The organism is Jidongwangia harbinensis, assembly GCF_020216025.1.
GTDB classification, from domain to species: domain Bacteria; phylum Actinomycetota; class Actinomycetes; order Mycobacteriales; family Micromonosporaceae; genus Actinoplanes; species Actinoplanes harbinensis.
The window spans coordinates 1-114346 of sequence record NZ_JAIWNC010000012.1 but is presented as its reverse complement, the minus strand read 5'-3'; the positions used below and the strand labels follow the sequence as shown (position 1 = coordinate 114346).

Genomic DNA, 114346 nt, shown 5'->3' with positions numbered 1-114346 from the left:
CGCGCCCCGGCAACCTGGGCCTGGGCGCGATCGACGACCCCGCGCTCACCGAGTCGGTGGCCCACGACCTCGGTCTGGACCTGGCCCGGTCCGGCGTCACGCTGGACTATGCCCCGGACGCCGACGTCAATTCCAACCCGGACAACCCGATCATCGGGGTACGGGCGTTCGGCGCCGAACCGGACCTGGTGGCGCGGCACACCGCGGCGTTCGTCCGGGGACTGCAGGCGGCCGGCGTGGCCGCCTGCGCCAAGCACTTCCCGGGTCACGGCGACACCAGCGTCGACTCGCACCACGCGGTGCCGGTGATCGACCGCAGCCGCGCGGAACTGGCCGCGTGCGAACTGCTGCCGTTCCGGGCCGCGGTCGCGGCCGGCGTGCAGGCGGTGATGACCGGGCACCTGCTGGTGCCCGCGTACGACGCCGGGCTGCCGGCCACCCTGAGCCCGCGGATCCTCACCGGCCTGCTCCGCACCGAGCTGGGCTTCGACGGCCTGATCGTCACGGACGGGATCGAGATGCAGGGGGTACGCCGGGCGTACGGCCTGGCGGGCGCCACCGTGCGCGCCCTGGCGGCCGGTGCCGACGCCATCTGTGTCGGCGGCGACCACGCCGACGAACACACCGCGCTCGCGTTGCGGGACGCCATCGTCGCCGCGGTCCGCAGCGGGGAACTCCCGGAGGACCGGCTGCGCGAGGCCGCCGGCCGGGTCCGCCGCCTGGCCGCCTGGACCGTGACCACGCAGACCGCGGTCGGTGCCCGGGCGGTGGCCGACGCGGTGCCCGCCCAGGTCCGCGACGTCGCGACCGTCACCGGGTCCGCGGTGGGCCTGGCCGCCGCCCGCCGGGCCGTCCGGGTCACCGTGGCCGAGGGCGCCGGGTCGGTGCTGCCGCTGACCGGCGCCCCGCACGTGGTGGAGTTCGCCCCGCCGCGCAACATCGCGATCGGTGCCGAGACCCCGTGGGGGGTCGGCGCGCCGCTCGACGAACTGCTGCCCGGCACCACGTCGGTCCGGCTGGGCGCGGACGACCTGGCCGGCCTGCCCGACCCGAGCGCGCCGGTCCTGGCCGGAGCGGCCGGACGCGGGCTGGTGCTGGTGGTCCGCGACGTGCACCGGCACGCCTGGGCCGCCGACGCGGTCGCCCGCACGCTGGAGGTGCGCCCGGACGCGGTGGTGGTCGAGATGGGACTGCCCGAGTCGGTGCTCGGCGGCGTGCACGTGGCGACGTACGGCGCCACCCGCGCGTGCGGTCAGGCGGCCGCGGAGATCCTGGCCGGCGCCGGGGTCGGCGCGCCGCAACCGGTCGGGGTCTGACCTAGTCCACCAGGTCGGCGTATTCGGGGTGCGCGGCCACGTAGCTGGCGAAGAACGGGCAGGACGGCACCACCCGGGCGCCCCGCTCGCGCAACTGGTCCAGGGTCTGCCGGGCCAGTTCGGCGCCCAGCCCGTGGCCGCGGAACGCCGGGTCGACCTCGCTGTGGGTGATCACCGTGCGGCCGTCCCGGATCCGGTACGCGGCGAACCCGGCGACGTCACCGTCCACCCGCAGCTCGAAGCGGTTGCGGTCGGGGTTGTCCTGGACCTGTGCGTCCATGCGGCACCTCCTGGGGTCACCGCCCAGCCTAGGGTGGTGCGGTGGCCGTACCCTTGACCCTGTGTTGATCCCCACGCGCCGCCGCCTCGCCGCCCTGTTCGCCTCCGCCGCCCTCGGTCTCGCCGTCCTGTCCGGATGCAGCAGCGACAACGTCGACTGCAGCCTGGACTCCTGCACCGTGACCCTGGACCGCACGGTGAACGCGAGCGCCAGCGTGCTGGGCGTGGAGGCGAAGTTCGTCAGCGCCGACGACAACACCGTCACGCTCGAGGTCGCCGGGGAACAGATCCAGCTCACCAAGGGCCAGCAGGCGGTCGACGTCGGCGGCCTGCAGGTGTCGCTGGACAGCATCACCGCGGACGCGGTCAATGTGCAGGTGAGCAAGCCCTAGCGGCTAGCACACCGACCGGCACGCCGGGCACGTTTGAAGAAACTCGTGGTCGGGGCATATCCGCGGCATGTCAGCCACCCAGCAAGCACGGAACACGGCGTCGCGCGCCGCGCAGAGCAAGCCGCTGGAATACCTCGCCCGCGGCGGATTCATCGGATACGGCATCATCCACCTGTTGTTCGCCTGGCTCGCGCTGCAGATCGCGTTCACCGGGTCGGGCAAGGAGAGCGACCAGTCCGGCGCGCTGCAGAAGCTCGCCGAGCAGTCGTTCGGCAAGACGCTGGTCATTCTGATCATCGTCGGCCTGGTGGCGATGGCGATCTGGCAGGCATTCGAGGCCGCCGTCGGCGAGAGTGGCCAGACCGGCCGCACCGGCACCGCCGAGCGGGTGGTCTCCGGGTGCCGGGCGGTCCTGTACGCCTACTTCGCCTACCTCGGCTACAAGGTGGTCAAGGGCGTCTCCTCGTCGCAGGCGGACAGCCAGCAGAAGGCCACCAGCAAGCTGATGGACGCCAGCGGCGGACGGTTCCTGGTCGCCCTGATCGGCCTCGTCGTGCTCGGCATCGGCGTGGGCCTGGTCGTCTACGGGGTCACCAAGAAGTTCGAGAAGCACCTCAACACCGCGCAGATGGGTCACCTGCGCCAGACGATCCGCCGCCTGGGCGTCGCCGGGTACGCCGCCAAGGGCACCGCGTACGCCATCGCCGGCGGCCTGATCGTCGCCGCGGCCGTCACGTACGACCCGGAGAAGGCCCGCGGCCTCGACGCCGCCCTCCGCACCCTGGCCGAGCAGAGCTACGGCAAGTGGCTGCTGGCCCTGGTGGCACTGGGCATCGCGGCGTACGGCGTCTACTGCTTCTTCCAGGCCCGCTACCGCAAGGTCTGAGCACCCGCAGGGTGGGACCCGCGGCCGGCTACGGCAAGCTGTGGGAGACCCCTGTGGAGGAGAACGAAACGTGAACGGCGTCCTGACCGCTCTGCTCGCCGTCGTCATCGCGGCCGGTGCCGCCATCGTGCTGGTCGAGGCGGTGCACCTGGTGCTCACCCGGCTCGGCCGGCGCTCGGAACTGCTGGCCGACCTGGCCCGCACCGCGCACCGGCCGTTCCGGGTCGCCGTGGTGATGTACGCCGTCCAGCAGGTGGTGCGTACCGGCGCCGGCGACTTCGCCGGCCGCGCCGCGGTGCTGCACTTCCTGGTGCTGGCCGTGATCGCCGCGGTGGCCTGGCTGGTCGCCGCGCTGGCCCTGGTGTTCGAGGACGTCGCGCTCGCGCGGTACCGCACCGACGTCCCGGACAACCTCAAGGCCCGCCGGCTCAAGACCCAGGTGGTCATGCTGCGCCGGGTCACCGTCGCGGCCGTCGTGGTGCTCACCATCGGCGTGATGCTGATGACCTTCCCGGGCGTACGCGCGCTCGGTGCCAGCGTGCTCGCGTCGGCCGGCATCCTGAGCGTGGTGGCCGCGCTGGCCGCGCAGAGCACGCTGGGCAACCTGTTCGCCGGCCTGCAACTCGCGTTCAGCGACTCGCTGCGGGTGGACGACGTGGTGGTCGTGGAGAACGAGTGGGGCCGCATCGAGGAGCTCACCCTCACCTACGTGGCCGTGCAGATCTGGGACGACCGGCGGCTGATCCTGCCCACCTCGTACTTCACCACCAAGCCCTTCCAGCACTGGACCCGCACCGGGTCGGCGGTGCTGGGCACCGCGGAGATCGACGTGGACTGGTCGGTGCCGGTCGACGACCTGCGCGCCGAACTGCGCCGGGTGTGCGAGGGGACCGAGCTGTGGAACGGCCGGGTGTGCGTCCTGCAGGTCACCGAGGCGATCGGCGGCACGGTCCGGCTGCGCGCGCTGGTCAGCGCGGACGACGCCGGGAAGCTGTGGGACCTGCGCTGCCTGGTCCGCGAGCGGCTGGTCGGATGGGTGTGGGAGAACCGGCGCGGCGCACTGCCCCGGCTCCGTGCCGACACCGACCCGCCCCGCCCGGACGTCCCGGCACCCGCGGCGGCCCCGGCCGGCGCCGGACCGGACGCCCAGAAGGGCGACGCGCAGGTGTTCGCGGGCCGCGGTGACGGCGACTCCCGGGGTGCCGCGTTCCACGGCCCGGACGAGCAGGTGCCCGCCCCGCAACGCTGAGTGTCCGATTGTTCCGATGGAGGATTGATAACGGGCTGCGCAGGGCATACATCGGTCACACGGAAAGGAGGACACCATGGCCGATGTCCTGAACGGTGGCCCGCCCCGCCCGGTCACCGACCAGACGGTCGCCGAGCTGGTACAGCGCGCGAGCGAACAGATCACCACGCTGGTCCGCGACGAGATCGCGCTGGCCAAGGCGGAACTGACAGAAAAGGGCAAGCACGCCGGCAAAGGTGTGGGATTGTTCGGCGGTGGCGGCGTACTCGCGCTCTACGGCCTGGGCGCCCTCATCGCGACACTGATCATCGTGCTCGACCTGATGATGCCGCTCTGGGCGGCGGCACTGATCGTTACGGTGGTGCTGTTCGCCGTGGCCGGCGTCCTGGCGCTACTGGGTAAGAAGCAGGTGACGCAGGCGGTTCCTCCGCAACCGGAGGCCGCGGTCCGCAGCGTCAAGGCGGACGTCGACGAGGTCAAGCACGCGGTGCGGGACAGGAGCCGGGCATGAGCAACAAGAACGGGTCCACGTCCGGCAAGCCGGACGTCGAGGCACTGCGTACCGAGATCGAGCAGACCCGCGCCGAACTGGGCGAGACGGTGCAGGCACTGGCCGCCAAGGCGGACGTGAAGGCGCGCGCCAAGGAGCAGGTCGAGAACACCAAGCAGAAGGTCAAGACGCAGGCCTCGGAGGCGGGTCAGAAGGCACGCGACGCGGCGCTGGTCGCCTCCGACAAGGTGCGCACGGCCGCGTCCCAGGCACGCGGCACGGCGGTGCAGGCCACCGACAAGGTGAAGGAGTCCGGCGCCCTGGACAAGGCGCAGGAGGCCGGCCACCAGGTACGCCGCAACCCGGTGCCGCTGACCGTCGTCCTCGCCGGGGTGGCCGCCGTGGTCGGAGTGATCCTGATCGTCCGGGGACGGCGCCGGTGAGCTCGAAATTCTCCAAGGTCGCCTTCAAGCCGATCAACCTGGCGCTGGGCATCGGCGCCGGCACCCTGGCCGGTCTGGTGTTCAAGCAGGTGTGGAAGCTCGCCTCGGGCGACGACGACGCACCGGACGCCGGAGACGAGGACCGTGGCTGGGGCGAGATCATCGCCGCCGCGGCCCTCCAGGGCGCCATCTTCGCGGTGGTCAAGGCCGCCGTGCACCGGGGCAGCTCGGTGGGCGTACGCAAGCTCACCGGCGAGTGGCCGGACTGATCAACATGTAATGCATCGACGCGGGTCAAGGCCCTTCGCATCGCAACAGCGGTGTGGAGGGCCTTTCCGTATCCACCCGATTCGCTCATCGGGCAGCTTCGGGAGCCGTTTTTCAGGTACAGTGTGGCCAGTTTTTGCGTAGATGGTTAGCTGCGTCAAGGCGCCACTGCTCGAAAACGGTCATCGGCCCTGCATCACCGGGCCGGCATTTTCAGAAGGAGTGTTCAGCATGGCGCAAGGAACCGTGAAGTGGTTCAACGCAGACAAGGGCTTCGGCTTCATCACCGTCGACGGCGGGGGTGCTGACGTGTTCGTCCACTTCTCGGCCATCCAGACCAGCGGCTACCGCAGTCTGGAAGAGAACCAGCGGGTCGAGTTCGAGATCGCCCAGGGCCAGAAGGGCCCGCAGGCGGAGCAGGTTCGCCCGCTCTGAGACCACACGCCGGTGGCGACGCCGGCAGCCGACCGCCTGGCGGAGGTCGGTTCGTACTGATCAGCCCCGCACCCTAGGCCTGGGGTGCGGGGCTGCTTCGTCGCAGGTGATCGCTAGGGCGTTTTGGCGCGGTTGCGACGGCGTACGCCCAGGACGATCAGGACCAGGCCGGCCAGCGCCACCACCGGCCCGATCGCCGCCCACACGGTCACGCCGCTCATCGCGCTGCCACCGAGCACGTCGAGGCCCTGCAGCGTCCACAGGCTGCCCACCACCACGGCGAACACACCGGACGACATCAGCGCCCAGCCGGTCAGCGGCACGCCCTCACCAGCGGTCATGGACCTGGGGGCGGATCAGCTCGTGGTAGACCGCGCGTACCTCGTCCAGGGTTTCGGCGGACAGCGGCGCCAGGTCGGCGGCCGCGGCGTTGGCACGGGCCTGGTCGGGGTTGCGCGCGCCGGGGATGACCACGGTGACGCCGGGCTGGTCGAGGATCCAGCGCAGCGCGAACTGGGCCATGGTGGCGCCCTCGGGGACCAGCGGACGGAGCCGGCGCACCGCCTCCAGGCCGGTCTCGAAGTCGACGCCGGAGAACGTCTCGCCGACGTCGAACGCCTCGCCGTGCCGGTTGTAGTTGCGGTGGTCGTCGGCGGCGAACGTGGTCTGCCTGTCGTACCGGCCGGAGAGCAGCCCGCTGGCGAGCGGCACCCGGGCGATGATGCCGACACCGGCCTCGGCGGCGGCCGGCAGGACCTGCTCGAGCGGCTTGAGCCGGAACGCGTTGAGGATGATCTGGACGCTCGCGACGCCGGGCCGGGCGATCGCGGCCAGCGCCTCGTCGACCCGCTCCACGCTGACGCCGTACGCGGCGATCCGCTTCTCCTGCACCAGGGTGTCGAGCGCGTCGTAGACGGCGCCGGTGGAGTACACCGGCGTGGGCGGGCAGTGCAGCTGCACCAGGTCGAGCGTGTCCACCCCGAGGTTGGCGCGCGAGCGGTCAGTCCAGGACCGGAAGTTCTCCAGGGTGTACGCGGACGGCTCCTGCGCCACCCGCCGGCCCATCTTGGTGGCCACCGTGATGTCCGGCCGGTTCCTGACGAACGTCGCGATGACGCGCTCGCTGCGGCCGTCGCCGTACACGTCGGCGGTGTCGAAGAACGTCACCCCGGCGTCCGCGGCGGCCTGCAGCGTGGCGTGCGCGTCCTCCTCGCTGACCTCGCCCCAGTCGGCGCCGAGTTGCCAGGCGCCGAGGCCGATGACGCCGACGTCGCGTCCCATTCTGCGAAAGCTCCGAGTCTCCACGACTCGAAGCCTATCCGCTGCGCTGCTAATCTTCTGCAAGACGTACGTACGGTTTGGAGGCGCGTCATGTGGGATCCGGTCGTGTACCGCCGGTTCGCGTCCGAGCGGGCCCGCCCGTTCGCCGACCTCCTGGCGCGGGTCGGCGCGGACCGTCCCCGGGCGGTGACCGACCTCGGGTGCGGGCCCGGCGACCTGACCGTCACACTGGCCGAACGGTGGCCCGGCGCCCGGGTGACCGGGGTCGACTCGTCCGCCGAGATGATCGAACGGGCCCGGGCCGAGCGGTCCGGTGCGGTCGAGTTCCGGCTCGGTGACGTGCGCGAGTGGCGGCCGCCCGCGGACGTGGACGTGCTGGTCAGCAACGCCACGCTGCAGTGGGTGCCGGGGCACCGGGCGCTGCTCACCGCCTGGGCCGCGGCGCTGCCCGCGGGCGCGTGGATCGCCGTGCAGGTGCCCGGCAACTTCGACGCCCCGTCGCACCGGGCGCTGCGCGAGGTGGCCCGCAGCGAGCCGTTCGCGGCGACGGTCGGCGACGTGGTGCGGGATGCGCCGGTGGACGACGCGGCGGGGTACGCCGGGTTGCTGGTCCGGTCCGGCGCCGCGGTGGACGCCTGGGAGACTACGTACGTGCATCTGCTGCCCGACACCGGCCCGGACCATCCGGTGCTGAGCTGGATGGACGGCACCGCGCTGCGGCCGGTCCGGACGGCGCTCGACCCGGGCGGGTACGCGCGGTTCCGCGCCGCGCTGGGGGAGCGGCTGGCGGCGGCGTACCCGGCTCGCGACGGTGTGGTGGCCTTTCCGTTCCGCCGCGTCTTCGTGGTGGCCCGAACGTCCTAGGAGAAGTGCGTGACCGACCTGACCGCGTTCATCGCCGGCCTGCCCAAGGCCGAACTGCACGTACACCACGTGGGTTCGGCGTCGCCCCGGATCGTCGCCGAACTGGCCGCCCGGTACGAGGGGGACACCGCGGTACCGGCCGACCCGGCCGCGCTCGCCGACTTCTTCGCGTTCCGCGACTTCGCCCACTTCATCGAGATCTATCTGAGCGTGGTGGACCTGATCCGCGACGACGCGGACGTCCGGATGCTCACCTACGAGATCGCCCGCGAGCTGGGCCGCCAGCAGGTCCGGTACGCCGAGCTGACCGTCACGCCGTACTCGCACGTGCGCCGCGGCATCCCGGCGCCGGCGTTCTGCGCCGCGATCTCCGACGCCCGGTCGGCCGCCGCCCGCGACTTCGGCGTGGAGCTGAGCTGGTGCTTCGACATCCCGGGCGAGGCCGGGCTGGCGGCCGCCGAGCAGACGCTGCGGATCGCGCTCGACGAGCGGCCGGACGGGCTGGTCAGCTTCGGGCTCGGCGGGCCCGAGATCGGCGTCCCGCGGCCGCAGTTCAAGCCGTACTTCGACGCCGCCCGGGCGGCCGGCCTGCGCAGCGTCCCGCACGCCGGGGAGACCACCGGACCGGAGACGATCTGGGACGCGGTACGGGAACTCGGTGCCGAACGGATCGGGCACGGCGTCTCGGCGGCACGCGACCCGGAGCTGATGGCGTACCTGGCCGAGCACCGGATCCCGCTGGAGGTGTGCCCGACGTCGAACGTGCGGACCCGGGCCGTGCCGGTCATCGACGAGCACCCGCTGCCGGTGCTGGTCGCCGCCGGGGTGCCGGTGACCATCAACTCCGACGACCCGCCGATGTTCGGCACCAGCCTGGAGGAGGAGTACGCGGTGGCCGTGCGGCTGCTCGACCTGGACGCCGCCGGGGTGGCCGGGCTGGCCCGGTCCGCGGTGGACGCGGCGTTCCTGCCGGCCGACCGGAAGGCAACGCTCCGCGCCGAGATCGACTCCTACGCCGCGGCGTCCTGACCGCGGCCCCGGCTCAGCGCCAGCCCGCGTGCAGCGGCTCCTGCCACAACGCCAGCACGGCCAGGATGCCGAGGAACAGGATCGTCACCCAGCGCACCAGGCGGCGGGTGCTGAACCGCTGCGGCTCGTCCTCGTCGACCTGCGGTGGTTCCATCACGTCGGTCTTCACTTGCTACCTCCTTCGCCCGGCCGGCCGCCGGGCTCTGGCTGTGGAATCGCCCGTCAGCCGGGCACGGCCGTCCAACTCTGGTGCCGGGAACCGTCGCCCTGCTGCAGGACGAGCAGACGGTGGGCACCGAACCGCTGCGCGCCGACGCCGGCGACCAGGTCTCCGACCGTGGTACGCAACGTGAATCCGTGATCCGAGGCCTGCAACGACCACCGTTGTGCGAACGCCGCGGAACACTCGCCCTGCACCAGCGGCGTTCCGGCGACCGGGTTGCCGCCCAGCGGCACCACGCACTTGCCGGTCGCCCGGGACTGCAGCGAGAACGCGCCCCCGCCGGCCGGCACCAGCTGCCACTGCTGCTGCGCGCCGCCGTCCGCGCCGCCGAGCACCACCGGGGTGCTGTTCGCGGTGCGGGCCGCGTACAGGTCCGCGGCGCCGCCGGTCAGCGAGTTCGTCAGCACGAACCAGGAGTTCTGCGCCGGGCGGGCCGCCGGGACGGTCTGCGCGGTCGCGTTCGCGGTGTACTTGTGCGCCGCGCTGCGGACCGTCACCCGGTACGACGCGCCGGGGCGCAACCCGATCAGGCGGGCCCGGGTGGCCTGGGTGGTGGCGATCGGCACGCCGTCCACGGACACCTCGTAGCGGGCGTCGCGGGCGGCGGCGCTCCAGGTCAGGCGTACCGCGGAACTGCTCGGATCGCGTACCTCCAGCACCGCCTGGACCCGCAGCTGCTGCTTCGGCGCCTTCGCCTTCGCCGCGGTCCGCCGCTCCGCGACGACCTGCTCGATCACCGGCCGGTCCGGGCCGCCGGCGGCCGGCCCGGCGCCCGGCGGATCCGCCGGCGGGGCGGGGTCCGCGGTCGGCGGGCCCGGCGGCTCGGTCCCGTTGCCCTCGGGCGGGGTGTCGTCGTCCGTGGACTCCTCGTCGCCGGTCGGACCGGGCGCCGGGGTGCCGCCGGTCTGGCCCGGCACCGGCTCCGGCGCGGGCGGCGGCGTGCTGGGCGCCGTGCTCGGGCCACCGGTCGCCTCGGCGGCGGGTGCGCCCGCGACGTCGGGGATGTCGTCGCCGCCATCGCTGCGCAGCAGGAAGCCGCTCTGCGCGACGTTCCAGTTCCGGGCCAGGTAGCTGCCCGGCCGCGGGTTGGTGCTGAAGTAGTCGTCGTGGCCGCAGTCGAGCCGGTTCTCGTGCTTCTTCGGGCACACCGACCGCACCGCCGTGCCCGAGCGGTCCGGGCCGCAGAGCAGGTCGTAGTCGTCGGTGCAGCCGCCGGCGCCGGTGGAGTTCGGCGAGTCCTGCAGCGCGGCGCCGAGCGTGTGGGTGAGCTGGTGCGCGGCCACCGAGGCACTCCAGCAGCCCGCGTCCACCCGCCCGTACGCCGGCCCGCCGTTGTTGCGGTTGCCCTGCCCGGGCCGCTTGTCGCCGACGAACGTGCCGATGCCGCAGTACACGTTGGTGTCCGCGAACAGCAGGTATTTGCGGTCGGTGCGGTTGTAGCCGAGTTTCTGCAGCGCGTCGATGTTCCGCCGGAACGATCCCAGCGCGCCCTGCGGCACCTGCACCTCGGTCACGTCGACCCGGCACTGCGGGGTGGTGACGAACCGGACGTGCCGCGACCCGCCGGTCTCCGCGGCGCTGGCGTCGTAGATCGCGTCCACGCCGGCGGACCACACCCGGATCGAGCCGAGGAAGTCGGTGTAGCGGCTCGGCGTGCCGAACTCGTGCAGGTACAGCACCTGGACGCGCTTGCCGGTACGCCCGTCACCCTCGCAGGCCACGTCGTGGTTGCCCATCACGAAGTCCGCCTCGCCCGGCGCCGCGTCCGGCACCAGGGCGGGTTTGCCGGCGGTGAGCGCGCTGCCGCCCTGGTCCCGGACGATCTCGGCGTCGGCCGGCACGTCGACGGTCTCCCGGTTCGGCGTGACCGGCTCCGGCGCCTTCTCGGTGACCGGGGCGACGTCGCGGCGCACGCCCAGCCCGGGCGGCGGCGCGTCGGGGCCGTGCGTGCAGGTCTCCGGGTCCAGTTCGTACGAGCCGGCGCACACCGAGTCGGGGCCGGCCGGCTTCAGGTCCGCGTAGACCAGGCCCTGCTCCGGGGTGCCGGCGGGCAGCGCGGCGAACGAGATGCGTTCCGAGTCCGACCCGCCGCCGTCCGGGCTCCAGCCGTTGCCGACCACGCTCGGCCCAGCCATCGCGCCGATCCCGAGCAGCGCGGCACCGAGCGCCACCGGCAGCAGCCGGTAGGTGCGCCGGCGTGCCTCCGACCGGCGGTGCCCACGCGAGCTGACCGCGCGACGCCGCGGCGGCGCCTCCGCGCGCAACGCGTGCCGTCGGTGCGCGGACAAGTGATCTCCTCGTCGGGCAGGGGCGCGGTGGGAGGGGGTTATGGGGTGACCACCTCCCACCGCGGGGTGGCTTGTCCGGTCCGCGTGTCGGGGACGAGCTGCGGGCTCCGGACCGGAAAGCCGGATGGGATCGGAAGGAAGCGTGCCAGGCCGGGACCGCCAGGGGAACGTCTTTAATGCAGATCTAAGCAAGTGTTGTACCGTCCGGTGTAATTTGCCCGTTGCGGGTCGTCAGCGGTCGCCGTCAGGCCTGGTCGGCCTGGTGATGATGCCACTTCTTCCGCCCCGGGTCACGTTCGCGGGCGAGCCGGCCGACCAGGCCGAAACGGCTGGCCTGCTTCGGCGGCGCCTCGGCGTCCGCGAGCAGCATCACCACGCTGGCGCCGCCCATCGCGGCCCGGTCCAGGCTCACCGAACCGCCCGCGGTCTGTGCGGCCCGTCGGGCGATGTCCAGGCCCAGCCCGGTCGAGCCCTGGTCGCTCTCGCCGCGGCGCATCGCGCGCTCCGGATCTCCGATGCCGGGGCCGGCGTCGTCCACCCGGACCGCCACCCATCCGTCCCGGCGGGAGATGCCCACCTCGAACGCGGTGCCCTGCGGCGTGTACCGGAACACGTTGCCCAGCACCGCATCCAGCGCGGCGGCCAGTTCGGCGCGGGCCACCGGGACCGGTATCCGCAGGTTCGCGCCGGTCACCCGGTGCTGCCGGTTCTGGTCGCCGGCCAGCGCGGACCAGAACACCATCCGTTCCCGGACCACCTCGGCCACGTCGCAGACCCCGTCCTCGGGCGCGGCCACCTGCGCGGCCACCGCGGCGCGGGTGGTGTTGATGAGCTGGTCGACCTCGCCCTCCAGGGTGGCGATCGCCTGCCGGATGCGCCGGATGCCGCGGCGGCGGTCCAGCTCGGCGGCGGAGAACTCGCCGATGTGGGTGTCGTCCGGGTCCAGCGCCTCGGCGTCCAGGCGCAGCACGGTCAGCGGGGTCCGCAGCCGGTGCGAGAGGTCCGCGACCATCTCCCGCTCACTGGTCCGCGAGGTGATCAGCCGGTCGGCCATCCGGTTGAACGCGTACCCGGCCTCGGCCAGCTCGCGCGGGCCGCTGGGCTGGATGCGGACTCCGAGGTCGCCGCCGCCCACCGCCATCGCGGCCTGGACCAGGCCGCGCGCGGAGTTCACCGCGCCGCGGGCCAGCCGGTCCACCACGATCACCGCGCCGATGATCAGGCCCAGCGCGATGCCCAGCAGGATCCACCAGTCCCGCGCGGTGCCGTGGTTCAGCTGGGCATCGGGTACGAAGACCTCCACCACGGACGTCTTCTCGCCGGCCCGGACCGGCTGCAGGCGGACCACTCCGCCGTCCACGTCGACGACCTCGGGCGCGGTGCCGCGGGCCACCCGGGTGATGTCCGCGGCCGTCGCCCGGCTGCGGTCCGTGGCGCCCGGCGCGTGTACCACCGGGATTCCGCCGGCCGCCTTCAGGGCCTGCTCCACACCCTTCTTGCCGGCGCCCGCGGTGAGCGCGCCGGCGACCGTGGCGCTGCGCTGCTCGGCCACGCCCAGCGCCTGTTCGCGATGGTCGCTGCGCTGTTCCCAGGCGAGCGGGATGAGGAAGGCGAACGCGGCGATCGCCGTGGTGGCCGCGGTGACCCCGGCCAGCCGGGCTCTCAGTCCGGCGCCACCAACCGGAATCCGACCCCCCGCACGGTGCGCAGGTAGCGAGGCTTCGCCGCGGATTCGCCCAGTTTCCGACGGAGCCAGTACAGATGCACGTCGATCGTCTGGTCCTCGCCGACCGAGGGCTGTCGCCATACCTCCTCCAACAGCTCGCGCCGCGAAACCACCCGTCCCGGGCGGGCGGCGAGGTACGCCAGCAGGTCGAACTCCTTGCGGGTCAGGGCCAGCGGGGTGTCGCCCAGGCTGGCGCTGCGCTCGCCCACGTCGACCCGCAGCTCGCCGACCGAGTGCACGGCCGGCTGTGCGGTGCGGCTGGCCCGGCCCACCCGGCGCAGCACCGTGGTGATCCGGGCGTCCAGGTGCGCGCCGGTGAACGGCTTCACCATGTAGTCGTCGGCGCCGGCCCGGAGCAGCCGTACCACGGTCTGCTCGTCGTCCCGGGCGGTGGCGATGATGATCGGCACGTCGGTGATGCCGCGCAGCATGCGCAGCGCGTCCGAGCCGTCGAGGTCGGGCAGCCCCAGGTCCAGCACGACCAGGTCGGGAGTCTCGGCGGCGACCCGGCGCAGCGCGTCGAGTGCCGTGCCGACGGCGTGCACGGCATGCCCCCGATCGGCGAGCGACCGGAGCATGGCACCGCGCACGACGTGATCGTCTTCGACGAGCAACACCGTGGCCATGCGAAGCACCGTACTGCCAGTGGCAAGCAAGTCCTAAACCGTGATGCAGAGACATGTGTTGATAACGCACAGTAACCGGATAGGCTCGGACGGGCAGATGACCTTCACACTTTTTCCGGATACGCGCCGGGCCCTGGCCACGGACAGTCTGGCCGGGCTCAGCGTCGGCGACGCGCTCGGCGCGCAGTTCTTCGTGCCCGGGCAGACCGCGTCCGCCCTGGTCCAGGGCCGGACGCCCGCGCCGCCGTGGCCGTGGACCGACGACACCGAAGAGGCCTGCTGCCTTCTCGCCGCGCTCGACGACGGCGAGTTCGACCGGGACCGGTTCGCCGACCTCCTCGGCCGGCACCACGACCCGTACCGCGGCTACGGGCCGGGCGCGGTGGTCATGCTGCGGCTGATCCGCCAGGGCACGCCCTGGCCGATCGCCGCCGCCGAGGCGTTCGACGGACAGGGTTCCGCGGGCAACGGCGCCGCGATGCGGGCCGCCCCGCTCGGCGCGTGGCACGCCGACTCGATCGCCCGGGCCGCCGCGCAGGGCGCCCGCGCCGCCGAGGTCACCCACGCGCACCCGGAGGGCATCGCCGGCGGGGTGGCGGTCACGGTGGCGGCGGCCGTCGCGGCGGCGGCCCGGCTCGACGGCCACCGACCGGAGCCCGCGCAGATGCTGCGGGCCGTCGCGGCGCACGTGCCGGCCGGGCGGGTCGGCGACGGGCTGGCCGAGGCGGCGAAACTGACCCGCGCGGACGAGGCGGCCTACCGGCTGGGCAGTGGCGCGCGGTCGATGGCGCAGGACACCGTGCCGTACGCGCTGTGGGTGGCCGCGCACCACCTGGACGACTACCCGGCGGCGATCACGGCGTGCGTCGCGGCCGGCGGTGACGTGGACACGACGTGCGCGATCGCCGGCGGGGTGGTGGCCGCGTACACCGGCCCCGCCGGCATCCCGCCGGCCTGGCTGGCGGCCCGCGAGCCCCTGCCCGCCTGGTTCACCGACTGATCCACGTCCCCTCGGGGGGACTTCGGTGCGGGCTCCGGTCACGCCGCGGAGAAGCATCCGGGCGATCCTGTGCCGGCAGGGGCCACCGCCGCCCTCCGACGCGCTACCGCCGCCCCGTCGTCCGGACACCGCCGCACCCCGCCTCGGTGGAACACCACGGTCGTTATCGGGCGTCCATTACCGCGTTGGTGTTCCACTGGAGCGCTCCACTGGTACACCAACGTCGCTATGAGCGCCCGAGAACCACGCTGGTGTACCACCGAGGCGGGTCGTGGCAGCCGGCCTTACCGAGGTGTTCCACTGGAGCGCTCCAGTGGAACACCAGTGCACCGGGGCGCTCTGACGGCACGGCGGGGGTGCTCCGAACGGCACGGCGGGGGTGCGGCGGTGGGTCGGGGCGCGTCGGGGGACGGGGCCGGAAAGCGGACGGATAGCATCGGTGGCCGGGCCGGAGGTGCCGGTCCGACACAGCCGAAGGAGAACACCGTGTCTGCACCCCGTACCCCTGTCGTGGCCGACCCTGTCGTCGTCCCGGCCGGGACGACGGCGGCCGACGCGGTGGCCGCGGCCGGGCTGCCGTCGAGCGGCCCGAAGGCGGTCGTGGTGGTGCGCGACGCCGCCGGCCGGCTGCGCGACCTGGACTGGGTGCCGGAGCAGGACGCCCGGGTGACGCCGGTGTCGATCGCCGAGCCGGACGGGCTGGACGTGCTGCGGCACTCCGCGGCGCACGTGCTGGCGCAGGCCGTGCAGGACATCTTCCCGGAGGCCAAGCTCGGCATCGGGCCGCCGATCACGGACGGCTTCTACTACGACTTCGACGTGGCGAAGCCGTTCCAGCCGGACGACCTGCAGAAGCTGGAGAAGCGGATGCAGGAGATCGTCAAGGCCGGGCAGACGTTCCGCCGCCGGGAGTACGCGTCGCTGGACGAGGCCAAGGCCGAGCTGAAGGACGAGCCGTACAAGCTGGAACTGGTCGACATCAAGGGCGACGTGGACGCCGAGGCGGCGGCGGTCGGTGCCGGCGAGCTCACCCACTACGACAACCTGGACCGGAACGGCGAGCGGGTGTGGGGCGACCTGTGCCGTGGCCCGCATCTGCCGAGCACCCGGCTGATCCCGGCGGTCAAGCTGATGCGCTCGGCCGCCGCGTATTGGCGGGGCAGCGAGAAGAACCCGCAGCTGCAGCGGATCTACGGCACCGCGTGGCCGAGCCGGGACGAGCTCAAGGCGTACCTCACCCGGCTGGCCGAGGCCGAGCGCCGCGACCACCGCAAGCTCGGCACCGAGCTGGACCTGTTCTCCTTCCCGGACGAGATCGGGTCCGGTCTCGTGGTGTTCCACCCCAAGGGTGGGGCGATCAAGCGGGAGATGGAGGACTACGTCCGGGCCCGGCACATCGAGGAGGGCTTCCAGTACGTCGGTACGCCGCACATCGCCAAGGAGGGGCTGTTCCACACCTCCGGGCACCTGCCGTACTACGCCGACACCATGTTCCCCCCGATGCACATGGAGGGGAGCGACTACTACCTCAAGGCCATGAACTGCCCGATGCACAACCTGATCTACCGGTCCCGCGGGCGGTCCTACCGGGAGCTGCCGCTGCGGCTGTTCGAGTTCGGCTCGGTGTACCGGTACGAGAAGTCCGGTGTGGTGCACGGCCTGACCCGGGTGCGCGGGCTGACCCAGGACGACTCGCACTCCTACGTCACCGCGGAGCAGGCGCCCGGCGAGATCAAGCACCTGCTGAACTTCGTGCTGTCGCTGCTGCGGGACTTCGGCCTGGACGACTACTACCTGGAACTGTCCACCCGCGACCCGAAGAGCGACAAGTTCATCGGTACGGACGAGCAGTGGGCGGTCGCCACCAAGGTGCTCGAGGACGTGGCCACCGAGAGCGGGCTCGACCTGGTGCTGGATCCGGGCGGCGCCGCGTTCTACGGCCCGAAGATCAGCGTGCAGGCGCGGGACGCGATCGGCCGTACCTGGCAGATGTCGACCATCCAGTACGACTTCAACCAGCCGGCCGGCTTCGGGCTGGAGTTCCAGGCGGCGGACGGGTCCCGGCAGGAACCGGTGATGATCCACTCGGCGAAGTTCGGCTCGATCGAGCGGTTCTTCGGCGTGCTGGTGGAGCACTACGCCGGCGCGTTCCCGGCCTGGCTGGCGCCGGTGCAGGTGGTCGGCATCCCGATCCGCGACGAGCACGCCGACTACCTGAGCGAGTTCGTGGCGAAGCTGCGGCAGCAGGGCATCCGCGCCGAGGTGGACCACTCCGACGACCGGATGCAGAAGAAGATCCGCACCGCCCAGCAGCAGAAGATCCCGTTCATGGCGATCGCCGGCGACGAGGACGTGAACGGCGGCACCGTGTCGTTCCGCTACCGGGACGGCTCGCAGCGCAACGGCGTACCGGTCGACGAGGCGGTCGCGCACGTCGCCGAGGTGGTGCGGTCCCGGGTCAACACCGGGCCGTCCGCGGCCTGACGGCCGGTGCCGGGGGTACGGTCACCCGTCACCCCCGGCGCCCGCGTCAGCCGCCGATCCGGTGTGCCTCGGCGACCGCGTCCGTCCAGGCCTTGCCGGCCGGCAGCGCACCGACCTCCACCTGGCTCAGCTTGTCCTCGAAGACCTTGCGGACGGCCGCGTTGTGCCGGCCCAGGTACTGCGCCGGCTTGCTGCGCACGGACGACGCGAAGATCTGGCCGACCGGTGCGTCCCGGAAGAACGGGTTGCGGTACGCGGTGACCGCCGCGTCGTCGTAGAGCTGTGGCGCACTGGGCAGGTTGCCGGTGTCGGTGAAGACGCGCAGCTGCTGCTTCGGCGCGGTCAGCCAGGCGGCCAGGGCGTACGCCTCGGCGTGGTGCTTGCTCTGTGCCGGCACGGCCAGCCAGGAGCCACCCCAGTTGCCGGCGCCGCCCGGCACCGTGGCGACGTCCCACTGCTTGCTGGCCGCGGGCGCGTTCTGCTGGATCCAGCCGAGCACCCACGCCGGGCAGGTGAGCGTGGCGAAGCGGCCGCCCTGCAGCGCGGCCCGCCACTGCGGGTTGAACGGGATGTACTTGGCCGACTCGCCGGCCTGGACCATCTCCACGGTCAGGTCCCAGGCGTGCCGTACCGCGGGGGTGTCGTCGATGATCAGCTTTTCCTGGCGGTCGAAGTACGCGGCCGGCTGCTGGGCCAGGATCTGGTTGTAGATGTTGCTCGCCGCGTCGGTCCACTGGGCCGGGAGGTCGGCGGCCTTGAACTTCTTGCCGGCGTCGATGTACGCCTTCCAGGTCGGCCACATCTTCGCCACCGCGTCGCGGTCGGTGGGCAGGCCGGCGGCCCGGAACAGGTCCGGGCGGTAGCACATGGCCAGGCCGCCGACGTCGGTGCCGAGCCCGATCTGGTACGTGCGGTCGGCGCTGAGCGTGGCGTCCCACTTCCACGCCAGCCAGTTCTTCGCCAGGCCACCGGCGCCGAAGTCCAGCAGGTTCGCGAAGTCGGACTGCCGGTCCCGGAACTGCACCGCGTAGCCCTCGTCGATGCCCACCACGTCGCCGGCGCCGCTGCCGTCGTCCAGCCGCTGCTTCAGCTTGTCGTGGTGCTCGTTGTACTCCAGCACCCGCTCCACCACCCGCAGCTCCGGGTGGGCGGCCTCGTACTCGCGCAGCAGCGCCTTGTAGCCGAAGTTGCCGAACGTGTCGACCGTCAACGTCAGCCGGCCGTCGGACTGCGCGGCCTGGTCGTCGGCGCAGGCCGTGGACCCGGCCAGCAGCGCGATGCCGACCACGGCCGCGGTCAGCCGGCGGATCCCGGCGTACCGGACTTCGAACCTGCTCATAGCGGCACTACCTCGCGGTTGTCGGGTCGGATCGTCAGGTCGTCGGCGGCCAGCCGGGCCGGCACCTCGGGCGCCGGAAGCGCCGCACCGGTGCCGGGGCTGGCGCCGAAGTCGGGCCGCAGCGCGGACGCCGGCAGCCCGGTCGCCCGGGTGGCCTCGTCGAGCAGGCCGGGCAGTTCCGGGTCCCCGGCCGCGGGGGCGGGCAGGTGGACCAGAAGGTCGAGCGGATAGCCGGCGGCGCGCCAGACGGCGCAGTCGGTCGCGGCGGTGTGCAGCACCCACGAGGTCAGCGAGCGCATCATCGGGGTGTAGCGGGCGGCGGCCAGGAAGTCCGTCGCCGGCTGCAGACCGTGCCGGAAGTACCGCCAGTACGGCACCGCCTCCAGCATGTCGATCCGGCCGGCCTCGTCCCGCAACGGCCGGTAGCGCAGCTCCAACCGGTCCTCGGCCAGGGCACGGCGCAGGTCGGGCAGGTCGCTGGGGGTGGCGGCGTCCTCGTTCGCCCAGGCCGGGTCGTACGCGAGCACGCCGCCGCCGGCCTTCTTCGCCCGGTACATGGCGACGTCCGCGCAGTGCAGCAGGATGCTCAGGTCGGTGCCGTCCGCGGGGGCGTGCGCGACGCCGATGCTGGCGTCCACGGCGACCGCGACCTCGTCGATCAGCACCGGCCGGCGTACCGCCGCCCGCATCGACCGCCCGATCGTCATGGCCGGTTCCACGCCGGCCTTCGGCAGCAGCACGGCGAACTCGTCGCCGCCGAGCCGGATCGGCGTGCCGTCCTTGCCGCACACCTCACGCAGCCGGTTCGCCACCTCGATCAGCAACTGGTCGCCGGCCTGGTGGCCGAGCGAGTCGTTGATGCCCTTGAAGCCGTTCAGGTCCAGCAGCAGCAGGGCCAGCGGCCGGGTGGCGGAGGCCGACTCGATGGCCGGGGTGCCCGTCCGGCGCAGCCGTTCCCGGTTGCCGAGGCCGGTGAGCCAGTCGTGCACCGCGGCGTGGTCCTGGGCGATCTGCCGGCGGCGTACCTGCAGCACACCGCCGAGCGCCACCAGGAACACGAACGCGGCGCCGGCGTACAGCATCCGGGTGGACTGTTCGATCGAGCGGTCCACGCCCTGCCGGGGCAGCAGCGCCACGGCCAGCGCGTCGACCCGGCCGTCACCGTTCGCGTCGTACGGGTAGTTGACCTCGAGCACCTGCTGGGCGGTGCGCTCGTCGACGGCCGGGACGGCGGTGGGCCGGTTCTCCCGTCCGGCGGCCCGGCGGCTCGCGCTGAGCCCGCCGACACCCTGGTGGTCCGGGTCGGCGTAGACCAGCCGGCCGTCCGCCAGCGACCACATCATCAGTCCCAGGACCTGGCCGCGCTGCTGCAGCAGCACCACGTCCGCGTCCAGCCGGGCGTGGTTGTCCGGGTGCAGATTCTCGGTGATGTCGTTGAGCGTGAGGCTGCGGTCGATGACGAGCGAGCTGAGGATCACCACGCCGTTGACGGCGCTGTCCAGGGTGCGGGACTTGATCTCCTGCTGCAGGGCGACGATGCCGGCCAGCACGGTCGCCACCACCGCGGCGACCACGACCAGCAGCACGCGCCAGGACGTCAGGGCACGCGGCTCAGAGGTGCGCCGAGTGGTCATGTGTTGGTTTTCGGTTGTGCGGCCGCGAAGATGAGACATCGGTCGGACCGTTTAGGATCGGTTCTGTGGGCGACGTCGGGGACCAGCAGGCGGAGGTCGGGCAGCCGGACGGGCTGGAACGGCTCTGGACACCGCACCGGATGGCCTACATCTCCGGCGCGGACCGGCCCGAGGGCGGGTACGAGAAGCCGGCCGGCTGCCCGTTCTGCCTGGCACCGGGCCGGCCCGAGGCGGACAGCCTGGTGGTGGCGCGCGGCGAGCAGGTGTTCGTGGTGCTCAACCTGTACCCGTACAACCCCGGCCACCTGCTGGTCTGCCCGTACCGGCACGTCGCCGACTACACCGACCTGGACGAGGCGGAGACGGCCGAGCTGGCCGCGTTCACCCGGCGGGCGATGCGGGTGGTCCGGTACACCAGCAGCCCGCACGGGTTCAACATCGGCATGAACCAGGGCGCCGTGGCCGGCGCCGGCATCGCCGCCCACCTGCACCAGCACGTGGTGCCCCGGTGGGGCGGCGACGCCAACTTCATGCCGGTGATCGGGCGCACCAAGGTGCTGCCGCAGGTGCTCACCGACACCCGGGCCATGCTGGCGAAGGCATGGTCCGAGGCCGGCTGACCGGTCAGCGGGCGGCGGCGTGCTCCTTGCGGACCGCGTCGGCCAGGTGGGGCGGCATCGGTTCGTGCCGCACGTACGTCCGGGTGAACGTGCCCGATCCGCTGGACAGCGCGCGCAGCTCCACCGCGTACCGGACCAGCTCGGTGGCCGGCACCTCCGCCCGGACCAGGCTGAAGTCCCCGCCCTCGTCGGCCTCCGTGCCGAGCGGCCGCCCCCGGCGGCCGGACAGGTCGCTCATCACCGCGCCGACGTAGCCGTCCGGCACCCGCACCACGATCTCGTCGACCGGCTCCAGCAGCGTGACCTGGCCGCCCTCGGCCGCCTCCCGCAGGGCCAGCGCGCCGGCCGTCTGGAACGCCGCGTCGGACGAGTCGACGCTGTGCGCCTTGCCGTCGAACAGGGTCACCTTCAGGTCCACGATCGGATAGCCGGCCACCAGCCCGCGGTCCAGCTGGGCGCGGACGCCCTTCTCCACCGACGGGATGTAGTTGTGCGGCACCGCGCCGCCGACCACCCGGTCGACGAACTGGAAGCCGGAGCCCCTGGGCAGCGGTTCCACCTCGATGTCGCAGACCGCGTACTGGCCGTGGCCGCCGGACTGCTTGACGTGCCGCCCGTGCCCCTTGGCCGGGCAGCCGAACGTCTCCCGCAGGGCCACCTTGACCGGTTCGGTGTCCAGCTCGACGCCGCCCGAGCGGAGCCGGTCCAGCACCACGTCGGCGTGCGACTCGCCCATGCACCACAGCACCAGCTGGTGGGTCTCGGCGTTGCGTTCCAGCCGCAGCGTGGGATCGCCGGCGACCAGCCGGGCCAGGTTCTTCGCCAGCGCGTCCTCGTCCGCGCGGGACTTGGCCACCACCGCGATCGGCAGCAGCGGCTCGGGCATCTGCCACGGCTCCATCAGCAGCGGGTGGTCCCGGCTCGACAGCGTGTCGCCGGTCTCCGCGCTGCCCGACTTGGTGATCGCGCAGATGTCCCCGGCGACGCAGGCCGGCACCTCGCGCAGCTGCGCGCCCAGCGGGGAGTAGACGTGCGCCACCCGCTCGTCGGCGTCGTGGTCGGGGTGGCCGCGCTCGGCCATGCCGTGCCCGGAGACGTGCACGGTGGCCTCCGGCCGCAGCGTGCCGGAGAACACCCGGACCAGGGACACCCGGCCGACGTGGCGGTCGATCGTGGTCTTGACCACCTCGGCGACCAGCGGGCCGTCCGGGTCGCAGGTCAGCGGCGGGCGCGGCGAGCCGTCCACCCCGGTGACCGTGGGCAGGTCGTGCTCCAGCGGCGACGGCGCGCCGTTCACCAGGCCGTCCAGCAGCGCGTCCAGCCCGACGCCGGTCGCCGCGCAGACCGGGATGACCGGGTAGAAGTGGCCCCGCGCCACCGCCTTCTCCAGGTCGGGCACCAGCACGTCCGCGCCGACCGGCTCACCGCTCAGGTACCGGTCCATCAGGGTCTCGTCCTCGCTCTCCGCGATGATCCCCTCGATGAGCTGGTTGCGGTCCTCCTCGACCGGCGTCAGGTGCGCGGCCTCCGCCTCCTCGACCCGGGGCGGATAGCCCGCGGAGTAGTCCAGCACCCGCAGCGTGAGCAGTCCGAGCAGCCCGGCCACCGAGTGCCCGTCGTCGGCCAGCATGGGCCGGTAGATCGGCAGGACGTTCTCGCCGAACGCCTCCTGGCAGTCGGCGACGGTCTGGTCGAAGTCCGCCCGCGGATGGTCCAGGCGGGTGATCGCCACGGCGCGCGGCATGCCCACCGCCGCGCACTCCTCCCAGAGGTTCACGGTGGCCGCGTCGATGCCCCGGTCACTGCCGTCCGCCGCCGACACGACGAAGAGCGCGGCGTCCGCGGCCCGCAGACCGGCGCGCAGCTCCCCGACGAAGTCGGCGTACCCGGGGGTGTCCAGGAGGTTGATCTTCACGCCGTCGTGCATCAGCGGCGCGCAGGCCAGCACGACGGAGCGCTGCTGGCGTACCGCCGCGGGATCATGATCGGAAACCGTGGTGCCGTCGGTGACCGAGCCGGCCCGGGGAATCGTCTGGGTCGCCGCGAGTAACGCCTCGACCAGGGTCGTCTTCCCGGAACCCGAGTGGCCGACCAGCACCACGTTGCGAACTCTGCCGGGGTCGGTCACCACCGGCGCAGCGGCGCCGGTGACCCCTTTCTCCGAAGCCTTCTGCGCCATGACGAGCGCACCTCCGTTTCCCGGATGTTACGACGCTGTGCCTGAATCCCACACCCACCGCAGTCGGCGCCGCAACCCCCGGTAGTCGTCCATCGTCGCAAAGTGATCCGCCGCGCCATGCGTGACCTGGACCGTATCGTCCGGGTCCGGCCGCCGATATGGTGGGACCGCCATGGCAAAGATCTTCGGTACCTCGGCGCGAGCCGTCTTCTCCCACGTCATCGACCCCACCGCCCGCTTCCTGCTACGCATCGGCGTCTCGCCGAACGCGGTGACGGTCGCCGGCACGGTCGGCGTGCTCTTCGGAGCGCTCGTCTTCGGCGCCCGTGGCCACCTGGTCGCCGGCGCCCTGATCGTCACGTTCTTCGCGCTGACCGACGCGCTCGACGGCACGATGGCCCGGATCCGCGGCGGCGGCGGCAAGTTCGGCGCGCTGCTCGACTCGTCGATGGACCGGATCGCCGACGGTGCGGTCTTCGGCGCGGTGGTCTACTACCTGGCCGGCCAGGACAACCCGTACGCCGGGGTGCAGGCCGCGCTGCTCGCGCTGGTGCTCGGACAGGTGGTGTCGTACGTGAAGGCCCGGGCGCAGAGCCTCGGCCTGAACGCCGACGTGGGCATCGCGGAACGGCTGGAACGGCTGCTCATCGTCGGCGCCGGCGGGCTGATCAGCGGCGCCGGGTTCGAGTGGGGACTGCCCGCCGCGCTGTGGCTGCTCGCCGCGCTGTCCGCGGTCACCGTGCTGCAGCGGCTGATCCACGCGGCCCGGTCGGACGAGGTGCCCGCCCCGTGAGGGACCGGCTGACCGAACTCGGCTTCGTGGCCGGGTGGCGGCTGGTCCGCGCGCTGCCGCTGCCGGTCGCCCGGGCGCTGTTCGACGCCGGTGCGGACCGGGCGTTCCGGGCGGACGGACCCGGCACCCAGCGGCTGCGCCGCAACCTGCGCCGGGTGGTCGGACCGCAGACCGGCGACGCCGACCTGGACCGGCTGGTCCGGGCCGGGCTGCGGTCGTACGCCCGGTACTGGATGGAGGCCTTCCGGCTGCCGTCGCAGTCCCGGGCACAGCACATCGCCGGTTTCCGGCTGGACCAGCTCCCCGAGATGGCCGAACACCTCGACGAGGGCCGGGGCGTGATCCTGGCGCTGCCGCACCTGGCCAACTGGGACGCCGCGGCCGCGTTCCTGGTGTCCAGCGGCTACCGGCTGGCCACGGTCGCCGAGCGGCTCAAGCCGGAGGCGGTGTACCGCCGCTTCCTGGCGTACCGCGAGGCCCTCGGCATGGAGGTCGTCCCGCTCACCGGCGGCCCGCGCCCGCCGCTGGACGTGCTGGCCGAGCGGGTGGACCAGGGGTACGCGGTGGCCCTGCTGGCCGACCGCGACCTGTCCAAACGCGGCGTCGAGGTGCGGTTCTTCGGCGGCCGGACCCGGATGCCACCCGGCCCGGCGCTGCTCGCCCTGCGTACCGGCGCCCCGCTGTTCGCCGTCGACCTGCAGTTCCGGCCGGACCTGGTGGAGGCGCGACTGACCCGGATCCCGATGCCGGACCCGGACTCCGGCAACCTCGAGGTCCGTACCCGGGTGATCACCCAGCGGCTGGCCGACGCGTTCGAGGTGGCCATCGCCGACCACCCGGAGGACTGGCACATGCTGCAGAAGCTGTGGCTGGACGAGCCGGCCCTGGCCGGACGGGTCTGAGGGCCGGGCCGTGCGGATCGGGATCGTCTCGCCGTACTCCTTCGACGTGCCCGGCGGCGTGCAGAACCACATCGTCGACCTGGCCGAGGCGCTGATCGATCTGGGGCACACGGTCAGCGTGCTGGCCCCGGCGGACGAGGACGCCGACCACCCGCCGTACGTGGTGCCGGCCGGCCGCGCGCTGCCGCTGCCGTACAACGGTTCGGTGGCCCGGATCGCGTTCGGGCCGGTCTCCACCGCCCGGGTCCGGCGCTGGCTGGCCCGCGGGCAGTTCGACGTGCTGCACGTCCACGAACCGCTCACGCTCAGCCTGTCCATGCTGGCCGTGCTGTCCAGCCGCGGGCCGGTGGTGGCCACGTTCCACACCGCGATCACCCGGTCCCGGGCCCTGGCCGCCGCCCAGGGACTGCTGCAGATGGTGGTGGAGAAGATCACCGCCCGCATCGCGGTCAGCGAACTGGCCCGCAAGGTGCAGGTCGAGCACCTCGGCGGCGGCGCGGTGGAGATCCCCAACGGGGTGGCGGTGGCCAAGTTCGCCACGGCCGCTCCGCTGCCGGACTGGCCCGGCACCGGCGGCACGCTGGGCTTCCTGGGCCGGTTCACCGAGGCGCGCAAGGGCTTCCCACTGCTGCGTACGGCGTTCGTCACGCTCGCCCGCCGCCGTCCCGGCCTGCGCCTGCTGGTGGCCGGGCCGGGACACCGCGACGACCTGTACGACGACGTCCCGGCCGACCTGCACGACCGGATCACGTTCCTGGGCCTGGTCTCCGAGGCGGACAAGGCCCGGATGCTGCGCAGCGTCGACGTCTACGTGGCACCGAACACCGGCGGCGAGTCGTTCGGCATGATCCTCACCGAGGCCATGGCGGCCGGTGCCGCGATCGCGGCCAGCGACCTGGACGCGTTCCGCCGGGTCCTGGACGGCGGCCGGGCCGGCGCGTTGTTCCGCACCGGCGACGCGGACGCGCTCACCGCCCTGCTCGACGACCTGCTCGACGACCCGGCCCGCCGGGCGGAACTGGCGGCGTGCGCGCGCAGCGTGGTGGGCGCGTTCGACTGGCCGAGCGTAGCCGGACGGGTACTCGAGGTGTACGCCACGGCGATCGAGGCGACAGACGGGCGGGTTCTGGACGCAGAGTGGGCCGAACCACGCCCCGGTGCGTGACATCCCGACACAATCCGGCACTACGATGCCCGGCATGTGGTGGGTCGTGAGCGCCGTGACGCTGATCGTGGTGCTGTCGGCGTACCTGGTCTGGACCGCGCACCGGGTGGAGCGGGTGCACCGGCGGGCGCAGTCCGCGACCCGCGCGCTCGACGCCCACCTGCTGCGGCGCGCCGCGGCCGCCGCGGTGGTGGCTGAGCGGGCCGACTCCGTCGAGCTGTACGCCGCCGCCCGCCTGGCCCTGGACGCCGGCCCGGAGGAGCGGGAGGCCGCCGAGAACGACCTCACCCGTCAGCTGGCGACCGTCGGGCTGACCGGCACCGACGACGCCGGCCGCGCGCTCATCGTGATCAGCCGCCGGGTGGTGCTGGCCAGGCAGGTGCACACCGATCTGGTCCGCGACGCGCTCACCGCCCGGCGCCGCCCCCTGGTCCGGCTGCTCCGGATGGCCCGCGGGTACGAACGCCCCCGCTACTTCGACATCGTCGAACCGGTCATGCCCCAGCTGCCGCCCGCGTCCCGCCCGGTGGCCGTGCCGGCGCCGGCCGGCCCGGTCGAGGCCGTCGCCCACCTCTGATCTTGCAGTCCACCGCCCGGTAAGCAGTCCACCAAGGGGGCGATTGGCCTTCGGTGGCATCCTCGCCGGCCCGTAAAATTCGGCTCGTCGAACCACGTCCCGAGGAGCCGAGAATCGTGTCTGAGACCCAGCCGACCGTAGGTACCGCCCGCGTGAAGCGCGGCATGGCGGAAATGCTCAAGGGTGGCGTGATCATGGACGTGGTCACCCCCGACCAGGCGAAGATCGCCGAGGACGCCGGCGCGGTCGCGGTGATGGCGCTGGAGCGCGTACCCGCCGACATCCGCGCCCAGGGCGGCGTGTCCCGGATGAGCGACCCCGACATGGTCGAAGGCATCATCGGCGCGGTCTCCATCCCGGTGATGGCCAAGGCCCGGATCGGCCACTTCGTCGAGGCCCAGGTGCTGCAGTCGCTCGGCGTCGACTACGTCGACGAGTCCGAGGTGCTGACCCCCGCCGACTACGCCAACCACATCGACAAGTGGGCGTTCACCGTGCCGTTCGTCTGCGGCGCCACCAACCTCGGCGAGGCCCTGCGCCGCATCACCGAGGGCGCCGCCATGATCCGCTCCAAGGGCGAGGCCGGCACCGGCGACGTGTCCAACGCGGTCACCCACATGCGCACCATCCGGGCCGAGATCCGCCGCCTGAAGTCACTGCCCGAGGACGAGCTGTACGTCGCCGCCAAGGACCTGCAGGCCCCGTACGACCTGGTCAAGGAGGTCGCCGCGGCGGGCAAGCTGCCCGTCGTCCTGTTCACCGCGGGCGGCATCGCCACCCCCGCCGACGCCGCGATGATGATGCAACTCGGCGCCGAAGGGGTGTTCGTCGGCTCGGGCATCTTCAAGTCGGGCAACCCGGCGCAGCGGGCGGCGGCGATCGTCAAGGCCACCACCTTCCACGACGACCCGGACGTGGTGGCAAAGGTGTCCCGCGGCCTGGGCGAGGCCATGGTGGGCATCAACGTCGAGGACGTGCCGCAGCCTCACCGGCTGGCCGAGCGCGGCTGGTAGCGCCGGCGCGGCCGGTGGCGCTGGGCGCTGGGCGGGGCTGGTGGCGCTGGGCGCTGGGCGCGGCTGGTGGCGCTGGGCGGGGCTGGTGGCGCTGGGCGCTGGGCGTGGCTGGAGGCGCTGGGCGCTGGGCGGGGCTGGTGGCCCTGGGCGGGGCTGGTGGCGCTGGGCGGGGCTGGTGGCGCTGGGCGGGGCTGGAGGCGTGCGCGGCGTCATTTCCGTCCGGTAAGCGCCTTTTGCTCGGTAGATCTTGGAGGCCTGGGCAGATCTTGGAGGTGGACTGCCCCTATGGGGGCCGTTTCGCTCCAAGATTCGTCTCGCCCTCCAAGATCTCCTGCTCGCGGGCGTGCGGAGTCCTCGGCTCGACCGGCTTGCGGAGTCGCCTGGGTCGGCTGGTTTGCTGAGTCGCTTGGTGGGGCGGCTTGCGGAGCCGCATTCCGGGCGGCTTGCTGATCGCCTGGCCGGGCGGCGTGTGGACCACGCTGCCGTTCAGGCCACGACGCCGTCCCGTCCGAACTAAGCCCGATCCGCGCACCCGCAATCTGCCGAATCCCGCCAGCTCCCGCCAGCCCCGCCGATCTTGGACTTGGGGTGCCCGATTCGTCGGTGCGATGCGTCTTTTGTTCCCACCACAACCCCAAGATCGGCCAGAGTGGCCCGACCGGCGGGCGTGAGCGGCCCGAAGGCGGGTGGGACCGGCGGGGTGGGGAGTGGGTGGGACCGGCGGGTGGGGAGTGGGTGGGACCGGCGGGGTGGGGAGTGGGTGGGACACAGTGGAGGGGGAAACGGTGACTATTGGGGTGCTTGCGCTGCAAGGGGACGTGCGGGAGCACGTACACGCGCTGGGTCTGGTCGGGGCGGAAGCCCGTCCGATCCGCCGGCCGGGCGAGGTCGACGAGATCGACGCACTGGTGATCCCCGGCGGCGAGTCGACCACCATGAGCAAGCTCGCGGTGAGCTTCGGGCTGCTCGACCCGATCCGGAAGCGGATCGCCGACGGCATGCCCGTGTACGGCTCCTGCGCCGGCATGATCATGCTGGCCACCACGGTGCTCGACGGCCGTCCGGATCAGGAGTCGTTCGCCGGTATCGACATGACGGTGCGGCGCAACGCGTTCGGCCGGCAGGTGGATTCGTTCGAGGCTCCGGTGCGCATCGACGGGGTCGACGGCGGTGACTTCCACGCCGTGTTCATCCGCGCGCCGTGGGTCGAGGAGGTCGGTCCGGACGTCGTGGTCTTGGGCCGCGTCACGGCTGGACCCGCCGCCGGTAGGATTGTCGCCGTTCGGCAGGGAAACCTGCTCGCCACGGCCTTCCATCCGGAGCTTACCGGCGACCTTCGCGTCCACCGGTACTTCGTCGAGTCGGTCCGCGACGCACGGTAAACACGGAGGTTACTCATGTCCGGCCACTCCAAGTGGGCGACGACCAAGCACAAGAAGGCCGTCATCGACGCCAAGCGCGGCAAGATGTTCGCCAAGCTGATCAAGAACGTCGAGGTGGCGGCGCGGGTCGGCGGCGGAGATCCGGCCGGTAACCCGACGCTCTACGACGCCATCCAGAAGGCCAAGAAGAGCTCGGTCCCCAACGACAACATCGCGAACGCGGTCAAGCGTGGCTCCGGCCTCGAGGCCGGCGGCGCCGACTGGCAGACGATCATGTATGAGGGGTACGGCCCGAACGGCGTCGCCCTGCTGATCGAGTGCCTGACCGACAACCGCAACCGCGCCGCCACCGAGGTACGCACCGCGCTCACCCGCAACGGCGGCACCTTCGCCGACGCCGGCAGCGTGTCGTACCTGTTCAACCGCAAGGGCGTGGTGCTCGTCCCGAAGGCCGGCCTGAGCGAGGACGACCTGATGCTCGCCGTGCTCGACGCCGGCGCCGAGGAGATCAACGACCTGGGCGAAACCTTCGAGGTGGTCAGTGAGCCGACCGACCTGGTCGCCGTCCGCACCGCCCTGCAGGACGCCGGCATCGAGTACGACTCGGCCGAGTCGTCGCTGGTGCCGACCATGACGGTGCCGGTCGACGAGGAGGCGGCGCGCAAGGTCTTCAAGCTGATCGACGTGCTGGAGGACTGCGACGACGTGCAGAACATCTTCGCCAACTTCGACGTCTCCGACGAGGTCCTGGCCAAGATCGACGCGTGATCGGTACCGGCCGCAACTGACCCTCAGCCGGGCAGGCTGTCGGCCAGCTGGATGGCGGCGAACACGCCCAGCGTGGACGCCGCCGTCACCCGTGCGATCCGGTGCCAGCGGGCCTGCTGACAGGCGTGCTCCCAGGCGATCGCCGCCTCCGCCTGGGGCCGGCGCTGGGTCCGTCGCGTGCCCTCCACCAGTGCCGCCTTGCGGTACGCCACGCTGGCCGGGCTCTCCTGGTAGTAGCGCGCCGGCGCGGCCGGCGGCAGCAACTGCACCTCGACCGGGTAGATCTGGTCCTCGCGCCACTGCTCGGCCCGCGCGGCCAGCCGCCGCCGCAGGTACGTCCCGGTCTCGTCCCGGCCGGTGAGCCGGCGGCGCAGGCGCAACCGGCGCCAGTGCAGGGCCACGTCGCTGAGTACCACCGGGTAGACCTCGTCGGCGTGCTGCCGGTCGCCGACCAGACGCGCGGCCTCGTCCTGCAGCGTGGTCAGGTGCACGGCGACGAACACCAGGAAGTCCGGCGGCGGTTCGTCGGCCATCGGCGGTACGACATACATGACGGCACCTCCCGCAGTCCATGGTCGAGGCGTGTCGCCGTCGGGCGCAAGCGGAACGGGTACTAAGGTGTCGAACACACGTACGTCAGCAGCGGGAGGTCGAGGAGTGCGCGTGCTCGGCATCGACCCCGGCCTGACCCGGTGCGGCGTCGGCGTCGTCGAGGGTGTGCCCGGCCGGCCGTGCAAGCTGATCGGCTACTACGCGGTGTACACCGAGCCGCAGGACGACATCGCGCTGCGGCTGCTGCATCTGGACACCTCGCTCAGCGCCCTGGTCGCCGAGCACCAGCCGGACAGCGTGGCCGTGGAACGCGTGTTCAGTCAGCACAACGTGCGGACCGTGATGGGCACGGCGCAGGCCAGCGCGGTCGCCATCCTGGCCGGCTCGCGTGCCCGGCTGCCGGTGCAGACGTACACGCCGAGCGAGGTCAAGGCCGCCGTCACCGGCTCCGGCACGGCGGGCAAGGCGCAGGTGACCGCGATGGTCACCCGCCTGCTCGGCCTGGACGCACCGCCCCGGCCGGCGGACGCCGCGGACGCGCTCGCTCTCGCCATCTGCCACATCTGGCGTGGCGGCACCCGGGCCCGGATCCAGGCCGCGGCGGTCGCCGCGGCGTCCGCGGTCCGCCGCCAACGCACCCAGCTCCCGGTGAACAGGAAGGGCAGCCGATGATCGCCAGTGTCCGTGGGGTCGTCGCCGCGGTCGCGCCGGACAGCGCCGTCATCGAGGTCGGCGGCGTCGGCCTGTCCGTGCATTGCGCGCCGGGCACGCTCGCCGGTCTGCGCACCGGCGCGGAGGCGCGCCTGGCCACCAGCCTGGTGGTGCGCGAGGACTCGCTGACCCTGTACGGCTTCGCCGACGACGACGAGAAGCAGCTCTTCGAGCTGCTGCAGACCGCGAGCGGGGTGGGCCCGCGGCTGGCTCAGGCGGTGCTCGCGGTGCACCAACCCGACGCGGTACGCCGGGCGATCAGCGGCGGCGACATCGCGGCGCTCACCCGCGTACCCGGTATCGGTAAGAAGGGTGCGGAGCGCCTGGTGCTGGAGTTGCGCGACCGTGTCGGCCCGGTGTTCGCCGGCGCCGACGCCCCGGCCGGGGTGCTCGCCGGCACCTGGCCGGACCAGGTGCGGCAGGGCGTGATCGCGCTGGGCTGGAGCGCGGCCCAGGCGGACCAGGCGGTGGCCGCGGTGGCCGAGACCATCGACGGCGAGGTGCCGCCGGTGCCGGTGCTGCTGCGGCAGGCCATCCGACTGCTCGGCCGGACCCGATGAGCGACGACCTGGTCTCGCCGTTCGTGGAGGACGCCGAACTGGACGCGGAGGCCAGTGTCCGCCCGCGCCGGCTGGCCGACTTCATCGCACAGCACCGGGTGCGTGACCAGCTCGATCTGCTGCTGAAGGGCGCGATGGGGCGCGGCACCCCGCCCGACCACATCCTTTTGTCCGGCCCGCCCGGTTTGGGGAAGACCACCCTGGCCAACATCGTGGCCGCCGAGCTGGGTGCCGGGATCCGCACCACCAGCGGCCCGGTGATCGAGCGGTCCGGCGACCTGGCCGCGATCCTCACCAGTCTGGGCCAGGGCGACGTGCTGTTCATCGACGAGATCCACCGCATCGCCAAGCCCGCCGAGGAGTTGCTGTACAGCGCCATGGAGGACTTCCGGGTCGACGTGGTGGTCGGCAAGGGACCGGGCGCCACCGCGATCCCGCTGGACGTGGAGCCGTTCACGCTGGTCGGCGCGACCACCCGGGCCGGTCTGCTGTCCGGGCCGATGCGGGACCGGTTCGGGTTCGTGGCGCATCTCGACTTCTATTCGCCCGCCGATCTCGACGCACTGCTGCACCGGTCGGCCCGGATCCTCGGCGTGCCGATCACCGCGGACGGCGCGGCGGAGATCGCCGGCCGGTCGCGGGGCACCCCGCGGATCGCGAACCGGCTGTTGCGCCGGGTCCGGGACTACGCGGAGGTACGCGGCAACGGCGTGGTCGACGAGCCCACCGCGCAGGAGGCGCTGCGGGTGTACGACGTCGACGCGCTGGGCCTGGACCGACTGGACCGGGCGGTGCTGCGGGCGCTGATCGACTCGTTCAAGGGCGGTCCGGTGGGACTGTCCACGCTCGCGGTCGCGGTGGGGGAGCAGTCGGACACCGTGGAGGAGGTGTGCGAGCCGTTCCTGGTGCGGGCCGGCCTGCTGGCCCGCACGCCCCGGGGGCGGGTCGCCACCGAGGCCGGTTGGCACCATCTGGGCCGGACGCCGCCGGTCGACGGGCGGGGCGGGGTGGTGCAGGGTGACCTGTTCGCGCGAGATGAGTGAAATCTGCTCGTAATGTGAACGTGACGTGTGCCGCGCGGGAACTTCCCAGCTAAAGGGATTAGACTCGCCGCCGTTCGAACGGGATGTGTATATCGCCCTGTCGTGTGCCTCCGTGCCGCGTCGGTGGGCCCCAAGGAAGGTTCCTCGTGCTTAACGCAGCTCAAGCGCAGGGCGGCGGCAGCTTCACGCCTCTGCTTCTCATCGTCCTGCTTTTCGGCGTCATGTACTTCATGATGATCCGCCCGCAGCAGAAGCGGCGTCGCGAGGCTCAGGCCATGCAGTCGGCGCTCGGTCCCGGAGACGAGATCGTCACCATCGGCGGCCTGCACGCCACCGTCGTGGCCGTGGACGACGACGTGGTCACCGTGGAGATCGCGCCCGGGGTGCACGCCCGCTACGCCCGCCCGGCCATCGCCCGCGTCGTCTCGTCGCAGTCGGTGGCCGAGGAGCCGGTGCCGGCCGAGCCGGTCGCCGAGGAGCCGCCCAACCCGATCGTCGAGACCAAGAAGAACGACTGATCCGACCGCGCCGTCCGGCCCGCGTCGTCCACAACGCCGGGCCGGGGCAGCCGGTCGAGTCATAGACGGGGATAATCGTCCGCGGTACGACCGCAGCGATGGTCGTCCCGCCTGCCTACCACCCGTCGCCGCGCCGTGCGGCGGCCGATCCACACAGGGAGACACACAGCCGTGGCACGACCACCACAGGGGCAGCAGCATCCCGGGCGGCAGCTCGCCGTGCTCGGCCTGATCTTCGTCGTCCTGTACCTCCTGGCATTCTTCGGCTTCGGCGCGACCGGCAGCGTCACCGAGCGGTTGCATCCGAAGCTGGGCCTCGACCTGGTCGGCGGCACCCAGGCGACGTACGTTGCCTCCGGCCCGGTGCCGTCCGACTCGAACATGCAGGAAGCCCGGAACATCATCGACAACCGGGTCAACGCGCTCGGCGTGTCCGAGGCCGAGGTCGTGATCGAGGGTGACCGCAACATCGTGGTCTCCCTGGCCGGCGAGGCGCGGGACGAGCTGAAGAACGTCGGCCAGGCCGCGCAGATGCGGTTCCGCAAGGTGGTCAAGGTGACCGGCGACGTGGCCGCCACCGCCCTGAACCCGCCGTCCGCGGCGCCCAGCGTCGCACCCAGCGGCAGCGCACCGGCAGCGCCCGGCACGCCGTCCGCGAACCCGAGCGGTGGTCAGGGCGGCGGCCTGCCGGCCCAGGCGCCCGCACCGAGCACGCCGCCGTCCGCGCCCGCCCCGGCACCGTCCGCGTCGGCCGCCCCGGTCACGCCGGACCAGCAGGAGCTGCGCGCCGCGGTGGAGAAGAAGGTCGGCGCGGCCGCGTTCGCGGCGGCCGCCAAGCTGACCGACCCGGTCGACATCAGCCAGGACCGGAACGCCGCGAAGCAGTACGCCAAGTTCGCCACGCTGACGCCGGAGGAGGTCAACGTCCTCCCGGCGCAGATGCAGTTCAACGTGCCGACGATCAGCTGTGAAGAGCAGCTCAACAAGCGGCCGCCGGGTGCCATCGACGACCCGAAGGCGCAGGTGGTGAGCTGCCAGTCCGGCGCGAAGATGATGCTCGACGTGGCCAAGGTGCTGGGCACCGACATCAGCAACGCCAGCCCGCAGATGGACCAGCAGTCCGGCCAGTGGGTGGTGTCGCTCGACTTCACCGGCGAGGGCCAGAAGAAGTGGACCGCGCTGACCAGGGAGGCGTTCCAGCCGCAGCCGAACGACCCCTGCCTCACCGCCGCGCAGTCCGCCTCGCAGGGCGCCACGAACTGCCTGGTGGCGGTCGTGCTGGACAAGGAGATCATCTCGGCGCCGGAGATCGAGGGCGTGCTGACCGGCCAGTCGCAGATCACCGGTCAGTTCACCGGTGAGAGCGCGAAGGAACTGGCCGGCCAGATCCGGTACGGTGCGCTGCCGGTGACGTTCACGTCGGCGACCACCCAGTCGGTCTCCGCGACGCTCGGCACCCAGCAGCTGCAGGCCGGTCTGCTGGCGGCCGCGATCGGCATGGCGCTGGTGGCCATCTACGCGTTCTTCTACTACCGCCTGCTCGGCACGGTGATCTTCCTGAGCCTGGGCATCTCCGCGCTGCTCACGTTCGCCGCGCTGGTGATCCTCGGCCGCACCGCGGGCCTCACGCTCACGCTGGCCGGCATCGCCGGATTCATCGTGTCCCTGGGTGTGGCGGCCGACTCGTTCGTCATCTACTTCGAGCGGCTCAAGGACGAGATTCACGAGGGGCGCAGTCCGCGCAGTGCGGTTCCCCGGGCGTGGATCCGGGCCCGGCGTACCATCATCTCCGCGAACACCATCACCATCATGGCGGCGGTGGTGCTCTACATCGTGAGCGTCGGTGTGGTGAAGGGCTTCGCGTTCGCGCTGGGCCTCTCCACCATCCTCGACCTCGTCGTCGTGTTCCTGTTCCGGCATCCGATCATGACGGTGCTCGCGAACACCAAGGCGTTCCTGTCGCCCCGGGTCAGCGGCCTGGGCCGCGTCCTGAAGCGTGCCGAGACCGAGGAGCCGGTCCCCAGCCGGCGCGTGAAGGAGGCCTGACATGGCCAAGAGTGGTCTTGCTGATCGCCTCTACCGCGGTGAGGCGAACCTCAACATCGTCGGACGCCGGAAGGTCTGGTTCACCGTCGCGCTCGCCCTGGTGCTTCTCGCCATCGGCAGCTTCGTGATCCGCAACTTCCACCTGGGCATCGAGTTCTCCGGTGGCACCCAGATCATCATGCCGACCAGCGTGGGCACGCAGAACGACGCCCGCGAAGCGGTCGAGCGTGCGCTGGGCTCTGCCGGGGTGGCCGACAACCAGGTCGGGGCCGCGCAACAGCTGGGCAACGGCTCCGGCGCGACCTACTCGGTGCGCACCGAGTCGTTGACCCAGGAGCAGGCCGACGAGGTGAAGGCGGCGCTGTCCACCGACATCGGCGTGCCGGCGAAGAACATCAGCGACAACCGGGTCTCCGCCGCGTGGGGTTCGCAGGTCACCCGGCAGGCGTTGCTGGGTCTCGGCATCTTCCTGGTGCTGGTGCTGGCCTACCTGGTGGTCCGCTTCGAGTGGCGGATGGCGGTCGCGGCGGTGTCGTCGCTGCTGCTCGACCTGGTGCTGACGGCCGGCGTCTATTCGCTGGTCGGGTTCGAGGTCACGCCGTCGACCGTGATCGGCTTCCTGACCATCCTCGGCTTCTCGCTGTACGACGTGGTGGTGGTGTTCGACAAGGTTCAGGAGAACACCCGCGGCATCACGGCGCAGAGCAACCGCACGTACGCCGAGGCGACGAACCTGGCGGTCAACCAGACGCTGATGCGCTCGATCAACACCGGACTGGTGGCGCTGCTGCCGGTCGGCGGTCTGCTGTTCATCGGCGCCGGCCTGCTCGGCGCGGGCACGCTGAAGGACCTCGGCCTGGTGCTGTTCGTCGGCATGGGCCTCGGTGTGCTGTCGTCGATCGTGTTCGCGGCGCCGCTGCTCGTGGCGCTGAAGAACCAGGAGCCGCGGATCAAGTCGCACAACGCCCGGGTGCTGGCCCGGCGCGCGTCGGCTCGCTCCGGCGACGTCGCCCCGCGGGCCGAGCGCAAGCGGGCCACGGCGGGCGTGACGGCGGCGGCCGCCGACGAGGCGCGCGCCGATGCGCCGCAGGACGCCACGGTGGGGTCCGGTGCGCTGGCCGGAACGACGCCACGCCCGGGCGCGCGCCCGGCGGGCAACCGCAACCGCGGCGGCCGTCCCGGTGGTGCCGGAAACCGTCCCAGCGGGGGCAAGAAGCGTCGCTGACCCGACACGGACGCCGGCCCGCCACCCCTCGGTGGCGGGCCGTGCCGCATCGATAGGGTGGGCGGCGTGACGGAGACCGCGAGGGTGCAGGACGACGGCAGCCGGGGCGAGGACGGGCCGGATCTGGCCGCGCTGATCGAGAGCCGGGCGGTTGACGTGCCCGACTTCCCCAAGCCCGGCATCGTGTTCAAGGACCTGATGCCGCTGTTCGCCGACGGCGCCGCGTTCCGCCAGGTGATCGACGGGATCGTCGCCCATCACGGTGCCGATTCGTTCGACCTGGTGGCGGGGGTCGAGGCCCGGGGGTTCGTGGTGGCCGCCGCGATCGCGTACGCCACCGGCACCGGGGTGGTGCCGGTGCGCAAGGCGGGGAAGCTGCCGCGGCCCGCGCTCGCCGCCACCTACCAGCTGGAGTACGGCGAGGCCACGATCGAGGTGCACGAGGACGCGTTCGTGCCGGGCCAGCGGGTGCTGGTGGTGGACGACGTACTGGCCACCGGCGGGACCGCGGCCGCCGCCCTGGAGCTGGTGGAGCGGGCCGGTGGCGCGGTGGCCGGCTTCTCCGTACTCCTGGAGTTGGGTTTCCTGCGCGGCCGGGAACGGCTGGCGCCGCGCCCGGTCCACGCGCTCCTGACCGTTTGATCCCGGTCTTACCTGTGCGGCGGCGCGGTTTAGCCGGTTCGGGTCGGGCACTGCGGGAAGAACACCCGGGTAGGATGACGTTCTCAAGCAGGTGAGCAGCGAGGTGAGGAGGCCGGTGTCCAGCGACGTCGCCCCTCCATCGGAGGGCACGGTGCAGCCGACCGACAACTCACGCGCCGGCGCCGACGCGACGGTGCAGGCGGAGGCGCAGCCGGCCACGGTCACGCCGGACCCGCCGCCCGCCGACGGGCCCGAGGACTCCGACTCCGCTCAGGCGCTCGTTCCCGCCGAGGAGTCGGCGAGCACGTTCGGCCTGGCCAGCGCCCCGACCGGGCGGCGGGTCCGGGCCCGGCTCGCCCGGTTCAACGCGCCCTGGCAGACCACCCAGGTCAGCGAGGTGCTCGAGCCGCTGATCGCCACCCACCGCGCCAGCCATCCGAAGGCCGACGGGCGGGCGCTGCAGCGGGCGTTCGACGTGGCCGCCCGGTGGCACTCGGGTCAGTACCGCAAGTCCGGCGACCCGTACATCACGCACCCGCTGGCGGTCGCGACCATCCTGGCCAACCTCGGCATGGACACCACGACGCTGGTCGCCGCGCTGCTGCACGACACGATCGAGGACACCGACTACTCCCTCGACGCGATGCGCACCGACTTCGGCGCCGAGGTGGCGCTGCTGGTCGACGGCGTGACCAAGCTCGACCGGGTCAAGCTCGGCGACGCGGCGAAGGCGGAGACCATCCGCAAGATGGTCGTGGCCATGGCCAAGGACCCGCGGGTGCTGGTCATCAAGCTGGCCGACCGGCTGCACAACATGCGGACGCTGACCTTCCTGCCCCGCGCCAAGCAGGAGCAGAAGGCCAAGGAGACGCTGGAGATCCTGGCTCCGCTGGCGCACCGCCTCGGTATGAACACGATCAAGTGGGAACTCGAGGACCTCGCGTTCGGCACGCTGTTCCCGAAGCGGTTCGAGGAGATCAACCGGCTGATCGGCGAGCACCAGCCGCAGCGGGAGGCGTTGCTGCGCCAGGTGACGCAGCGGGTCCAGCTCGACCTGAAGTCGGCGAAGATCAAGGCCGAGACCACCGGCCGGCCCAAGCACCTGTACTCGATCTACCAGAAGATGATCGTCCGGGGCCGCGACTTCAACGACATCTACGACCTGGTCGGCGTGCGCATCCTGGTCGACACGGTCCGCGACTGCTACGCCGCGCTGGGCGTCATCCACGCGAACTGGCAGCCGGTGCCGGGCCGGTTCAAGGACTACATCGCGATGCCGAAGTTCAACATGTACCAGTCGTTGCACACGACGGTCATCGGCCCGACCGGCAAGCCGGTCGAGATGCAGATCCGCACGTTCGCCATGCACCGCACCGCCGAGTTCGGCATCGCCGCGCACTGGAAGTACAAGGAGCAGAAGGGCGCGACGATCGTCGGCCCGCCGGCCCACATCGACGAGATGACCTGGCTGCGCCAGCTCCTCGACTGGCAGCGCGAGGCCAGCGACCCGTCCGAGTTCCTGGACGCGTTGCGCTTCGACCTGTCCAGCCAGGAGGTGTACGTCTTCACGCCGAAGGGCGACGTCATCCCGCTGCCGACCGGGTCGACGCCGGTGGACTTCGCGTACGCGGTGCACACCGAGGTCGGGCACAAGTGCATCGGCGCCCGGGTGAACGGCAAGCTGGTGCCGCTGGAGTCCACCCTGTCCAACGGCGACGTGATCGAGATCTTCACGTCGAAGTCCGCGACGGCCGGCCCCACCCAGGACTGGCTCGGCTTCGTGAAGAGCCCGCGGGCCCGCACCAAGATCCGGCAGTACTTCAACAAGGAACGCCGCGAAGAAGCGATCGAGATCGGCAAGGACGCGATCGTCAAGCAGATGCGCAAGCAGGGCCTGCCCCTGCAGCGCATGCTGACCAGCGAGAACCTCACCGCCATCGCCCGCGACCTGCACCTGCCCGACGTGGCGTCGCTGTACGCCGCGGTGGGGGAGAGCACCGTCTCGTCGCAGTCGGTGGTGCAGAAGCTGGTCGCCGGGTTCGGCGGCGAGGAGGGCGCGGTCGAGGACATCGCGGAGACCGCGGTCGCCACCCGCCCGCCGCGCAACCGCAGCACCGCCCAGGACCCGGGCGTGGTGGTCAAGGACGTCAGCGACGTGTGGGTGAAACTGGCCCGCTGCTGCACGCCGGTGCCGGGCGACGCGGTGTTCGGCTTCGTGACCCGCTCCGGCGGCGTGAGCGTGCACCGGGAGGACTGCGCGAACGCCGAGGACCTGCGCGAGCAGAGCGAGCGCGTGGTCGAGGTGAGCTGGAAGCCGACCAGCGCGTCGACGTTCCTGGTAGCGATCCAGGTCGAGGCGCTGGACCGGCACAAGCTGCTGGCCGACGTGACGCGCGTGCTGAGCGAGGAGCGGGTGAACATCCTGTCCGCGACGGTCACCACGACCCGCGACCGGGTGGCGGTCAGCCGGTTCACGTTCGAGATGGCCGACCCGAAGCACCTGGGTCACCTGGTCGCCGCGGTGCGCAAGGTGGACGGTGTGTTCGACGCGTACCGGGTCACGTCCGGCGCCTGACCACCGGCTACCCGCTGCCGTCGCCGCGGAAGGTGGCCCGGTAGGTGCTGGGTGAGATGCCCAGCTCGGCGTGCAGGTGCGCCCGCATCGAGGCCGTCGAGCCGAAACCCGCCGCGGCGGCCACCTCGTCCACGGGCAGGTCGCTGCGCTCCAGCAGCGCGCACGCGCGTTCCACCCGCTGGCGGGTGAGCCACTGCCCGGGCGAGGTGCCGATCTCCTCGCGGAAGCGGCGGGTGAAGGTCCGCGTGCTGGTGGCCTCCTGGGCGGCGAGGTCGCGCAGGCTCACCGGCCGGTGCAGGTTGGCCAGCGCCCACTCCCTGGCCCGGCTCGTCGAGGAGACGCGCTGGTCGGGGACCGGGCGCTGGACGTACTGGGCCTGCCCGCCGGCGCGGTGCGGTGGGACGACGGTGCCGCGGGCCACGTCGTTGGCGACGGCGGCACCGTGGTCGGTGCGGATCATGTGCAGGCACAGGTCGATGCCCGAGGCGGCACCGGCGGAGGTCAGGATGCGGCCGTCGTCGGTGTACAGGACGTCCAGGTCGAAGGTGACGTCGGGGAAGCGCCGCCGGAACCGCTCGGCCGAGCGCCAGTGCGTGGTCGCCCGCCGGCCGGTGAGCAGTCCCGCCTCGGCCAGCACGAACGAGCCGGTGCAGATCGAGGCGATCCGCGTGCCGGCTCCGAGGCGTCTCAGGGCTGCCGCCACGGGTGCGTCGACCGCGTCGGGGCCGGGCTCTGCGTCGGAAGTCGCGAAGTCCGCCCGCGACCCGGGTACGACGACGGTGTCGGCCTCGTCCAGCGCCTGCCCGCCGTGGGCGACGGTGATCGGGAAGTCGGCGTCGGTCCGGATCGGGCCGGGCGCGAGCGCGCAGGTGACGACGTCGTACAGTCGCGCGCCGGCCGGGGTGCGGGCCTGACCGAACAGGCGGTGGACGAGCGCCAGCTCGAAGGAGAGCACCTCGTCGCGGACCAGGACCGCGACCCGGTGCCGGCCGTCCCCGGCGAAAGCGCTCATGGCCCGATCCTCGCACATGTTGTCCATCGGGCCACTCGTCCCGGCCGGGCCGCCGGCCCACGCTGGAGGCATGAACGTCCTCTGGATCTCAGCGCACCCCGAACCCCGCTCGCTCAACGGCTACCTCGCCGCCGAAGGCCAGCAGGCCCTGCGCGCCGAGGGGCACACCGTCGAGGTGTCCGACCTGTACGCCATGGGGTGGAACCCGGTCGTCGACGCCGCCAGCTACGCCCACGACCCGGCCCGGCGCTTCCGGGTCGCCGCCGCGGCCGAACGGGCCCACCGCGAGGGCACGCAGGCCGCCGACATCCGCGCGGAGCAGGCCAAGATCGACCGTGCCGACACCGTCGTCGTCCAGTATCCGATGTGGTGGTTCGGGATGCCGGCCATCCTCAAGGGCTGGTTCGACCGGGTCTGGCACCTGGGCTACGCCTACGGCCACCGCGGCCCGAACGGGGAGTGGATCGGCTACGGCGACGGGTTCCTCGCCGGGAAGCGCGCGATCGCGGTGGTCACCATGGGCGGGCCGGCCTGGTCCTACGGCGAGCGGGGCATCCACGGCGCCGTCGACGACCTGCTGTTCCCGCTGCAGCACGGCGTGCTGTTCTACGCCGGGGCGGAGGTGCTGCCCCCGGTGCTGATCTGGGGCGCGGACCGGCTCGGCCCCGGGGAGGCCGAGGAGGCGGCCGCGCGGTTGCGTGAACGGCTGCTGACGATCCCGGCCACCGTGCCGCTGGCCTACCGGACCCAGGCCGGCGGGGACTACGACGAGCGTCTCGTCCTGCGCCCGCGGGTGGCACCCGGTGCGGCCGGGTTGCGCGCACACCTGGCCTGAGGCGCGGACACGCGGAAGGGCGGACCGGAACCGGCCCGCCCTTCCCGTTGCGTGGGGCTCAGGCCGCGGCCATCAACAGCGACTTGATGCCGATCTCCTGCTTGGGGTGACCGTCGCCCGGCTGGTTGGCGTTGTCGGTACCGGCCTTGGCGACCTTGTCGACGATCTCCATGCCCTTGGTGACCTTGCCGAGGACCGTGTAGTCCGGCGGCAGCTGGGCGTCGCCGTACACGATGAAGAACTGGCTTCCGGTGCTGGCCGGGGCCTGCGTCTTGGCCATCGCGATGGTGCCCCGCGGGTACGGCGGGGTGGCCGCGGTGGGCAGGTTCTCCTCGGCGTACCGGAAGCTGGGGCCGCCGGTGCCGTCGGTCTGGCGGTAGCCCTTGCCCTTGGCGCTGGGGTCACCGCACTGCAGCACCTTGATGCCCTCGGTGACCATCCGGTGGCACTTCGTCCCGTCCCAGAACTTCTTGCTGGCCAGGTATTCGATGGCGGCGGCCGTGCAGGGGGCCTTGGCGCGGTCCACCGTGGCCACGATGTCGCCGAGCGTGGTGCTCATCGTCATGGTGGCGGTGCCGGTGTTCGGCGCGTTGGGGCCGGGCGTGCCGACGTCGACGACCTTGCCGCCGCCCGCCGCGTCCTCCGGGTTCCACGTGCAGGCCACCGTGCCGGCCGGGGCGGCACCGGCGTTGTTCGCGGGCTCGTCGCTGTCGTCCGCGCCCACGGTGTTGACGATCCAAAATGCCGCACCCGCGATGACGATCACGACTAGAGCGGAACCGATGATGGCCTGCCGCTGCCGGCGCTTACGCGCCGCCGCGGAGCGTTCCGCCATCTCCTTCTCGAGCCGGGCCCGCGCCGCCGCGCGCTGCCGGTCCTTTATCGACGACACGGTCTTCCTCCTGGGTTGTCTGTCTCGCGGTTCAGGACTGGCTGCTGGCCGAGGGGGCGGGCGCGGGCGGGGTGTCCGCCGCCGCGGCACCGACGGTCACCGACTGCACGACGACCTTCTCCTTCGGCTTGACCTTGTCACCGGAGCCGTTGTCCACGGTGGCAATCTTGCCGATCTTGTTCAGGGTGTTCAGCCCGGCGGTCACGGTGCCCACGATGGGGTACTGCGGGTCCGACTTGGGGGCGTAGTCCTTGAGGAAGATCAGGAACTGGCTGCCGTTGTTGCCCGGCGGGTTGCTCCACAGGGCGACGGTGCCCTTCGGATAGAGCGGCTTCGCCGGCGGCGGCGCGGTGGACGCGCTCGGCTCCGGAGCGGGGGCGGTGGGCACGTTCTCGTTGTAGAACGTGTACGTCGGGCCGCCGAGGCCGGTGCCCTTGGGATCGCCGCAGTGCAGCGCCCCCTCGGCGGTGATCTCGTGGCACTCGGTGTTGTCGTAGAACTTCTTCTGCGCCAGGTAGGTGAGGCTCGCACCGCTGCAGGGCGCGTTCGCCAGGTCCAGCGCGACGGTGATCGGGGCGCCCTGGTTGGTGGTGACCGTCATCGGCGCGGTCCCGGAGGTGGGGATTCCGGTGGTCGGCGGGGTGCCGACGTCCTTGAGGTCGGTGTTGCTCTCGGCGCTCTGCGGCGTCCACGCGCACAGGTTGCTCGCGGCCGTGTCCTCGGGCTCGTCGCTCTCGTCGAACATGCCGCCCAGCCACGCGACGCCGCCGACGATCAGCGCGACCGCCAGCGCGGCGCCGAGTCCGGCCTGGATCCGTCGCTTGCGGCGTTCTCTCGAGGCCCGGCGTGCCAACTGCCGATCGAGCTTGGCGCGCGCGAGAGCGCGCTGCCGGTCCTTGCTGGATGCCACCGAGTGCTGTCCTTCCTGCGCCGAATGCCTTGTGGCCTGCGTCACCTGCACGCCCCGCGGTGTGCCACGCCACACGCCCGCAAGAGTGTACGGGTACGTCCTGTGAATGTGGTGTGCGCCCGCCCGGCTAGGCTCGTTACGATCACCATTTGCTCGAGGGGAGGGGCGCGCCATGCTCGTCACCGGCTTTCCGGCCGAGGCGTTCGGCACCAACTGCTACGTCGTGGCCGCCGGCCCCGGCGAGCAGTGCCTGATCGTCGATCCGGGCATCGGGGTGCTGGATCGCCTGGACGAGGTGCTCGCCCAGCACCGCCTGCACCCGGCCGCCGTGCTGCTCACCCACGGCCACCTCGACCACACGTTCTCGGTGGCGCCGGTGTGCGGCGCCCGCGGCATCACCGCCTACGTGCACCCGTCCGATCGGGAGATGCTGGCGGACCCGGGCAAGGGACTGGGCGCCGACCTGAGGTCGCTGCTCGGCGGCCGGCTGACCTACACCGAGCCGGACGACGTCGCGGAACTCACCGACGGTGCCACGCTGGCGCTGGCCGGACTGGAGATCACCGTCGACCACGCGCCCGGCCATACCGGCGGGTCGGTGCTGTTCCGGCTGCCGGGCGCCGGCACGTCGTGGGACGCGGACCAGGTCTGCCTCTCCGGTGACGTGCTCTTCGCCGGCTCCATCGGGCGCACCGACCTGCCGGGCGGCAACCTGACGACGATGACGGCCAGCCTGCGGGACAAGATCCTGCCGCTCGCCGACGACACCGTCGTGCTCCCCGGCCACGGCCCCGCCACCACCATCGGCCGCGAGCGGTCCACCAACCCGTACCTGCGGGAACTGATCGCTCTCTGACTTCGGAGACCTCCCGTGCCCATTTCCGGCTTCCCTGAGTGGCTGCCGTCCCAGCGGATGATCGAGCAGTACGTGCTCGACCGCATCCGCACCACCTTCGAGCTGTACGGTTTCGCGCCGCTGGAGACCCGCGCGGTGGAACCGCTGGATCAACTGCTGCGCAAGGGCGAGACCTCGAAGGAGGTGTACGTCCTGCGCCGCCTCCAGGAGGACCCGTCCGCGGGCGGCGGTGACGACGCGCTGGGCCTGCACTTCGACCTGACCGTGCCGTTCGCCCGCTTCGTGCTGGAGCACGCCGGCAAGCTGAACTTCCCGTTCCGCCGCTACCAGATCCAGAAGGTGTGGCGGGGCGAGCGGCCGCAGGAGGGGCGGTACCGGGAGTTCGCCCAGGCCGACATCGACGTGGTGGACCGCGACACGCTGCCGTTCCACTACGACACCGAGATGCCGCTGGTGATCGGGGACGCGCTGGGCGGCCTGCCGATCCCGCCGGCCCGCATCATGGTGAACAACCGCAAGGTGTGCGAGGGCTTCTACCGCGGCCTCGGCCTGTCCGACACCGATCAGGTGCTGCGTACCGTGGACAAGCTCGACAAGATCGGCCCGGACAAGGTTTCCGCGCTGCTGGTCGAGACGGCCGGCGCGACCGACGCGCAGGCCGCGGCGTGCCTGCGGCTGGCCGGGATCTCCGCGGCGGACGGCTCGTTCGTCGACCGGGTCCGCGCGCTCGGCGTCAGCGAACCGCTGCTGGACGAGGGCCTGGCGGAGCTGGTCCGGGTGGTGGAGACCGCGGCCGAGCACGCGCCGGGCCTGGTGGTGGCGGACCTGAAGATCGCCCGTGGCCTGGACTACTACACCGGCACGGTCTACGAGACCCAACTGCAGGGGTACGAGAAGTTCGGCTCGATCTGTTCCGGCGGCCGGTACGACAACCTGGCCTCGTCCGGCACCGAGCGGTTCCCCGGCGTGGGCATCTCGATCGGCGTCTCCCGGATGCTCGGCCTGCTGTTCGGCCGGGACGCGCTGACCGTCTCCCGCAAGGTGCCGACGTGCGTGCTGGTCGCGCTGCCGGACGAGGACCAGCGCCGGGAGTGCGACCGGGTGGCCGCCGCCCTTCGCGGCCGCGGGATCGCCACCGAGGTGGCGCCGACGGCCGCGAAGTTCGGCAAGCAGATCCGTTTCGCCGAGCGGCGGGGCATTCCGTACGTGTGGTTCCCCGGCGCGCCGGACACGGTGAAGGACATCCGCTCCGGCGACCAGGTGGAGGCGGACGCGTCCACCTGGGACCCGCCCGCCGCCGACCGGGCGCCGGCGATCAGCGCAGGCTGACCGCCAGCTCCCGGTCCACCTGGAACGGGCGGAGATCGGTCGTGGTGCGGGCCGCTGCCGGCTGCTCACCGCAGAGCGCGGTGATCCAGAAGTCGGCGGCGGCCTCGTCGATCGGGTGCGGCTCGGTCGACTCCTGGTAGAACGCCATGCTCTGCGCGTACGTCATCAGGCGGTTGCCGTCCGCGCGGTGGAACGAGATGGTCTGGTGACCGATGGTGCCGCCGCTGTGGCCCCAGGCCCGGCCGCACGGTGTCGGGAGCCAGTACAGCCCGAGGCCGTACCCGCCGGCCTCCGGGTCGGCGGCGTCCATCGGCACCGTGGTCTGCATCTCGGCCAGCAGGTGGGCGGAGAGCAGGTGACCGGTGAGCAGGGCCCGGTAGAACCGGTTCAGGTCGGCGGCGGTGGAGACGAGATCACCGGCGCCCCAGGCCCAGGACATGTTGTACCGGGTGAAGTCGCGCAGCTCGCCGTCGGTCCACGGGACGTAGGCGTGCATGTGCGGGCCGTGGATCACCGGGTCGGCGCCCTCGAAGTAGGTGCCGCGCAGGTGCAGCGGGCGCAGGATGCGGCGGGTCACCTCGGACTCCAGGCTGCGCCCGGTCACCTCCTCGACGATCAGCCCGGCCAGCACGTAGTTGGTGTTCGAGTACGACCAGCCGGCGCCCGGCGCGTTGGTCGGCGGCATGGCCAGCCCGATCCGGGCGAGCTGCTCCGGCCGGTAGGTGGTGCGGCCCACCGCGACGAGGTCGTCCCCGGTGGCCAGCAGTTCGTCGGTGTAGTTGCCGATGCCGCTGGTGTGGTTGAGCAGCATCCGGACGGTGACCCGGCGGCCCTCCTCGCCGGGCACCAGTTCGGACAGGTAGCGGCCGATGGGCGCGTCCAGCCGGAGGCGTTTCTCGCCGGCCAGTTGCAGCACGGTGGTGGCCACGAAGGTCTTGGTGATGCTGCCGACGCGGTGGCGCAGGCCGTCGCGGACCGGCCTCCCGGTGCGGACGTCGATGACGCCGGCGGTCGGTGTCCAGGTGCGGTGGCCGTGGCGGACCTCGGCGAAGACGCCGGGCATGCCGGCGGCGTGCACCGCCTCCAGCTTCTGCTGCAGCACGTCGCCCGGCGGGGCGGCGATCGCCGTGCCGGCCGGCGCGACCAGCAGTACGGCGCTGATGACGCAGGTCAGAGTGCGTTTGAGCATGGTCCCTCCTCGGTGACGATGTCGGGATTCCTCCATTGTGGTCACTGCCCGCAACCGGGTCAGCGGTGTCCGGTGAGGACGCCGTCGGTCGCCGGCCGGACGGCGGCGGCGGAGCGGGCCGCGGGCTGCCCGCCGCACAGCGCGGTGACCAGGAACACGCCGGCGGCCACGTCGATCGGGTGCGGTTCGGTCGGGGACTCCTGGTAGAACGCCATGCTCTGGGCGTACGTCACCTGGCGCGTTCCGTCCGGGCTGTGCCACGAGACGGTCTGGTGGCCGATGGTGCCGCCGTCGTGGCCCCAGAACGTGCCGCACGGCAGCTGGACCGCGTAGAGGCCGAGTCCGTACCCGCTGCCCGGGGTGGTCTGCATCTCGGCCAGCAGGGGCGGGGTCAGCAGGCGGCCGGTGAGCAGGGCCCGGTAGAACCGGTTCAGGTCGGCGGCGGTGGAGACCAGGTCCCCGGCGGCCCACAGCCACGACATGTTGTAGCGGGTGAAGTCGCGCGGCTCGCCGTCGGTCCACGGGACGTAGGCGTGCATGTGCGGGCCGCGGATCAGCGGGTCGGCGCCCTCGAAGTAGGTGTCGCGCAGGTGCAGCGGGCGCAGGATGCGGCGGGTCACCTCGGACTCCAGGCTGCGCCCGGTCGCCCGCTCGACGATCAGCCCGGCCAGCACGTAGTTGGTGTTGGCGTAGGCGTATCCGGTCGTCGGGGGCGCGGCCAGGCCGATCCGGACGAGGTGCTCCGGCCGGTACGTGGTGCGGCCGACCGTGATCAGATCCTCCGGTTCGCGGATCAGCTCGGTGTCGAAGTCGCCGATGCCGCTGGTGTGGTTGAGCAGCATCCGCACGGTGACCCGGCGGCCCATCTCGCCGGGGACCAGGTCGGGCAGGTAGCGGCCGATCGGCGCGTCGAGCCGCAGGCGCTTCTCGCCGGCGAGCTGCAGCACGGTGGTGGCCACGAGGGTCTTGGTGATGCTGCCGACGCGGTGGCGCAGGCCGTCGCGGACCGGCCGCCCGGTGCGGATGTCGATCACGCCGGTGGCCGGTGTCCGGGTGCGGTCGCCGTCGCGGACCTCGGCGAAAGCGCCGGGCATGCCGGCGGCGTGCACCGCGTCGAGTCGCCGCTGCAGGACGTCGCCCGGTGGGGCGGCGGTGGCGGTACCGGCCGGCGCGACCAGCAGTACGGCGGTGCTGACGCAGGTCAGAGCGCGTCTGAGCATGGTTCCCCCTCGGTGAGCGTTCGGTCTCCGTCAGTGTGGTGACCGGCGGCACACGGGTCGTCGGTCACGGGAACGACGTGGGGGGTCCTCCTCGGGGAGGACATAGGCTACGGTTGCGTAAGTTACGCAACCGTAGGGAGGGCGCTCGTGCCGCTGGATCAGACGTCTCTGCTCGTCGAGCTGGAGCCCGTGGTCGCCACGAATCTCGACCGCCACCTGACGCTCGCCAAGGAGTGGTTCCCGCACGAGTACGTGCCGTGGAGCGAGGGCCGCACGTTCGACGGCCTGCTCGGTGGCGAGCCGTGGCGCGAGGACGACTCGGCGCTGCCGGACGTCGCGCGTACCGCGTTGATCGTCAACCTGCTGACCGAGGACAACCTGCCCTCGTACCACCACGAGATCGCCACCCTGTTCGGCCGGGACGGCGCGTGGGGGACATGGGTGCACCGGTGGACCGCGGAGGAGGGCCGGCACGGCGTCGCGATCCGCGACTACCTGACGGTCACCCGGGCGGTCGACCCGGTCGCGCTGGAGCGCGCCCGGATGGCGCACATGGAGGCCGGCTACACCAACGCGCACGACGACGAGGTGCTGCACTCGATCGCGTACGTGGCGTTCCAGGAACTCGCCACCCGGATCTCGCACCGCAACACCGGCAAGGCCACCGGCGACCCGATCGCCGAGCAGCTGCTGGCCCGGGTGGCCGCGGACGAGAACCTGCACATGGTGTTCTACCGCAACCTGCTGGGCGCGGCGTTCGACCTGGCGCCCGGGCAGGCGATGCGGGCGGTGACCGACGTGGTGAGCCAGTTCCAGATGCCCGGCGCGAACATCGAGGGCTTCGGCCGCAAGGCGCTGTCCATCGCGCTGGCCGGGATCTACGACCTGCGGCAGCACCGGGACGAGGTGCTGGCCCCGGTCCTGCGGCAGTGGAACGTGTGGGACCGCACCGGCCTGGGCGCCGAGGGCGAGCAGGCCCGCGAGGAGCTGGCCGGGCACATGGCGGAACTGGACGCGCAGGCGAAGCGGTTCGAGGAGAAGCGGGAGGCGCGCCGCCAGCGGCAGGCGGCCCGCAGTTGACGCATTCGACATCCTTCTCGTTTCCGCCTGCGCCGACTACCCCGCCGAAGCCGCCTCCAGCGGCGACACCATCACGGCTCCTCGCCGTCTGAGCGACGGGCCCGCTCAGGTGTGTGCGGTGTGGATCTCGCCGGCCCGGTGCTGGGCGACGCCGGTGGCCACCCCGGCCACCAGTACGGCGGCGAGCAGGGCGAGCAGGACCGGTGGCGGAAGGTCCATCAGCGACACCGCCAGTACCAGCAGCACGCCGGTGCCCGGCCACACCAGCGCGGCCCGGACGTGCCCGGCCAGCACGGCCTGGATCAGCGCGGCACTGGCCAGAAAGCCGGCCAGGCCGATGCCGAGGACCGCCCGGGTGCCGGTGGACAGGTGGCCGTCGGCGCCGTGCACCACGGCGTGCTCCAGGCCCACCGCCACCGCGGCCAGGCTGACCGCGATCGGCAGGTGGGCATACACGTAGAAGTCGTGCACGCCCTGCCGGGTCCGGTCATGGCCCTCCTGGAGCAGCCGTCGCTTCGCGACGCCGCCGGACAGGTCGAAGTAGGACCACCACACCGCGGCGGCGACGAGGAACGCGAACGCCGCGGTGGCGACCACGCCGGCCGTCCACCCGCCGTCGTGCACGCCGGTCACCACGGCGGCCACCGACTCGCCCAGCACCAGGATGACGAACAGGCCGAACCGCTCCGGCAGATGTTCCATGTGCAGCGGGATGGCGTCCTTGAGCCGCGCCGCCAGCGTCGGTCCGACCAGGTCCACCGCGACGCCGACGCCCCACAGCACGTACCGGGCCGGGGTGGGCACCGCCAGCGAGATCAGCCAGACCGCGGCGCCGGCGGAGTGCCCCAGCAGGTACGGGCGGATGGTCCGCCGGGCGTCCGGCAGGACCCGCCAGGCGCGCAGGTAGCCGGCGATCAGGACGACCCGCAACACGACGTACGCCAGCGCGAACCACCGGCTCGTGGTGGCGTCGAGCTTGTCCACCGACGCCGCCATGGCCACCACGCCGGCCATGCCGGCCAGCGTGAGCAGGCGGAAGATCGCGTCGTCGGTGTCGAACCGGTTGGCGTACAGCGTGGTGCTGGCCCAGGCCCACCAGCCGATGGTCAGCACCGCCGTGAACGTCAGCGCGCCGGACCAGGTCTCGTCCTTGGCCAGCAGGTCCGCGCAGCGCGCCACGAACAGGACGAACGCCAGGTCGAAGAACAGCTCGAGCCGGGTCGCGGACCGGTTGGACTCCTGGTTGACGTCGGGCGGGCGGACGAGTTCGCGTTCCTCCGCGTCCTCCCGGTCGAGTTCGGCCTGTTCCTCCGGGGTGGCGCCGTTCTCCTGCTGGGGCATGTCTCCGCATGCCCCGGATCGCGGGTGTCGATGCGTGACCGGCCCGACCGGCTCAGACCGCGGGCAGGTCGAAGATCAGGCAGCTGGACGTGGCGTGCGCGACCAGGCGGCCGGACCCGTCGGTCAGCCGGGCCTCGGCCAGCGCGGTCCGGCGGCCCCGTTGCAGCACGTCGCCCCGGCAGCACAGGCGCCCCGACGCCACGGTGACCGGGCGCAGGAACTTCACATTCAGATCCAGAGTCGTGTACGCCACCCCGGCCGGCAGCGTCGAGTGCACCGAACAGGCGGCGGCCGTGTCCAGCAGCGTGGACAGCACGCCGCCGTGCACCGTGCCGAGCGGGTTGTAGTGGAACTCGCGGGGGTCCAGATGCACCGTCACGCTGCCCTCCTCGACCTCCATGGCGCCCATGTCGATGAGATGCATGACCGGTGGCGGCGGGAGAGCGCCCGACGCCATGGCCCGCAACAGCTCCAGACCGCCGACGCGACCCAGGCGTCCGGCGTGCTCGGCCGGGTCGGTCCAGGAGTAGGTACGGCTGCGCTCGCTCTGGGTCTGCGTCATGGACGCAGGTTGCCACCGGTTTGCTGCGTCTGTCAATGAGACCTAGCCTCTAGGGTCATGACGCCCGCCGCCCTGGAGTGGTCCATCGAGACCTGCACGATCAGCCGCGCGATGGAGATCATCGGCGAGAAGTGGACGCTCGTCGTCCTCCGGGAGATCTTTTCCGGGGTACGCCGCTTCGACGACATGCGGGTGCGCACCCACATCCCGCGGCAGGTGCTGACCAACCGGCTGGCCACGCTGGTCGAACACGGGGTGCTGCGCCGCGAGCCGTACCAGGAGCCCGGCGCCCGGGTCCGCCACGAGTACCGGCTCACCCCCAAGGGCCTGGACCTGTACCCGGTGCTGATCGCCGTCGCCGCGTGGGGCGACACCTACCTGTGCGACCCCGAGGGACCGCCGCTGGAGTTCGCCCACCGCACGTGCGACGGCGCGGTGCACGTGGAGGTCCACTGCGCCAACCAGCACCGGGTGACCACCAACCGCGACATCACCCCCCGCCCCGGCCCCGGCGCCCGCCGCCGCTGACCACCCCTGCCTCCCGGAGTTCGTGGTGCCGGTGTTGCGGGTGTGACGCGGCTTCTGTTCGCACCGCAACGCCAAGGTCGACGCGGCCCGGGACGGGGGCGGCGAAGCCGGTGATTAGTCCAATGTTTCGGTTTTGTTCCGTTTAACCTCAACGGTGGCTGATCAACGCGGCGAGGGGGGTGCTGTGCTAACCGACACGGCGCGCCGCGCCCGCCTGCTGATCATCGGCGGGGCGGCCGGAACGGGACTGCTGCGCCGGTTCGTCGACCTCGCCGGGGGACCGGCCGCCACCGTCGTCGTGATCGCCACCGCCAGCACCACCCCCGACGTGCTGGAGGCCGAGCATGTCCGGGCCTTCCGTGACCTGGGCGCCGGCGCGGTCCGGGCGCTGCGGCTGGCCACCCGTCCGGACGCCAACGACCCGGCGGTCACCGCGGTGCTGGAATCGGCCACCGGCGTCTACTTCACCGGCGGCGACCAGTCCCGGATCGCCGCCGTGCTGGGCGGCACCCGGACCGACTCGCTGCTGCAGTCGCTGGTCGCCACCGGGCGGGTCGTGCTGGGCGGGACCAGCGCCGGCGCGGCCATGATGTCCAGCACGATGATCGTCGGCGGGGACGGCCCGGGGGTGACCACGGACAGCGTGCGCACCGGACCCGGCCTGGAGTTCCTTCCCGGCGTCCTGATCGACATGCATTTCGCCGAGCGGGGCCGGCTCAACCGGCTGCTCAGCGCGGTCGCGCACTATCCGCACGAGCTCGGCGTGGGCATCGACGAGGACACCGCGATCCTGGCCGAGGGGGACGCCTTCGAGGTGCTCGGCAGTGGTTCGGTGACGGTCGTCGATGCCGGCGGGGCCACCGACATCCGGGTGCCGGAGTCCGGGGCGATCGCGTTGTCCGGCGCGTGCATCCACGTCCTGCCCGCGGGTTGCAGATTCGAGCTGTCCGGCCGCCGTCCGTCGATCCTCGACGCGCCCGCCGGAGAACGGGGACGAGCCGCATGAAGATCATCAGCCTGCGCCGCCTGCGCGGACCGAACGTGCACCTGTCCCGGCCGGCCGTGGTGGCGCGGCTGCGCCTGGACGAGCTGACCGGCCGGGAGACCTCGGACGTCACCGGCTTCACCGAGCGGGTGCTGCGGACGCTGCCGGGCCTGGCCGAGCATCACTGCGCGGCCGGGGCGCCGGGCGGGTTCGTCAGCCGGATGCGCGGCGGGACCTACTTCGGCCACGTCACCGAGCACGTCTGCATCGAGCTGTCCCAGCTGATCGGGCGCGACATCAGCTTCGGGCGCACCGCGTCGGCCGGCGAACCCGGCCTGTACGACGTGATCATCGAATGCCCGGTCGACGAGTCGCCGGAGTCCAGCCTGCCCGCGTCGCTGCTCGACGCCGCGGTCGACCTGGTCACCGCCGTGGTGGCGGCCTCACCGTGCGACCTGCGGGCCCGGCTCGCCGAGCTGCGGGCGATCGCCGAACGGGAGGCCACCGGCCCGAGCACCGCGGCGATCATCGCGGCGGCCCGCCGGCGCGGCATCCCGGTGGAACGCTTCGGCGACCTGAGCCTGCTGCGCCTGGGCTGGGGGAACCGCCGCCGCCTGGCCTGGGCCGCGATGACCGACCGCACCGGCGGGGTGGGCATCGACATCGCCGGCGACAAGGAGGTCACCCGCCGGCTGCTCGGCGAGGCCGGGGTGCCGGTGGTGCCCGGCGGCGCGGCCCGGACCCGGGAGGCCGCGGTGCGCCTGCTGTACGACCTGGGCGCGCCGGTGGTGGTCAAGCCGCGGGCCGGACGCCAGGGCGAGCACGTCGCGCTGCACCTGCACACGGCCGGCGACGTGCAGCGCGCGTTCGCGGCGGCGGGCGGCGACGTGGTGGTCGAGCGGCAGCTGCCCGGCCGGGACTACCGCGTCCTGGTGGTCGCGGGCGAGGTGGTCGCGGCCGCCGAGCGCGTCGCCGCGCACGTGGTGGGCGACGGCGAACACACCGTGGCGGAACTGATCGAAGCGGTCAACGCGGATCCCCGCCGCGGCCACGGTCACGCCCGGGTGCTCACCGTGCTGACCGTCGACGACGTGGTGCGGCAGGTCCTGGAACGGCAGCACTGCACGCTGCGGACCGTACCGATGGCCGGGCAGGAGGTCTGGCTGCGGGACAACGCCAACCTGTCCACCGGGGGCACCAGCCGGGACGTCACCGACCGGGTGCACCCCGACGTGGCCCGGCTCTGCCTGCGGGTGGCCGCCCTGGTCGGCCTGGACATCGCCGGCATCGACCTGCGCCTGCACGACATCGCCGACCCGCCGCCGCCGGCCGGCGACCCGGACGAGGTGACCGGCGGCGTGATCGAGGTCAACGCCGTGCCCGGCCTGCGCATGCACCTGGCACCGGTCCAGGGCCGGGCCCGCGACGTCGGCGACGCCATCGTCCGGGCGATGTTCCCGAACGGCGCGGACGGCCGCATCCCGACCGTCTCGGTCACCGGCACCAACGGCAAGACCAGCGTCGCCCGGCTGACCGCGCACCTGCTGGCCGGCACCGGGGTGACGGTCGGCCTGGCCAGCACGGACGGGGTGGCCGTGGACGGCCGGACGATCCTGCGCGCGGACGCCACCGGCCCGCGCTCGGCGCAGACCGTGCTGGGCGACCCGGGCGTGCAGGCCGCTGTGCTGGAGACGGCCCGCGGCGGCACCCTGCGGCGCGGGCTGGGCTACGACTGGACCGACGTCGGCGTGATCACCAATATCACCGCCGATCATCTCGGCCAGGACGGCCTCGATTCGATCGAGGACATCGCGCACGTCAAGGCGCTGGTCGCGGAGCGCGTGCGGGACGGCGGCACGCTGGTGCTCAATGCCGACGACCCGTGGGTACGCAGCCTCGTCGACCGGCCCCGGGTGCGCGCGGACCGCAAGCGGGTGGTGTGGTTCGGCACCGATCCGCAGAACCCGGTGGTGGTGGCGCACCTGAGCCAGGGCCGGACCGCGTACCTGCTGCAGGACCGCTGGCTGGTCCAGGCCACCGGGCCGCGGCGGACGCCATTGCTGCGCCTGGCCGACCTGCCGGGCGGGTACGGGGGAGCGGCCGGACACGCCGCCGCGAACGCGCTCGCCGCGATCGCCGCCGCCCGGGCGCTCGGTGCGTCGCCGGACGTGGTCGCGCAGCGCCTCGCCGAGTTCGATCCGCCGGTGCACAACCCCGGCCGGGGCACGTTGCTGCGCTGCGGCGAGGTCTCGATCTTCCTGGACTACGCGCACAACCCGGCCGCGCTCGCCGCGGCGCTGCGTACCCTGCACCGGATGTTCGGCCCGGACCGCTGCGTGGCCGCGGTGACGCTGCCCGGCGACCGGCGCGACGATCTGCTCGCCGCGTCCGCCCAGGTGCTCGCGGACGGCGTGACCCGGGCCGTGCTCTACGACGACGAGGATCCGCGGGGCCGCGCCCCCGGTGAGGTGTCCGCCCTGGTGGAACGCGAGATGCGGGCGCGCCGCCCGCTGCTGCGGGCGGTTCGCGCGGACGGCTACCGCTCGGCGGTCACCGCGGCCCTGGAACTGGCCGCGCCCGGCGAGGTGGTTCTGGTGGTGTACGAACGGCTGCAGCCCATGCTGGCCCTCCTCGGCGAACTGGGTGCGGTGCCGGCCGGCCCGGGACACGCACGACTCGTGACGGCGGCGACAAAAGAATGATCGACGTCAACGTATGGGCCGATCAGTCGAGGTAGCGCAGCTAGAGCCCCGGTCTGGGCCGGTTCGGGCGGAATCAATCAGGTGGCAACTCTGCGTAGTCGGGATTTGTTGTCCTTCCGACATTGTTGTTTCCATGCACGCGAAACTTTCGCAGAGTGACGCGCCCACCACTGCAGGTAGAGCCATTCCCTGAGGGGCCACCCGAACGGGTGAGAGTGGCAAGTTCCGACGTATCGAACAATCGGGACGCGCGAAGCCCGGCGAAACCGCTCTGACCTGCGGTTTTCCGGCTCCCGGCGGGTCCCGTACCGGGGGCTCGAAGTTCCTAACCCTGCGTGACAACCCGCAGGTCATGCCGCACCTGGAGAGGTCGAGACCGAGGCCGTTATTGGGCTAACATCTCGCCGTCGAAGGGGAACGCCCCGGTCCGCCGAAGGATCGAGACACCACCCCGACGCCGAGGCGCATGGCGGTGCTTCTCGACGTTTTCTCGAATCGCGCATGTGGGGGCACATGAGCACGACGGACCTGCCCGGTTCGAGTCTGCTGGCCGGTCGCTATCGACTGGTCGAGCGGCTCGGTGCCGGCGGGATGTCAGTGGTGTGGCGGGGCTTCGACGAGGTTCTCGGCCGACAGGTGGCGGTCAAGGTGCTGCCCCCGTCGACCAGTGCCGATCCCTCGTTCCGGCGCCGGCTCCGTGCGGAGGCCCAGGCCGCCGCGCGTCTGAGCCACCCGCACATCACGAACGTCTACGACTACGGCGAAGCCACCACCGCGGACGGCGAAGCGGTGCCGTACGTCGTGATGGAGCTGGTCGACGGCGAGTCCCTGGCGGCCGTACTGGCCCGCGTCCGGCGCCTGCCGTGGCCCGCCGCCGTGCGCATCTGCGCCGAGGTCTCCGCGGCGCTCGCCGGCGCGCACGCCCGCGGCATCGTGCACCGCGACGTCACCCCGGCCAACGTCATGCTCACCTCGTCCGGCGCCAAGGTGGTCGATTTCGGGATTTCCGCGCTGATCGGGGAAAACGACATCGACCCCGACGGCAGCCTGCTCGGCACCCCGGCCTACCTGGCGCCCGAGCGGCTCGAGGGCGGTCAGGTCAGCCCGGCCACCGACGTGTACGCGGTGGGCCTGCTGATCTACCGCACCCTGATCGGCCAGCTGCCCTGGGACGTCGGCACCACCACCGCGCTGCTGCGCGCCCACCAGTACACCGAGCCCGAGCCGATGCCGCCGGTCGAGGGCCTGCCGCCCGCGGTCTCCGCGCTGATCGGCCGGTGCCTGGAGAAGAACCCGGACGACCGGCCCTCCAGTGCCGAACTGGCCCACGTGCTGGCCGGGATCTCGGCCGAGTCGCCGGTCCGCGGCCTGGTCCCGGACTGGGGCGAGAACGGCGAGGACACCACCATCCTGCCGTCCGCGCACCCGTACACCGGCGGCCTCGGCCGCCCCCGGTCCAGCTACGCCCCGGCCCCCGCCGCCGGACGCGGCGTGGCCGCCGTGCACGCCGACGGCCCGTCGAGCCTCTCCGCCGCGGCCGCCGCGATGGCGGCCGCCCACCACGATGCGCCGATCGACGCCCCGGTCTCCCCGGCGCCCGGCACCGCGATCCCGGTCCCGGTCGCGGACGTGGAGGCCGCGGTCGCGGGCGAGCGGGTCGCCGGCCGGCCCATCGCCGCCGCGATGAACCCGGCGGCCGACCTCTCGTCGCTGCCGTCCGGGCCGATCGCCGGCCCGAACGCGCCGGCGCTGCCGGACACCCCGGCCGACAACCGTGGCCCGGGACCGGCTCCCGGGCGCAACAACCGCTTCGCCGGAACCCCGCGGTCCCAGCAGGTGGCCGCCGCGCCGGCCGCCGGCCCGCCGGCCTCCGCCGGATCGGCCGCCGGCCCGCCCACCTCGATCCGGCCCGCGTACACCGGCTCCGGCCGGCCCGCGGACAGCCTCCCGTCCCAGCGTGGCGGCGGCAGTCCGCCGGCACCGCCGCCGCACGGCCCCGGTCCGTCCGGCCCGGGCGGCGCCGGACCGTCCCGCCCGCACCGCACCCAGGGCCGGCGGGTCCTGTTCGTGGCCGCCGCCGTGGCGCTGCTCGGCGTCGCCGTCTACGGCTGGAGCCTGACCGCCACCGCGGCCGGCTCGAACGACGGCCGGTCGCCGAAGTCGCTCCCCGAACCCAGCATCGTGGCCGCCACCGGGAAGTGTGTGGTCAGCTACGCGGTCTGGTCGGACACCGGTGACCGCTTCAAGGCCACGGTCACCGTGGCCAACCGGGACAACGCCCCGATCAAGAACTGGAACCTCTGGTTCATCATGCAGGGCGACCAGACCGTCTCCGGCAACGGCAAGGTCCAGCTGACCCAGCAGGGCACCGCGGTCACGGTCAAGTCGCCGGGCACGCTCAACCCGCAGAACGCCGTCACCCTGGACGTGACCGGGCGGTACGACGCGAGCAACCAGCCGCCGATGGTCTTCGAGCTGGACAACAAGACCTGCGAGACGTATGTGTCGGGCAAGCCCGGAGAGCCGTCCCGGCCGGTGCAGAAGCTCGCCAACGGCAAGGGCTACACGTTCGGGCCGCCGGCCAAGGACAACCCGGCACCCGGCATCATCATCGGCCCCGGCGGCGTGGTGACCCCCGGGCCGCTGCCCACCACCACCGGCGCGGCCGGCACGACCACGCCGCCCACCACCGGGACCACGACCACCACGACCACGACCACCACACCGACGGCCACGGCCACCACCACGACGACGACCAACGCGGGCGGCGGCGGCAACAACGGGCCGGGGCCCGGGCCGGGGTGCCAGTCGAATTGCCCGACGGCGGACCCGACCACCACCGACCCGACCACCGAGCCGACCGATTCGACGGTCACCACGCCGCCGGGGGAGCCCGACCCGGGCACCGACGACACCGACACCGACCCGGCGGACGAGTAGGGCACCGCGACGTCACGGGCCGCCCCGGCACTGCCGGGGCGGCCTGTCCTGTCCCGTGGCGCGTCGCGCGCAGCCGGAGCGTCCGCCGAACGGCGACGGGCGGGTCCCGCTCGGCGGGGCATTCGCCAGATCTTTCGGTTTCTCGCCGTATTGGCCGGGCATAACCGTCTTGAGCTGCGCTTTCCGGAGTCGCACAGCCGACCGGTGCGTTGCGTTAATTGGGGTGCGAGCGGGATCGTATCGGAGTAACAAGGCCCTTAGGTGACGTGCACGCCGGCATCGGCGGGCCGGGCACCGGCCGGCGACGCGGACGGCGCCACCGGAGAGACAGCGAAACAACGTCGGCGTGCCTGCGGGCCGGTTCGACACACGCGAGGAAGATGAGGGCAACCGAGCTGCAACGGACCAGCCTCCGTTTCGGCACCGGCGCGGGTGTCAGCTAGCCACAGAGCAAGTCGTCGCACACGGGGAGTTCGACATGATCAGCACTGTGCAGGAACTGGCCGCGGAGGCGCTGTTCGTCTCCGACCTGCAGCCGTCTGAGCGTCCGAGCCGGGAGACGGTCGAGCAGACCGTGACGGCCATGATCCTGCGCCACGGCAGCGACGGATGCGCCGCCGCGGTGGCCGCGGAGTTCGGCGACCACCCGGAGGAAGCGGTCCGCCGGATGTGCTGGGTGCGCGCCGAACTGCGGACCGTGCTGGCGGCCCAGCGCCGCCCGCACTTCGCCAGCTGACGGCACTTCGCCAGCTGACGGCCCGCCCGCACTTCGCCAGCTGACGGCCCGCCCGGACTCCGCCGGCTCGCCGGCCGCCCCGCACGTCGCCCGCTGATCGGCTCCGCCCGCACGCTGCCCGCCCCGGTGCAGCCCGCCCGGCGTACCTGAGCCTTTCTCCCAAAAAACACCGCAAAAGCAACCGAGTTCCGCCGCGCCTGCACCTTGCGACGGCAAATGTTCTCCTCGTCAGCCGGTCCGCCGACCGGTTCACACGAGCGAGGAGGACCACGTGACTGCCACGAATGATCTCCCCGCCACCATCGGCACCACACATGACGCGCCGAGTGCGCGCGACCTCGAGGACCTGATCCGCGAAAACATGCCGATGGTGGGCCATCTGGTCCGGGAGTTGCTCAACCGGGTACCCGGCCATGTCCACGCCGACGACCTGTCGTCCGCGGGTTTCGCCGCACTCCTCGGCGCCGCGCGGTCGTTCGACCCGAGCCGGGGCATCCCGTTCCACCGCTTCGCCGCCGTCCGGATCCGCGGCGCACTGCTCGACGAACTGCGCGGCCAGGACTGGGCCAGCCGTTCGGTACGGGCCCGCGCCCGCCGGACCACCGCGGCCCGGCAGGAACTCACCGCCGCGCTCGGCCGCACCCCGACCGACGCCGAGGTGGCCGGACTGCTCGGCATCGGGTTGTCGGAACTGGCCGCGGTCGAGGACGACGTGCAGAAGGCCGCGCTGCTGAGCCTGCAGGGCTTTCCCACCGGGGCGGCTGAGGAGATGGTGCAGGAACAGTCCGAGGGGCCGGAGGACCTGCTCCTCAAGCGGGAACGGCTGGGTTACCTGCACCAGGCCATCCAGGCGCTGCCGGAACGACTGCGGATGGTCGTCACCGAGTCGTTCCTGCAGGAGCAGCCGCTGAGCGAGGTCGCCGCCCGGCTCGGGGTGACCGAGTCCCGGATCTCCCAGCTGCGCACCGAGGCGCTGCGGCTGTTGCGCGAGGGCCTGAACAGCTCGCTGGCACCGGAGCTGCTCACCGTCGCCGCCGGGGGCCCGCGCACCCGGAAGGGCTGCATGCAGCGGCGCCGCACCGAGTACTTCGCCCGGGTGGCGGAGGAGGGCAACCTGCGTACCCGGCTGGCGCTGACCGACAGCCACGGCATACCCATCGCAGTCGCCGCGTAGCGCGCGCATCCGGCTGGGCGGTGCCACAGGGGCCGCCCAGCCGATTGCGGACGGGAAGTGACCGCTTCCGGTCCTAGCGTCGTGGCATGACCGAGATTCGAGACTTCCGCATCGCCGTGCCCGAACCCGAACTGGCCGATCTGCACGCGCGGCTGGACCGGACCCGCTGGCCGGAGCAACTGCCCGGCGACGGCTGGCAGCGCGGCGTGCCGGTCGACTGGTTGCGCGAGCTGGCCGGCTACTGGCGCACCGGCTACGACTGGCGGGCCCAGGAGCAGCGGCTGAACGGGTTCCCGCAGTTCCGTACCGAGATCGACGGCATCGACCTGCACTTCCTGCACGTCCGGTCGCCGGAACCGGGCGCGCTGCCGTTGATCCTCACGCACGGCTGGCCCAACTCGATCGTCGAGTTCACCGACCTGATCGGCCCGCTGACCGACCCGCGGCGGTTCGGCGGCGACCCGGCACACGCCTTCCACGTGGTCGCGCCGTCCGTGCCCGGGTTCGGCTTCTCCGGCCGCCCGCGCCGCACCGGCTTCGGCGTCGGCCAGGTCGGGCGGATGTGGGCGGAACTGATGACGCGCCTCGGCTACCACCGGTACGGCACGCAGGGCGGGGACCTGGGCGCGTACGTCGCTCCCGAGGTGGCCCGGATCGCCCCGGACCGGGTCGTCGGCGTACACGTCAACGGTGGTCTGGGTTTCCCCACCGACGAAGACGTGGCCGCCCTCGGCGAGGCGGACCGGGCCGAGTACGAGACGACCATGCAGTGGGCGGGCACCGGCGTCGATCACCACGGCCTGCTGCGGGCCGCGCCGCAGACGTTCGGGTACGGCTGGCACGACTCGCCGGTGGCCCAGCTGGCCTGGCTGATGCAGAAGTTCAACGAGTTCGCGATCACGGTGGCGCAGCCGGAGCAGGCCATCGACCGGGATCTGCTGCTCACCAACGCGACGGTCTACTGGCTGACCGGCACGTCCGGTTCGTCGTCCTGGCCGATGTACGACACCACGGCGTTCACCTGGCCCCGCAGCCAGAAGGCGGTGCCGTCCGGCGTGTACAGCGGCGGGCCGGCCCTGTTCCGGCGGCTCGCCGAGCGGGACAACACGATCGTGCACTGGCCGGAGGGCAACCCGGGCGGTCACTTCGTCGCGATGGAGGAACCGCTGGCGCTGGCGGCGGACCTCCGGGCGTTCTTCGCGCCGTTGCGCTGACCGGCCGCCGGGATCAGCCGGTGGGGACCGGGACGGGGTCGCACAGCGGGTCCAGGGCCGCGCGGACCGCACGGATGTCGGTGCCGACGGCGACCGCCAGCATGCCGGGACCGGCCAGCGGCATCACCGCGGCATCCCCGGGCAGGACGCGCGCCGGCGGCAGGTCCGGGCCGGCGACGATCACCGAGCCGGTCGCCCAGCCTGCGCCGGATGGTTTGTGGGGCGGGTCGGTTGCTTGGGCCGCGCCGGCCGGTTCGTGGGGCGGGCCGCCGAGGACGGCCGCTCCCGCCCAGCCCGGCGCGTCCGGCCCGATGGCCAGGTCGTGCCGGTAGAGGGTGGCCCCGGCGTACCGGATCGTGGTCCGCGTCCGGACGTCGCCGGCCGGTTCGCCGTGCCGGCCGCACACCAGGTCGTCCCGCCAGACCAGGCGACCGCCGGCCGCCACCTCGACGTGGGTGGTCGTCCGGTGATCGCAGCCGGACGCGGCGATCAGGGGTTCCGGAAGCCAGCGCAGGGCCGCCCCGGACGCCACCGCCGCGCGCACCGCCAGCCGCGACGGCGGCATGCCGGGACGCCCGGGCAGTGCCAGCGACGCCGCGACGCTGCGCACGTCGAGTTCGGCGCCCGGACCGACCTCGATCTCCAGCCGCAGGTCGTCCCCGCGCAGCGGACCGGCGGCACCGCCGACCAGGTGCACGGTGGCGCCGCCCGCGGTGGCCGGTCCGGTGCGGCGCAGCAGGAGCGGCGACTCACCACGGAGCACGGCCAGGCGGGTGCCGCCCCGGCCGTCAGCCTCGGCCACGATCCGTGCCGACGCCCTCATCGGCGGCCCGCCCGGCGGCTCATCGCCGGTTCACCCGGGGTCATCCGCTCGCCTCCGCGGTCGCCATCCGGGGTCATCCGCTCGCGCCTGCGGCCGTTATCCGGGGTCGCCCGCTCGCGCCTGCGGTCGGTATCCGGGGTCGCCCGCTCGCGCCTGCGGTCGGTATCCGGGGTCGCCCGCTCGCGCCTGCGGTCGGTATCCGGGGTCATCCGCTCGCCCCCGCGGCCGCCACCAGGCGTCACCCGCTTGCGTCCGCGGCTGCCACCAGGCGTCACCCGCTTGCGCCTGCGGCCGCCACCCGGGCCGTGACCAGCGCCCGCACCCAGTCCGCCACCGGTGCCGCCGCGGGATCCTCGACCAGCGACAGGAACACGGTCGGCAGTGCCCCGCGCCGCGCCGTGGCGTCGCGGTCCATCACCGTCAGGTCCGCGCCGACCAGCGGGGCGAGGTCGGTCTTGTTGATCACGAGGAGGTCGGCGGTGGTCACGCCGGGACCGCCCTTGCGGGGGACCTTGTCGCCGCCGGCCACGTCGACCACGAAGATCTGCCGGTCGATCAGGCCCTTGCTGAACGTGGCGGTCAGGTTGTCGCCGCCGCTCTCCACCAGGACCAGGTCCAGCGGGCCGAGCGACGCCTCCAGGTCCTCGACCGCGTCCAGGTTGGCGGAGATGTCGTCGCGGATCGCGGTGTGCGGGCAGCAACCGGTCTCCACCGCGCGGATCCGGTCCGCCGGCAGGACGCCGTTGCGCAGCAGGAAGTCGGCGTCCTCGGTGGTGTAGATGTCGTTCGTCACGACGGCCAGCCGCAGTTCCGCGCCGAGCGTGCGGCACAGCGCCGCGACCAGCGCGGTCTTGCCGGACCCGACCGGGCCGCCGATGCCGATGCGCAGCGCTCTCGGGCCGGTGGTCAGCGGCGCGTGCGGGTCGACCCCGGGGTCGGGGTGGGTGTGCGGCACCTCGTCCGGACCGTGCTCGTGGTCATGGCCGGGTTGCTCAGCGTGCACGGCGCACCTCCGGTGCTGGTCGGGAAGTCGGAAGGGAGAAGGGCGAGGCGGCGCACCCCGGTGCCGGTCGGGGGTCCGGACGTGAGTCGCCGAAGCGGCGCACCTTCGGTGCCGGTCGGGAAGTCGGAACGGGAGAAGGCGAGGCGGCGCACCCTCGGTGCCGGTCGGGAGTGGGAAAGTCAGGAGGCAAAGAGGCGCACCTCCCACGTCGCGTGCTGTTCGGCGCCGATGTCCAGCAGCGGCGCGCCGGCCGCGGGCAGGTCGTCGACCGGGGCGGCGGTGCGGGACGCCGCGTCGGCCGCGATCCGGTCGCACTCGGGGGCGAGGCGGGCCAGCAGGGCGTGCACCGCGTACGGATCGAGGCCGAGCAGCCGGACCGCGGCGCTCGCCGGGCCGGTCACCGTGCCGTGCGCGGCGGCCACCGCGGCCGCCGCCGGGTCCAGGCCGGCCGCGGCGGCCACCGCGCCCAGCGCCACCGGATGGTGTGGCTCCCGGCCGACGGCGGCCACCGGCCACATGGCCCGGCCGGCGCGCAGCAGGGCCCGGCCCTGGGCGCGGGACGCCCGGCGCAGCGCCGGAGACGGGGTTCGCGCGTCCAGGCCGGCGTCCCACACCGGCCATTCCGCGGTGCGGGCACAGGCCGCGGCGGCGAACGCGGCCGCGACCCGGCCGGACGTGGCGAGCCGGCCGTGCAGGAAGCCGCTCAGCCCGGCCAGGTCGCGTACCCGGCCGGACGACACCGCGGTCTCCAGGCCGCCGGAGTGGGCGTGCCCACCGGCCGGCAGCCGCCCGTCGGCGAGCACGAGCAGGGTGGCGAGTGACATCAGAACAGGAAGTACCGCTGGGCCATGGGCAGCTCGGTCACCGGGTCGGGCTCGACCACCTCGCCGTCGATGCGCACCTCGAACGTGTCCGGCTGGACCTCGATGCGGGGGAGCGCGTCGTTCAGCGGCATGTCCGCCTTGCCCACCGCACGGGTGTCCGCCACCGGTGCGAACCCGCGCCGGCAGCCGACCCGGTCGCCGACCAGGGCGTCGATCGCGGCCGGTGCGACGAACGCCAGCGACGTCTGCGACGGGACCACGCCGTAGGCGCCGAACATCGGGCGGGGGAGCATCGGCTGCGGCGTCGGGATCGAGGCGTTGGCGTCGCCCATCTGCGCGTACGCGATCATCCCGCCCTTGATCACCAGTGCCGGGCGGACACCGAAGAACGCCGGGTCCCAGAGCACCAGGTCGGCCAGCTTGCCGGGCTCGACGGAACCGACCTGACCGGCGATGCCGTGCGCCACGGCGGGGCAGATCGTGTACTTGGCGACGTACCGCCGGGCCCGGAGGTTGTCGGCGGCGCCGTCGCCGGGCAGCGACCCGCGCCGCGCCTTCATCACGTGGGCGGTCTGCCAGGTGCGCATGACCACCTCGCCGACCCGGCCCATCGCCTGCGAGTCCGAACCGATCATGGAGATCGCGCCCAGGTCGTGCAGCAGGTCCTCGGCCGCCATCGTGGACGGGCGGATCCGGCTCTCCGCGAACGCCAGGTCCTCCGGCACCGACGAATTCAGGTGGTGGCAGACCATCAGCATGTCGAGGTGCTCGCTGAGCGTGTTGCGGGTGTACGGCCGGGTCGGGTTCGTCGAGGACGGCAGCACGTTGGCGTGCCCGGCCACGGTGATGATGTCCGGTGCGTGCCCGCCGCCCGCGCCCTCGGTGTGGTACGCGTGGATCGACCGCCCGCCGATCGCCCGCACCGTCTCCTCGACGAAGCCGGCCTCGTTCAGCGTGTCGGTGTGGATGGCCACCTGCACGCCGGACGCGTCGGCCACCCGCAGCGCGGTGTCGATGACCGCGGGTGTCGTACCCCAGTCCTCGTGCAGTTTGAAGCCGCCGGCGCCGCCGCGGAGCTGTTCCCACAGCGACTCCTCGGACATCGTGTTGCCCTTGCCGAGCAGCAGCACGTTGATCGGCCATGCGTCGATCGCCTCGAGCATCCGGGCCAGGTGCCAGGCGTTCGGCGTGACCGTGGTGGCCTTGGTGCCCTCGGCCGGGCCGGTGCCGCCGCCGATGATCGTGGTGATGCCGCTGGCCAGCGCGGTGTCCAGGATGGTGGGACTGATCAGGTGGACGTGGCTGTCGATGGCGCCCGCGGTGAGGATCTTGCCGTTGCCGGCGATGATCTCGGTGCCGGCGCCGATCACCAGGCCGGGGTGCACGCCGTCCATCGTGTCCGGGTTGCCGGCCTTGCCGACCGCCACCACCAGCCCGTCGCGGATGCCCACGTCGGCCTTCACGATGCCCCAGTGGTCCAGCACCACGACCCCGGTGATCACCGTGTCGGGGGTGCCCTCGGCGCGGGTGGCCCGGGACTGGCCCATCGACTCGCGGATCACCTTGCCGCCGCCGAAGACCACCTCGTCGCCGGGGACCGGACCGGCGCTGCGGTCCTCCTCGACCTCGATGAGCAGGTTGGTGTCGGCGAGCCGGATCCGGTCGCCGGTGGTCGGGCCGTAGAGCGCGGCGTACCGGCCGCGGTCGAGAAAACTCATGCCGGTGCTCCGGTCCGGGCGGGGGGCCGGCTCACCGCGGGCTCCCGTTCGACGGCTGATCGGGCTCGGTGTCCTCGTCCAGCGAACCGGCCGGCTCGATGTCCGCCGGATCCGGCGCCGGTGGCGGCGGGGTGTCCAGCGGGCCGCCGGCCAGCCCGCGCAGCCCGGGGACGATGCGCCGCCCGGCGAGCGGCACCAGGTCGACGTCCCGCGGCAGGCCCGGCTCGAACCGCACCGAGGTGCCGGCCGGCACGGCCAGCCGGTGGCCCCAGGCGGCGGCCCGGTCGAACTCCAGCGCCGCGTTGGACTCGGCGAAGTGGTAGTGCGAACCGACCTGCACCGGCCGGTCTCCGGTGTTGCGCACGGTCAGGGCCAGCACCGTGCGCCCGGCGTTGATCTCGATGTCGCCGGTGCCGGCGATGATCTCCCCGGGCACGGTCATGAGATCGGCCCGTGCACGGTGACCAGCTTGGTGCCGTCCGGGAAGGTGGCTTCCACCTGCACCTCGGCGAGCATCTCGGGCACGCCGTCCATGACGTCGTCCCGGGTCAGCACGCGCCGGCCGGCGTCCATCAGGTCCGCCACGGTGCGCCCGTCGCGGGCGCCCTCCAACAGGAACGCGGTGATGATCGCAGTGGCCTCCGGATGGTTGAGCCGCAGCCCCCGCTCACGCCGCCGCCGGGCCACATCGGCCGCGACGTGGATGAGCAGACGCTCCTGCTCGTGCTGGCTGAGGAACAAGCCGGCCTCCCTGTCTGTCGCCCAGCGCATGTTGGCAGCCGTACGTTTCCGATGTGTAACCCCCGGTGAACCGTGCGGCCCACTGATCAAAGCACGACCCACCGACAAAACCGGGGCGCTCAGCCGAGGTACAGGATCGCGTCCACTTCGATCGCCATGCCCTCCAGCGCGACCGGGATGGTGGTGCGCACCGGCGGGTTCGCCCCGGTCAGGTACTGCGCATAGATCTCGTTCAGCTCCGCGAAGTCGCCGAAGTCGCGCAGGTAGACGCCGACCCGGACGGCCTGCTCCAGGCTGCCGCCGGCGGCTTCGGCGCACGCCGCGAGGTTGCGGAAGGCGGCGTGCGCCTGCTCGGCGAAGCTGCCGGTGACCCGGGTGCCGTCCGGCCGGGCCGGGATCGCACCGGCCAGGTAGACGGTGTCGCCGGCCACGACGGCCTGCGAGTACGGACCGCCGGGTGGGGCGGCCTGGTCGGTGTGGACGGCGCGTGCGGGCACGGGGACTCCCTCGGTCAGCGGACGGGAAACTGCTCGGCCAGCCCGTCCACACCGACCAGAGGCGTGGCGAGCAGGCTACGGAGATCATCCTCCCGCCGGGCGAGCGCGGCGCGCTGGGCGTCGGTCAGCGGGATCCACTCCGGCGGCGGGGCCGGCAGCTGCGGGTCCAGGCGCCGCCCGGCGACGTACGTCTGCTCGTTGACCAGCCGCAGCGGCGCCCGCCGGATCCGCCGGTGCGCGTCGGCCACCTCGAACCCGCCCTCCTCCACCCGGAACACGGCCAGGTCGGCCGGGACGCCCACGACCAGAGTCCCGGCGGCCAGCCCGAGGGCCCGGGCCGGATGCACGGTCGTCGCCGCGACCACGTCGGACAGCGAAAGGCCGGCGGCGAGCAGCTTCGCCATGGTGGTGGGCAGGTCGAAGGCGGGACCGTACAGCGAGCGGGCGTGCAGGTCGGTGGAGATCGTGTACGGCGGCAGCCCGCTCGCCAGCTGCGCCTCCACCACCTCGAACGAGAACCCGCCGGACCCGTGTCCGATGTCGAAGAGCACGCCGCGCCGGTGGGCCGCGAGCGCCGCCGCGCCGAGCGGACGGGCGAACGCGCTCGCGCAGTGCGTGACGATGTCCCCGGGCCGCAGCAGTTCCAGCACCTCGTCGACGGCCGGCGGCGCCACCCCGACGTGCGCCATCACCGGCACCCCGCCGGCACCGGCCGCCGCCAGGGCGCGGCGCAACGGCTCGACGCCGTTGCCACCGACGGTCTCGGCGTCGATCCGCACCTTGATCCCGACGACCAGATCCCGGTGGTCACGCACGGTCCGGGCGGCCAGCTCGGCGTCGCAGGAACCCAGATCACGACCCTCACCGGTACGCGCGGCCAGCCCCGGTCCGGCGATGTTCAGCAGCACCGGCCCGCGGACCCGCCGCCCGGCCGTCGCCGCGCGCAGCCCGGCCAGCGTGTACGCCCCGGCCGAACCGGCGTCCACCCAGGTGGTGACGCCGGTGTACCAGGCGATCGGGTCCGGGTCGACGCCCCAGTAGCCGGCGCCCGGGTAGACGTGCGTGTGCAGGTCCACCAGGCCCGGCGTGACCAGCCGCCCGGTGACGTCGACGGTCCGGCGGGCGCCGCCGCCCAGGTCCGCTCCCACCGCGGCGATCCGTCCGCCGCGCACGGCCACGTCCAGCCGCCCGGACCGGCCGCCACCCGGGTCCAGCACGTCGCCGCCGGTGAACACCAGGTCGTACGGCTCCGGCACGCGGACGCCTCCGAAACTGTCGGCGGTGCTTGGTAGCTTCCACAGCGTGCTGGACCCCGGTTCCGGCGGTCAAGACTCGGGAGGCTGCCTCGTCATGCTCGACATCCCCGCTGGGCCGATCGACTGGCGCGCCAAGGGCTTCTGGGCGCCCGACGGCGTGCGGACCGCGGCGGAGCTGGCCGAGACGCGGCCGGGCCTGTTCGACGGCGGCTTCACCTGGCCGGTGCTGGTGGTCAGACGCGCCGCGGTCGAGGCGAACGTGGCCACCATGGCGGCCTACTGCGCCCGCCACGGGTTCGACTTCGCACCGCACGCCAAGACCACCATGGCGCCCGGGCTGATCGCCGCGCAGTTCGCGGCCGGCGCCTGGGGGATGACCGTGGCGACGCCCAACCAGGCGCTGGTCCTGCGCCGCCTCGGGGTGTCCCGGGTGCTGATCGCCAACCAGGTGCTCGATCCGACGGCGCTGCGCTGGCTGGCCGCGGAGCACACCCGCGGCGCCGAGGTGTATTTCCAGGTCGACTCCGTGGCCGGGGTCGAGGTGGCCGCCGCCGCGGTGCGCGGTCACCCCGGCGTGCTGCGCGTGCTCGTCGAGCTGGGGCATGCCGGCGGGCGCACCGGTTGCCGTACCCTCGCCGATCTCGCCTCGGTGGCCCGCGCGGCCGCCGCGGCCGACGGGCTCGACCTGGTCGGCGTCACCGGATACGAGGGCCAGCTCGCCGAGCTGGCCGAGGTCGACGCGTTCCTGGACCGGCTCGCCGAGGGGGTGCGGACGCTCTCCGCCGCCGGCCTGCTGCCGGCCCGGCCGCTGGTGTCGGCGGGCGGCAGCGCCTGGTTCGACCGGGTGGCCGAGCGGCTGGCCGGCGCCGGGCCCGGCCGGCTGATCCTGCGCAGCGGCGCCTCGGTCACCCACGACGACGGTTTCTACCGGGAGCGGACGCCGTTCAACCGGGTGCCCGGCGAGGGCCCGCTGGTGCCGGCGCTGGAGATGTGGGCGCAGGTGCTGTCGACACCGGAGCCGGGGCTGGCGATCGCCGGGATGGGCAAACGGGACGCGCCGATCGACGAGGGCCTGCCGGTGGTCACCGCGATCCGCCGGGGCGGCACGCTGGCACCGGCGCCCGGCCTCGCCGTGACCCGGCTCAACGACCATCACACCTACCTGTCGGTTCCGCCCGGCGTGCAGGTCACCCCGGGCGACCTGCTGCGCTTCGGGCTCTCCCACCCGTGTACGGCGTTCGACAAGTGGCGGGAGATCCCGGTGGTCGACGACGACCTGCACGTGGTCGACGTCCTGCACACCTACTTCTGAGCCGGGGACGCCGATGATCCCCAGACCGCTCCGGCACGCGGGCGTCCGCGAACTCGGGCCGCAGCTGGCCCTGTCCGCCGCGCCCGGCCTGGAACAGGTCGCCGGCTGGCTCCGCGGCGTGCGGCAACCGGGTCGACCACCTGGCGTTCCCCGGTTGTGCGCGTTCGCCGAGGCGGTGTGGAGCGGCGGGACGTCGCCCGCCTGGGGTCCGACCGGCTCCACGTTCGGCGTTTCCGGCTCCGGGATCTGACGTGGACGGCCGGAACTGTCGTACCCGCGCGAGACGATTTCGGCATGGCAGCGGACACGGACTTCTGGCTGGAGGCGTGGGACGGGCGCGGGCTGACACTGGAGCACCGCGCCAACATCCCGTCGATGAAGACCTATCTGGGCGGCACCGAGACCGAGGACTCGATCGTCGCCCGGCACCGGCGGATCCTCGCGTTCACCGGCGCCGGCACCGGTCGGATGTTCCTGATCCTGGTTCCGGGCGTGGCCGAGCCGGTCGGGTCGGTCGGTTACTGGGAGCGGCAGTGGCAGGGCGACACGGTGTACGAGATGGGCTGGAAGGTGCTGCCCGGCCACCAGGGCCGCGGGCTCGCCCGGGCCGCCACGGTCACCGCGCTCGGGTTCGCCGCCGCGGTGGGACGGTGCCGGTGGGCGCACGCGTACCCGAAGGTGGGCCATGCGGCGTCCGACGCGGTCTGCCGCACGGCGGGGTTCGAGCTGCTCGGCGAGTGCGACTTCGAGTACCCGGCCGGCCACCCGATCCGCTGTCACGACTGGCGTTACGACCTGGCCACGCTTTCCGCGTCGGTGGCCGGGTCCGGCTCGGTGCGGAGGGCGCCATAGCCGGGCGGATTGACGGCGCCCGTGCCGGTTTGATCGGATCGGGGACAGCGTCGCGGTGCACCCGGCCAGGAGACCGCCGAGGGTACGGAGGCGCCGGACCATGGGATCTTCGTGGCGGACGACGAGGAGTACGGGCGGCTGACCGCGCTGGGTCAGCAGCTGATCGAGACGCATGTGCGGCTGCTCGGCGCACTGGACGACCTGCGCGACGGCGCACCGCCGCCGCGCGAGCTGGCCGACCACTGCCTGGCGTTCTGCGCCGCGGTGACCCGGCACCACACCGAGGAGGACACGTCGGTGTTCCCGCTACTGGCCGCGCGCCACCCGGAACTGCGGGACGTCCTCGACGGGCTGGAGCGCGACCACCGCATGGTGGCCGGCATGCTCGCGCGACTCGCCGAGCTGGCACAGCGCCTGGACGAGGACGGTGCCCGCGCCGAGCTGGACGGGCTCGCCGCGCTGCTGGAGTCGCACTTCGTCTGGGAGGAGAAGCGGCTCGCCGGCGTTCTCGACGCCCTCGACCCGGGCGAATGGCGGCCGCGGTGGTGAGGGACTGCTACACCCAGGCCGGGTACGCGGTCCGGTTCGACTGGGGACCGGAAGGCGCCGACGCGGTGGCACCCGGCGCGGCGTTCGTGGCGGTGGTGGACGTGCTGTCGTTCACCACCACGCTCACCGTCGCGGTGGAACGGGGGATCGCGGTCCTGCCGTACCGGTGGCGGGACGAGTCCGCGCACGCGGTGGCCCGTGCGCACGGTGCCACGCTGGCGGTCGGCCGGTCGGCGGCGCGGGCCGGGCAGGTGAGCCTCTCGCCGGGGAGCGTGCTGCGGGCGACCGGCGTGGAGCGGCTGGTGCTGCCGTCACCGAACGGTTCGACGGTCGCGGCCCGGCTCGCCGACGCGGGCGCCACCGTGGTGGGGGTGTCGCTGCGCAACGCGGCGGCGGCCGCGGCGTGGATCCGGTCACGCGCCGACGACCGTCCTGCCTCGCCCGGTCAGCGCGCGGGCGGGGAGGCGATGGCGGCAGCGACGGCCGCGGCGTTCGGTGGTGGCACGGTCGCGGTGGTGGCGGCCGGGGAACGCTGGGACGGCGGGCCGCTCCGGCCGGCGGTCGAGGACCTGTGGGGTGCGGGCGCCTTCATCGCCGCCCTCACCGACGGACTCCCGGTGCCGGCCCGGCAGATGCTGTCGCCGGAGGCCCGGATGGCGCTCGCCGCGTTCCGGGACGTCGCCGGCGACCTGCCGGGGGCGCTGGCGGCCTGCGCCAGCGGGCGCGAACTGATCGGCGACGGCTACCCCGACGACGTCACGCTGGCCGGCGCCCGTACCGACTCGGTCGCGGTGCCGGTGCTGGTGGACGGCTGGTTCGTCGGTGCCAGGTGACCGCGGCACCGGTGCGGCGCCGGGGGCAAGGTCCGGCCCGGCGGGCACGTGACCCGGGCGCCCCTGACAGAATGTCGGTTGCGTCCGTGAACCCTGTGAGGAGACCTTCCCGTGATCCGTACCCATGACGCCGGCAGCCTGCGCGCTGGCGACGCCGGCACGACGGTGACGCTCGCCGGGTGGGTGGCCCGCCGGCGCGACCACGGTGGTGTCATCTTCGTCGACCTGCGGGACGCCTCCGGTGTGGTGCAGGTCGTCCTCCGCGAGGAGGACGCGCACGCGCTGCGCAACGAATACTGCGTCACGGTGACCGGTGAGGTCACCCGCCGCCCGGCCGGCAACGAGAACCCCGACCTGCCGACCGGCGACGTCGAGGTGACCGCCAGCGCGCTGACCGTGCTGTCCGAGTCGGCGCCGCTGCCGCTGCCGGTGGACGACGACATCACCGCGTCCGACGACCTGCGCCTCAGGTACCGCTACCTCGACCTGCGCCGCAGCGGCCCGGCGCAGGCCCTCCGGCTGCGTTCCCGGGCCAACCACATCGCCCGCGAGGTGCTGCACGCCCGGGACTTCCTGGAGATCGAGACGCCGACGCTGACCCGGTCCACCCCGGAGGGTGCCCGCGACTTCCTGGTCCCGGTCCGCCTGCAGCCGGGCACCTGGTACGCGCTGCCACAGTCCCCGCAGCTGTTCAAGCAGCTGCTCATGGTCGGCGGCATGGAGCGGTATTACCAGATCGCCCGCTGCTACCGCGACGAGGACTTCCGCGCCGACCGGCAGCCCGAGTTCACCCAGCTGGACATCGAGATGTCGTTCGTCACCCAGGACGACATCATCGCGCTGGGCGAGGAACTGGTCGTCAAGCTCTGGGGCGAGCTGGCCGGGCACACGGTGCCGACGCCGATCCCGCGGATCACCTGGCACGACGCGATGAACCGGTACGGTTCCGACAAGCCCGACCTGCGGTACGGCGTGGAACTCACCGAACTCACCGACTACCTGCGGGGCACCGAGTTCCGGGTGTTCGCCGGCGCCATCGACAACGGCGGGTACGTGGGCGCCGTGGTGATGCCGGGCGGCGCCACGCAGACCCGCAAGGAACTGGACGGCTGGCAGGACTGGGCGAAGGCGCGCGGTGCCCGCGGCCTGGCGTACGTGGTGCTGGACGCGGAGACCGGCGCGGCCCGCGGGCCGGTCGCCAAGAACCTGTCCGAGGCGCATCTGTCCGGCCTGGCCGACGCGGTCGGGGCGAAGCCGGGCGACGCGGTGTTCTTCGCCGCCTCCACCGAGCGCCGGGAGGCGCAGGAACTGCTCGGCGCGGCCCGCATCGAGATCGCCCGGCGCTCCGGGCTGATCGACGAGTCGGCGTGGGCGTTCTGCTGGGTGGTGGACGCGCCGATGTTCGAGAAGACGGACGAGGGCGGCTGGACCGCGGTACACCACCCGTTCACCTCGCCGAACGAGGAATGGGCGGACAAGTTCGAGACGGCGCCGGACCGGGCGCTGGCGTACGCCTACGACATCGTCTGCAACGGCAACGAGATCGGCGGCGGCAGCGTCCGTATCCACCGCGGCGACGTCCAGTCCCGGGTGTTCGACCTGCTCGGCATCTCGCCGGAGGAGGCGCAGGACAAGTTCGGCTTCCTGTTGGAGGCGTTCAAGTACGGTCCGCCGCCGCACGCCGGCATCGCCATCGGCTGGGACCGGACCTGCATGCTGCTGTCCGGGAACGAGTCGATCCGCGAGGTCATCGCGTTCCCGAAGACCCGCGGCGGATTCGACCCGCTGACCTCCGCACCGACCCCGATCACCGCGCAGCAGCGGCTCGAGGCCGGCATCGACGCCAAGCCGAAGGCGACCACCGCGACCCCCGGCACCGACGGTGTCGCCGCTCCGGTGGAGCGGTCCAACTGACCCGTGTCCTGGTCGTCGGCGCCAGCGGCTACCTCGGCGGCGAGGTGGCGCGGCTGGCGTCGGTGGCCGGGCCGGACGTCACCGGCACGTCCTCGGCGGACCTGGACATCACCGACCGTTCCGCGGTGCTGAGCCTGGTCCGCGAACTGCGGCCGGACGTGCTGGTCAACTGCGCCTACCGGGCGGATTCGTGGGCGATCTGCGCGGACGGCGCCGCGCACGTGGCACTCGCCGCGGCCGACGTCGGCGCGCGGCTGGTGCACGTGTCCACCGACGCGCTGCACGCCGGCCGGCCGACGCCGTACCTCGACGACGACGAGCCCACCCCGGTGCACCGGTACGGCGCCGCGAAGGCCGCCGCGGAGACCGCCGTGGCCGCGATCGACCCGGCGGCGGCGATCGTCCGCACCTCGCTGATCATCGGCGACGACCGCAGCAAGCAGATCCAGCTCGCCCTGGACCTGAGCACCGGCCGCCGGTCCGGCGCCCTGTTCAGCGACGAGTTCCGCTGCCCGGTCGCGGTCGCCGACCTGGCCGCGGCGGTGCTCGAGCTGGCCGCGTCCGGCTACTCCGGAACGATCAACGTGGCCGGTCCGGAGGCGCTGAGCCGGGCCGACCTGGGCCGGCTGGTCGCCGCCGCGCACGGCCTGGACCCGTCGGCCGTCCCGGTGAGCACGATCGCGGAGAGCGGCCTCGGCGCCCGGCCCGCGGACGTACGCCTGGACAGTGCCCGGGCCGCCGCGCTGCTGCGCACGCCACTGCGTCCGGCATCCGACTGCATCTGATCCACTCCGCCGGTGCCTGGACTGCGGCGATTCGGCCGGTACGATTTGACCGGTGAGCGGCGGCCGCAGAGTCGCGGATCCGTTTCTGCCCTTTCTGACGTGTGCATCGGATGTGGAAGCGGAGGCGGCCATGGAGCCGACCGTGGTCCAGCGCGCCGAACAGCCCTATGTGGGGCGGCGCGAAACGATCACCATGACGGAGTTCGCTACGGTCGCCGACCACCTGCCGACGATGTTCGGCTGGCTGGCGGAGCGCGGTGCGCCGATCGTCGGGCCGCCGTTCTTCCGGTACCGGGTGATCGACATGTCGGCCGAGCTGGTGGTCGAGGCGGGCATTCCGGTGGGCGGGCCGGTCGACGTGGCGGAGCCCACGTTCACCGACACGCTGCCCGCCGGACGGTACGCCACGGTCACCCACGTCGGGCATCCGGACGAGCTGATGGCGGTCACCGCCCGGCTGCTGGACTGGGGGCGGGACCACGGCCTCGCGTTCGACGTGACGCAGACGCTGGAGGGCGAGGTCTGGGGCTGCCGCCTGGAGATGCTGATGACGAACCCGGCCGAGCAGCCGGACATGCACAAGTGGGAGACCGTGCTGTTGTTCCGCCTGGCGGACTGACGGTCAGTCCGCCGCGATCAGCGTGGTGGCGTGGTCGGCGGCGGCGAGCAGCGCCGGGTCGGCGTGCCGCCGGTACGCCTCCACGGCCGCGTCGGCGAACTTGATCGCGTGCGGGTCGCCGGAACGCGCCGCCCGGTCCATGCTGGACGCCGGGTCGCCGGGACGCGCCGCCCGGTCCGTGCTGGTCGCCGGGTCGCCGGGACGCGCCGCCCGGTCTGTGCTGGTCGCCGGGTCCGCCGGATCGCCGGGCCGGGCCGGCGGGTGGGCCTCGGCGGGGGAGTAGGCGGCGGTCACCGCGGCGGCGGCCGCCCATCCGGCGGCCAGACCGGATGCGTGCAGCGCGGCGGGCAGGGACGGCAGGGCGCGTAGGACCGCGGCGGGTGCCGTCGCGGCGTGCACCAGCATCACCGGACTGCCGTACCCGCGCGTGTGATGCCGGAGCACCGCGGCCTCGACGATCTCCGCCAGGCCCTGCGCCGCGGACCCGTCGGCCGCGGTCCGCGGTGGGCCGGGCAGGTCGGCGAGTTGCGCCAGGCGGTTCCGGATGCCGAACCGCTGATCGGGTACGCGGGGCACGGCGTCCAGCGCGGCCCGGGGGTCCGACCGGCGGTACGGACCGGCGCCGGCCGGGGCGAGTGGTTGCCAGCGGGCCGCCCAGTAGGCGAGTCCGCGGCCGAGTTCGGCGATCCGCGGCCGGGTCTCCTGGGCGCGCAGGGCCCGGACCGCATGCCCGACCCGGATCACGCCGTGCGTGGCGCCGGCCGCGATGCCGGGCAGCAGGCGCGGCCACCACTCGGTCAGCACGTCGGTCCACGGCCGGTCGCGGACCGCCCGGTCGAAGAAGGCGATCCAGTCGCCGGTGCGTGTCGGGTCGCCGAGCGGGTCGCGCCATTCGTCCGGCGCGATCGGGGCGATGCCGCGGGGTGCCTCCTCCAGCCGGTGTGCGTAGTCGTCGAGGAAGCGGTGCACGTCCGTGCCGTGGCCGTGCCGCACCAGGGCCTCGGCCGCCATCGGTGCGTGGTTGGACAGCCAGCCGTGGCGTTCCGGGCCGGTGTCGCGTAGCCGTTCCAGCGCCTCGTCCAGAATCCCGTCGGTCATTCGGGCAGCGTGCAACCTGAAGCCTGGTCGAGGTCAAGGGGCGACGCGGCGCATCGCCGGGTCGGGGGTACGGACGAAGCCGAGCGATGCGTACAGCGGCTCGCCGTCCGCCGAGGCGCGCAGGTCGACGGTGCCGACGCCGCGGGTGCCGAACCAGTCCAGCAGCGCCCGCATGCAGGCCCGGGAGTAGCCGCGGCGGCGGTAGGCGGCGTCGGTGGCCACGTTGTAGACGTACCCCCGCAGTCCGGTCGGATCGCGCGGACCCGGCAGTCGCTGATCGATCTGCCCGACCACGCACGCCGCGAGTCCGTCGCCGTCCGGGCGGTCCACCACGAAGGCGGCGACCGCCGGGTCGGGGCCGGTCAGGAGCCGGCGCACCACGTCCGCGCCGGCCTGCTGCCAGTCGCCGGTGACCGGGTGGCCGCCGGTCATGCTGCCGATCATCACGCCGCGCAGGCGCATGATCTCGTCCGCGTCCGCCGGCCCGGCCGGTCGTGCCTCGATCATCGTCCGATGCTATCCAGAGATACCTTGCACAATTTCTGTGCACAGATATTGTGGATGCATGGCGGAACTCCGGCACGTCGAGTTGAACGCGCGGCAGATCCGCATCCTGGCCCATCCGCTGCGGGCCCGGCTGCTCGCCCAGCTGCGGCTCGACGGGCCGGCCACCGCCACCGGGCTGGCCGGGGCGCTCGGCACCAACACCGGCGCCACCAGCTACCACCTGCGCCAGCTCGCCGACGTCGGCCTGGTCGAGGAGGACCGCCCGGGGCGCGGCCGGGAGCGCTGGTGGCGCTCCGCGCACGACGTGAGCAGCTGGCGGCGCAGCGCGTACGCCGGCGACGAGGACGCCATGGCCGCGGCCGACTGGCTCAACTCCTACGGCGTGCGCCGGCTCGCCGATCTGGTCGAGGACTGGCACCGCGCGGAGGAGAACGAGCCGGTGGAGTGGCAGGAGGCGACCGACTTCTCGGACTACGTCCTGCACCTGAACGCCGGTCAGCTGGGCCGGCTCATCGGTGAGCTGGACGAGGTGATCGAGCGGCACCGGCGGGAGACCGCCGCGGCGCCGGCACCCGACGCCCGGCAGGTCCAGCTCTATCTGTACGGCGTGCCCCGGGTGGGTCCGTCGTGACGGTTCTCACTCCGGTCCAGGTGCAGCGCCGGTTCCTGTTCCTGCTCGGCCTGCGGTGGTTCCCGGTCGGCCTGATGATCCCGGTGTACGTGCTGCTGCCGCTGGAGCGCGGGCTCACCATCGCGCAGGTCGGGCTGGCGGCGGCCGTACAGGGAATCACGGTCCTGGTCCTGGAACTGCCCACCGGGGGCCTGTCCGACGCGATCGGCCGGCGGCCCGTGCTGCTGCTCGCCGGTGCGGTCAACCTGGCCGCGCTCGCCCTGCTCGGGGTCGCCGACACGGTCGCGCTGTTCATGGCGGTCTTCCTGCTCCAGGGCGTGCACCGGGCACTGGACAGCGGCCCGCTGGAGGCCTGGTACGTCGACCAGGCGCTGGCCGCCGACGCCGGGGCCGACATCGAGACCGGGCTCAGCCGCAGCGGCGTGGTGGCCGGTCTCGCGATCGCCGGGGGCGCGCTGCTGGCCGGCGGCGTCGTGGCGCTCGGCCCGGCCGGGCCGGTGTCCGCGCTGACGCTTCCGGTCCTGGTCGCGGTCGGCGTCCAGCTGGCCCTGCTGGTGGCGGTGGCGGCGCTGATGGCCGAACCGCGTGCGGCCCGCGGACCGGCCGCGCTGATCGCCTCGGCGCGCGGTGTGCCCGCCGCGATCGGCGGCGCGCTCCGGCTGGTCCGCCGCTCCCGGGTGATCGCCGCGCTGATCACCGTCGAACTGTTCTGGGGCTTCGGCATGACCACGTTCGAAACCCTGATGCCGGTCCGCCTCGCCGAGGTGGTCGGCGACACCGAACGGGCGGCCGCGCTGATGGGGCCGGTGGGGTCCGCCGGCTGGGGTGCCTCGGCCGCCGGTGCCGCACTGATTCCGCTGCTCACCCGCCGGATCGGCGCGCCGTGGACCGGATTCGCCCTGCGCCTCGCCCAGGGCGTCACGGTCGCCGGGATGGCGTGGTTCGCCGGGCCGGCCGGGGTGATCGGCGCGTTCCTGCTCTGCTACGCCGTGCACGGCGCGGCCGACCCGGTGCACTCCGGGCTGCTGCACCGCCAGGTCGACGGGCCGTACCGGGCCAGCCTGCTGTCGCTGAACTCGATGGTGGGCCAGCCCGGCAGCGCGCTCGGTCTGGTCCTGCTGACCGCGGTGGCCGCCCAGGCCGGCACCGCCTGGGCGATGCTGATCGGCGCGGTCGTCCTGGCCGTGGCCGCGCCGCTGTATCTGGTGGGCCGGCACCGGCCGCCGGTGGGAGCGCTCCAGGATGGAGTTTCGCCGCAGCCAGCGGTGGGGTAACAGCACTTCACAAGCGCTCTCACCCCCCGGAGGAACCAACATGCTCGCCATTGCCGCCGCCGTCGTCTTCGGCATCTACCTGTTGCTCGATCTGCTCGACGTGCAGACGACCGACCTGTTCAACTTCCCCACGTTCGCCTCCCTCGGCCTGCTGCTCCTCTCGCTCTACCTGGCCGGCGTGGGCAGTGGCCCGCGGGCCGGCAACGGCAGCTCCGGCCGGCGCTTCTACGGACGGCGTCCGGGCCGCGGCTGACGCGCCTACCCGGCACCGGCCCGCCTTCGCCGCATTTCCGGCAGTCGAGGGCGGGCCGGTACTCTCGGTGCTGATGGAACTCGACGGGCTCTTCCCCCTGCAGCCGGGCGGCGTCGGCACCACGGCGACGTCCGACGGGCCGTCCGCCGGTTTCGCCGCGCCCTCCGCGGACTCGCCGCTGCCCGTCCGGATGCGCCCGGCCAGCATCGATGAGCTGGTCGGCCAGAAGCATCTGCTGGCGCCCGGCGCGCCGCTGCGGCAACTCGTCACCGGTGCCACCCCGATGTCGGTGATCCTGTGGGGACCGCCCGGCACCGGCAAGACGACCATCGCTCATCTGGTGGCCGCCGCTACGGACCGTAAGTTCGTGGCCATGTCGGCGCTCTCCGCCGGCGTCAAGGACGTGCGCGCGGTGATCGAGACCGCCCGCCGCCAGCGCCGCGCCGGCGGGCCGCCCACCGTGCTGTTCATCGACGAGGTGCACCGGTTCAGCAAGACCCAGCAGGACTCCCTGCTCGCGGCCGTCGAGGACCGCACGGTCACGCTGCTCGCCGCGACCACGGAGAATCCGTACTTCTCGGTCATCTCTCCGCTGTTGTCCCGCTGCGTCCTGCTCACCCTCCAGTCCCTGGACACCGACGCGGTGCGCACCCTGATCCGCCGCGCGGTCGCCGATCCGCGCGGCCTGGGCGGCGCGGTCACGCTCGCCGCCGAGGCCGAGGAGCATCTGGTACGCCTGGCCGGCGGCGACGTCCGCAAGGCACTGACCGCGCTGGAGGCGGCGGCGTCGTCCGCGGCCGCCCAGGGCGTGGCCGAGATCGACCTGGCCACCGCGGAGAAGGCGGTCGACATCGCGGCCGTGCGCTACGACCGCGACGGCGACGCCCACTACGACGTGACCAGCGCGTTCATCAAGAGCATGCGCGGCTCCGACCCGGACGCGGCGCTGCACTGGCTGGCCCGCATGCTGGTGGCCGGCGAGGACGCCCGGTTCATCGCCCGCCGCATCGTGATCTTCGCCAGCGAGGACGTCGGCATGGCCGACCCGCAGGCGCTGCAGGTGGCGACCGCCGCGGCCCAGGCGGTGCAGCAGGTCGGCCTGCCCGAGGCCCAGCTGAACCTGGCCCAGGCCGTCGTGCACCTGGCCACCGCGCCCAAGTCGAACAGCGTCACCACCGCTCTCGGCGCCGCGATGGCCGACGTCCGCGCCGGCCGCGGCGGCGCGGTGCCGGCCCACCTGCGCGACTCCCACTATCCGGGCTCACGTGGCCTGGGTCACGGCAAGGGCTACCGCTACCCACACGACGACCCACGCGGCGTGGTCACCCAGCAGTACGCGCCCGACGACCTGGTCGGCGCGGACTACTACCACCCCTCCGACCACGGCGCCGAGCGTGCCGTGGTGGACCGGCTGCCCCGGCTGCGGCGCATCGTCCGCGGCACCGCGGCACGCGGTGCCGACCCGGTCGCACGCGATCGGGGGGCGGTCGGGCACGGTTCCGGCGTGGGTACGCCCGTCGGCCCTTCGGCCGAAGGCGGGACGGCTCGATCGACCGTAGGCTCTCTGCCCGGTGCTGCTTCCGGGCCGGACGGCCCGGCCCCGGAGGACGCGGCGCGCATCTCCGGGCCGCCCGGCGCGACCGGGCCGGGCAGCGTGGTTGAGCCGGGCAGCGTGGTTGAGCCGGGCAGCGTGGTTGAGCCGGGCAGCGTGGTTGCGCCGGACGGCAAGGTTGCGCCGGACGGCAAGGTTGCGCCGGACGGCAAGGTTGAGCCGGGCAGCGCGGTTGAGCAGGACAGGACGGACCGAGACCGGGCAGGGCAGGACGACGGCGGTGCCGAGACCGCCGAGAAGGGACAGCCGTGACACCGCGGGGTGCCGAGCGGCCCGACGACGACGCCGACCAGCGCAGCGAGCAGACCGGCCGGAGTCGCCGGCTGTTCGGCCGCGGCCGCCCGGAGCCGGTCGAGCCCGAAGTGGTGCCCACCGAGGAGACCGGCTGGCTCGACGACCTGCGCACCGCCAAGCAGCAACGCGGTGCGATCGGACCGGGCACACCGGGCGAAGGCCGGGCCAGCAAGTCCGGCAAGGTGGCGCCCGGGCCGGACGAGGAACCCGACGACGACCTGCCCGGCTACCTGAGCAACGCCGACCCGGCAGGCCCCGGTGCGTCCACGCCGCCGCCCGCCGCCCCGGTCCGCGGCCGCCGTTCCCCGGAGGGCGCGGCACCGCCGCCCGGCCGGGGCCCGTCCGAAGGTGTCGCGCCGCCGCCCGGCCGGCGTCCGTCGGAGGGTGTCGCGCCGCCGCCCGGCCGGCGTCCGTCGGAGGGTGTCGCGCCGCCGCCCGGCCGCCGCCCCGCGGACGGAGTCGCGCCGGACGGGTCCGGGCCAGGTCAGAGTCGTCGGCAGATGACTTCCGGACAATTCGGCGGCCGGATTCCGCCGGTCGCGCCGCCCCCGCCCGGCGCCGGCCGGCCGGTGTCCGGTCCGCCCGCCCAACCGCCTTCCGGCCAACCTCCGGCCGGCCGTCCGCCGTCCGCCGTGCCGCCGTCCGCCGTGCCCCCGTCCGTCCCGCCGCCGGCCCGACGCGGCGGTACCCCCTCCGCGGGCCCGGTGTCCGCCCCGCCCGGCCGCTACGGTCCGTCCGGGCCGGTGTCGGCCGTCCCGCTGACCGGAAACGCCCCCGAGGTACCGCCGTCCGCCGTGCCGCCGCGTGGCACCGGCCGGGTACCCGGCCAGTACGGCACCCCCACCGCCGATCCGGCCGCACCACGCCCGGCCGGGCACGCCGCCCCGCCCGGGCCGGCGGGCGTCCCCGCGGGCCGCTTCCCGGCGCCGGCGGACGGGCCGTCCCGTCATGCCGAGCCGCCCCGTCCCACGCCGGCCGACGACTACCCGACCGGCCGGCACGCCAGCGGCGAATACGCCCAGGTGCCGACGCGGGACACCGACGGCCGGGGGACCGGTCGCCGTTTCCGGCCCGACCCGGACGACGCCGAGAACCGGTACGGCGGCGGTGCCACCGGCCGGCGCGCCCGCCTGCCCGCACCCGACGACGCCGACGAGGGGACCGGGCGGCACGGCCGGCCCGACACCGACGGCGGCCGCCACGGCCAGCACTCCCCGGGCGGCCAGCATTCCGCCCCGGCCCCGGGCGGCCAGCATTCCGGTCCCGCCCCGGGCGGCCAGCATTCCGGTCCCGCCCCGGGCGGCCAGCATTCCGGGCCGATGCCGCGTCCGGTCTCGGGCGGTCAGCACTCCGGTCCGGTCTCGGGCGGGCCGTACTCCGGTCCGGTCTCCCGGCCGATCTCCGGCGGTCAGCACTCCCGGCCCGCGTCGGCGCCGGTCTCCGGCGGTCAGCACGCTTCCGGTGGTCAGCATGTCTCCGGCGGCCAGTACGGGTCCGGTGGTCAGCACGTTCCGGGCGGTCAGCACGGATCGGGCGGTCAGCACGTTCCGGGCGGGCAGCATGCGGCGTCCGGTGGTCAGCATGCCGTGCCCGGTGGTCAGCGTGCGGTGCCCGGTCCGGGTGCCCCGGTTTCGGGCGGTCAGCACTCCGGGCCCATTCCGGGCGGCGGCCTCGGCGGCACCCGGCCCACCTCGGGCGCCGGCCGCCGGGCCGCTCCGGACCCAGCCGAGGACCGCACCGGCGGGTGGCCCGTCGGTACCCAGGGCCGGGGCCGTCCCGGCCGGGACCCGGCCGCGCCGGATGCGGCGGAGGACCGTACCGGCGGGTGGCCCGTCGGTACCCAGGGCCGGGGCCGTCCCGGCCGGAACCCCGCCGTCCCGGGCCAGCCGGCCGTGCCTGGCCCGGCCCGGCCTGCTCAGCCCGCACGCGCCTCGGCCGCCGTGGTTCCACCGGTGGTACCGGGTCGACAGGGTGCGCGCACCCCGGCCGTCCCGGGACGGGCCGGAGCCATGGCGGACAGCCCGTCCGGAGTCATTCAACGTCCCGGCGAAGCCCCGGGGACGCCCGCCGGCCGGGCCAGCGGCCGGCTGCCCCGGCCGGGCAGACCGGGCGCAGCGGGCGGCGCTGCCGGCACCGGCCAGGTGACCGGTTCGGCACAGCCGGGTTCGCCGCCGCGGCAGGCGCCTCAGCGTGGCCGCCCCACGCGGGGACAGGTCCGGCCGGCCGCGGTCCCGCCCGGCGCCGACCCGACCGACCCCGGCCGTGCGGGTGCCCCGAACCCAGGGACGACACCCCCGGGCGCGGTCCGGCCCGGCGCGGCCCCACCCGGCGTCACCCCACCCGGCGTCACCCCACCCGGCGTCACCCCACCGGGCTTCGGCCAGCCGGGCGGCACTCAGCCCGGCGTGGGCCAGCCAGGTTCCCCGCCTCCGGCCCGGCGGCAACCCGGGACGGTCAGTCAGCCGATCCGGCCGGCCGGACCCTCGCCCACGGGCGACGTGACCGGCCGTAGCCGGCACGCTACCGGCGAGGTGACGTCCCGGGCCGCCGCACCGGCGCCCGGCCAGCTAAACCCGCCGGCACCCGCACGCCCGCTACCCGGCGACCCGGCTCGCCCGCTGGCCGGCGACCCGGCTCGCCCACTTCCCGGTGACGCGGCTCGCCCACTTCCGGGCGATCCTGCTCGCCCGCTGCCGGGTGACGCGGCTCGCCCACTTCCGGGCGATCCTGCTCGCCCACTTCCGGGCGACCCGGCACGGCCCCTTCCGGGCGACGTCACCGGCCGGGCCGCCGCGCCAGCCCCGCCCGGACCCGGTCAGCCGGCCGGCCGCGCCCGCCCACCGGCCGCGCCGCCGGGTACCGACCAGTCCGGGCCCGTGTCGTCCCGGGCGTCCAGCACCGGAACGGTCCGCCCGGGCGCCGTGGCGCCGGTCCGTCCCGGCGCCGGATCTCCGGCCCGCGCCGGTGCCTCGGCGCCGATTCGCCCCGGCGCCGGTCCGACGGCACGAACCGCCGCGGGTTCCGCTGCCGCACCCCCGGCCGATGCGGGTCGTCCGCCCGGCCCGGCCCGCGCCGCCGTCGAACCGCCGTCCGGCCGCGTGGTCGGCACTCCGGCGACCGGCCGGGCCGCCGGTGCGGCCGTACCCCCGATCCATGACGACGGCCCGACCGGGGTGGCCCGGGCGAGTGTCGCCGGCGCCCCGGCCCGGCCGCCGGCCGTGGTCCGACCCGGCGCCGATCCGGTCCCGGCCCCCGATCGGGACGACTCCGACCAGGCGGGGGGCCTGCGCGGCGCCCGTTCCCAGCTGCGCCGGCAGTTGCGGGCCAAGCGCCGCCTGCGGGTGCTGACCCTGGTGTCGCTCAGCGTGGTGGTGCTGGGCCTGCTGCCGTTGTTGTTCGGCATCCGGTCGGTGAGCCGGGACCCGGTCTTCCACTCGCTGGACGCGCTCGACGTGCCGTCCTGGGCGGCGAACGACGTCGACGACCGCAGCAGCGGCAGCCGGTGGTGCTTCCTGGAGTGCCGGTTCCGCGAACGTACCGCCCAGTCGGAGCGGCCGTTCGAGGAGACCGCCAACGCGTACGCCACCGCGCTCAAGGGCGCCGGTTGGCAGTCGTGGCAGGTCGCCGCGTGCCCGGAGCAGCCGGTCACGGACGGCCGGTACACCTGCTGGCGGCGTGACGAGTTCACTCTGGACCTGTGGGTGCGGCTGCCGCAGTGTGCGGTGGACGCGGTCGCCGCGCAGAACCCGGCGGCTGTGCCGTCCAGCGGCGTGGTGCCCACCGCGGACCCGGAGAAGTGTGTCGGCTCGACGGTCAGCATCAAGGTGCAGAACGCGGTCACCGATCCGCGCGGCAAACCGGTCACGCCGGGGCCGGTGGGCGAGACGCCGGATCCCGTTCTCAGTAACGATCCTCTTCTGGAGCCGACACCGTCACCGTCGTGACGCGGGCAGCGGTCACGGACGGTAGGGTCTGCACGTTGTCCTGCCGTACGACCCGATCACCCGCCAGTAGAGGAGACGCTTGATGGACGCCGGAGAAATCGCAGGCCTGATCGCGGCGGGCGCCTTCCTGATGCTCGTCCTCGTGCTCGCCGTACCGATTCTGAAGCTCGGCAAGACCGTGGACGCGGCCACCCGGACGATCAACGAGCTGAACGAGCGCACCGGCCCGCTGCTGGGTGACGTCAACCAGTCCGTGCAGCACGTCAACACCGCGCTCGGACAGGTCCAGGTCACTTTGGACGGTGTGAACCTCCAGCTCGCCAAGGTCGACACGATGACCAGCCACGCGCAGAACGTCACGGCCAGCGTGGCCAACCTGGCCACCGTCGTGTCCGCGGCGGCCGCCAACCCGTTGATCAAGGTGGCCTCGTTCGGTTACGGCGTGCGCAAGGCCGCCGCCGCCCGCCGCCACGCGGAGGACGAGCGCGAGGTCCGTGCCACCCTCAAGCAGCGCCGCAAGGCCGCCCGCGCCGCCCGCTGAGCTTTCCGAGAAGGGAACCATCCACATGAAGCGCCTTCTTTGGCTCGGTGTCGGTCTCGCGGTCGGCGCCCTCGCCGTCCGCAAGCTGACCCGGAAGGCGAACGAGTTCACCCCGTCCGGCATCGCCACGTCGCTCTCGGAATCCGCTGGCGGCCTGGTCGAGTCGATGCGTAGCTTCGTGGACGACGTCCGCATCGGCATGGCCGAACGGGAGCAGGAGATCCAGCAGGCCTTCGCCTCGGGCGAGTTGTATCACGACGAGTTCGCCGACCTGCGCGACGACGAGCAGACCGGCACACGCGGGCGGCATGCCCAGGAGGGCCAGCGATGAAGACGGCGGAGATCAAACGGCGCTTTCTGGCGCATTTCGAGGCCAACGGGCACGCGGTCGTGCCGAGTGCCCCGCTGCCGGCCATCGACGACCCGAACCTGCTGTTCATCAACGCCGGCATGGTCCAGTTCGTGCCGTTCTTCCTGGGCCAGCGGACCCCGCCGTACCAGCGGGCGACGAGCGTGCAGAAGTGCATCCGTACCCCGGACATCGACGAGGTCGGCAAGACCAGCCGGCACGGCACGTTCTTCCAGATGAACGGCAACTTCTCCTTCGGTGACTACTTCAAGGAGGGTGCGATCCAGCTGGCCTGGGATCTGTCCACCCGGCCGGTCACCGAGGGCGGGTTCGGCATGGACCCGGAGCGGATCTGGGCGACCGTCTACCTCGACGACGACGAGGCGATCGACCTGTGGCGGCGCACCGGCCTGCCGGCCGAGCGGATCGTGCGCCGCGGCAAGAAGGACAACTACTGGTCGATGGGCATCCCGGGCCCGGCCGGACCGTGCTCCGAGCTGTACTACGACCGCGGGCCGGACTACGGCCCGGACGGCGGCCCGGAGGTCGACGAGGACCGGTACCTGGAGTTCTGGAACCTGGTCTTCATGCAGTACGAGATCGCCGACGTCCGCTCCAAGGAGGAGTTCCGGATCGTCAGCGAGCTGCCGGCCAAGAACATCGACACCGGCATGGGCCTGGAGCGGATCGCGTCGATCCTGCAGGGCGTCGACAATCTGTACGAGATCGACGAGGTCAAGCCGATCCTGGACCGGGCGGCGGCGCTGACCGGCAAGCGGTACGGCACGCAGTCCGGCCACGCGGCGAACCAGTCCCACCCCGACGACGTACGCCTGCGGGTCATCGCGGACCACGTGCGCACCTCGCTGATGCTGATCGGTGACGGCGTCACGCCGAGCAACGAGGGCCGCGGGTACGTGCTGCGCCGGATCATGCGCCGGGCGATCCGGGCCATGCGGCTGCTCGGCTGGCAGGGTGCGGCGCTGCCCGAGCTGCTGCCGGTGGCGCGGGACTGCATGTCCCCGTCGTACCCGGAACTGGCCGAGGAGTTCGGCCGGATCTCCACCTACGCGTACGCGGAGGAGGACGCGTTCCTGTCCACCCTGCGCGCCGGCACCACCATCCTGGACACCGCGATCACCGAGAAGAAGGCGGCGGGGGAGCAGACCCTCTCCGGCGCGCAGGCGTTCCAGCTGCACGACACGTACGGCTTCCCGATCGACCTGACCCTGGAGATCGCGGCCGAGCAGGGGCTGCAGGTCGACCAGGACGGCTTCCGCCGGCTGATGGCGGACCAGCGGTCCCGTGCCAAGGCGGACGCGGCGGCGCGCAAGACCGGTCACCTGGACCTGTCGGCGTACCGTGCGGTGCTGGACGCGGGCGGCCCGGTCGAGTTCACCGGCTACCAAGAGGTCTCCCGCGAGTCCCGGGTCCGGGCGGTACTGGGTTCCGGCGGCGCGAGCATCCCGGCGGCCGGCGAGGGCGAGTTCGTGGAACTCATCCTGGACACCACGCCGTTCTACGCCGAGGGCGGTGGCCAGCAGGCGGACACCGGCCTGATCAACGTGGGCGGCGGCCAGGTCGAGGTGGTCGACGTGCAGCAGCCGCTGCCCGGCCTGATCGTGCACAAGGCGCGGGTGGTCCGCGGCGAGGTGCGTGCCGGTGAGGCCGGCTTCGCCGAGATCGACGTGACCCGGCGCAAGGCGATCTCCCGCTCGCACACCGCGACGCACCTGATCCACCAGACCATGCGCGACTTCCTCGGCGAGTCGGCCACCCAGGCGGGTTCGCTGAACGCGCCGGGCCGGCTGCGGTTCGACTTCAACACCCCGGGCGCGGTGTCGCCGTCCGTGCTGCACGACGTGGAGCAGCAGGTCAACGAGGTGCTGCTGCGCGACCTCGAGGTGCACGCGTTCATCACCTCGCAGGAGGAGGCGCGCCGGCTGGGCGCGATGGCGCTGTTCGGTGAGAAGTACGGCGACGAGGTACGGGTGGTCGAGGTCGGCGACTACGCACGGGAACTGTGCGGTGGCACCCACGTGGCCCGCTCCGGCCAGCTCGGCGTGGTGAAGATCCTGCACGAGTCGTCCATCGGTTCCGGGGTGCGCCGGGTCGAGGCGCTGGTCGGCATCGACGCGTTCGGTTTCCTGGCCAAGGAGCACCTGCTGGTGTCCCGGCTGGCGGAGCTGTTCCGGGTCCCCGGCGACCAGGTCGCGGACCGGGTCGAGCAGACCGTGACGGCGCTGCGGGACGCGGAGAAGGAACTGGAGAAGCTGCGCGCCCAGATGGTGCTGGGCGGTGCGGGCGCGCTCGCGGCGCAGGCGAAGGATGTGCGTGGAGTGGCGTACGTGGGCACCGAGGCACCCGAGGGGGCAGCGGGCAACGACGTGCGTACCCTCGCGCAGGAGATCCGTGGCAAGATCGACGCGGCCCGCCCCGCGGTGGTCGCGGTGACGGCGCGCGCCAACGGCAAGGCGTCGCTGATCGTGGCGCTGAACGCGGCGGCCAAGGGCCGCGGACTGTCCGCGGCCGACCTGGTCAAGGGTGCGCTGTCCGGCCGGGGCGGCGGTAACGCCGACCTCGCGCAGGGTGGCGGCGTGCCGGCGGATCAGGTGCCGGCGTTGTTGGCGGCGGTGGAGAAGGCGGTCGGTGACGCCGCCTGAGCGGAAGGCGGAACCGATGAACCCACGGCCGCGGGGTAGGCGGCTGGGTGTCGATGTCGGTAAGGTCCGTGTCGGGGTCGCGATGAGTGACCCCGACGGGATCTTGGCCACTCCGTTGGTCACGCTCCCACGAGACATGGGGACGGCCGCCGATTCCGTACCCGCAGACATAGCCGAGCTCGTACGCCTCGTGGCCGAATACGAGGCGGTGGAGATCGTGGTCGGCCTCCCCGTGCGCCTGACCGGCGCGGAGGGGCCTGCCGCCATCGACATCCGTGGGTACGCTGAGCGACTGACCCGTGCGATGACGCATGTGCCGGTTGTTCTGGCGGACGAGAGGATGTCGACCGTGGTCGCAACCCGTAGGCTGGCCGAACGTGGCGTCCGAGGGAAGCGCCAACGGGCGGTTGTCGATCAGGCAGCCGCGGTGGAGATCCTGCAGAGCTGGCTGGACGCGCAGCGGAGGCAGACACGATGATCGACGAGCTGGATCTGGCGTTCGACGAACAGGCCGAACGCGGTAAACCCCGGCACCGGCGCGGTTCGCGTGGCGGCAAGGGTGGCGGCGCCGGTACGTCGACGGTCGCGTTCCTGATGGCCTTCATCCTGCTCGCCGTGCTCGGCGGCGGTGCGTTCCTGGGCTACAACAAGATCAAGGACTTCTTCACCGCGGCCGACTACGACGGACCGGGCACCGGCACCGTCCAGGTGCAGATCAAGGAGAACTCGTCGCTCACCCAGATGGGCAACGTGCTCGTCGAGGCCGACGTGGTGAAGAGCACCAAGGCGTTCGTCGAGGCCGCCGAGGAGAACCCCCGCGGCCAGAACATCCAGTCCGGGACGTTCAAGCTGCGCAAGCAGATGTCCGGCGACGAAGCGGTCAAGCTGCTGCTCGACCCCAAGTCCCGGGTCAGCAAGGGCGTCACGATCCCGGAGGGCAAGACCACCTTCCAGGTGTACGACATCCTCGCCAAGGGCACCGGCATCCCGGTCGCCGATTTCAAGGCCGCGGCCAAGGACCCCGAGGCGCTGGGCGTGCCGGACTTCTGGTTCAACCGCACCGATGACCAGAAGGTCACCAAGTCGATCGAGGGCTTCCTGTTCCCGGACACCTACGAGTTCGAGCCGAACGCGACCGCCGCGGAGATTCTCGAGACGATGGTCCAGCACTTCATGTCCGTGGCCAAGAAGCTCGACTTCGTCGCCAAGGTCGAGCAGGACCGCGACATCAGCCCGTACGAGGCGCTCACGGTGGCGTCGCTGGCCCAGGCCGAGGGCGGCATCCAGGAGGACTACGGCAAGATCGCCCGGGTCGCCTATAACCGCCTGTACAGCGGCGACTTCTTCTGCGACTGCCTCGAGTTCGACGTCGGGATCAACTACTACTACCAGCTCACCGGCCGGCCGACGAAGCCCTCGGGAAAGATGACCGACGAGGAGCTGCGCGACCCGAAGAACCCGTACCGCCTGCACGGCAAACCGGGCCTGACCCCCACCCCGATCAACAACCCGGGTGAGGCCGCCCTCCGCGCCGCGATGAACCCGCCGAAGGGTCCGTGGCTGTACTTCGTCGCGATCGACAAGAAGGGCCGCTCGGCGTTCGCGACCACCAACGAGGAGCACAACCGGAACCGCCAGATCGCGGAAAAGAACGGGGTCCTGTGACGGTCGGCCGTCGAGCCGCGGTGTGCGGCAAGCCCATCGCACACTCGCTGTCGCCGGTCGTCCACGCCGCCGGTTTCGCCGCCGCCGGGCTGCTGAACTGGACGTACACCGCGATCGAGTGCGCCGCCGCGGAACTGCCCGACCTGGTGCGCGGCCTCGGCCCCGACTGGGTCGGACTGTCGCTGACCATGCCGCTCAAGGAGGCCGCGCTGTCGGTCGCGGCCTCGGCGACACCGGCGGCCGTCGCGGTGGGCGCGGCCAACACGCTGGTACGCCGCCCCGACGGCACCTGGCACGCGGACAACACCGACATCCCCGGCATGGTGCGCGTACTCCGCGACGCCGGCGTACCCGACAGTCCCACGGTGACCGTCCTGGGCGGCGGCGGAACGGCCCGCGCCGCCCTGGCCGCCGCGGCCCAGCTGGGCGCCGACGAGGTGACCGTGGTGACCCGCCGAGCGGAGGCGGCCGACGACCTGCGTGCCGTCGCCGAAGCACTGGGCCTGCGCCTGCACCGCCTCGACTGGACCGACGCACCGGCCGGCTTCGGCGCCGACGCGATCCTCTCCACGGTCCCCAGGGGCGCCGCCGACCCCCTTGCCGCGACGGTCCGGTGGCGCCCCGGCAGCGTCCTGTTCGACGCGGTCTACGACCCGTGGCCCACCCCGATCGCCGAGGCGGCATCACCACACGGCGTCCGGGTGGCGTCCGGCCTCGACCTGTTGCTGGCGCAGGCGCTGGGCCAGTTCGAGCAGTTCACCGGCGTGGCGCCAGCCCCGGAAGTCGCCATGCGCGAGGCACTGGCGGCGGCCGCCTCCCTCCGCTGACCCGCACCCACCCCGCCGCTGGTGGCGCTGCTGTCGGCTTGGTCGTTGCCTGTGCCGTCGTCGGTTCCGTCGTGGTGCTGCCGGTTTGGTCGCTGCCTGTGCCGTCGTCGGTCCTGTCGTGGTGCTGTCGGTTTGGTCGTTGCCTGTGCCGCCGCCTCCCCGCTGCCTGTGCCGCCGCCTCCCCGCTGCCCGTGCCGCCCCGCCTCCACGCTGCCCGTGCCGCCCCGCCTCCCCGCTGCCCGTGCCGCCGCGGACTCCGCGCCGCCCCCCGTCGCGGGCTCCGTCCTCACCTCCTCGATCTTGGACTTGTGGTGGGGACAAAAGCGCATGGCGTCCACGAATCGGGCACCACGGGTCCAAGATCGACGCATCTGGGGGTGCGGGCGGGCGAAGCACGGGTGGGATGTGGGCTGGGTGGTGCTGTGTGACGGGGCGCGGGGACGCTGGCATCGTCGCGCGGTGGCGTAGGGCGGAGTGGAACCTCGCGCCGATCAGGTTCGCCCTATTTGCACCGCCTGTGACGCGGCTCCAGCCACGTAATTGCGCGGCGTGTGGAGGGATGGTTAGTTCCGCGCCAGAACTCGACACGCTCGGTCGCCACGGCGCGGGCGTGCAGAGATATGGCGCGCTCCGCTCCCAAAAGCCACACGGCTCGTCCGGCCCGGCGCTCGAAGTCCTCACGCTCCGGCCCGGCGCTCGAAGTCCTCACGCTCCGGCCCGGCGCTCGAAGTCCTCACGCTCCGGCCCGGCGCTCGAAGTCCTGACGCTCCTCTGGCCCCGCGCGCTCGAAGTCCTGACGCTCCTCTGGCCCCGCGCGCTCGAAGTCCTGACGCTCCTCTGGCCCCGCGCGCTCGAAGTCCTCACGCTCCTCTGGCCCCGCGCTCGAAATCTCACGCTCCTCTGGCCCCGCGCGCTCGAAATCCTCACGCTCCTCCAGCCCCGCGCTCGAGATCCACACGCTCGACGCCACACGCACGCCGAAAGCCCCACACCACGAAGCCCCCGGTCCGCACCTCGGGACGCGGCCGGGGAGGCGGCGGCCGCCCGGTGCGGCATGCCAGACTGTGACCCGTGTTGCGCTGGCTGACCGCAGGTGAATCCCATGGCCCGGCGCTCGTCGCCCTACTCGAGGGCGTACCCGCCGGCGTGCGGGTGACGAGCGACGACATCGGCCGTGATCTCGCGCGCCGCCGTCTCGGTTACGGCCGGGGCGCGCGGATGTCGTTCGAGCAGGACGTGATCGAGATCATCGGGGGCGTACGCCACGGTGTCACGATCGGCAGCCCGGTGGCGGTCCGGATCGGCAACTCGGAGTGGCCGAAGTGGCAGACCGTGATGGCCGCCGACCCGGTGGACCCGGAGGAACTGGCGTCGCTGGCCCGTAACGCGCCGCTGACCCGGCCCCGGCCCGGGCACGCCGATCTGGCCGGCATGCAGAAGTACGGTCACACCGACGCCCGTCCGATCCTGGAGCGCGCCAGTGCCCGGGAGACCGCGGCCCGGGTGGCCGTCGGCGTGGTGGCGAAGGCGCTGGTGAAGCAGGCGCTCGGCATCGACGTCGTGTCGCACGTGATCGAGCTGGGCCCGGTGGCCGCGAAGGCGGGACTGATCCCGACCCCGGACGACGCGGACCGGATCGACGCCGACCCGCTGCGCTGCCTCGACCCGGACGCCAGTGCGCGGATGGTGGCCGAGGTGGACGCGGCGAAGAAGGACGCGGACACGCTCGGCGGGATCGTGGAGGTGCTGGCGTACGGCGTACCCCCGGGGTTGGGATCGCATGTGCAGTGGGACCGTAAGTTGGACGCCCGGCTGGCCACCGCGTTGATGTCCATCCAGTCCGTCAAGGGCGTGGAGATCGGTGACGGATTCACCCAGGCGCGGTCCCGCGGTTCGGTGGCGCACGACGAGATCGTGCCGACGGCGGACGGGGTCCGGCGGGTCACCGATCGCGCGGGCGGTCTCGAGGGTGGCATCACCAACGGCGAGAATCTTCGGGTACGCGCGGCGCTGAAGCCGATCTCGTCGCTGAACCGGGCGCTGCAGACCGTGGACGTCGTCACCGGCGAGGCCACCACGGCGATCAACCAGCGGTCCGACGTGTGCGCGGTGCCGGCCGGCGCGGTGGTCGCCGAGGCCATGGTGGCGCTGGTGCTGGCGGAGGCGGCGACCGAGAAGTTCGGTGGTGACTCGGTGGCCGAGATCCGCCGCAACGTGGCCGGTTACCTCGACAGTCTGCCGATCCGCTGATGGCGCCCGCGGCGGTTCTGGTCGGTCCGCCCGGCGCCGGGAAGACGACCGTGGGTGAGGCGGTGGCGGCGCTGCTGGGTGTGCCGTTCGCGGACACCGACGCGATGGTCGAGGCGGAGGCCGGCAAGCCGATCCCGGAGATCTTCTTCGACGAGGGGGAGCCGGCGTTCCGGGCCCTGGAGTCGGCCGCGATCGCGTCCGCGCTGGCGTCGTTCGACGGCGTGCTGGCGCTGGGCGGCGGCGCGATCCTGAACGACGACACCCGGGCGGCCCTGGCCGCGCAGACCGTCGTGTTTCTGTCCGTGGAGCTGACCGACGCGGTGAAGCGGGTCGGCCTGGGGCCCGGGCGGCCGCTGCTCGCGGTGAACCCCCGGGCCACCCTCAAATACCTGATGGAGCAGCGCCGCCCGCTGTACGCACAGGTCGCCACGCACACCGTGGCGACCGACGGCCGCGCCCCGGAGGACATCGCGGCCGAGGTGACCGCACTGCTCAAAGGCTGAGCGCCGCACTGCTCAAAGGCTGAGCGCCGCACTGCTCAAAGGCTGAGCGCCGCACTGTTCAAAGGCTGAGCAGCGCCTCGGCCAGGGCCTCTGGTTCGCTCAGCATCGGCCAGTGCCCGGTGGGCAGCGACACGATCCGGGCCTCGGTCAGGCCGGCGAAGAACGGGTGGCCGGCGGCCTGCATGGCGGCGATCCGATCGGGCGGGAAGGTGCACGCGACCAGCGCCGTGGGCAGGTCCGCGGAGGTGGCCCGGGTGCCGAGCGGTTGGGCGGCGGCGGCCAGCGGGTGCGGGGTGCCGCGGGTACGCAACAGCGTCAGCGCCGCGTCGTCCAGGCCGGCCAGCAGCACCGGGTCGGCCTGCGCGTCCCAGGGCCGCGGCGGCACCGTGCCGTCGGTGAACCCGGCCGGGTCCTCGCCGCCGAGTGCCAGTTGGCTGGTGCCCTCCGGGAGCGGTCCGGCGTCCACGTACACCACCTGCCTGATCCGCGCCTTGAGCCGCAGCGCGGCGGCGCTGACCGGCAGCCCGCCGTAGCTGTGCCCGACCAGCACGACGTCGCGCAGGTCCTCCGCCTCGACCAGCCGCACGATGTCCGCGATGTGGGTGTCCAGGTCGACGCCGGGGCCGAGCAGGTGTGAGCGGTCGGCAAGGCCGGTCAGGGTGAGCGGGTACACGTCGTGGCCGCGGGCGCGCAGCGTCCGGGTGACGTCGCGCCACGCCCACGCGCCGAGCCACATGCCGGGAACCAGGAGGTAGGTCGTCATGCGGCCGACGCTACGCACGATACCGGGCAGGTTCCGCCCGGTATCGCGGGAGAATGTCGCCATGGCTCATCCCGCGTCCCGCGTCCTCGCGATGCTGGAACTGCTCCAGGCGCACCGGCACCTGACCGGTCCGGATCTCGCCGGGCGTCTCGGCGTCGACGAACGCACGGTCCGCCGGTACGCCGGCACGCTGGCCGACCTCGGCATCCCGGTGACCACCGTCCGGGGCCGGTACGGCGGCTACCGCCTGCTGCCCGGCTTCAAGTTGCCGCCGCTGATGTTCACCGACGACGAGGCGGTCGCGGTGCTGCTCGGGCTGGTGGCGGCGGAGCGGCTGGGGCTGAGCACCGAGGCGCCGGCGGCGGCCGCGGCGGCCGCGAAGATCTCCCGGGTGCTGCCGCGTCCGCTGGCCGAGCGGCTGGCCGCGTTGCGCGGGTCGCTGGGGTTCACGCTACGGGACCGTCCACCGCCGGCGCCGGGGAGTGCGGCCGAGCATGCGCCGCCGGACACCGGCACGCTGCTCACCGTGGGCGCCGCGACCCGGGCCCGGGAGCGGCTGGCCGTCACGTACCGGAGCTGGCGGGGTCCCACGACCGAGCGCGACGTCGACCCGTACGGCGTGGTGTTCCACGCCGGCCGCTGGTACCTGGTCGGCCACGACCACCGCAGCGGCGAGGTCCGGTCGCTGCGGGTGGACCGGATCGCGGCGGCCCGGCCCACCGCGGCCCGGTTCACGCCGCCGCCGGACTTCGACCCGGTGGCCCATCTGCGCGGGCAGCTGGCCGGCCTGCCGTGGACCTGGGAGGTCGAGGTGCTGGTGGAGGCGGACCTGGCCGAGCTGCGGGCGCGGGTGCCGGCCTCGGTCGGCGACCTGGCTGAGGCGGACGGCGGGGTGCGGCTGCGCTGCCGGGCGCAGAGCCTGCCCGGCATGGCGCAGTTGCTGGCCGGTCTCGGTCATCCGTTCACGGTGGTCGGGCCGGCGGAACTGCGGGATGCCGTGGCCGACCTGGCCGGCCGTCTCGCCGGCTACGCCGGTCGCGGATAGCCCGCCTCCAGGGCTTCGATCCGGCTGACCAGCGGTGCCAGTTCCTGCCGGAGCGCGTTCAGCAGGGCGGGCGGCGCGGTCTGGGCGCGCAGGTGGCTGTAGCCGGCCAGGGCCGCGGACACCGCCCGGCGTACCGCCTTGGGGTCCGCGCCGGCCTCGCGCAGCACCCGCCCGGCGACCCCGTCCGGCTCGGCGGCGAGGCCGATCAGCAGGTGCTCGCAGCCCACGTAGTTGTGCCCGAACGCGGTCGCCTCGCCCACCGACAGCTCCAGCGCGTGCGCGGCGGGGACGCTGAACCGCAGGCCGCCGGCGTCACCGGGCTCGTCCGTCGCGGCCCGGGTCAGGACGGCGGTGAGGTCGGCGGTGGAGACCTCCATCGACCCGAGCACCTGCAGCGCCAGGTTGTTGCCCTCGTCCAGCACCGCGCGCAGCAGCTGTCCGGTGCCCACCGGGGACGCGCCGGAGTCGCGGGCCAGCCCGAGCACGGCGACCGCGCGGGCGGTGAAGGACGGCAGGCGGGCGGCCAGATCGGCGTCGGTGAGTTCGCCGAGAACGGTCTGCCGGATCGCGGTGATCCGGCGGACGGCCTGATCGAGGGCGCGCTGGCAGATCGCCGAGACGGGTATGCCGGTGTCGCGGACGGCATCGGCCAGATCGTCGGGAAGGTACACGTTGATTTTCGGCATGCCCTAGTTATAACCCGCATGGGGTTAGAAAAATATAACCCCATGGGCCGCGCACTAGGCTGACCCGCGATGGACGAGGTCACCCGCATTCCCGTGCCCGGCGACCGGCCGTACGACGTACTGGTCGGCCGCGATCTGTTCGGCACCCTGCCGCCGCTGCTCGCCGGCGCCGCCCGCGCCGCCGTGCTGCACGCCCCACCGCTGGCTCCGGCCGCCGGCCGGGTCGCCGACGTGCTGACCGCCGCCGGCATCCGGCCGCTGCTGATCGAGGTGCCGGACGCCGAGGCGGGCAAGACCGTCGAGGTCGCCGCCCGCTGCTGGGACGCGCTCGGCGCGGCCACCTTCACCCGTACCGACGTGGTGCTCGGCGTGGGCGGGGGAGCGGTCACCGACCTGGCCGGTTTCGTCGCCGCCAGCTGGCTGCGCGGCGTGCGCTGGGTGCCGGTGTCGACGTCGCTGCTCGGCATGGTGGACGCGGCCGTCGGCGGCAAGACCGGCATCAACGTCGCCGCCGGCAAGAACCTGGTGGGCGCGTTCCATCCGCCCGCCGGGGTGCTCTGCGACCTGGACCTGCTCGACACGCTGCCGCCCGACGACCTGGTCGCCGGGCTGGCCGAGGTGGTCAAGTGCGGCTTCATCGCGGATCCGGCGATCCTCGACCTGGTCGAGGCCGACCCGGCCGCGGCCGCCGACCCGCGCCGGCCGGCGCTGCGCGAGCTGGCCGAGCGCGCGATCCGGGTGAAGGCCCACGTGGTCGGCACCGACCTGCGGGAGTCGGGGCTGCGCGAGATCCTCAACTACGGCCACACGCTGGGGCACGCCATCGAGAAGCGTGAACGGTACGCCTGGAAGCACGGTCACGCGGTCGCCGTCGGCCTGGTCTTCGCCGCCGCGCTGGCCGGGCTGTCCGGGCGGCTCGACGAGGCCACCGTCCAGCGACACCGCACCGTGCTGGAGCTGCTCAAGCTGCCCACCACGTACCGCGCCGAGGCCTGGCCCGAGCTGCTCGCCGCGATGCGGGTGGACAAGAAGTCCCGGGCCGACACGTTGCGCTTCGTGGTGCTCGACGGGCTCGCCGCGCCGGCCATCCTCACCGGTCCGGACGACGCCACGCTGCACCGGGCCTACCAGGAGGTCGCCCGATGAGGGTGTACGTGCTCAACGGCCCCAACCTCGGCCGGCTGGGCACCCGCCAGGTCGACGTGTACGGCCGGACGTCGTACGACGACCTGCGCGCGCTGTGCGAGCAGAACGGCCGCGAACTGGGACTCGACGTGGTGGTCCGGCAGACCGACGCGGAGCACGAGATGCTCGCCTGGCTGCACGCCGCCGCGGACGAGGAGGCGCCGGTGGTGCTCAACCCCGGTGCCTGGTCGCACTACAACTACGCGGTCCGGGACGCCTGCGCGATGCTCCGCGCCCGGCTCGTCGAGGTGCACCTGTCGAACATCCACGCCCGGGAGGAGTTCCGGCACCACTCCGTCGTCTCGGCGATCGCCACCGGCGTCATCTGCGGGCTCGGCGTGGACGGTTACCGCCTGGCATTGGCACACCTGGCCGGTCCACCCGATTCGCCGCGCGGGTAAATGCGCCGGTAGACTCGCTCGGTCACCCTCTGATCGTTCACAAACAAGGCAGGACATGGCTTCCACCAACGACCTGAAGAACGGCCTGGTGCTCAACCTCGACGGCGAGTTGTGGGCCGTCGTGGAGTTCCAGCACGTCAAGCCGGGCAAGGGTGGGGCGTTCGTGCGCACCACGCTCAAGAACGTGCTGTCCGGCAAGGTCGTCGACAAGACCTTCAACGCCGGCACCAAGGTCGAGACCGCGACCGTGGACAAGCGCACCATGCAGTACCTGTACAAGGACGGCGACGACTTCGTCTTCATGGACCTGGACACCTTCGACCAGATCCCGGTGCCGGACGGCACGGTCGGCGAGGCGGCCAACTACCTGCTGCCCGAGGCCGAGGCGACGGTCGCGACGCACGAGGGCGTGCCGCTCTACATCGAGCTGCCCACCAGCGTGTTCCTCGAAGTGACGTACACCGAGCCGGGCCTGCAGGGCGACCGGTCCACCGGCGGCACCAAGCCGGCCACCGTGGAGACCGGCGCCACCGTGCAGGTGCCGCTGTTCATCACCACCGGCGAGAAGATCAAGGTCGACACGCGGGACGGCCGTTACCTTGGCCGTAGCTGATGGCTGAGGGCCCCAAGACCCAGATGCCCGCGCGCCGGAAGGCGCGCAAACGGGCCCTCGACGTGCTCTACGAGGCGGATCTGCGCGATCTTCCACCCCGCCAGGTGCTGACCGCCTATCTGGAGCGGATCGCCAAGCCGCACCCCGACCACCTCGATTACACGATCGGGCTGGTCGAGGGCGTCGCGGAGAACCTGGACCGGGTGGACGAGTTGATCGCCAGCTACGCCGAGGGCTGGACCATCGACCGCATGCCGGTGGTGGACCGCAACCTGGCCCGGATCGCGGTGTACGAGCTGCTCTACGAGGCGGACATCGACGACCCGGTGGCGATCACCGAGGCGGTCGAGCTGGCCAAGCAGATGTCCACCGACGACAGCCCTCGGTTCCTGAACGGCATCCTCGGCCGGATCGCCGAGTTCGCCACCCGGTGACCCCGGGTCATTGTTGATCAGCCGGTTCGGCCGGTGCAGACAAAGAGGGACCCACAGATGTGGGTCCCTCTTCGCGAAGCCGGTTCAGCTGGCGAAGAACGCGCGCGGGTCGGCGACCAGCACACCCTGCTCGGTCAGGCGCTCGATGAGGCCGGACGGCGAGATGTCGTAGACGATCGCCAGAGCGCGCAGGTCGTCGGCGCGGATCGAGAGGACCCGGCCGTTGTAGTCGCCGCGCTGCTGCTGAATGGCGCGGGCGTACCGCGCCACGTAGGCAAGGTCCTCGCCCGTGGTGTCGTACAGCTTCTCCAGGTCGAGCACAATCTTGTTGGTGGCCTCGAGCCGGATACCACTGCCGTCGGGCAGCAGTTCCGAAACGGGGACGCGGTAGAAGTCGGCCAGCTCGGCCAGACGCGACACGGTGACCGCACGGTCGCCGCGCTCGTACGAACCCACCACGACGGCCTTCCACCGGCCGTTCGACTTCTCTTCCACGCCTTGCAGGGACAGGCCCTGCTGCTGGCGGATGGAGCGCAGGCGGGCGCCCAACGACTTGGCGTACTCAGACGGCATTCGGACACTCCCAGTACTGTGCTGGCCCGGAGGGTTCTTCCCCCGCGATCGCTACGCAGCGTGACGGTACGTACTTTGCCATCCCTGGTCAAGTGTTGGTTACCGATGAGTCGCGGGGTCAGTGTGAAAGTTGCCCACAAACGTCCGCATTCTCAGAGGTCAGCCACGTCACCATGATCGCCGCCACGTGCACTGGTAACGTAGCGTCAGCGCTCGGGTCCGCGTCCACCGGGACCCGCCCAGACGTCCTTTAACGACCCGTCCCGTGAGGCGGGGAAGGAGGTCCGCCGTGGCATACCCACGCGCAGACACGCACGACGATGCCCTTCCGGGCAAGACCATTCTCAGCGGGTCCGACCTGCAACGGGTCGTCGACCGCATCGCGCACCAGATCCTCGAGAAGACCTCCGGCGCCACCGGCACCGTGCTGCTCGGCATCCCGACCCGGGGTGTCCCGCTGGCCCGCCGGCTCGCCGCCCGGATCCACGCCTTCGAGGGCATCGACATCCCGATCGGTTCCCTCGACATCACGCTGTACCGCGACGACCTGCGGCTGCACGCCACCCGGGCGCTCGGCAAGACCGAACTGCCGGGCGACGGCATCGACGGCCGCCGGGTGATCCTGGTCGACGACGTGCTGTTCTCCGGCCGCACCGTGCGCGCCGCCCTGGACGCGCTCAACGACGTCGGCCGGCCCAGCTCCGTGCAGCTCGCCGTGCTCGTCGACCGAGGGCACCGGGAGCTGCCGATCCGCGCCGACTACGTCGGCAAGAACATCCCCACCTCGCAGGCCGAGAGCGTCCGCGTGTCGCTGACCGAGATCGACGGTGGCCCGGACGAGGTCCGGCTGACCGGAGGAGCCTCATGATCAAGCATCTGCGGTCCGCCGCGGACCTGGACGCCGCCACCGCCACCCTGATCCTGGACACCGCCGGGGAGATGGCCACCCTGGCCGGCCGCGAGGTCAAGAAGCTGCCCACGCTCCGCGGCCGTACCGTGGTGAACCTGTTCTACGAGGACTCCACCCGCACCCGGATCTCGTTCGAGGCGGCGGCCAAGCGGCTCTCCGCCGACGTGATCAACTTCTCCGCCAAGGGCTCCAGCGTCTCCAAGGGCGAGAGCCTGAAGGACACCGCGCTGACCCTGCAGGCGATGGGCGCCGACGCGGTGGTGATCCGGCACCCGGCCAGCGGCGCCCCGCACCGGCTGGCGTCCTGGGTGGACGGCTCGGTGGTGAACGCCGGCGACGGCACCCACGAGCACCCGACCCAGGCGCTGCTGGACGCGTACACCATGCGGTCGCGGCTGGGCCGGATCGACGGCCTGAACGTGGCGATCGTCGGCGACGTGCTGCACAGCCGGGTGGCGCGCTCCAACGTGCTGCTGCTCGCCACGCTGGGCGCGAAGGTCACCCTGGTCGGCCCGCCGACACTCATTCCGGTGGACATCGTCGCCGCGATGGCGGGCGGCCCGAAAGTGTCGTACGACCTGGATAGCGTCCTCCCCGACGCGGACGTCGTGATGATGCTGCGGGTGCAGACCGAGCGGATGCAGGATTCCTACTTCCCGTCCGCCCGGGAGTATTCCCGCCGCTACGGACTCGACGTGCCGCGCATGCGGAAGCTGCCGTCGCACGCGATCGTCATGCACCCCGGTCCGATGAACCGGGGCATGGAGATCGCGCCGGAGGTGGCCGACTCGTCCCGGTCCACGATCGTCGAACAGGTCGCCAACGGTGTCAGCGCCCGGATGGCGGTTCTCTACCTGCTGCTCGGAGGAAAAGCGTGACCGCGTACCGCATCAAGGGAGTGTCGCTGCTCGGCGCCGAGCCGGCCGACCTGTTCGTCCGCGACGGCATGATCTCCGGCGCCGTCGCGGACGCCGAGACCGTCGACGCCGACGGGCTCGTCGCGCTGCCCGGCCTCGTCGACCTGCACACCCACCTGCGGGAGCCGGGCCGTGAGGACGCCGAGACGGTGGAGACCGGCTCGCGCGCCGCGGCGGTCGGCGGGTACACCGCGGTGTGCGCGATGGCCAACACCTCACCGGTCGCCGACACCGCCGGCGTGGTCGAGCAGGTCTGGCGGCTGGGCCGCGAGGCCGGCCTGGTGGACGTGCAGCCGATCGGCGCGGTCACCGTCGGCCTGGCCGGTAAGCAGCTCGCCGAGCTGGGCGCGATGGCCACCTCGGCGGCCGGAGTGCGGATCTTCTCCGACGACGGCCACTGCGTCGCCGACCCGCGCCTGATGCGCCGCGCCCTGGAGTACGTGAAGGCGTTCGACGGGATCATCGCCCAGCACGCCGAGGAACCGCGGCTCACCGAGGGCGCGCAGATGCACGAGGGCGAGGTCTCCACCCGCCTCGGGCTCACCGGCTGGCCGGCCGTGGCGGAGGAGGCGATCATCGCCCGCGACGTGCTCCTCGCCGAGCACGTCGGCAGCCGCCTGCACGTGTGTCACGTCTCCACCGCCGGGTCGGTCGAGGTGTTGCGCCACGCCAAGGCCCGCGGGGTCCGGGTGACCGCCGAGGTGACGCCGCACCACCTGCTGCTCACCGACGAGCTGGCGACCAGCTACGACCCGGTCTTCAAGGTGAACCCGCCGCTGCGCACCGCCGCCGACGTGGCCGCGCTCCGGCAGGCGCTGATCGACGGGGTGATCGACATCGTCGCCACCGACCACGCCCCGCACGCCGTGGAGGACAAGGAGTGCGAGTGGGCGTACGCCCGACCCGGCATGGTGGGCCTGGAGACGGCCCTGCCGGTGGTCCTGTCCGTCCTCGGTGAGCAGTGGGAGCTGATCGCCGAGCGGATGTCCCGCACGCCGGCCCGCATCGCGGGCCTGACCGGGCACGGCACCGACCTCGCGGTCGGCACGCCGGCCAACCTCACGCTGGTGGACCCGTCCGCCCGCCGGGTCGTCGACCCGGCCGGGCTGACCAGCCGCAGCCGCAACACACCGTACGCAGGCACCACCCTGCCGGGTCGCATCGTCGCGACCTTCCTCCGGGGCGAGCCGACAGTCTTGGACGGGAAGGCCGTCAAGTGATGAAACCAGCGATCCTGGTGCTGGAGGACGGACGCACGTTCGCCGGCACCTCCTACGGCGCCGACGGGGAGACCTTCGGCGAGGCCGTGTTCACCACCGGCATGACCGGTTATCAGGAAACCCTGACCGACCCCTCGTACCACAAGCAGGTGGTGGTCCAGACCGCCCCGCAGATCGGCAACACCGGGGTCAACCCGGAGGACGACGAGTCCGACCGGATCTGGGTGGCCGGCTACGTGGTCCGCGACCCGGCCCGGCGCCCGTCCAACTGGCGCTCCACCGCCGCGCTGGAGGACCGCCTCGCCGCCGAGGGGATCGTCGGCATCTCCGGCATCGACACCCGCGCCCTGACCCGGCACCTGCGCTCGCGCGGCGCGATGCGGGTCGGCGTGTCGTCGCTCGACCTCGATCCGGAGTCGCTGCGGGCCCGCGTGCTGGAGCAGCCGCCGATGACCGGCGCCGACCTCTCCGCGCAGGTCAGCACGGCGGAGCGGTACACCGTCGCGGCGGTCGGCGAGCACCGCTACACGGTCGCCGCGCTGGACCTGGGGATCAAGCGCAACGTCGCCCGCCGGCTGGCCGAACGCGGCGTGACCACGCACGTCTTCCCGGCCACGTCCACCGTGGAGGACCTGCTCGCGGTCGGCCCGGACGCGGTGTTCTTCTCGCCCGGCCCGGGCGACCCGGCCACCGCCGACCACCCGGTCGCGCTGGCCCGCGAGGTCATGCGCCGGCAGATGCCGCTGTTCGGCATCTGCTTCGGCAGCCAGATCCTCGGCCGGGCGCTCGGCTTCGGCACCTACAAGCTGGGGTACGGCCACCGCGGCATCAACCAGCCGGTGCTGGACCGGACCACCGGCAAGGTCGAGGTCACCAGCCACAATCACGGGTTCGCGGTGGACGCGCCGTTGAACACCGTGATCGACACCGACTTCGGCGGCGTCGAGGTCTCCCATGTCTGCCTCAACGACGATGTGGTCGAGGGCTTGCGGGCGCGCGACGTGCCCGCGTTCACCGTGCAGTACCACCCCGAGGCGGCCGCGGGCCCGCACGACGCGGACTACCTGTTCGACCGTTTCGTCGAGCTCGTGGAAAAGAGAGCCTGATGCCCAAGCGGACCGATCTGCAACACGTGATGGTGATCGGCTCGGGGCCGATCGTCATCGGCCAGGCCTGCGAGTTCGACTACTCCGGCACCCAGGCGTGCCGGGTCCTGCGCGCCGAGGGCCTGCGCGTCTCGCTGGTCAACTCCAACCCGGCCACGATCATGACCGACCCGGAGTTCGCGGACGCCACCTACATCGAGCCGATCACGCCCGAGTTCGTCGAGCTGATCATCGCGAAGGAGCGCCCGGACGCCATCCTGCCCACGCTGGGCGGGCAGACCGCGCTCAACACGGCGGTCGCGCTGCACGAGAACGGCGTGCTGGAGAAGTACGGCGTCGAGCTGATCGGCGCCAACATCGACGCGATCCGCCGCGGCGAGGACCGGCAGCTGTTCAAGGACATCGTGGCCAAGGCCGGTGGCGAGACCCCGCGCTCGCGGGTGTGCCACTCCATGGACGAGGTGCACGCCACGGTCGCCGACCTCGGGTTGCCGGTGGTCATCCGGCCCTCGTTCACCATGGGCGGGCTCGGCTCCGGCATGGCGCACACCACCGAGGACCTGGAGCGGATCGCCGGCGCCGGGCTGGCGTACTCGCCGGTGCACGAGGTGCTCATCGAGGAGAGCGTGCTCGGCTGGAAGGAGTACGAACTCGAGCTGATGCGCGACAAGCACGACAACGTCGTGGTGGTCTGCTCGATCGAGAACATCGACCCGATGGGCGTGCACACCGGCGACAGCGTCACCGTGGCGCCCGCCATGACGCTCACCGACCGCGAGTACCAGCACCTGCGCGACCTCGGCATCGCGGTGCTGCGCGAGGTCGGCGTGGACACCGGCGGCTGCAACATCCAGTTCGCGGTCAACCCGGAGAACGGCCGGCTGGTCGTCATCGAGATGAACCCGCGGGTGTCCCGCTCGTCCGCGCTGGCGTCCAAGGCCACCGGCTTCCCGATCGCCAAGATCGCCGCCAAGCTGGCCATCGGCTACACGCTCGACGAGATCCCCAACGACATCACGCTCAAGACGCCGGCCGCGTTCGAACCGGCCCTGGACTACGTGGTCGTCAAGATTCCGCGGTTCGCGTTCGAGAAGTTCCCCGGCGCCGACGCCGAACTCACCACCACGATGAAGTCGGTCGGCGAGGCGATGAGCCTGGGCCGCAACTTCGCCGAGGCGCTGAACAAGGCGATGCGTTCGATGGAGACGTCGGCCGCCGGGTTCTGGACCACCCCGTCCGGCGACGACCTGGACACCACCCTGGCCGCGCTGCGGGTCCCGCACGACGGCCGGCTCTACACGGTGGAGCGGGCGCTGCGGCTCGGCGCCTCGGTCGAGCAGGTGCACGAGGCCAGCGGCGGCATCGACCCGTGGTTCCTGGACGAGATCAAGGCGCTGGTCGACCTGCGGGCCGACATCCTCGCCGCCCCGGTCCTCGACGAGCCGCTGCTGCGCCGGGCCAAGCGGGCCGGCCTGTCCGACCGCCAGCTCGCCGCGCTCCGGCCGGAACTGGCCGGCGAGGACGGGGTACGCACGCTACGGCACCGCCTCGGCGTCCGGCCGGTCTACAAGACCGTCGACACCTGCGCGGCCGAGTTCCAGGCGGACACCCCGTACCACTACTCCTCGTACGACTCGGAGACCGAGGTCCGGCCGTCCGACCGGCCCAAGGTGCTGATCCTCGGCTCCGGTCCGAACCGGATCGGCCAGGGCATCGAGTTCGACTACTCGTGCGTGCACGCGGTCATGGCGTTGCGCGGCGTGGACTACGAGACTGTCATGGTCAACTGCAACCCGGAGACGGTCTCCACCGACTACGACACCGCGGACCGGCTGTACTTCGAGCCGCTCACCTTCGAGGACGTCCTGGAGGTGTTCCACTCCGAGGACTCGTCCGGCAAGGCGGCCGGCGGCCCCGGCGTGGTGGGCGTGATCGTGCAGCTCGGCGGGCAGACGCCGCTCGGCCTGGCGAACCGGCTCAAGAGCGCCGGCGTACCCATCGTCGGCACCTCGCCCGAGTCGATCGACCTGGCCGAGGACCGCGGCCAGTTCGGCGCGGTGCTGGCCCGGGCCGGGCTGCGCTCGCCCGACCACGGCACCGCCACGTCGTTCGACGAGGCCAAGGCCATCGCCGACGAGATCGGCTACCCGGTCCTGGTCCGCCCGTCCTACGTGCTCGGCGGCCGGGGCATGGAGATCGTGTACGACGAGGCCACGCTGCGCGGCTACATCGAGCGGGCCACCCAGATCTCGCCGGACCACCCGGTGCTGGTCGACCGGTTCCTGGACGACGCCATCGAGATCGACGTGGACGCGCTCTGCGACGCCACCGGCGAGGTCTACATCGGCGGCGTGATGGAGCACATCGAGGAGGCCGGCATCCACTCCGGCGACTCGTCCTGTTCGCTGCCGCCGGTCACGCTCGCCGGTTCGCACCTGGCCGAGGTGCGCCGCTACACCGAGGCGATCGCCCGCGGCGTCGGCGTCCGCGGCCTGCTCAACGTGCAGTACGCGCTCAAGGACGACACGCTGTACGTGCTGGAGGCCAACCCGCGCGCCTCACGCACCGTGCCGTTCGTGTCCAAGGCGACCGCGGTGCCGCTGGCCAAGGCCGCTGCCCGGATCATGCTGGGCGCGACCATCCAGGAGCTGCGCGCCGAGGGCCTGCTGCTCACCTCCCGCGACGGCGGTTCCACCCCGGACCACGCGCCGATCGCGATCAAGGAGGCGGTGCTGCCGTTCAAGCGGTTCCGTACCCCCGCCGGCAAGGGCGTGGACAGCCTGCTCGGCCCGGAGATGAAGTCGACCGGCGAGGTGATGGGCATCGACGTGGGCTTCGGCCAGGCGTTCGCCAAGTCGCAGGCCGCCGCGTACGGTTCGCTACCCACCAGCGGCAAGATCTTCGTGTCGGTGGCCAACCGGGACAAGCGCTCGATGATCTTCCCGATCAAGCGGCTCGCCGACCTCGGCTTCACCATCGTCAGCACGGCCGGCACCGGTGAGGTGCTGCGCCGGCACGGTATCGCCTGCGAGATCGTGCCGAAGCACTTCGAGAGCGCCGGCCAGAACGCCATCGCGCTCGTCGAGGCCGGCGAGATCGCGCTGATCATCAACACGCCGCAGGGTTCCGGCGCGAGCGCCCGCTCGGACGGCTACGAGCTGCGCAGCGCCGCGGTCACCAACGACATCCCGAGCATCACCACGGTGCCCGGCGCGGCCGCCGCCGTGATGGGCATCGAGGCCCTGATGCGCGGCGACATGACGGTCCGGCCGCTGCAGGAGCTGCACGCAACGCTCCGGAGCACGGAGTGACCGGCCCGACGCCGCGCCCCGGGCGGGTGTCTGGCGGGGCGGCTTTGTCGCTCTTCGGGCGGGTGTCTGGCGGCGCGGCTTTGTCGCTCTTCGGGCCGGCGGCTGCCGGCGGGGTCAGGCCGTCCGCGGAGCGGGCGGTGGCGGAGGTGCGGGGATGAGCGCGTTCGAGCACACCCTGCGGCCGGTGCTCTTCCGGGTCGGCGGCGGGGACGCCGAGGCGGCGCACGAGTTCACGCTGCGCCGCCTGGCCGGGCTGGGCCCGCGCGCCCTCGCGGTGCTCCGCCGCCGCTATGCCACCGCGGCGCCGGTCGAGGCGTTCGGCGTGCGGTTCCCCAACCCGGTCGGGCTGGCCGCCGGCATGGACAAGAACGGCGTGGCCCTGCCCGCCTGGCCGGCCCTGGGGTTCGGCTTCGTCGAGGTCGGGACGGTCACCGCGCACGCGCAGCCCGGTAACGACCGGCCCCGCCTGTTCCGCCTCCGGGACAGCGAGGCGGTGATCAACCGGATGGGCTTCAACAACGCCGGTGCGGCGGCGCTGGCCGAGCGCCTGGCCGGTGCCGGGCCGCTCGGCGTGCCGCTGGGCATCTCGCTCGGCAAGTCCAAGGTCACCCCGCTGGCCGACGCGGTCCAGGACTACCTGGCCAGTTACCAGCTGCTCCGCCCGTACGCGGATTACATCGCGGTCAACGTCTCCTCGCCGAACACCCCCGGCCTGCGCACGTTGCAGGACAAGTCGTCGTTGTCCGCGCTGCTGTCCGCGCTGGTCGGCAAGGTGCCGGTGCTGGTGAAGATCGCCCCTGACCTCACTGAGCCGGCCATCGCCGAGTTGCTCGAGGTCTGCCTGGCAGCGGGCGCCGCCGGGGTGATCGCCACGAACACCACCCTGGCCCGCGACGGCCTGTCCGACGCCGACCGGCCACGCGCCACCGAGGCGGGCGGGCTTTCCGGTCGCCCGCTGACCGAACGCGCCCGCAAGGTGGTCCACTTCGTGCACACCGAGACCGGCGGGCGGCTGCCGATCATCGGGGTCGGCGGGATCCTCGACCCGGACGACGCGGCCCGGATGTTCGACGCGGGCGCGTCGCTGGTGCAGCTCTACACCGGGTTCATCTACCGCGGCCCGGCTCTGGTGAAGGCGGTGGCGCGGGCCGCCGACCGGCACGAGGCACGGGCCGGACGATGACCGCCGGTCCGGCTCAGCATTCGGGTCCGGTCCAGCAATCCGGCACGGATCGGCCTTCCGGCACGGATCGGCCTTCCGGCACGGATCGGCCTTCCGGGCCCGGACCGGTGTCGGCTCGGCAGGGGCCGGACTCGGGGGCGATCGCCGATCTGCTGGCGCGGGACCGGGCCCACGTCTGGCATCCCTACGGCCCGATGCCCGGCCGCACCGACCCCTACCTGGTGGACAGCGCCGAAGGCGTCCGCCTCACCCTGGCCGACGGCCGCGAACTCGTCGACGGCATGTCGTCCTGGTGGGCGGCCATCCACGGCTACCGCCACCCGGTCCTGGACGCGGCGCTAACCGCGCAGGCGGGCCGGATGAGCCACGTCATGTTCGGCGGCCTCACCCACGCGCCGGCCGTCGAACTCGCCGGCACGCTCGTGGAGATCACCCCGGACGGGCTGGAGCACGTCTTCCTCTGCGACTCCGGCTCGGTGGGGGTGGAGGTGGCGATCAAGATGGCGCTGCAGGCCCAGCGTGCCCTGGGACGCCCGGAGCGGCAGCGCCTGGCCACCTGGCGGGGCGGGTACCACGGCGACACGTTCCACCCGATGAGCGTCTGTGACCCGGTCGGCGGTATGCACGCGCTGTGGACCGGGGTGCTCCCGGCGCAGGTGTTCGCGAACGTCCCGCCGGCCGGGTTCGACCCGGGCTACGCCGCTGGGCTGGCCGAGACGGTGGAACGGCACGCCGGTGAGCTGGCCGCAGTGATCGTCGAGCCGGTGGTGCAGGGTGCGGGCGGCATGCGGTTCCATGATCCGGCGTACCTGCGGGTGCTGCGTGAGGTCACCGCGGCGCACGGGGTGCTGCTGATCTTCGACGAGATCGCCACCGGCTTCGGGCGTACCGGATCGTTCTTCGCGGCCGACCAGGCCGGGGTGACGCCGGACATCCTCTGCCTCGGCAAGGCCCTGACCGGGGGCTACCTGTCGCTGGCGGCCACGCTCTGCACCCCGGCGGTGGCCCGGGCCATCTCCGCGGGCGAGGGCGGCGGGCTGGCGCACGGGCCCACGTTCATGGGCAACCCGCTGGCCTGCGCGGTCGCCAACGCGTCGATCGGGCTGCTGCGGTCCGGGGACTGGGCCGCGGACGTCCGCCGGATCGAGACCGGCCTGCGGGCCGGCCTGGCGCCGCTGCGGGGCGCGCCGGGGGTCGCGGACGTCCGGGTGCTCGGCGCGATCGGCGTGGTCCAGCTGGACCACGACGTGGACCTGCCGCGGGCCACCGCGGCCGCGGTGGACGCGGGCGTGTGGCTGCGGCCGTTCCGGGACCTGATCTACACCATGCCGCCGTACCTGACCGGTGACGACGATGTCGCCCGCATTACCCGGGGAATCACCGCCGCGGTGTCCGCCACCTGACACGGAAGAGGGAATTCGCGCATGCAGACCTTCGGAGAACGACTCCACCGGACCGTCGCGGAGCGCGGCCCGCTATGTGTCGGCATCGATCCGCACGCCGCTCTGCTGGAGAGCTGGGGTCTCCCGGACGATGTGGCCGGCCTGGAACGCTTCGCCCGTACGGTCGTCGATGCACTGGCCGATCGGGTGGCGGTGTTCAAGCCGCAGTCGGCGTTTTTCGAGAGATTTGGGTCACGTGGCATCGGAGTTCTTGAGTCAATTATCCGACAGTCGCGGGAGGCCGGCGTTCTGGTCCTGCTCGACGTGAAGCGCGGCGACATCGGCTCGACGATGGCCGCGTACGCAGGCGCATACCTCGATCCGCGCAGCCCGTTGTGTGCCGACGCGATTACTGTCAGTCCCTACCTCGGCGTCGGCTCGCTGCGCCCGGCGTTCGACATGGCGGCCGCTCACGGCGGCGGTGTTTTCGTTCTCGCGCTCACGTCCAACCCGGAGGGAGCGTCCGTCCAGCATGCTCGCGGCGCCGACGGACGGACCGTCGCGCAGACCGTGATCGACGAGATTGCGCAGGTCAACGCGGGTGCGGACCCACTCGGCAGCCTCGGGCTCGTGGTCGGAGCAACCATCGGGGACACCGGTCACGACCTGTCCAAGGTGAACGGTCCGCTGCTCGCCCCGGGCCTCGGCGCACAGGGTGGAAGCCCGGAAAACCTCCGGACGATCTTCGGCGAAAGCTTGCATAACGTGCTGCCCTCGTACTCGCGGGATGTGCTCGGCGCCGGCCCCGACGTGGCCGGATTGCGCGCCGCGGCCCTGCGTGCGACGGAGGCCTGCCGCGCCGTACTGGGGTGAAACAGGCCGCCTAGCAGGCCCGCCCCGAGGTGATCGAGGGGTACCCCCACGTTGCCGAATCCCTCGTTGACCGCTAGTTTTCCCGGCGCCGGGAACCACATGCCCCTTTGGTTCCCTGGCACACCACGTTTCACAGATGCGCCGGTATTGGACTACCGCCGCGATAGGGACCTGAGGAGAACTGGTGCCGCTCCCGTCACTGAGCCCCGAGCAGCGTGCAGCCGCGCTGGAGAAGGCCGCGGAGATTCGCAAGGCCCGGGCTGAGCTGAAGGATCAGCTCAAGTCCGGCAAGACCACCCTCGCCGCAGTGCTCGAGCGTGCCGAAGGCGACGACGTCGTCGGCAAGCTGAAGGTGTCCGCCGTGCTGCAGGCGATGCCCGGCATCGGCAAGATCCGGGCCACCCAGATCATGGAGAAGCTCAAGATTGCTGACAGCCGGCGTCTGCGCGGTCTGGGCGAGCAGCAGCGTAAGGCCCTCCTGGGGGAGTTCGCTGCGAACTGACTCATCGGCTCGTGTAGGAATGAGCCGTGAGCATGGATGACGACGCGCGCCCGGCAGCCCGCCTCACTGTTCTGTCCGGCCCCTCCGGGGTCGGCAAGGACAGTGTGATCGAGCTGATCCGGGCGCGTTCGCCATGGATCAAGCTGTCGGTCTCGGTGACCACTCGCAAGAAGCGGGACTACGAGATCGACGGCGAGCACTACCACTTCGTCACCCGTACCGAATTCCAGCGCCTGATCGACGGCGCGCAGCTGCTCGAATGGGCAGAGTTCGCGGGCAACCTCTACGGCACGCCCCGGGCCCAGGTCGAGGGCTGGCTCGCGCAGGGCCGGCCGGTCCTGCTGAAGATCGACCTGCAGGGCGCCCGGCAGGTCCGGGCTGCGATGTCCGAGGCGCAGTTGGTCTTCCTCGCGCCGCCGAGCGTCGAGGAGCTGAAGCGGCGGCTGGTCGGCCGCGGCACCGACGACGAGGAAACGATCAAGCGTCGCCTGGCCCACGCCGACGAGGAACTGGCGGCCGAGAAGGAATTCGACCGGACCGTCGTCAACGACTTCGTCGAGCGTGCCGCGGACGAGCTGGTAGGATTGCTCGGTTCGTCATATCTGGCGCCCGCACAGCCGAATCCGGGCGCCGGAGTTCCGTAGTCGGAGTTCCGCAGTCGCAGTTCCGTAGTCGCTAGAGTCCAGCAATCGCAGAGGACGTAAAACACCGTGGGAACCATCGCCAACCCCGAAGGCATCACCAACCCGCCGATCGACGAGCTGCTCGACAAGACCTCGTCGAAGTACTCGCTGGTGATCTTCGCGGCCAAGCGCGCCCGCCAGGTCAACGCCTACTACAGCCAGCTGGGCGAGGGCCTGCTGGAGTACGTCGGCCCCCTGGTGGAGACCACTCCGCAGGAGAAGCCCCTGTCGATCGCCATGCGGGAGATCAACGCCGGCCTGCTCACGGCCGAGGCGACCGACAACCCCTGACCCTGACCGCAGCCACACCGAACCCGCGTCCCTCCTCGGGGCGCGGGTTTCATCGTTTCTTCCGGGGGAGCACATGACCGAGGTGGTACTCGGCGTCTGCGGCGGCATCGCCGCGTACAAGGCCTGCGAACTGCTCCGGCTCTTCACCGAGTCCGGACATTCGGTACGGGTGGTGCCGACCGCCTCGGCGCTGAAGTTCGTCGGCGCGCCGACCTGGGCCGCGCTGTCCGGCCGCCCGGTCGCCACCGAGGTCTGGGACGACGCCCACGAGGTGCCGCACGTCCGGATCGGCCGGAACGCGGAGCTGGTGGTGGTGGCCCCGGCGACCGCCGACGTGCTGGCCCGGGCCGCCCACGGCCTGGCCGACGACCTGCTCACCAACACGCTGCTCACCGCCACCTGCCCGGTGGTGTTCGCGCCGGCCATGCACACCGAGATGTGGGAGCACGACGCCACCCGGGCCAACGTCGCGTTGCTGCGGGCCCGGGGCGCGGTGGTGATCGAACCCGCGGTGGGCCGGCTCACCGGCGCGGACACCGGCAAGGGCCGGCTGCCCGAACCGGAGCAGATCTTCGAGATCGCCCGCCGGGTGCTGCGCCGCGGCCCGACCGCCGACCTGATCGGCCGGCACGTCGTGGTCACCGCCGGCGGCACCCGCGAGCCGCTCGACCCGGTCCGCTTCCTCGGCAACCGGTCCTCCGGCAAACAGGGGTACGCGCTGGCCCGTACCGCGGTCGCCCGCGGAGCCCGGGTGACGCTGATTGCGGCGAACGTCACCCTGCCCGACCCGGCCGGCGCCGACCTGGTCCGGGTCGGCACCACCGAGGAACTCCGGCAGGCCACGCTCGCCGCGGCGGCCGACGCCGACGCGGTGGTGATGTCCGCCGCCCCCGCCGACTTCCGCCCCGCCGCCCGGGCCGACCAGAAGATCAAAAAATCCGGCGACGGTACGGCGCCCACGCTCGAACTGGTCACCAACCCGGACATCGCGGCCGCCCTCGGTGCCGCGAAAAACCCAGGTCAGGTCCTGGTCGCGTTCGCCGCCGAGACCCACGACGCGCTGCCCAACGCCCGGGCCAAGCTGGTCCGCAAACGGGCCGACCTGATCGTGGTCAACGAGGTCGGCACGGATCTGGTCTTCGGCGCCGACACCAACACGGTCACCATCCTGGGTGCCGACGGCAGCAACGTCACACTCGGCGAGCAGCCCAAGGACAACGTCGCGGACGCCGTTTGGGATGCGGTCGTGGCCCGGCTTGATCCGCACGTCACCGCCATGGGACGGGTCGACGGGGAGGCCCGGGCAATGACTACACTTCCGCGCAACGAGACACTCGACGAAATCTGAGGAGCACCGTGGCACGCCGCCTGTTCACCTCCGAGTCGGTCACGGAAGGCCACCCGGACAAGATCGCTGACCAGATCAGCGACGGCATTCTCGACGCGCTGCTGGCGCAGGACCCGCGCAGTCGCGTGGCGGTGGAGACGCTGATCACCACCGGCCAGGTGCACGTGGCCGGCGAGGTGACCACGCAGGCGTACGCGGACATCCCGGCGATCGTCCGCGAGACGATCCTCGGCATCGGCTACGACTCGTCGAAGAAGGGCTTCGACGGCGCCTCCTGTGGCGTCAGCGTGTCGATCGGGGCGCAGTCGCCGGACATCGCGCAGGGCGTGGACAGCGCCATCGAGCTGCGCGAGGGCGACTCCGACCACGTGCTGGACTCGCAGGGCGCCGGCGACCAGGGCATGATGTTCGGCTTCGCCTGCTCCGAGACCCCCGAGCTGATGCCGCTGCCGATCGCCCTCGCGCACCGCCTCGCCCGGCGGCTGTCCGTGGCCCGCAAGGACGGCACCATCCCGTACCTGCGGCCGGACGGCAAGACCCAGGTCACCATCGAGTACGACGGCCTGCGCCCGGTGCGCCTGGACACCGTGGTGGTGTCCTCGCAGCACGCCGCGGACATCTCGCTGGAGTCGCTGCTCACGCCCGACGTGCGCGAACACGTGATCGGGCCCGAGCTGGACGGCCTCGACCTGGACACCGAGGGCTACCGGCTGCTGGTCAACCCGACCGGCCGCTTCGAGATCGGCGGCCCGATGGGCGACGCCGGCCTCACCGGACGGAAGATCATCGTCGACACGTACGGCGGCTACGCCCGCCACGGCGGTGGCGCGTTCTCCGGCAAGGACCCGTCCAAGGTGGACCGCTCCGCGGCGTACGCGATGCGCTGGGTGGCCAAGAACGTGGTCGCCGCCGGACTCGCCGAGCGGTGCGAGACCCAGGTGGCGTACGCCATCGGCAAGGCGCACCCGGTCTCGCTCTTCGTGGAGACGTTCGGCACCGAGAACGTGCCGGTCGAGCGGATCGAGAAGGCCATCAGCGAGGTGTTCGACCTGCGCCCGGCCGCGATCATCCGGGACCTCGACCTGATGCGCCCGATCTACCAGCAGACCGCGGCGTACGGCCACTTCGGCCGGGAGCTGCCGGACCTCCGCTGGGAGAGCACCGACCGCGCCCAGGACCTGAAGAACGCCGCCGCCTGACCGATCGAGACGCTGGTGTACCACTGGAGCGCTCCAGTGGTACACCAGCGTTGTCGTATGGGCCGGTAGACGACGCCGGCGTTCCACTGACCGGTTTCCGGGTCCGCCTCACCGTCGTGAGGCGTCGGCGCTAGCAGGGCGCCGTTTTCCGATCGGCGTGCGTTGTGGTGCGGTATGCCCCCTTGCACGGTGAGCCTCGGAGCTCGGTAGACCTCTGGGGGCGGAAGCCGCATCGCACCGACTGTTCGGCTGCCACTACTGCCGGATCCGCGAAGTCCGGCGCGCGGCAGCGGGTCGTGGGCGTGCCGCGTGTGGTTTGCGGGTGCGCAGGGCGCCGTAGTTTCGCGCGCTGGGTTGGGGGTGGTGCCGCGTGTGTGGTTTTCGGGTGCGTGGGGCGCCGTGGCTCCGCACGTCGGCTCGGGCGTCGCCGTGGGCCTGCCCCGTTTTGGCGGACATCTGAGATCAGGAGCCGTAGGGCTCCGGGAGGATGTCCAGCATCATGGAGAGCGTGGGGAAGAAACGGTCGAGGCCTCGGCGGGCGTTCACGCCGCAGTTCA

The 114346-nt window shown here is 72.8% G+C and carries 108 protein-coding genes and 2 pseudogenes (1 of these 110 cut by a window edge); 78 read left to right on the top strand and 32 right to left on the bottom strand.

The genetic code is table 11. The features are described from left to right. Positions 1–1316: the 3' portion of a glycoside hydrolase family 3 protein gene (locus LDL48_RS18010; protein ID WP_225256447.1), read on the top strand. Its footprint begins 259 nt before the window's first position; the window shows 1316 of its 1575 coding nt (coding positions 260–1575); the start codon falls outside the window, past its left edge; its stop codon occupies positions 1314–1316. 1 nt (position 1317) lies between these two features. On the opposite strand, the gene LDL48_RS18005 is transcribed toward LDL48_RS18010, so the two are convergent. Further along, positions 1318–1596 carry a GNAT family N-acetyltransferase gene (locus LDL48_RS18005; RefSeq protein ID WP_225256304.1) on the bottom strand — a complete coding sequence of 93 codons (279 nt, stop codon included), beginning with the start codon at positions 1594–1596 and terminating at the stop codon, positions 1318–1320. Between LDL48_RS18005 and LDL48_RS18000 the strand changes: the two genes are divergently transcribed. The 7 genes and pseudogenes from LDL48_RS18000 (at position 1595) to LDL48_RS17970 (ending at position 5757) form a co-directional block, all read left to right on the top strand. Continuing rightward, a complete protein-coding gene (locus LDL48_RS18000) occupies positions 1595–1987 on the top strand; it encodes a hypothetical protein (protein WP_372472138.1) in 393 nt (130 codons plus the stop codon). The two genes, LDL48_RS18005 and LDL48_RS18000, sit on opposite strands and share 2 nt — an antisense overlap. 67 nt (positions 1988–2054) lie before the next feature. Continuing rightward, positions 2055–2873, top strand: coding sequence for a DUF1206 domain-containing protein (locus LDL48_RS17995; protein WP_225256302.1), 819 nt, complete (start codon positions 2055–2057; stop codon positions 2871–2873). Positions 2874–2943: 70 nt separating this feature from the next. Then, a complete protein-coding gene (locus LDL48_RS17990; RefSeq protein WP_225256301.1) occupies positions 2944–4122 on the top strand; it encodes a mechanosensitive ion channel family protein in 1179 nt (392 codons plus the stop codon). Between the two features lie 76 nt (positions 4123–4198). Continuing rightward, on the top strand, positions 4199–4633 hold the full coding sequence (locus LDL48_RS17985; protein WP_225256300.1) for a phage holin family protein: 435 nt from the start codon (positions 4199–4201) through the stop codon (positions 4631–4633). Next, positions 4630–4762, top strand: a pseudogene (locus tag LDL48_RS45395) (DUF3618 domain-containing protein); the annotation flags it as partial. The gene LDL48_RS17985 and the pseudogene LDL48_RS45395, both read left to right, overlap by 4 nt. 289 nt (positions 4763–5051) lie before the next feature. After that, positions 5052–5324 carry a DUF4235 domain-containing protein gene (locus LDL48_RS17975; protein ID WP_225256298.1) on the top strand — a complete coding sequence of 91 codons (273 nt, stop codon included), beginning with the start codon at positions 5052–5054 and terminating at the stop codon, positions 5322–5324. A 229-nt stretch (positions 5325–5553) separates the two neighbouring features. Beyond that, entirely contained in the window at positions 5554–5757 is a 204-nt protein-coding gene (locus LDL48_RS17970) for a cold-shock protein (RefSeq protein ID WP_007458127.1), read from the top strand. 113 nt (positions 5758–5870) lie between these two features. On the opposite strand, the gene LDL48_RS17965 is transcribed toward LDL48_RS17970, so the two are convergent. Then, the gene (locus LDL48_RS17965) at positions 5871–6098 is read right to left on the bottom strand and encodes a hypothetical protein (protein ID WP_225256297.1); all 228 of its coding nucleotides are present in this window, start codon (positions 6096–6098) and stop codon (positions 5871–5873) included. Beyond that, complete coding sequence (locus tag LDL48_RS17960) at positions 6085–7062, bottom strand: aldo/keto reductase (RefSeq protein WP_225256296.1); 978 nt, start codon at positions 7060–7062, stop codon at positions 6085–6087. Before LDL48_RS17960 ends, LDL48_RS17965 begins: the two co-directional genes overlap by 14 nt. A gap of 66 nt (positions 7063–7128) precedes the next feature. On the opposite strand from LDL48_RS17960, the gene LDL48_RS17955 reads away from it, so the two are divergent. Both LDL48_RS17955 and LDL48_RS17950 read left to right on the top strand, forming a co-directional pair. Then, entirely contained in the window at positions 7129–7902 is a 774-nt protein-coding gene (locus tag LDL48_RS17955; protein ID WP_225256295.1) for a trans-aconitate 2-methyltransferase, read from the top strand. A 9-nt stretch (positions 7903–7911) separates the two neighbouring features. Further along, entirely contained in the window at positions 7912–8931 is a 1020-nt protein-coding gene (locus LDL48_RS17950; protein ID WP_225256294.1) for an adenosine deaminase, read from the top strand. Between the two features lie 13 nt (positions 8932–8944). Here LDL48_RS17950 and LDL48_RS17945 read toward each other — a convergent pair whose 3' ends face one another. The 4 genes from LDL48_RS17945 to LDL48_RS17930 all read right to left on the bottom strand — a co-directional run bounded on the left by LDL48_RS17945 (position 8945) and on the right by LDL48_RS17930 (position 13794). Next, positions 8945–9100 (bottom strand): hypothetical protein, encoded by a 156-nt coding sequence (locus LDL48_RS17945; protein WP_225256293.1) that lies wholly within the window; start codon positions 9098–9100, stop codon positions 8945–8947. A 53-nt stretch (positions 9101–9153) separates the two neighbouring features. Then, positions 9154–11442 carry an RICIN domain-containing protein gene (locus LDL48_RS17940; protein ID WP_225256292.1) on the bottom strand — a complete coding sequence of 763 codons (2289 nt, stop codon included), beginning with the start codon at positions 11440–11442 and terminating at the stop codon, positions 9154–9156. 244 nt (positions 11443–11686) lie between these two features. After that, positions 11687–13096 carry a HAMP domain-containing sensor histidine kinase gene (locus LDL48_RS17935; RefSeq protein ID WP_372472144.1) on the bottom strand — a complete coding sequence of 470 codons (1410 nt, stop codon included), beginning with the start codon at positions 13094–13096 and terminating at the stop codon, positions 11687–11689. Positions 13097–13104: 8 nt separating this feature from the next. Beyond that, positions 13105–13794, bottom strand: a complete 690-nt coding sequence (locus LDL48_RS17930) for a response regulator transcription factor (protein ID WP_225256291.1) — start codon at positions 13792–13794, stop codon at positions 13105–13107. Between the two features lie 97 nt (positions 13795–13891). Here LDL48_RS17930 and LDL48_RS17925 point away from each other — a divergent pair, with 97 nt between their 5' ends. Both LDL48_RS17925 and thrS read left to right on the top strand, forming a co-directional pair. Next, a complete protein-coding gene (locus LDL48_RS17925; protein WP_225256290.1) occupies positions 13892–14794 on the top strand; it encodes an ADP-ribosylglycohydrolase family protein in 903 nt (300 codons plus the stop codon). Between the two features lie 486 nt (positions 14795–15280). Continuing rightward, complete coding sequence (gene thrS / locus LDL48_RS17920) at positions 15281–17278, top strand: threonine--tRNA ligase (protein WP_225256289.1); 1998 nt, start codon at positions 15281–15283, stop codon at positions 17276–17278. Between the two features lie 46 nt (positions 17279–17324). On the opposite strand, the gene LDL48_RS17915 is transcribed toward thrS, so the two are convergent. Further along, entirely contained in the window at positions 17325–18617 is a 1293-nt protein-coding gene (locus tag LDL48_RS17915; protein ID WP_225256288.1) for an ABC transporter substrate-binding protein, read from the bottom strand. Beyond that, entirely contained in the window at positions 18614–20251 is a 1638-nt protein-coding gene (locus LDL48_RS17910; RefSeq protein WP_225256287.1) for a diguanylate cyclase domain-containing protein, read from the bottom strand. The genes LDL48_RS17915 and LDL48_RS17910 overlap by 4 nt, the downstream gene beginning before the upstream one ends. 140 nt (positions 20252–20391) lie before the next feature. Here LDL48_RS17910 and LDL48_RS17905 point away from each other — a divergent pair, with 140 nt between their 5' ends. After that, positions 20392–20871, top strand: coding sequence for an HIT family protein (locus tag LDL48_RS17905; protein WP_225256445.1), 480 nt, complete (start codon positions 20392–20394; stop codon positions 20869–20871). Positions 20872–20875: 4 nt separating this feature from the next. Here LDL48_RS17905 and LDL48_RS17900 read toward each other — a convergent pair whose 3' ends face one another. Continuing rightward, entirely contained in the window at positions 20876–23050 is a 2175-nt protein-coding gene (locus LDL48_RS17900) for an elongation factor G-like protein EF-G2 (protein WP_225256286.1), read from the bottom strand. 172 nt (positions 23051–23222) lie between these two features. On the opposite strand from LDL48_RS17900, the gene pgsA reads away from it, so the two are divergent. From pgsA to LDL48_RS17865, 7 genes are all read left to right on the top strand, one after another. Further along, the gene (gene pgsA / locus LDL48_RS17895; protein WP_225256285.1) at positions 23223–23843 is read left to right on the top strand and encodes a phosphatidylinositol phosphate synthase; all 621 of its coding nucleotides are present in this window, start codon (positions 23223–23225) and stop codon (positions 23841–23843) included. After that, entirely contained in the window at positions 23840–24745 is a 906-nt protein-coding gene (locus LDL48_RS17890) for a phosphatidylinositol mannoside acyltransferase (RefSeq protein ID WP_225256284.1), read from the top strand. The genes pgsA and LDL48_RS17890 overlap by 4 nt, the downstream gene beginning before the upstream one ends. 10 nt (positions 24746–24755) lie before the next feature. Then, positions 24756–25910: a glycosyltransferase family 4 protein gene (locus tag LDL48_RS17885; RefSeq protein ID WP_225256283.1), complete on the top strand. Its 1155-nt coding sequence runs from the start codon at positions 24756–24758 to the stop codon at positions 25908–25910. A gap of 25 nt (positions 25911–25935) precedes the next feature. Further along, a complete protein-coding gene (locus LDL48_RS17880; RefSeq protein ID WP_225256282.1) occupies positions 25936–26487 on the top strand; it encodes a hypothetical protein in 552 nt (183 codons plus the stop codon). A 116-nt stretch (positions 26488–26603) separates the two neighbouring features. After that, entirely contained in the window at positions 26604–27500 is an 897-nt protein-coding gene (gene pdxS, locus LDL48_RS17875) for a pyridoxal 5'-phosphate synthase lyase subunit PdxS (RefSeq protein ID WP_225256281.1), read from the top strand. 785 nt (positions 27501–28285) lie between these two features. Beyond that, positions 28286–28882, top strand: coding sequence for a pyridoxal 5'-phosphate synthase glutaminase subunit PdxT (gene pdxT / locus LDL48_RS17870; protein ID WP_225256444.1), 597 nt, complete (start codon positions 28286–28288; stop codon positions 28880–28882). Between the two features lie 15 nt (positions 28883–28897). Beyond that, on the top strand, positions 28898–29650 hold the full coding sequence (locus LDL48_RS17865) for a YebC/PmpR family DNA-binding transcriptional regulator (RefSeq protein ID WP_225256280.1): 753 nt from the start codon (positions 28898–28900) through the stop codon (positions 29648–29650). Between the two features lie 23 nt (positions 29651–29673). On the opposite strand, the gene LDL48_RS17860 is transcribed toward LDL48_RS17865, so the two are convergent. After that, on the bottom strand, positions 29674–30201 hold the full coding sequence (locus LDL48_RS17860) for a hypothetical protein (protein ID WP_225256279.1): 528 nt from the start codon (positions 30199–30201) through the stop codon (positions 29674–29676). 106 nt (positions 30202–30307) lie between these two features. Between LDL48_RS17860 and ruvC the strand changes: the two genes are divergently transcribed. The 8 genes from ruvC to LDL48_RS17820 all read left to right on the top strand — a co-directional run bounded on the left by ruvC (position 30308) and on the right by LDL48_RS17820 (position 39522). Then, on the top strand, positions 30308–30874 hold the full coding sequence (ruvC, locus tag LDL48_RS17855; protein WP_225256278.1) for a crossover junction endodeoxyribonuclease RuvC: 567 nt from the start codon (positions 30308–30310) through the stop codon (positions 30872–30874). Continuing rightward, positions 30871–31473, top strand: coding sequence for a Holliday junction branch migration protein RuvA (ruvA, locus tag LDL48_RS17850; RefSeq protein ID WP_225256277.1), 603 nt, complete (start codon positions 30871–30873; stop codon positions 31471–31473). Before ruvC ends, ruvA begins: the two co-directional genes overlap by 4 nt. Continuing rightward, on the top strand, positions 31470–32516 hold the full coding sequence (gene ruvB / locus LDL48_RS17845) for a Holliday junction branch migration DNA helicase RuvB (RefSeq protein WP_225256276.1): 1047 nt from the start codon (positions 31470–31472) through the stop codon (positions 32514–32516). Before ruvA ends, ruvB begins: the two co-directional genes overlap by 4 nt. A 146-nt stretch (positions 32517–32662) precedes the next feature. Then, positions 32663–33034 carry a preprotein translocase subunit YajC gene (yajC, locus tag LDL48_RS17840; protein ID WP_225256275.1) on the top strand — a complete coding sequence of 124 codons (372 nt, stop codon included), beginning with the start codon at positions 32663–32665 and terminating at the stop codon, positions 33032–33034. Between the two features lie 171 nt (positions 33035–33205). Continuing rightward, the gene (gene secD / locus LDL48_RS17835) at positions 33206–35080 is read left to right on the top strand and encodes a protein translocase subunit SecD (protein ID WP_225256274.1); all 1875 of its coding nucleotides are present in this window, start codon (positions 33206–33208) and stop codon (positions 35078–35080) included. Between the two features lies 1 nt (position 35081). Continuing rightward, on the top strand, positions 35082–36305 hold the full coding sequence (gene secF, locus LDL48_RS17830; protein WP_225256273.1) for a protein translocase subunit SecF: 1224 nt from the start codon (positions 35082–35084) through the stop codon (positions 36303–36305). Positions 36306–36371: 66 nt separating this feature from the next. Further along, entirely contained in the window at positions 36372–36947 is a 576-nt protein-coding gene (locus LDL48_RS17825; protein WP_372472137.1) for an adenine phosphoribosyltransferase, read from the top strand. Between the two features lie 115 nt (positions 36948–37062). After that, on the top strand, positions 37063–39522 hold the full coding sequence (locus LDL48_RS17820; protein ID WP_225256272.1) for a RelA/SpoT family protein: 2460 nt from the start codon (positions 37063–37065) through the stop codon (positions 39520–39522). Positions 39523–39529: 7 nt separating this feature from the next. Here LDL48_RS17820 and LDL48_RS17815 read toward each other — a convergent pair whose 3' ends face one another. Continuing rightward, positions 39530–40534 (bottom strand): GlxA family transcriptional regulator, encoded by a 1005-nt coding sequence (locus tag LDL48_RS17815; protein ID WP_225256271.1) that lies wholly within the window; start codon positions 40532–40534, stop codon positions 39530–39532. Between the two features lie 70 nt (positions 40535–40604). On the opposite strand from LDL48_RS17815, the gene LDL48_RS17810 reads away from it, so the two are divergent. Continuing rightward, positions 40605–41369 (top strand): NAD(P)H-dependent oxidoreductase, encoded by a 765-nt coding sequence (locus tag LDL48_RS17810; protein ID WP_225256270.1) that lies wholly within the window; start codon positions 40605–40607, stop codon positions 41367–41369. A 58-nt stretch (positions 41370–41427) separates the two neighbouring features. Here LDL48_RS17810 and LDL48_RS17805 read toward each other — a convergent pair whose 3' ends face one another. Continuing rightward, positions 41428–42261, bottom strand: coding sequence for a peptidylprolyl isomerase (locus tag LDL48_RS17805; RefSeq protein WP_225256269.1), 834 nt, complete (start codon positions 42259–42261; stop codon positions 41428–41430). Positions 42262–42292: 31 nt separating this feature from the next. Further along, complete coding sequence (locus LDL48_RS17800; RefSeq protein WP_225256268.1) at positions 42293–43171, bottom strand: peptidylprolyl isomerase; 879 nt, start codon at positions 43169–43171, stop codon at positions 42293–42295. Positions 43172–43343: 172 nt separating this feature from the next. On the opposite strand from LDL48_RS17800, the gene LDL48_RS17795 reads away from it, so the two are divergent. Continuing rightward, entirely contained in the window at positions 43344–44027 is a 684-nt protein-coding gene (locus LDL48_RS17795; protein ID WP_225256267.1) for an MBL fold metallo-hydrolase, read from the top strand. Between the two features lie 15 nt (positions 44028–44042). Continuing rightward, the gene (hisS, locus tag LDL48_RS17790) at positions 44043–45356 is read left to right on the top strand and encodes a histidine--tRNA ligase (protein ID WP_225256266.1); all 1314 of its coding nucleotides are present in this window, start codon (positions 44043–44045) and stop codon (positions 45354–45356) included. On the opposite strand, the gene LDL48_RS17785 is transcribed toward hisS, so the two are convergent. Continuing rightward, complete coding sequence (locus tag LDL48_RS17785) at positions 45343–46455, bottom strand: serine hydrolase domain-containing protein (protein ID WP_372472143.1); 1113 nt, start codon at positions 46453–46455, stop codon at positions 45343–45345. The genes hisS and LDL48_RS17785 overlap by 14 nt on opposite strands. Before the next feature lie 149 nt (positions 46456–46604). Further along, positions 46605–47765, bottom strand: coding sequence for a serine hydrolase domain-containing protein (locus LDL48_RS17780; RefSeq protein ID WP_225256264.1), 1161 nt, complete (start codon positions 47763–47765; stop codon positions 46605–46607). A 147-nt stretch (positions 47766–47912) separates the two neighbouring features. Between LDL48_RS17780 and LDL48_RS17775 the strand changes: the two genes are divergently transcribed. Then, on the top strand, positions 47913–48845 hold the full coding sequence (locus LDL48_RS17775; protein ID WP_225256263.1) for an acyl-ACP desaturase: 933 nt from the start codon (positions 47913–47915) through the stop codon (positions 48843–48845). A gap of 105 nt (positions 48846–48950) precedes the next feature. Here the strand turns inward: LDL48_RS17775 and LDL48_RS17770 are convergent, their stop codons facing one another. Both LDL48_RS17770 and LDL48_RS17765 read right to left on the bottom strand, forming a co-directional pair. Then, positions 48951–50186: a low temperature requirement protein A gene (locus LDL48_RS17770; RefSeq protein WP_225256262.1), complete on the bottom strand. Its 1236-nt coding sequence runs from the start codon at positions 50184–50186 to the stop codon at positions 48951–48953. Positions 50187–50238: 52 nt separating this feature from the next. Further along, complete coding sequence (locus LDL48_RS17765) at positions 50239–50784, bottom strand: PaaI family thioesterase (RefSeq protein WP_255628395.1); 546 nt, start codon at positions 50782–50784, stop codon at positions 50239–50241. 21 nt (positions 50785–50805) lie between these two features. Here LDL48_RS17765 and LDL48_RS17760 point away from each other — a divergent pair, with 21 nt between their 5' ends. The 7 genes from LDL48_RS17760 (at position 50806) to LDL48_RS17725 (ending at position 61027) form a co-directional block, all read left to right on the top strand. After that, entirely contained in the window at positions 50806–51276 is a 471-nt protein-coding gene (locus LDL48_RS17760; RefSeq protein WP_225256260.1) for a winged helix-turn-helix transcriptional regulator, read from the top strand. 184 nt (positions 51277–51460) lie between these two features. Continuing rightward, positions 51461–52282 carry a cyanophycinase gene (locus tag LDL48_RS17755; RefSeq protein WP_225256259.1) on the top strand — a complete coding sequence of 274 codons (822 nt, stop codon included), beginning with the start codon at positions 51461–51463 and terminating at the stop codon, positions 52280–52282. Next, entirely contained in the window at positions 52279–54963 is a 2685-nt protein-coding gene (gene cphA / locus LDL48_RS17750) for a cyanophycin synthetase (protein ID WP_225256258.1), read from the top strand. The genes LDL48_RS17755 and cphA overlap by 4 nt, the downstream gene beginning before the upstream one ends. Before the next feature lie 513 nt (positions 54964–55476). Then, entirely contained in the window at positions 55477–57903 is a 2427-nt protein-coding gene (locus tag LDL48_RS45050) for a protein kinase domain-containing protein (protein ID WP_372472136.1), read from the top strand. Between the two features lie 478 nt (positions 57904–58381). Beyond that, positions 58382–58639 carry a hypothetical protein gene (locus LDL48_RS17735; protein WP_225256257.1) on the top strand — a complete coding sequence of 86 codons (258 nt, stop codon included), beginning with the start codon at positions 58382–58384 and terminating at the stop codon, positions 58637–58639. A gap of 271 nt (positions 58640–58910) precedes the next feature. Continuing rightward, positions 58911–59813: a sigma-70 family RNA polymerase sigma factor gene (locus LDL48_RS17730; protein WP_225256256.1), complete on the top strand. Its 903-nt coding sequence runs from the start codon at positions 58911–58913 to the stop codon at positions 59811–59813. Between the two features lie 95 nt (positions 59814–59908). After that, entirely contained in the window at positions 59909–61027 is a 1119-nt protein-coding gene (locus LDL48_RS17725) for an epoxide hydrolase family protein (protein WP_225256441.1), read from the top strand. A 13-nt stretch (positions 61028–61040) separates the two neighbouring features. On the opposite strand, the gene LDL48_RS17720 is transcribed toward LDL48_RS17725, so the two are convergent. From LDL48_RS17720 to LDL48_RS17685, 8 genes are all read right to left on the bottom strand, one after another. Next, a complete protein-coding gene (locus LDL48_RS17720; protein WP_225256255.1) occupies positions 61041–61850 on the bottom strand; it encodes an urease accessory protein UreD in 810 nt (269 codons plus the stop codon). Between the two features lie 271 nt (positions 61851–62121). Further along, positions 62122–62853 (bottom strand): urease accessory protein UreG, encoded by a 732-nt coding sequence (gene ureG, locus LDL48_RS17715; RefSeq protein WP_308016466.1) that lies wholly within the window; start codon positions 62851–62853, stop codon positions 62122–62124. Positions 62854–63032: 179 nt separating this feature from the next. Then, positions 63033–63677, bottom strand: a complete 645-nt coding sequence (locus LDL48_RS17710; RefSeq protein WP_225256254.1) for an urease accessory protein UreF — start codon at positions 63675–63677, stop codon at positions 63033–63035. After that, a complete protein-coding gene (locus LDL48_RS17705) occupies positions 63677–65395 on the bottom strand; it encodes an urease subunit alpha (RefSeq protein ID WP_225256253.1) in 1719 nt (572 codons plus the stop codon). Before LDL48_RS17705 ends, LDL48_RS17710 begins: the two co-directional genes overlap by 1 nt. Before the next feature lie 31 nt (positions 65396–65426). Then, entirely contained in the window at positions 65427–65837 is a 411-nt protein-coding gene (locus LDL48_RS17700) for an urease subunit beta (RefSeq protein ID WP_225256252.1), read from the bottom strand. After that, positions 65834–66136, bottom strand: coding sequence for an urease subunit gamma (locus LDL48_RS17695; RefSeq protein ID WP_225256251.1), 303 nt, complete (start codon positions 66134–66136; stop codon positions 65834–65836). The genes LDL48_RS17700 and LDL48_RS17695 overlap by 4 nt, the downstream gene beginning before the upstream one ends. A 119-nt stretch (positions 66137–66255) precedes the next feature. Continuing rightward, a complete protein-coding gene (locus tag LDL48_RS17690; protein WP_225256250.1) occupies positions 66256–66633 on the bottom strand; it encodes a RidA family protein in 378 nt (125 codons plus the stop codon). A 14-nt stretch (positions 66634–66647) separates the two neighbouring features. After that, a complete protein-coding gene (locus LDL48_RS17685; RefSeq protein WP_225256249.1) occupies positions 66648–67889 on the bottom strand; it encodes an amidohydrolase/deacetylase family metallohydrolase in 1242 nt (413 codons plus the stop codon). A 94-nt stretch (positions 67890–67983) separates the two neighbouring features. On the opposite strand from LDL48_RS17685, the gene LDL48_RS17680 reads away from it, so the two are divergent. The 8 genes from LDL48_RS17680 to LDL48_RS17645 all read left to right on the top strand — a co-directional run bounded on the left by LDL48_RS17680 (position 67984) and on the right by LDL48_RS17645 (position 74753). Further along, positions 67984–69201, top strand: a complete 1218-nt coding sequence (locus tag LDL48_RS17680) for an alanine racemase (RefSeq protein ID WP_225256248.1) — start codon at positions 67984–67986, stop codon at positions 69199–69201. A gap of 13 nt (positions 69202–69214) precedes the next feature. Then, positions 69215–69451 (top strand): hypothetical protein, encoded by a 237-nt coding sequence (locus LDL48_RS17675; protein WP_225256247.1) that lies wholly within the window; start codon positions 69215–69217, stop codon positions 69449–69451. Positions 69452–69495: 44 nt separating this feature from the next. Then, positions 69496–70053, top strand: coding sequence for a GNAT family N-acetyltransferase (locus LDL48_RS17670; protein WP_225256246.1), 558 nt, complete (start codon positions 69496–69498; stop codon positions 70051–70053). A 111-nt stretch (positions 70054–70164) separates the two neighbouring features. Next, the gene (locus LDL48_RS17665; protein ID WP_225256245.1) at positions 70165–70602 is read left to right on the top strand and encodes a hemerythrin domain-containing protein; all 438 of its coding nucleotides are present in this window, start codon (positions 70165–70167) and stop codon (positions 70600–70602) included. After that, positions 70596–71435: a 2-phosphosulfolactate phosphatase gene (locus LDL48_RS17660; protein ID WP_225256244.1), complete on the top strand. Its 840-nt coding sequence runs from the start codon at positions 70596–70598 to the stop codon at positions 71433–71435. Before LDL48_RS17665 ends, LDL48_RS17660 begins: the two co-directional genes overlap by 7 nt. 111 nt (positions 71436–71546) lie before the next feature. Next, complete coding sequence (gene aspS, locus LDL48_RS17655) at positions 71547–73349, top strand: aspartate--tRNA ligase (protein ID WP_225256243.1); 1803 nt, start codon at positions 71547–71549, stop codon at positions 73347–73349. Next, on the top strand, positions 73346–74134 hold the full coding sequence (locus LDL48_RS17650) for an SDR family oxidoreductase (RefSeq protein WP_225256439.1): 789 nt from the start codon (positions 73346–73348) through the stop codon (positions 74132–74134). The genes aspS and LDL48_RS17650 overlap by 4 nt, the downstream gene beginning before the upstream one ends. Before the next feature lie 130 nt (positions 74135–74264). Beyond that, on the top strand, positions 74265–74753 hold the full coding sequence (locus tag LDL48_RS17645; protein ID WP_225256242.1) for a GyrI-like domain-containing protein: 489 nt from the start codon (positions 74265–74267) through the stop codon (positions 74751–74753). A gap of 3 nt (positions 74754–74756) precedes the next feature. Here the strand turns inward: LDL48_RS17645 and LDL48_RS17640 are convergent, their stop codons facing one another. Together LDL48_RS17640 and LDL48_RS17635 are read right to left on the bottom strand one after the other, a co-directional pair. Further along, positions 74757–75851: a questin oxidase family protein gene (locus LDL48_RS17640; protein ID WP_225256241.1), complete on the bottom strand. Its 1095-nt coding sequence runs from the start codon at positions 75849–75851 to the stop codon at positions 74757–74759. A 33-nt stretch (positions 75852–75884) separates the two neighbouring features. Further along, entirely contained in the window at positions 75885–76358 is a 474-nt protein-coding gene (locus LDL48_RS17635) for a GNAT family N-acetyltransferase (RefSeq protein ID WP_225256240.1), read from the bottom strand. Between the two features lie 58 nt (positions 76359–76416). Here LDL48_RS17635 and LDL48_RS17630 point away from each other — a divergent pair, with 58 nt between their 5' ends. The 11 genes from LDL48_RS17630 to LDL48_RS17580 all read left to right on the top strand — a co-directional run bounded on the left by LDL48_RS17630 (position 76417) and on the right by LDL48_RS17580 (position 90411). Beyond that, on the top strand, positions 76417–76989 hold the full coding sequence (locus LDL48_RS17630; protein ID WP_225256239.1) for an ArsR/SmtB family transcription factor: 573 nt from the start codon (positions 76417–76419) through the stop codon (positions 76987–76989). Beyond that, positions 76986–78263: an MFS transporter gene (locus tag LDL48_RS17625; protein WP_225256238.1), complete on the top strand. Its 1278-nt coding sequence runs from the start codon at positions 76986–76988 to the stop codon at positions 78261–78263. The genes LDL48_RS17630 and LDL48_RS17625 overlap by 4 nt, the downstream gene beginning before the upstream one ends. Positions 78264–78303: 40 nt before the next feature. Next, positions 78304–78516 carry a hypothetical protein gene (locus LDL48_RS17620; RefSeq protein WP_225256237.1) on the top strand — a complete coding sequence of 71 codons (213 nt, stop codon included), beginning with the start codon at positions 78304–78306 and terminating at the stop codon, positions 78514–78516. Positions 78517–78589: 73 nt separating this feature from the next. Beyond that, on the top strand, positions 78590–80380 hold the full coding sequence (locus LDL48_RS17615; RefSeq protein ID WP_225256236.1) for an AAA family ATPase: 1791 nt from the start codon (positions 78590–78592) through the stop codon (positions 80378–80380). Further along, positions 80377–84366: a hypothetical protein gene (locus tag LDL48_RS44215; protein WP_272493064.1), complete on the top strand. Its 3990-nt coding sequence runs from the start codon at positions 80377–80379 to the stop codon at positions 84364–84366. The genes LDL48_RS17615 and LDL48_RS44215 overlap by 4 nt, the downstream gene beginning before the upstream one ends. An 82-nt stretch (positions 84367–84448) precedes the next feature. Further along, positions 84449–84907, top strand: a complete 459-nt coding sequence (locus LDL48_RS17605) for a DUF948 domain-containing protein (protein WP_225256235.1) — start codon at positions 84449–84451, stop codon at positions 84905–84907. 25 nt (positions 84908–84932) lie between these two features. Beyond that, positions 84933–85238 (top strand): hypothetical protein, encoded by a 306-nt coding sequence (locus tag LDL48_RS17600; RefSeq protein ID WP_225256234.1) that lies wholly within the window; start codon positions 84933–84935, stop codon positions 85236–85238. Next, the gene (gene alaS / locus LDL48_RS17595) at positions 85235–87919 is read left to right on the top strand and encodes an alanine--tRNA ligase (RefSeq protein ID WP_225256233.1); all 2685 of its coding nucleotides are present in this window, start codon (positions 85235–85237) and stop codon (positions 87917–87919) included. The genes LDL48_RS17600 and alaS overlap by 4 nt, the downstream gene beginning before the upstream one ends. Positions 87920–87935: 16 nt before the next feature. Continuing rightward, positions 87936–88397: a Holliday junction resolvase RuvX gene (gene ruvX, locus LDL48_RS17590; RefSeq protein WP_225256438.1), complete on the top strand. Its 462-nt coding sequence runs from the start codon at positions 87936–87938 to the stop codon at positions 88395–88397. Then, on the top strand, positions 88394–89584 hold the full coding sequence (mltG, locus tag LDL48_RS17585) for an endolytic transglycosylase MltG (RefSeq protein ID WP_225256232.1): 1191 nt from the start codon (positions 88394–88396) through the stop codon (positions 89582–89584). Before ruvX ends, mltG begins: the two co-directional genes overlap by 4 nt. After that, on the top strand, positions 89581–90411 hold the full coding sequence (locus LDL48_RS17580) for a shikimate dehydrogenase (RefSeq protein WP_225256231.1): 831 nt from the start codon (positions 89581–89583) through the stop codon (positions 90409–90411). Before mltG ends, LDL48_RS17580 begins: the two co-directional genes overlap by 4 nt. 733 nt (positions 90412–91144) lie before the next feature. Here LDL48_RS17580 and LDL48_RS17575 read toward each other — a convergent pair. Continuing rightward, on the bottom strand, positions 91145–91369 hold the full coding sequence (locus LDL48_RS17575) for a hypothetical protein (protein ID WP_225256230.1): 225 nt from the start codon (positions 91367–91369) through the stop codon (positions 91145–91147). Positions 91370–91482: 113 nt separating this feature from the next. On the opposite strand from LDL48_RS17575, the gene aroC reads away from it, so the two are divergent. Together aroC and LDL48_RS17565 are read left to right on the top strand one after the other, a co-directional pair. Further along, on the top strand, positions 91483–92661 hold the full coding sequence (aroC, locus tag LDL48_RS17570; protein ID WP_225256229.1) for a chorismate synthase: 1179 nt from the start codon (positions 91483–91485) through the stop codon (positions 92659–92661). Beyond that, a complete protein-coding gene (locus LDL48_RS17565; protein WP_225256228.1) occupies positions 92661–93164 on the top strand; it encodes a shikimate kinase in 504 nt (167 codons plus the stop codon). Before aroC ends, LDL48_RS17565 begins: the two co-directional genes overlap by 1 nt. Positions 93165–93222: 58 nt before the next feature. Here the strand turns inward: LDL48_RS17565 and LDL48_RS17560 are convergent, their stop codons facing one another. Then, on the bottom strand, positions 93223–93927 hold the full coding sequence (locus tag LDL48_RS17560) for an alpha/beta fold hydrolase (RefSeq protein WP_225256227.1): 705 nt from the start codon (positions 93925–93927) through the stop codon (positions 93223–93225). Positions 93928–93988: 61 nt separating this feature from the next. Here LDL48_RS17560 and LDL48_RS17555 point away from each other — a divergent pair, with 61 nt between their 5' ends. Beyond that, on the top strand, positions 93989–94972 hold the full coding sequence (locus LDL48_RS17555) for a helix-turn-helix transcriptional regulator (protein ID WP_225256226.1): 984 nt from the start codon (positions 93989–93991) through the stop codon (positions 94970–94972). On the opposite strand, the gene LDL48_RS17550 is transcribed toward LDL48_RS17555, so the two are convergent. Then, on the bottom strand, positions 94954–95658 hold the full coding sequence (locus LDL48_RS17550; protein ID WP_225256225.1) for a Clp protease N-terminal domain-containing protein: 705 nt from the start codon (positions 95656–95658) through the stop codon (positions 94954–94956). The genes LDL48_RS17555 and LDL48_RS17550 overlap by 19 nt on opposite strands. A 69-nt stretch (positions 95659–95727) precedes the next feature. On the opposite strand from LDL48_RS17550, the gene aroB reads away from it, so the two are divergent. The 4 genes from aroB to nusB are packed head-to-tail and all read left to right on the top strand — an operon-like array spanning position 95728 to position 98291. Further along, complete coding sequence (aroB, locus tag LDL48_RS17545; protein ID WP_225256224.1) at positions 95728–96804, top strand: 3-dehydroquinate synthase; 1077 nt, start codon at positions 95728–95730, stop codon at positions 96802–96804. Next, entirely contained in the window at positions 96801–97244 is a 444-nt protein-coding gene (aroQ, locus tag LDL48_RS17540; RefSeq protein ID WP_225256223.1) for a type II 3-dehydroquinate dehydratase, read from the top strand. The genes aroB and aroQ overlap by 4 nt, the downstream gene beginning before the upstream one ends. A gap of 55 nt (positions 97245–97299) precedes the next feature. Continuing rightward, positions 97300–97857, top strand: coding sequence for an elongation factor P (gene efp, locus LDL48_RS17535; RefSeq protein WP_225256222.1), 558 nt, complete (start codon positions 97300–97302; stop codon positions 97855–97857). Positions 97858–97880: 23 nt separating this feature from the next. Beyond that, entirely contained in the window at positions 97881–98291 is a 411-nt protein-coding gene (gene nusB, locus LDL48_RS17530; protein ID WP_225256437.1) for a transcription antitermination factor NusB, read from the top strand. Between the two features lie 84 nt (positions 98292–98375). Here nusB and bldD read toward each other — a convergent pair whose 3' ends face one another. After that, positions 98376–98864 (bottom strand): transcriptional regulator BldD, encoded by a 489-nt coding sequence (gene bldD, locus LDL48_RS17525; RefSeq protein ID WP_014446326.1) that lies wholly within the window; start codon positions 98862–98864, stop codon positions 98376–98378. 289 nt (positions 98865–99153) lie between these two features. On the opposite strand from bldD, the gene pyrR reads away from it, so the two are divergent. From pyrR to metK, 13 genes and pseudogenes are all read left to right on the top strand, one after another. Continuing rightward, complete coding sequence (gene pyrR / locus LDL48_RS17520; protein WP_225256221.1) at positions 99154–99732, top strand: bifunctional pyr operon transcriptional regulator/uracil phosphoribosyltransferase PyrR; 579 nt, start codon at positions 99154–99156, stop codon at positions 99730–99732. Further along, positions 99729–100652 (top strand): aspartate carbamoyltransferase catalytic subunit, encoded by a 924-nt coding sequence (locus LDL48_RS17515; protein ID WP_225256220.1) that lies wholly within the window; start codon positions 99729–99731, stop codon positions 100650–100652. The genes pyrR and LDL48_RS17515 overlap by 4 nt, the downstream gene beginning before the upstream one ends. Then, on the top strand, positions 100649–101911 hold the full coding sequence (locus LDL48_RS17510) for a dihydroorotase (protein ID WP_225256219.1): 1263 nt from the start codon (positions 100649–100651) through the stop codon (positions 101909–101911). Before LDL48_RS17515 ends, LDL48_RS17510 begins: the two co-directional genes overlap by 4 nt. Continuing rightward, positions 101911–103017, top strand: a complete 1107-nt coding sequence (gene carA / locus LDL48_RS17505; protein WP_225256218.1) for a glutamine-hydrolyzing carbamoyl-phosphate synthase small subunit — start codon at positions 101911–101913, stop codon at positions 103015–103017. The genes LDL48_RS17510 and carA overlap by 1 nt, the downstream gene beginning before the upstream one ends. Then, positions 103017–106328: a carbamoyl-phosphate synthase large subunit gene (carB, locus tag LDL48_RS17500; protein WP_225256217.1), complete on the top strand. Its 3312-nt coding sequence runs from the start codon at positions 103017–103019 to the stop codon at positions 106326–106328. Before carA ends, carB begins: the two co-directional genes overlap by 1 nt. A 154-nt stretch (positions 106329–106482) precedes the next feature. Beyond that, positions 106483–107511, top strand: coding sequence for a quinone-dependent dihydroorotate dehydrogenase (locus LDL48_RS17495; RefSeq protein WP_225256216.1), 1029 nt, complete (start codon positions 106483–106485; stop codon positions 107509–107511). Positions 107512–107651: 140 nt separating this feature from the next. Beyond that, positions 107652–108914 carry an adenosylmethionine--8-amino-7-oxononanoate transaminase gene (locus LDL48_RS17490; RefSeq protein ID WP_308016468.1) on the top strand — a complete coding sequence of 421 codons (1263 nt, stop codon included), beginning with the start codon at positions 107652–107654 and terminating at the stop codon, positions 108912–108914. Positions 108915–108935: 21 nt separating this feature from the next. After that, a complete protein-coding gene (gene pyrF, locus LDL48_RS17485; RefSeq protein WP_225256214.1) occupies positions 108936–109766 on the top strand; it encodes an orotidine-5'-phosphate decarboxylase in 831 nt (276 codons plus the stop codon). Between the two features lie 184 nt (positions 109767–109950). Further along, positions 109951–110268 carry an integration host factor, actinobacterial type gene (gene mihF / locus LDL48_RS17480; protein WP_225256213.1) on the top strand — a complete coding sequence of 106 codons (318 nt, stop codon included), beginning with the start codon at positions 109951–109953 and terminating at the stop codon, positions 110266–110268. Positions 110269–110300: 32 nt separating this feature from the next. Next, complete coding sequence (gene gmk, locus LDL48_RS17475; RefSeq protein WP_225256212.1) at positions 110301–110912, top strand: guanylate kinase; 612 nt, start codon at positions 110301–110303, stop codon at positions 110910–110912. Positions 110913–110978: 66 nt separating this feature from the next. Continuing rightward, a complete protein-coding gene (gene rpoZ, locus LDL48_RS17470) occupies positions 110979–111242 on the top strand; it encodes a DNA-directed RNA polymerase subunit omega (RefSeq protein ID WP_015623990.1) in 264 nt (87 codons plus the stop codon). 73 nt (positions 111243–111315) lie between these two features. Further along, positions 111316–112500: pseudogene (gene coaBC / locus LDL48_RS17465) on the top strand (bifunctional phosphopantothenoylcysteine decarboxylase/phosphopantothenate--cysteine ligase CoaBC); the annotation flags it as partial. A gap of 98 nt (positions 112501–112598) precedes the next feature. Next, positions 112599–113789 (top strand): methionine adenosyltransferase, encoded by a 1191-nt coding sequence (metK, locus tag LDL48_RS17460; RefSeq protein ID WP_225256210.1) that lies wholly within the window; start codon positions 112599–112601, stop codon positions 113787–113789. Positions 113790–114346: the final 557 nt, after the last annotated feature.

Coding starts and splice junctions, on each gene's coding strand:
- LDL48_RS18000 (WP_372472138.1), top strand. CDS start 1,595: ATGCGGCACCTCCTGGGGTCACCGCCCAGCCTAGGGTGGTGCGGTGGC.
- LDL48_RS17680 (WP_225256248.1), top strand. CDS start 67,984: ATGCTCGACATCCCCGCTGGGCCGATCGACTGGCGCGCCAAGGGCTTC.
- LDL48_RS17565 (WP_225256228.1), top strand. CDS start 92,661: ATGGCGCCCGCGGCGGTTCTGGTCGGTCCGCCCGGCGCCGGGAAGACG.
- LDL48_RS17955 (WP_225256295.1), top strand. CDS start 7,129: ATGTGGGATCCGGTCGTGTACCGCCGGTTCGCGTCCGAGCGGGCCCGC.
- LDL48_RS17640 (WP_225256241.1), bottom strand. CDS start 75,851: ATGACCGACGGGATTCTGGACGAGGCGCTGGAACGGCTACGCGACACC.
- LDL48_RS17930 (WP_225256291.1), bottom strand. CDS start 13,794: ATGGCCACGGTGTTGCTCGTCGAAGACGATCACGTCGTGCGCGGTGCC.
- carA (WP_225256218.1), top strand. CDS start 101,911: ATGAAACCAGCGATCCTGGTGCTGGAGGACGGACGCACGTTCGCCGGC.
- LDL48_RS17735 (WP_225256257.1), top strand. CDS start 58,382: ATGATCAGCACTGTGCAGGAACTGGCCGCGGAGGCGCTGTTCGTCTCC.
- LDL48_RS17970 (WP_007458127.1), top strand. CDS start 5,554: ATGGCGCAAGGAACCGTGAAGTGGTTCAACGCAGACAAGGGCTTCGGC.
- LDL48_RS17780 (WP_225256264.1), bottom strand. CDS start 47,765: ATGCTCAGACGCGCTCTGACCTGCGTCAGCACCGCCGTACTGCTGGTC.
- LDL48_RS17915 (WP_225256288.1), bottom strand. CDS start 18,617: ATGAGCAGGTTCGAAGTCCGGTACGCCGGGATCCGCCGGCTGACCGCG.
- aroB (WP_225256224.1), top strand. CDS start 95,728: ATGGACGAGGTCACCCGCATTCCCGTGCCCGGCGACCGGCCGTACGAC.
- LDL48_RS17880 (WP_225256282.1), top strand. CDS start 25,936: ATGCCCGGCATGTGGTGGGTCGTGAGCGCCGTGACGCTGATCGTGGTG.
- bldD (WP_014446326.1), bottom strand. CDS start 98,864: ATGCCGTCTGAGTACGCCAAGTCGTTGGGCGCCCGCCTGCGCTCCATC.
- LDL48_RS17630 (WP_225256239.1), top strand. CDS start 76,417: ATGGCGGAACTCCGGCACGTCGAGTTGAACGCGCGGCAGATCCGCATC.
- LDL48_RS17815 (WP_225256271.1), bottom strand. CDS start 40,534: ATGAGCGCTTTCGCCGGGGACGGCCGGCACCGGGTCGCGGTCCTGGTC.
- aroQ (WP_225256223.1), top strand. CDS start 96,801: ATGAGGGTGTACGTGCTCAACGGCCCCAACCTCGGCCGGCTGGGCACC.
- LDL48_RS17550 (WP_225256225.1), bottom strand. CDS start 95,658: ATGCCGAAAATCAACGTGTACCTTCCCGACGATCTGGCCGATGCCGTC.
- LDL48_RS17700 (WP_225256252.1), bottom strand. CDS start 65,837: ATGACCGTGCCCGGGGAGATCATCGCCGGCACCGGCGACATCGAGATC.
- LDL48_RS17905 (WP_225256445.1), top strand. CDS start 20,392: ATGGCCTACATCTCCGGCGCGGACCGGCCCGAGGGCGGGTACGAGAAG.
- LDL48_RS17670 (WP_225256246.1), top strand. CDS start 69,496: ATGGCAGCGGACACGGACTTCTGGCTGGAGGCGTGGGACGGGCGCGGG.
- LDL48_RS45050 (WP_372472136.1), top strand. CDS start 55,477: ATGAGCACGACGGACCTGCCCGGTTCGAGTCTGCTGGCCGGTCGCTAT.
- secF (WP_225256273.1), top strand. CDS start 35,082: ATGGCCAAGAGTGGTCTTGCTGATCGCCTCTACCGCGGTGAGGCGAAC.
- LDL48_RS17675 (WP_225256247.1), top strand. CDS start 69,215: ATGATCCCCAGACCGCTCCGGCACGCGGGCGTCCGCGAACTCGGGCCG.
- LDL48_RS17615 (WP_225256236.1), top strand. CDS start 78,590: ATGGAACTCGACGGGCTCTTCCCCCTGCAGCCGGGCGGCGTCGGCACC.
- cphA (WP_225256258.1), top strand. CDS start 52,279: ATGAAGATCATCAGCCTGCGCCGCCTGCGCGGACCGAACGTGCACCTG.
- LDL48_RS17900 (WP_225256286.1), bottom strand. CDS start 23,050: ATGGCGCAGAAGGCTTCGGAGAAAGGGGTCACCGGCGCCGCTGCGCCG.
- LDL48_RS17965 (WP_225256297.1), bottom strand. CDS start 6,098: ATGACCGCTGGTGAGGGCGTGCCGCTGACCGGCTGGGCGCTGATGTCG.
- LDL48_RS17635 (WP_225256240.1), bottom strand. CDS start 76,358: ATGATCGAGGCACGACCGGCCGGGCCGGCGGACGCGGACGAGATCATG.
- LDL48_RS17760 (WP_225256260.1), top strand. CDS start 50,806: ATGACGCCCGCCGCCCTGGAGTGGTCCATCGAGACCTGCACGATCAGC.
- nusB (WP_225256437.1), top strand. CDS start 97,881: ATGCCCGCGCGCCGGAAGGCGCGCAAACGGGCCCTCGACGTGCTCTAC.
- LDL48_RS17495 (WP_225256216.1), top strand. CDS start 106,483: ATGAGCGCGTTCGAGCACACCCTGCGGCCGGTGCTCTTCCGGGTCGGC.
- pyrF (WP_225256214.1), top strand. CDS start 108,936: ATGCAGACCTTCGGAGAACGACTCCACCGGACCGTCGCGGAGCGCGGC.
- pgsA (WP_225256285.1), top strand. CDS start 23,223: ATGGCAAAGATCTTCGGTACCTCGGCGCGAGCCGTCTTCTCCCACGTC.
- efp (WP_225256222.1), top strand. CDS start 97,300: ATGGCTTCCACCAACGACCTGAAGAACGGCCTGGTGCTCAACCTCGAC.
- ruvA (WP_225256277.1), top strand. CDS start 30,871: ATGATCGCCAGTGTCCGTGGGGTCGTCGCCGCGGTCGCGCCGGACAGC.
- LDL48_RS17705 (WP_225256253.1), bottom strand. CDS start 65,395: ATGAGTTTTCTCGACCGCGGCCGGTACGCCGCGCTCTACGGCCCGACC.
- LDL48_RS17600 (WP_225256234.1), top strand. CDS start 84,933: ATGAAGCGCCTTCTTTGGCTCGGTGTCGGTCTCGCGGTCGGCGCCCTC.
- LDL48_RS17995 (WP_225256302.1), top strand. CDS start 2,055: ATGTCAGCCACCCAGCAAGCACGGAACACGGCGTCGCGCGCCGCGCAG.
- LDL48_RS17865 (WP_225256280.1), top strand. CDS start 28,898: ATGTCCGGCCACTCCAAGTGGGCGACGACCAAGCACAAGAAGGCCGTC.
- carB (WP_225256217.1), top strand. CDS start 103,017: ATGCCCAAGCGGACCGATCTGCAACACGTGATGGTGATCGGCTCGGGG.
- ruvB (WP_225256276.1), top strand. CDS start 31,470: ATGAGCGACGACCTGGTCTCGCCGTTCGTGGAGGACGCCGAACTGGAC.
- gmk (WP_225256212.1), top strand. CDS start 110,301: ATGGATGACGACGCGCGCCCGGCAGCCCGCCTCACTGTTCTGTCCGGC.
- LDL48_RS17645 (WP_225256242.1), top strand. CDS start 74,265: ATGGAGCCGACCGTGGTCCAGCGCGCCGAACAGCCCTATGTGGGGCGG.
- LDL48_RS17795 (WP_225256267.1), top strand. CDS start 43,344: ATGCTCGTCACCGGCTTTCCGGCCGAGGCGTTCGGCACCAACTGCTAC.
- LDL48_RS17605 (WP_225256235.1), top strand. CDS start 84,449: ATGGACGCCGGAGAAATCGCAGGCCTGATCGCGGCGGGCGCCTTCCTG.
- LDL48_RS17515 (WP_225256220.1), top strand. CDS start 99,729: ATGATCAAGCATCTGCGGTCCGCCGCGGACCTGGACGCCGCCACCGCC.
- LDL48_RS17710 (WP_225256254.1), bottom strand. CDS start 63,677: ATGTCACTCGCCACCCTGCTCGTGCTCGCCGACGGGCGGCTGCCGGCC.
- LDL48_RS17910 (WP_225256287.1), bottom strand. CDS start 20,251: ATGACCACTCGGCGCACCTCTGAGCCGCGTGCCCTGACGTCCTGGCGC.
- mltG (WP_225256232.1), top strand. CDS start 88,394: ATGATCGACGAGCTGGATCTGGCGTTCGACGAACAGGCCGAACGCGGT.
- LDL48_RS17560 (WP_225256227.1), bottom strand. CDS start 93,927: ATGACGACCTACCTCCTGGTTCCCGGCATGTGGCTCGGCGCGTGGGCG.
- LDL48_RS18005 (WP_225256304.1), bottom strand. CDS start 1,596: ATGGACGCACAGGTCCAGGACAACCCCGACCGCAACCGCTTCGAGCTG.
- LDL48_RS17770 (WP_225256262.1), bottom strand. CDS start 50,186: ATGCCCCAGCAGGAGAACGGCGCCACCCCGGAGGAACAGGCCGAACTC.
- LDL48_RS17985 (WP_225256300.1), top strand. CDS start 4,199: ATGGCCGATGTCCTGAACGGTGGCCCGCCCCGCCCGGTCACCGACCAG.
- LDL48_RS17925 (WP_225256290.1), top strand. CDS start 13,892: ATGACCTTCACACTTTTTCCGGATACGCGCCGGGCCCTGGCCACGGAC.
- ruvX (WP_225256438.1), top strand. CDS start 87,936: ATGAACCCACGGCCGCGGGGTAGGCGGCTGGGTGTCGATGTCGGTAAG.
- LDL48_RS17620 (WP_225256237.1), top strand. CDS start 78,304: ATGCTCGCCATTGCCGCCGCCGTCGTCTTCGGCATCTACCTGTTGCTC.
- LDL48_RS17810 (WP_225256270.1), top strand. CDS start 40,605: ATGAACGTCCTCTGGATCTCAGCGCACCCCGAACCCCGCTCGCTCAAC.
- LDL48_RS17720 (WP_225256255.1), bottom strand. CDS start 61,850: ATGAGGGCGTCGGCACGGATCGTGGCCGAGGCTGACGGCCGGGGCGGC.
- LDL48_RS17860 (WP_225256279.1), bottom strand. CDS start 30,201: ATGTATGTCGTACCGCCGATGGCCGACGAACCGCCGCCGGACTTCCTG.
- alaS (WP_225256233.1), top strand. CDS start 85,235: ATGAAGACGGCGGAGATCAAACGGCGCTTTCTGGCGCATTTCGAGGCC.
- LDL48_RS17555 (WP_225256226.1), top strand. CDS start 93,989: ATGGCTCATCCCGCGTCCCGCGTCCTCGCGATGCTGGAACTGCTCCAG.